Origin of the sequence: Promicromonospora thailandica, assembly GCF_024171955.1 — a bacterium.
Classification (GTDB): Bacteria; Actinomycetota; Actinomycetes; order Actinomycetales; family Cellulomonadaceae; genus Promicromonospora; species Promicromonospora thailandica.
Genome location: NZ_JAMTCS010000009.1, coordinates 1 through 113,003 on the forward strand (window position 1 = coordinate 1; position 113,003 = coordinate 113,003).

Sequence of the window (113,003 nt, forward strand, 5' to 3'; positions counted from 1 at the left end):
CATCACGCACCCGTCCGGGTGCTGGTGCCGGTGGTGACGGCCGGTTCCAGGGTGCGCAGGGCGTCCAGGCCGGCCATGGCCGACTCCGGGGTCGGGTCGCTGATGTCCCCGGCGATCCGACCGTCGGCGATCAGCACCACCCGGTCCGCGTACGCGGCAGCCGAGGGGTCATGGGTCACCATGATGATCGTGCGCCCCAGCTCCCGCACCGAGCGGCGCAGGAAAGACAGCACCTCGGCCCCCGAGCGCGAGTCCAGGTTCCCGGTGGGCTCGTCGGCGAAGACCACCTCCGGCTGAGCGATCAACGCCCGCGCGATCGCCACCCGCTGCTGCTGCCCACCGGACAGCTCCCCGGGACGGTGGGTCAACCGGCCCGACAGGCCCAGCGTCTCCACCAGGGTGGCCAGCCAGGCCTGGTCCACCCGCCCGCCGGCCAGCTCCACCGGCAGGGTGATGTTCTGCTCGGCGGTGAACATCGGCAGCAGGTTGAACTGCTGGAACACGAACCCGACCCGGTCACGCCGCAACCGGGTCAACGCCTTGTCGCCCAGCCCGGTGATCTCGGTCTGGCCCAGGAACGCCTGACCCCCGGTAGCCGAGTCCAGACCGGCCAGCAGGTGCATCAGCGTCGACTTGCCCGACCCCGACGGGCCCATGATCGCGGTGAACCGGCCCTGCTCGAAGTCCACGTCCACCCCGTCCAGAGCCCGCACCACCGCCTCACCACGGCCATACGTCTTGGTCAGGTCACGGGCCCGCACGACGGGGGCGGCTCCCGGTGCATTCTCGGTGAAGTCCATGCCCTCGACGCTACGCAGCGCCCCGCCGCCCCGCGTCCGGCCCCGGTCCGATCCTGTGCCCCGCGTGGTCATACCCAGGTCGTACTCGTGCCCCTGACGGGGCCGGACGGCGGGCGGTCAGGGGCGGAGCCGCTCCAGGTCCGCCAGGAGGGCGGGGTGGGTCGGCGTCCAGCCGAGCCCGGCCCGCGTGCGCGCGGACGAGGCGGGCTGGTCGGCCGCGAACACGGGTCCGAGCGCGCCGAACGACTCCGTCGGCAGCGACTCGACGGGCAGCCCGAGCCGGCGTCCGATCACGGCGGCGATGTCACGCACCGCGTCGCCCTCGTCGGCCACGGCGTGCCAGGACGTGCCCGCGGGTGCCTGCTCCAGGGCCAGGCGGAACAGCACGGCGGCGTCGCGCGCGTGGACGGCGGGCCAGCGCTGCGTGCCGTCGCCCGGGTAGCCGGACACGCCGGAGCCGCGCGCGAACCGGGTGAGCATGCCGGCGAACCCGCCGTCGCCCTGGTCGTGCACGGTGCGCGGCAGGCGGACGGCCGAGCTGCGCACCCCGCGGGACGCCAGGTCGAGTGCCGCCAGGACCGTGCGGCCGCGGCCGCCGACCGGTCCGTCGGTCATGGGCGGGTCGTCCTCGGTGGCGAGGCGGCCCGGCAGGGCCGGCGTGCCCGAGACGACGACCAGGGGCCGGTCGCTGCCCACGAGCTGCTCACCGAGGGCGGCGACCGCGGCGCTCTCCTCGGCGACGCACCGCGCGAGGGCCTCGTCGCTGCTGAAGTCGTTGCCGAAGGCGAGGTGGACCACCCCGTCGGTCCGGGCGGCACCGGCCCGCAGGGTGTCGAGGTCGGTGAGGCCGCCGCGCAGCGGCTCGGCTCCGGCCTCCTCGGCGGCCCGCGCGGAGGCCTCGGAGCGGGCGAGCGCGAGGACGGTGTGGCCGCCCGCGAGAAGCTCGGCGACGACGGCGGACCCGATCAGACCGGTACCGCCGGAGACGAAGACATGCATGACTGCTCCAGACAGTGATGGGACTATTGTCTCATCACCGTACCAGAGTGACGGGACAAGAGTCCCATCACGTAGGATGGCGGCATGGCGAGATGGGCACCCGGAGCGCGCGACCGGCTCGTCGTCGCCGCTGTCGACCTGTTCACGGAGCAGGGGTACGACGCGACGACGGTCGCGCAGATCGTCGAGCGGGCGGGTGTCACCAAGAGCACGTTCTTCCGGTACTTCCCGGACAAGCGCGACCTCCTCGTGGCGGGACAGGAGGCGCTGAGCACCCTGCTGACCGAGGGCATCGCCGGGGCGCCGGAAGGGGCGGGTCCGCTGGCGGCGGTCGCCGCGGGGCTCGAGCGGGCCTCCACCGCCTTCGGGCCCTTGAACCGCGAGCTCGCCCCGCGCCTCAAGGCCGCCGTCGCCGCCAGTGCCGAGCTGCAGGAGCGGGACGCGCTCAAGAGCGTCGGCCTCGCCGCCGCCATGACGGACGCGCTGCTGGAGCGCGGCACGCCCGAGGTGACGGCGCACCTCGCGGCCGAGCTCGGCGTGGTCGCGTTCAAGCGCGCCTACGCGCGGTGGTCGGAGGCCGACCGCGAGGAGGGCTTCGCCCCGTACGCGCTGGCGGCCCTGGACGAGCTCAGGAGCGCCGGCGCGACGCTGGACTGACGGGGCGCGCCCGCGCGCGTGGCCGTGGGGGCCTGGTCGGCCTCGGTGCGCCTTCGAGCGCCTCATCCGGGCGGCGGGAGTCGCAACGTCTTTCGGCGGGCGCCGGCCGGGGCGAACGGTGTTCCACTGAGCCACGTCCAGTTCGGCCCAGCCGAACAGTTCAGCAGGGCTGGATCGCGCGACGACCAGCCGTACCTGGTCGCGCTCAGCTGGCCGGCCGCCGAAGACGACGTCTCGATCTCCCGGGCGGATCTCACCCCCTCGCCGGTCTGAGGCGTGCCAACGTAAGGTTAGGCTTACCTGCGTGACCCCCACTGCTCTCCGCGGCGACGACCTGGTGCTCGGCTACCAGCGCGCCACCGTCGTGCACGGCGTCGCCGTGCGTCTCGCGCCGGGCGTCGTCACGGCCCTCGTGGGCCCCAACGGCTCCGGCAAGTCGACGGTGCTGCGCTCGCTCGCCCGGCTGCACCCCGTGCAGGGCGGCAGCGTCAGCCTCGGCGCCACACCCGAGGATGCCGTCGACGTCGCCCCGCTGTCGGCCCGCGAGTTCGCCCGCCGCGTCACGCTGCTCGCGCAGTCCCGCCCGCACCCGGCGGGGCTGGAGGTGCGCGACGTCGTCGCCTTCGGCCGCCACCCGCACCGCCGGCGCTTCGCCCCGCTGACCGAGGCCGACCACGCCGCGATCGACCGCGCGATGGACATCACGGGCGTGGCCGGCATGGCCCGGCGCGCCGTCGACCAGCTCTCCGGCGGCGAGGTGCAGCGCGTCTGGCTGGCCACGTGCCTGGCACAGGAGACCGGCGTCGTGCTGCTCGACGAACCCACCAACCACCTCGACCTGCGCTACCAGGTCGAGACCCTCGACCTCGTGCGCGACCTCGCCGAGGAGCACGGCGCCGCCGTCGGCATCGTGCTGCACGATCTGGACCACGCCGCGTCGGTGGCCGACGCCGTCGTGCTGCTGCACCAGGGCCGCGTACTCGCCTCCGGGGCGCCCGCGCAGGTGCTGACCGGCGAGCACCTCTCGCTGGCGTACGGCCTGCCGATCGACGTCACCACCGACCCCGGGACCGGCCGCGTCCGCGTGCACCCGCGCGGCCGCCACCACGGCCGGACCCGCTAGACCCCCGCCCCGACGCCGCGGCGACCGTCGCGCGGCCGTCGCGCGGCACGGGCGCACGGCGCACCCCGAGAAGACACCCGACAACCAGCACCAGAGATCAGGAGAACCATGTTCCTGCGCACGCCACCGCGCTCGTCCCTGCCCACCGCGCCCCTCGCGGGCCTCGCCCTGCTGCTGCCGCTGACGCTCGCGGCCTGCGGCACGACCGACCCTGGCGAGGCCGCCCCCGCGCCGTCGGAGGCCGCCTCGGGCGACTGCGCCGACGTCACGACGTCGACCGGCCCGGTCACGCTCACCGACTCGTTCGACCGTACGGTCGAGCTCGACCAGCCCGCCGAGCGCGTCGCCGTCCTGGAGTGGCAGCAGACCGAGGACGTGCTCAGCCTGTGCGTGAACCCGGTCGCCGTGGCCGACGTCGCGGGCTACACCACCTGGAACGACGCCGAGAAGCTGCCCGAGGGCGTGACCGACGTCGGCACGCGCGGCGAGCCCAACCTCGACGCCCTGTACGCCGCCGACCCGGACCTCGTCATCATCGAGGCGTACACCCCGGACGACGAGATCATCGCCACGCTCGAGGAGTACGACGTGCCGGTGCTCGCCACCAAGGGCGCCGACGCCGCCGACCCGATCGCGAACATGCTCGACACGTTCGACCTCATCGCGCAGGCGACCGGCCGCACCGAGCGCGCCGAGGCCGTCACCGCCCAGTTCGAGCAGCACCTGGCCGAGGGCAAGGAGGCCATCGCGGCCGCCGCCCCCGAGCAGACCGACTTCGTCTACTTCGACGGCTGGGTGGACGGCGGCAACGTCTCCATCCGGCCGTTCGGGCAGGGCTCGCTCATCGGCGAGGTGGGCGAGGAGCTCGGCCTGACCAACGCCTGGACCGGCGAGGTCGACCCGGCCTACGGCCTGGGCCAGTCCGACATCGAGGGCATGACCGCCGTCGGCGACGCGACCCTGCTGTACACGAGCACGCAGGAGGGCGAGGACGACTGGGTCGCCGAGCTCACCAGGAACGACGTCTGGGCCGGCCTGCCCGCCGTCGCCGAGGACCGGGCCCTGCCGTTCCCCGAGCACGTCTGGACGTTCGGCGGGCCCCGTTCGGCCGAGAAGATCGTCGACGCGTACGTCGACGTCTTCACGCGCTGACCCGGCGTGACGCGATGACCGCCACGCAGTCGCCGTCCACGGCCGCCGCCCTGCCGCAGGCCCCCGCCTCCCGCCCCGCCGTCTGGGCCACGGGCGGCGCGGCCCTGGTGGTGCTCGCGCTGGCCGTGGTCGCGGTCGGGTCCTGGCACCTGACGCAGGGCACGTCCGGCGTCGGCACCGCGGACCTGTTCCGCCTCCTGACCAGTGCGCTCACCGGCCAGGAGACGGGCGACGACGCGGCGGTCCGCGCCGTCCTCGTCGGCTCACGCCTGCCGCGGCTCGCGGCGGGCGTGGCCGTCGGGTTCGCGCTCGGCGTGGCCGGCGCGCTCTTCCAGTCGATCGCCCGCAACGCGCTGGCCTCGCCCGACACCCTGGCCGTGACCGCCGGGTCGTACGTCGCGGTGGTCGCCGTGGCGGCCTTCGGCATCGCCGTGCCGCTGTGGGCCTCCGGCGCCGTCGCGTTCGCGGGCGGCATCGTCGCGGCGGGCCTCGTGCTCGGGCTCGCGGGCGGCGCCGGGTCGTCGTCCACGCGGCTCGTGCTCGCGGGCTCCGCCGTCGCGATGGCGCTGCAGGCCGCCGCGTCGGCCCTGCTCATCCTCTTCCAGGCCGAGACCACCGGTCTGTTCGCCTGGGGCAGCGGCTCCCTGAGCCAGCTCGACCTCACCGCGTTCTGGCGCGCGCTGCCCGTGGTGCTGCTGGCCACGCTCGGGGGGCTCGTCGTCTCGCGGCGCCTCGACGTGCTCGGCCTGGGGGACGACACCGCCGGGGCGCTCGGCGTCCCCGTGCGCTCGACCCGCGCGGTCGGCGTGCTGCTGGCCGTGCTGCTCACCGCGGCCGCCGTCACCCTCGCGGGGCCGCTCGGCTTCGTGGGCCTCGCCGCGCCCGTCGTCGCACGGCTGCTCGCCCGCGTGGTGCCCGCGCTGCACCGGCACGCGATCCTCCTGCCCGCGGCGGGCCTGCTCGGCGCGTTCGTCGTGGTGCTCGCCGACGCCGTCGTGCGCGCCGTGATCGGCGCCGAGGAGGCGCTGTCGGTGCCCACCGGCGTCGCCACCACGCTCGCGGGGGCGCTCGTCATGGTCGTGCTCGCACGGCGCCTGCGCGACGCCGGCCCGTCCCGCCGACCGCCCGCCGCCGTCGCCGGACCCCGCAGCACGCGGCGGTTCGCCGTGGTGCTCGGGGTGTGCGTCGCCCTCGCCGTCGGCGTGACCGTGCTCGGCCTGCTCGCCGGGTCCACCTGGCTGCGCACCGGCGACATCGCGCTCTGGCTGGAGGGCCAGGGCCCCGCCGTGGTGCGGTTCGCGCTCGACGAGCGCGCGCCCCGCGTGCTGGCCGCCCTCGCCGCGGGCGCCGCGCTCGCGCTGGCCGGGACGATGGTGCAGGCCACGGCGCGCAACCCGCTCGCGGAGCCCGGCATCCTCGGCATCACCGGGGGAGCGGGCCTCGGTGCAGTCGCCGTGGTCACCGCCGTCGCGGGCACCGCCTGGGGCAACGGCGTGGCCGCGAGCGACGGCGCCGTGCTGGTCGCGGCCGTCGCCGGCGGCCTGCTGGCGTTCGCCCTCGTCTACCTGCTGGCCTGGCGCGGCGGGCTGCACGCCGACCGGCTCGTGCTCATCGGCATCGGCCTCGGCTACCTGACCACGGCGCTGACCACCTTCCTGCTGCTGCGCTCCGACCCGTGGAACACGCCGCGCATCTACACCTGGCTCTCCGGCACCACCTACGGCCGCAGCCTCGAGCAGGTGCTGCCCGTGGCCGCCGTCCTGGCGCTCGCCGTCCCGCTCGCCCTGGTCGTGCGCCGCGAGCTCGACCTGCTCGCGCTCGACGACGACACGCCGCGCCTCGTCGGGGTCCGCCTCGAACGCAGCCGCCTGCTGGTGCTCGCCGTGGCCGCCGGGCTGGCGGCCACGAGCGTCACCGCCGTCGGCGTCGTGGGGTTCGTCGGACTCGTGGCACCGCACGCGGCACGCGCGCTGGTGGGGGCCCGGCACGCCCGGGTGCTGCCCGTGGCGATGCTGCTCGGTGCCGTGCTGCTCGGCCTGGCCGATACGCTCGGACGCACCGTGATCGCGCCGGCCCAGCTTCCCGCCGGGCTCGTCGTCGCGCTGCTCGGGGCGCCGTACTTCGTGTGGCTGCTCGCGCGCTCGCGGGCGTGACGCGCCCGGCCGACCCGGCCGGGCACCCTGGGGAGAGGACCACATGAGCTTCAGCGAGACCGCACGCGCCGCCTTCCGGCGCGGCGACGACGACGCCGTCGCCCGGCTGGCGCACGACGAGGCCGAGCGTGCGCGCGCGGCCGGGGACCGGCCCGCCCTGGTCGAGGCGCTCTACATGTCGTCCCGCCTCGCGATCCGGGGCGGCGACCTGGACGGCGCGGCGCGCATCGCGTCGGACGCGCTGGCGGTCGCGGTCGAGACCGGCGACCGCTCCCTGGAGGAACGCCCGCGGCACGTGCTGGCGGGCGTGACGCGCATGGCGGGCGACCTGGCCCGTGCCCGCGTGCTCTACCAGGACAGCATCGACCTGAACACCGAGCTCGGCAACGACGACACCGTCACGTCCGAGCTGCACAACCTCGCGTTCACCGAGCTCGGCCTGGGGGAGAGCGACGCCGCGCGCGGCAGGTTCGCGACGAGCCGCGCGCGGATCGTCGCGGCGGGGTACCGCGACTTCGTCCCGTACGCGTTCGTCGGCGCCGCCGCCATGGCCGTGGCCGACGGCGACCACCCCCGCGCCGCGCGCCTGGCCGGCCTGGCCCGGCGCGCGTTCGCCGACCTGGGCCAGGTGCCCGACCCGGACGACGCCGCGGAGCTGGCCGCCGTGGACGCCGCCGTGCTGGCCGCCCTGGGTGCCGAGGCCGTGGACGCCGGACGTCGGCAGGGCGCCGGCCTCGACCCGTGGACCGTGCTCGCGGACGCCGCGGAGCGCGGAGCCGAGCCGGGGGTCTGAGCCGTCAGGAGAACAGACGGCGGAACACGTTGGTGTCGGCCAGGTCCACGAGCTCGTCGCCGCGGCCCGACATGATCGTGCGGATCGCGTACAGCGTGAACCCCTTGACCTGCTGCGCCGAGATCGCGGGCGGGATCGAGAGCTCCTGGCGGGCGGTGACGACGTCGACCAGGGCCGGCCCGTCATGCTCGAACGCGCGCCGCAGCGCGCCCTCCAGGTGGTCCGGCTGCTCGACGCGCTGGCCGTGGATGCCGACGGCCCGGGCGACCTCGGAGAAGTCGGGGTTGTCGAGGTCGGTGCCGTAGTTCACGAACCCGGCCGCCTTCATCTCCACCTCGACGAAGTTCAGCGAGGAGTTGTTGAACACCACGATCTTGACGGGCAGCCGGTTCTGGCGCAGGGTCAGCAGCTCGCCGAGCAGCATGGCCAGCCCGCCGTCCCCCGCGAGGGCCACCACCTGGCGCCCCGGGAACGCGGACTGCGCGCCCACGGCCTGCGGCAGCGCGTTGGCCATGGTGCCGTGGGTGAACGAGCCGATCAGCCGGCGCCGGCCGTTCATCGTCAGGTAGCGGGCCGCCCAGACGACGGGGGAGCCGACGTCGGGCAGGAACACCGCGTCGTCGTCCGCCAGCTCGCTGACCAGCCGTGCGACGTACTGCGGGTGGATGGGTTCGCGGTTGCGGTCGTTGTCGGCGAGGTCGTCGAGGTCCTTGCGCGCCCTCGCGTAGTGCTTCAGCGAGGAGTCCAGGTGGCGGTGGTCGCGGTGGTCCTGCAGGAGGGGCAGCAGGGCGTCGATGGTGTCGCCGACGTCGCCCACCAGCCCCAGGTCCACCGGCGTGCGGCGGCCGAGGTGCTCACCCCGGAGGTCGACCTGCACGATCTTCGCCCTCGACGGGTAGAACTGCTGGTACGGGAAGTCCGTGCCGAGCATCAGCAGCACGTCGCAGGCCTCCATCGCGCGGTAGCCCGACGAGAAGCCGAGCAGGCCGGTCATGCCCACGTCGTACGGGTTGTCGTACTCCAGGAACTCCTTGCCGCGCAGCGCGTGCACCACCGGGGCCTTGAGCCGGCCCGCGAGCTGGACCACCCGGTCGTGGGCGCCCTGGGTCCCGGCGCCGCCGAGGATCGTGATCTTCCGCGCCGCGTTCAGGATGTCGGCGGCCTTGCGCAGCTCGTCGCCGTCGGGCCGCACCACGCTGCGCGCGGCGCGGATCGGGGCGGACCGCCGGCGGTCGGCGCCCTCGGTCAGGAAGATCTCACCGGAGATGACGACGACGGCGACCCCGCGTCGCTCGACCGCCGTCCGCATGGCGATCTCCAGCACGCGGGGGAGCTGCTCCGGCACGCTGACCAGCTCGGTGTAGACGCTGCACTCCCGGAACAGCTCCTGGGGGTGGGTCTCCTGGAAGTAGCCGCTGCCCACCTCGACCGCCGGGATGTGTGCCGCGATCGCGAGCACGGGCACGCGGCTGCGCTGGGCGTCGTAGAGACCGTTGACGAGGTGCAGGTTGCCGGGCCCGCAGCTCCCGGCACAGACGGTGAGCTCACCCGTGAGCGCGGCCTCGGCACCCGCGGCGAACGCGGCCGCCTCCTCGTGGCGCACGTGCTGCCAGGTGAGCCGCTCGCTGACGCGCACGGCGTCCGTGAACCCGTTCAGCGAGTCGCCGGGCAGGCCGTAGACCCGCTCCACCCCGGCGTCCTCGATGATCTCGACGATGGTCTCGGCGACGTTCATGTGTCCCCCGGTCGGAGTCGGTCCCACCACGGCCCGCTGCCCCCCGAACCTAAGCCCGCCCCACTCCCGTCGCACGTCGGTGGGCCCCCAGGCACTCGGCGTCTGGGGTGGTGCAGGGGCGGGGTCGTGTCAGGTAGGAGGGCTACCGTGGGGGCATGGCCTCAGCGGTGTCCGGTGACGTCCTGTCCTGGCTGCTCGACAGCGACCCCGCCCTGCGCTGGCAGGTGGAGCGGGACCTGGCGGGTGCGCCCGACGCCGTCTGGCAGGCCACGCGGGCGCGTGTCGCCACGGAGGGCTTCGGGGCGCGCCTGCTCGCGCTCCAGGACGACGCCGGCACGTGGGCGGGCGGCGCCTTCTTCCCCGCGGGCTTCGACTTCGACGGACCCGAGGCCCAGCCTGGCGCCGGTCAGCCGTGGACGGCGACCACGTGGTCGCTCAACGCGCTGCGCGAGTGGGGCCTGGACGCCGCGGTGCTGCGGGAGCGGGACACCGCCGCACGGATCGCGGCGAGCACCCGCTGGGAGTACGACGACCTGCCCTACTGGGGCGGCGAGGTGGACGCCTGCATCAACGGGTCCACCCTGGCCAACGGCGTGTGGCTCGGGGCCGACGTCGAGGGGATCGCGGACTGGTTCGTCACCCACCAGATGCCCGAGGGCGGCTGGAACTGCGAGTGGGTGGAGGGCTCGACCCGTGCCTCCGCCCGCTCGACGCTCAACGCGCTCAAGGGCCTGCTGGTGCACGAGGACGCCACCGGCGGCACCGACGCCACGCGGGAGGCGCAGCGGCGCGCCGAGGAGTACCTGCTGGAGCGCCACCTGATCCGGCGGCTGACGACCGGCGAGCCGCTCGGCGCCTGGGTGTTGCGCCTCGCCTACCCGTTCCGCTCGTTCTACGACGTGCTCAGCGCCACCGACTACTTCCGTGCCGCCTCGGTGCTGCGCGGTACGCCGCCCGACCCGCGCATCGAGGAGGCCGTCGAGGCGGTGCGCGCCCAGCGGCAGCCGGACGGCACCTGGCTGCAGGGCCGACGCCACCCGGGGCGGGTCTGGTTCGAGGTGGACGTCGACGCCGGGCAGCCCTCCCCGTGGCTCACCTTCCACGCCGCGCGCGTCCTGGCCTGGTGGGACGCCCAGGACCGGGACGGCTGACCGTGCACCGGGGGCGACGTCAGCCCCGAGGCGCCAGCTCCTGGTTGCCGACCACCTCCAGCAGCCGCAGCCGCTCGGCGGTCTCGCTGCCCTCCGGCACACTGAACGCCATGATCCGCAGGTCCGCGCCGAGGGCAGCGAGGATGTCGCAGTCGAGGGTCAGCTCGCCGACGGCCGCGTGCCGCACCGTCTTGGTCAGGGGTTCGTGCGTACCGACCACGCCGGAGTCCCACAGCGCCACGAAGTCGGTGCTCCGGTCGCGCAGCGCGGCGACCAGGGCCGCCAGCCCGGCGTCGGTCGGGTAGCGGGCCGACGCCGCCCGCAGGTCGGACACGAACGCCGCGCGGTGACCCGTCTCGCGCCCGACGGCCTGCGGGTACCCGGCGGGTGGCTCCACGAAGGACCACCACACCGCGTTCCTCGCGAGACCGCGGGACGTGGGCGGGTCGCCGAACAGCGCCGCCCACAGCGGGTTCCAGGTGATGAGGTTCCACGCCGCGTCGTACACGCTCAGCGGCGTGCCGGTCAGCCGGTCCAGCAGGCGCTGGACCCCGGCGGGCACGTGGTCGGAGACCTGCCCGGCGCCGGGCACGGCCTGCCCGGCGAGCACAAAGAGGTGGTCCCGCTCCGCCGTCGTCAGCCGCAGCGCCCGCGCCAGCGCGGACAGCACCTGCGGGGACGGGTTGGTCGCCCGGCCCTGCTCGAGCCGCACCACGTAGTCGACGGACAGGCCCGCGAGCTGGGCGAGCTCCTCCCGCCGCAGGCCCGGCGCCCGCCGGGGCCCGTCGCCCGGCAGCCCCACCTCCGCCGGCCGTGTGCGATCCCGCCACGCGTGCAGGGCCCTGCCGAGATCCGTGGTTCCGGTCATCTGCCCAGTATCGGCGTCCGCCCCCGTCCCAGCCTGGTACTGCCGGTCCGCCTGCTGCGGCGGGCACTGGCTGCCCCCGGAGGACGCGCGGAAGGTGGAGGCACCGGCCGGCGGGACCGCCCCGTCGTCGGGCACCGAAGGAGCACGCTCTCATGAAGTACCGCAAGCTCGGACGGACCGGGATCGAGGTCAGCCCCTACGCGCTCGGCACCCTGATGTTCGCCAGCCAGATGGGCAACGATCCGGACGAGTCGGTCCGGATCATCCACAGAGCGATCGACGCCGGGATCAACCTCATCGACACCGCCGACCGCTACGCCGACTCCGAGGACATCGTCGGCAGGGCACTCAAGGGCCGCCGCGACGAGGTCGTCCTGGCCACCAAGGTCGGCCTGCCCATGGGCGAGGGGCCCAACCGGCAGGGCGGCTCCCGCCACTGGATCACCACCGCCGTCGAGAGCTCCCTGCGCCGGCTCGGCACCGACCACATCGACATCTACCAGCTCCAGCGCCCCGACCCGGACACCGACCTGGAGGAGACGCTCTCCGTCCTGACCGACCTCGTCCGGGCCGGCAAGGTCCGTGCGATCGGCTCCTCGACGACACCCGCCGAGACGATCGTCCGGGCCCAGTGGGTCGCCGAGCGTGCCGGGCTGCAGCGGTTCCGCACCGAGCAGCCGCCGTACTCGATCCTGAACCGCGGCATCGAACGGGACGTGCTGCCGACCGCCCAGGAGTACGGCATGGGCGTCCTCGTGTGGGGCCCGTTCGGCCAGGGGCTGCTCACCGGGCGCGTCCGCAAGGGCGGGAGCAACGACCTCAAGCGCGCCCAGTTCTCGCGCCACCTCTCCGACGAGCGGCGGATCGACGTCGTCGAACAGCTCGTCCCGCTCGCCGCGGAGGCCGGCCTGCCCATGACCCACCTGGCCATGGCGTTCGCCGTCGCCCACCCTGGCGTCACCGCGGCGCTGCTCGGCCCGCGCACCATGGAGCACCTCGACGACCTGCTCGCCGGGGCGGACGTCGAGCTGCCCGACGACGTGCTCGACCGCATCGACGAGATCGTCCCGCCGGGCACCGACGTGACCCGGCTGGACCAGGAGTACAAGCCCCCGGCACTGATCGACGCGACGCTGCGCCGTCGTCCCGCCGGGGACCGGTCGGCGGCCTGAACGGGCCGTCCTAGGCCAGGTGCGTGGCGGTGTCCACGAGGCCCTCCAGCGCGGCGGGCCGCACCCCGGCGGGCCACGCGAGCAGGGTCGTGACCTCCGGGGCGTCGACCACGGGGACCGCCACGTGCTCGGGCCACTGCCACGCACGGCTGGAGCCCGGGATGACCAGGAGCGTGCGCCCGAGCGCCACGAGCTGCGCGAGCTGGGACTGGGTGCGAACCTCGGGACCGGGGCCGGGCGGATAGGTGCCGTCGTGCCGGGGCCAGCGGGCGATCGGCAGGTCCGGCACGTCGCTCACCTCCGCGAGGGTCAGGCGGGTGCGCCGGGCGAGGGGATGGGCCCCGGGCACGATCGCGACCTGGCCCTCGGTCTGCAGGGTGGCCGTCTCCAGGCCGGTCAGCACGTCGTACGGGGAGTGGACGAGCGCCACGTCCGCGCTGCCGTCGCGCAGCAGGCCGCGCTGCCCGCCGACCTCGCACAGCAGCACGTCGACGTCCACGGCGTCCGGCCGCTGGGCGTACGCGTCGAGCAGCCGTTTGAGCAGCTCGTGGGACGCGCCCGCCTTCGTGGTGAGCACGAGGCCCGGCGTCGGGGCGGCGGCCCGGCGCGTGCGGCGCACGACGGCGTCCACGGCGTCCAGCGCGAGCCGCGCCTCCGCGAGCATCGTGGCCCCCGCCGGGGTGAGGGCGACGCCCCGGCGGTCGCGCTCCAGGAGCGTGACGCCGAGCCGGCGCTCCAGCTGCTGGATCGCGCGGGACAGGGGTGGCTGCGCGATGGCGAGGCGTTCCGCGGCCCGGCCGAAGTGCAGCTCCTCGGCCACGGCGACGAAGTAGCGCAGCTCGCGGGTCTCCAGTCCGTCCACCCCCGCAGCGTACGTCCGGAGGCCCCTTGATACCGGTGCGGTATCAGGCCTGACCCGACCGGTCTTGGACGCGGGCGCCCGGGCGGACGGACGATCGGACCGGGCGCGGACGACGGCACGACCGGTCGTCCCCGCCCGCTCCGTACCTGACGAGAGGAACACCCGTGAGCACCTCAGCTCCCACCCTGGCCGGCGGCACCTGGACGTTCGGCGACCTGACCGTGACCCGGCTCGGCTACGGCGCCATGCAGCTCGCCGGCCCCGGGGTGCTGGGCCCGCCCGCCGACCGGGACGGCGCGCTGGCCGTCCTCCGCGAGGCGGCCGACCTCGGCATCACCCACATCGACACCGCGGGCGCCTACGGGCCGCGCACGGTCAACGAGCTGGTCCGCGAGGCGCTGCACCCGTACGCCGGGCTCCTCGTCGCGACCAAGGTCGGTGCACGACGCGACGAGCAGGGCGGCTGGCCCGTGGCCCGCCGGCCCGACGAGCTGCGCCGCCAGGTCGAGGACGACCTCGAGATGCTCGGCCTCGACACCCTCGGCCTGGTGCACCTGCGGCTCGGCGACGCGCAGGGCCGTGTGCCCGGGTCCGTCGCCGAGGCGTTCGAGACGCTCGCCGACCTGCGCGAGCAGGGCGTGATCCGGCACCTCGGCGTCAGCAACGCGACGGCCGGGCAGGTCGAGGAGGCGCAGCGGATCGCGCCCGTGGCGAGCGTGCAGAACCTGTACAACCTGGCCCACCGCGACGACGACGAGCTGATCGACCGCCTCGCGGAGCAGGGCGTCGCCTACGTGCCGTGGTTCCCGCTGGGCGGGTTCACCCCGCTGCAGTCCGACGCGCTCTCGGCCGTCGCCACGCGGCTGAGCGCCACGCCGTTCTCCGTGGCGCTCGCCTGGCTGCTGCAGCGCTCGCCCAACATCCTGCCGATCCCGGGGACGTCGTCGGTGGCGCACCTGCGCGAGAACGTGGCGGGCGCGGGGCTCGTGCTCGGGCCGGACGACGTCGCCGAGCTGGACCGGATCGGCGGCTAGGTCGTACCCGCCTCCGTCAGCCGGTAGAAGCGGAAGAAGGCAAAGTCCTCGATCGGCAGCACCTCGAGCTCGCTGAACCCGGCGGCCGCGCCGTACTCCCGCAGCAGGGACGGCCGCAGCACCGTGCCCGTCGCCGCGCTCGGCCGGGTGGAGCGGCCGTCGGGCAGGCAGACGAACAGGCTGTAGCCGTACATCAGCCGCTCGACGTCGTCGCCGTCGGGCGCGAACGTCTCCGCCACCGCCTCGTCCATCACGACGAGCGGGGCGCCCGGCGCCAGCGCCCGGCGGACGGCGGCGAGCACCTCGACCGGTCGCGGCATGTCGTGCACGCACTCGAAGGCGAAGGCCGCGTCGTACGGGCCCTCCGCGAGCGCGGCCGCGTCGCCGTGGGAGAAGGTGACCCGGTCGGCGACACCGGCGGCCCGGGCGTTCCCGGTGGCCATCGCCACCGACGGCGCGTCGACGTCGATGCCGTGGACGGTCGCGCCGGGGTACGCGCGGCCGAGCGCGATGCTCGACCAGCCGCCGCCGGAGCCGACGTCGAGGAGCCGGGCACCGGCCCGTGCGAGCCGGTCGTGGAGGTCGGCGACACCGGCGAGCGCGTCGGCCAGCCGGTGCTCGAACCACGGCCGGTTCGCGTCGGACTGCCCCTCGCGGGCGTCGTCGCCGAGGTCGTCCCAGCTCACGCCACCGCCGGTGCGGTAGGCGTCGAGCAGGCGGGGCAGGGCGGCGCCGACCGCGCCGAACATCCGGGCGACCGGCGCGAGCAGGTTGAGGCTGTGCGGGTCGGTCAGCACCTCGGCGGTGCCCGGCGGGATGCTGAAGACCCGCGCGTCGGGGCCGCCGTCCGTGTCGAGCGCTGTGTCGAGCGCTGTGTCGAGCCGCAGGAGGCCGGTGACGGCCTGCTGCTCCAGCCACTCGCGAGCGTAGCGGGCGTCGGTGCCGGTCCGCTCGGCGAGCTGCGGCGCCGTGGCGGGGCCGTCGTCGGCCAGCGAGCGGTACCAGCCGAGGCGGTCGCCCAGGAACACCGACAGCAGGTCGACGGCGCCGAGGGTGGCGCCGAGGAGGCGTTCGGCCACGGCGTCGGCGGAGGGTGCCTCCGTCGGACTGTCGTCCGTCATGCTCGTGCCGGTCGGCGCCGCGGCGCCGTACGCGCTGGGGTCCATCCCCCTACGTTCCGCCTGCCTGGCCGGGGGCACCACCCTCGAGGCGGGGGAACTTTTCGGATCAGGAACCGGAGAGGAGCGGCCGTCAGCGCGACCGCCCGCGGCACGAGATGGATGAGGATCACCCGGTCCGCGGTACGCAGCGCGCGCCGTTCCTTCGGGGTCGAACCGCCGGTGGCCGGACGGCGTGCGCTGCGACGTGAGCAGACCCTGCTCCTCGTAGTACCGGACGGGCTGTTCCCGGCGCGGTCCGCCTCCTGACGCGGCGGGGTCGAGGCCCTGGACCGGCACGTACCTCACCCGGGGCGCGCGCCGGTCTGCCGGGTTTCTACCTCCTGACCGCACTACCCTGCCGTCATGAGCCTCGTCCGCGATGGGATGCCGTGGCACCCGGACCTCCGGCGCGACCTCGTGCCAGGGGCCTCGGCGCGGTTCTGGGGCCAGGTCCACCGGGCCGCGATCACCGCGATGGCGCTGCTTACGTTCGCGGCGCTCCTCAGCGTCGTGCCTGCGCTCGGGTCGCCCACGTACATCGCCGTCGTGCTCCCGGCATGGGCCGTGTCCGCGGTGCTGGTCGGAACACGGTTCGGGGGACCCCTCACCATGATCGAGGCGCACCGGCTGCGAGCCGAGGCCACCGCCGGCTACACCACCAAGGTCGGCATCGAGCGCGCCGACGAGGCCCTCGTGGAGCTCGACGTCGTGGACCCGCGGTCCGGCCGGGTGCTGCGGCTCGCCGGTGAGCGCATGCCGCGCGCGTTCTTCAACGACAGGGCGGCGTTCATGCGCGACCGCCTCCGCCGCGTGCGCGCGGCCGCGGAGACCGGCGCGGCGTAGCGGCGTCCCCCCAGCGCGCGGCCCGGGTGGCCGCGTGGTCCTGGCGCGCCCGCAGGGCTGAGCCGACCCTTGACGCCCGTTGGCGCGCGCTCGTAAGATCCACACCGCAGACTGCAAGAAATTGACAAGCGATGGGCACAAAGCAGTGCACACGCTGCAACTCTTCAATCTCGCCCCGGTGTGACGGCCCTCGACGGGCGCTGCACCGCCCACGGGTGACCGAGCCCGCCCCCGGCGGGAGAACGAGGACGTTCATGAGAATCCCCCGGAAGAGAACCTCCTGGAAGCAGACGGTGGTGGCGGGCGCCGCGCTGGCGCTGGTCGCGCCGCTCGGCCTGGCCGCCGTCGCGCACGCCGCGGACGCCACCAACCTCGCGGTCGGCACGTCGGCCACGGCGTCGTCCGTGACCCAGAACTACGTCGCGGGCAACGCCGTCGACGGCGACCCGGCGTCGTACTGGGAGGGTGCGGGCGGGCAGTACCCGGCGCACCTCACCGTGGACCTCGGGCAGGAGGCCGACGTCGAGCGCGTCGTCGTCACGCTGCCGCCGCCCGCCGTGTGGTCGCCGCGCACCCAGACGTTCAGCGTGCTCGGCCGGTCCGACGGCGAGTCGTCGTTCCGGACGCTCAAGGCGTCGGCGGCGTACGCGTTCGACCCGGCGAGCGGGAACCGTGTGGAGATCCCGCTCGACGGCGAGGTCGACGAGGTGCGACTCGACTTCACGGCCAACACCGGGGCGGGCAGCGGGCAGGTCTCCGAGCTGCAGGTGTGGGGCACCCCCACGGGCGACCCCGACCCGACCGACCCGACCGACCCGCCCGGGCCGACCGACACCAACTACGCGCAGGGGCGCCCCGCGGTCGCGTCGTCGACCGAGTGGACCTACGTCGCGGGCAACGCGGTGGACGGGCAGGTCGGCAGCTACTGGGAGGGCGCAGGTGGTCAGTACCCCTCGACGCTCGACGTGGCCCTCGCCGCGCCCACGCAGGTCAGCAGCCTGCGCGTGCGGGTGAACCCCGACGCCGCATGGGGACCCCGCACGCAGACCTTCTCGGTCTGGGGGCGCTCCGGCACGGGCGCGTGGCAGGAGCTCAAGGCCTCGGAGGCGTACGCGTTCGCCCCCGCGACCGGCAACCTCGTGACCGTGCCCGTGACCGGCACCGTCACCGACGTGCGCCTGCGGTTCACCGGGAACACCGGCGCGGGCAACGGCCAGGTCGCCGAGCTCGAGGTCTACGGCGCCCCGGCGCCCAACCCGAACCTGACGGTCACCGCCGTGACGGCATCGCCGGCGTCGCCGACGGCGACCACGCCCCTGACGCTCACGGCGACCGTGCGCAACACGGGCGAGCGGGCCTCGGCTGCCACGACGCTGGACGGCAAGCTCGGCGGCGGCACGGCGGGCTCGGCGGACGTCGCCGCGCTCCAGCCGGGCGCCACCGCGCAGGTCGAGGTGGCCGCGGGCACCCGCGCCGCGGGGGAGTACACGGTGGGCGCCGTCGTCGACCCCGGGAACACGGTGGCCGAGCAGGACGAGGCCGACAACGCGTTCACGGCGTCGGCGCGGCTCGTGGTGCGCGAGGCGCCGGGACCGGACCTCGAGGTCGTCTCGGTCTCCTCGAACCCGGCCAGCCCCGCCGTCGGCGCGGCCGTGTCGTTCTCCGTGCAGGTGCGCAACCGGGGTGACGAGGCCGTCGCAGCCGGCTCGGTGACCCGCGTCGTGGCGGGGTCCACCACCCTGAACGGCACGACGCCGGCGGTCCCCGCCGGCGGCACCGTCACCGTCACCCCGTCCGCGACGTGGACGGCGACCGACGGCGGCATCACCGTCACCGCGACGGCCGACGCCACCGACGTCGTCGACGAGACGAACGAGGACAACAACACCGGCACGCTGTCGGTGACCGTGGGCCGCGGCGCCGCCGTCCCGTACACCACGTACGAGGCCGAGGACGGGCAGTACACGGGCACGCTCCTGCAGACCGACCCGCTGCGCACGTTCGGGCACACCAACTTCGCCACCGAGTCGTCGGGCCGCGAGTCGGTGCGGCTGACCAGCACGGGCCAGTACGTGCAGCTCACGTCCACCAACCCGACCAACTCGATCGTCGTGCGCAGCTCGATCCCCGACGCCCCCGGCGGCGGGGGCCAGGAGAAGACGATCAGCCTGTACGCGGACGGCCAGTTCGTGCAGAAGCTGACGCTGTCGTCCCGGCACTCGTGGCTGTACGGGACCACCGACCAGCCCGAGGGGCTCACCAACACCCCGGGCGGCGACGCGCGGCGGCTGTTCGACGAGTCGCACGCCCTGCTCGGCCGGTCCTTCCCCGCGGGCACGGTGTTCAAGCTGCAGCGCGACGCCGGCGACGACGCGGCGTTCTACGTCATCGACCTGATCGAGCTGGAGCAGGTGGCGCCGCCGGCGTCCAAGCCCGCGCAGTGCACGTCGATCACCGAGTACGGCGCCGTGCCGGACGACGGCGTGGACGACTCGACCGCCATCCAGGCCGCCGTCACGGCCGACCAGAACGGTGACATCGACTGCGTCTGGATCCCCGCGGGACAGTGGCGCCAGGAGAAGAAGATCCTCACCGACGACCCGGTGGACCGGGGCACCCACAACCAGGTGGGCATCAGAGACGTCACGATCCGCGGTGCGGGCATGTGGCACTCGCAGCTCTACAGCCTGATCCAGCCGCAGGACGCCGGAGGCATCAACCACCCGCACGAGGGCAACTTCGGGTTCGACATCGACGACGACGTCCAGATCTCCGACATCGCGATCTTCGGGTCTGGCCGCATCCGCGGCGGCGACGGCAACGCCGAGGGCGGCGTCGCGCTCAACGGACGTTTCGGCACGGACACGAAGATCAGCAACGTCTGGATCGAGCACGCCAACGTCGCCGTCTGGGTGGGCCGCGACTACAGCAACATCCCCGAGCTGTGGGGGCCGGCCGACGGCCTCGAGCTCTCCGGCATGCGCATCCGCAACACGTACGCGGACGGCGTCAACTTCAGCAACGGGACGCGCAACTCGCTCGTGGTCAACTCGTCGTTCCGCAACACGGGCGACGACGCGCTCGCGGTCTGGGCCAACCCGTACGTCAAGGACCGGAACGTCGACATCGGCCACGACAACGCGTTCCGCAACAACACCGTCCAGCTCCCGTGGCGCGCCAACGGCATCGCCATCTACGGCGGCTACGACAACTCCATCGAGAACAACCTGGTCTACGACACGATGAACTACCCGGGCATCATGCTGGCGACCGACCACGACCCCCTGCCGTTCTCGGGGACCACGCTCATCGCCAACAACGGCCTGTACCGCACCGGCGGGGCGTTCTGGAACGAGGACCAGGAGTTCGGGGCGATCACGCTGTTCCCGCAGACGCACGACATCGTGGGCGTGACCATCCGCGACACGGACGTCGTCGACTCCACGTACGACGGCATCCAGTTCAAGAACGGCGGGGGGAACATGCCCGACGTCCGCATCACGAACGTCCGGATCGACCGCTCGAACAACGGGTCCGGCATCCTCGCGATGGCCGGGGCCCGGGGCAACGCGATCCTGTCGGACGTGACCGTCACCAGCTCGGGTGAGGGCGACATCGAGAAGGAGCCCGGCTCGCCGTTCACGTTCACGGGCCAGTAGGAGCCCCCGTGCGTGCCAGACCCTCAGGCCGCCCGGGCGACCTGAGGGTCTGACACGTGCGGGCAAGCCGTGGACCCCCGCTTGCCGGTGGCCGCGTTCGGCGACTAAGTTGCCGTCGGCAAGAAAGTCGATCCGGGGTGGGGAAGATGTCTGCTGGTGAGGAATACGCGGTGCTGCGCGCGGCCGGGGTGTCGCTCGTGCTCGACCTGGTGGGCGACGTGCCCCAGGTGCTGCACTGGGGGGCCGACCTCGGCGAGCTCGGCCCCGAGGATATTGCCGCACTGCGGGAGTCGGGCGTGCCCGCGCGCGTGGCCAACTCGCCGGAGACGCCGCGCGTCCTCACCGTGCTGCCCGTCGAGCGGGACTCGTGGTCCGGTCTCCCCGGCCTCGAGGGGCACCGCGGCGGGACGGCGACGACGCCGCGCCCGGAGACGGTCGGCGTGCGGGTGGAGCCGGGGGACGGGGATGCCGGCGGGACGGTGCGGATCGCCCTGCGCGAGCCGGTCGCCGACCTCGCCCTGGCGGCCGACGTCGAGCTGGAGGCCACCGGCGTGCTCCGCGTGCGGTGGTCGGTGACGGCCGGCGCCCGGACGCCCGGCACCTACGACCTCGGGCACCTCGTGGCCCTCATGCCGGTGCCCGCGCGGGCCACCGAGGTGCTCGACTTCAGCGGCCGATGGAGCCGGGAACGGGCCCCGCAGCGCCTGCCCCTGGTCGACGGCGCGCACGTGCGCGAGGTGCGCCGGGGCAAGCCCGGTCTGGACTCGCCGTACCTGCTCGTCGCCGGCACGCCGGGGTTCGCGCACCGCACGGGTGAGGTGTGGGCGGCCCACGTGGCGTGGAGCGGCGACCAGCGGTGGATCGCCCAGCGGCTGCCCGAGGGGGCCGGGGCGCACGCCGCCGTCATCGGCGGTGGTGACCTACCGCGCCCCGGCGAGGTGCGGCTCGGCCCGGGGGAGACGTACGTCGCCCCCGACGTCCTGTTCACCTGGTCCGACACGGGGCTCGACGGCCTCGCGGACCGGTTCCACCGCCGCGCCCGCACCCGGCGTCCGCGGCGTGCGCCGCAGCCGCTGGTGCTCAACACGTGGGAGGCCGTCTACTTCGACCACGACCTCGGCCGCCTGGGCGAGATCGTGGACCGCGCGGCCCGCGTGGGCGTGGAGCGGATCGTGCTCGACGACGGGTGGTTCCGCGGGCGTCGTGACGACACGGCGGGCCTCGGCGACTGGCAGATCGAGGCCGACGTGTGGCCCGACGGCCTGGAGCCCTTCGTCGCGCGGGTGCGCGAGGCGGGCATGCAGTTCGGGCTGTGGTTCGAGCCCGAGATGGTCAACCTCGACTCCGACCTGGCGCGCCTGCACCCGGAGTGGCTGCTCGCGCCGTCGGCGGGCGTGGGGGCGAGCTTCCGCAACCAGTACGTGCTCGACGTGGCCCGGCCGGACGCGTACGCCTACCTGGTCGAGTCGATCTCCAAGCTCGTGGAGCGGTACGCGATCGACTACATCAAGTGGGACCACAACCGTGAGCTGCACGAGGCGGTGGTCCGAGGCGGGGCCGACGGCGACCGGCCCGGCGTGCGCCGGCAGACGCTCGCGCTCTACGCCCTGCTGGACGAGCTGCGCGAACGTCACCCCGGGCTGGAGATCGAGAGCTGTGCCTCGGGCGGCGGGCGGGTGGACCTCGGCATCCTGGAGCGCACCGACCGGGTCTGGACCTCGGACTGCAACGACCCGGTGGAGCGCCAGCAGATCCAGCGCTGGAGCGAGCTGCTGGTGCCGCCGGAGCTCCTGGGCTCGCACGTGGGCGCGGCGCGGGCGCACACCACGAACCGCGTCACCGACCTGTCCTTCCGCCTGCTGACTACGGCGTTCGCGGCGCCGGGCATCGAGTGGGACCTCGGTGCCTGCACCGACGAGGAGCTGGAGCGGCTCGCGTCCTGGGCCGCGTTCGTGACCTCGCGGCGCCCGTTGCTGCACGGGGGCGTACGGGTGCACGCCGACCTGGCCGACGACCAGGCCCTGCTGCACGGCACGGTGTCGGACGACGGCGCGCACGCGCTGTTCGCCTGGGTGCGGCTGGCGAGCTCGGCGGGGCCGCAGGCGGCGCGGGTCCCGTTCCCCGGGCTCGACCGCGGCCGGGACTACGTGGTGCGGGTGCCGGACGCCTTCGGGCCGGTGGCCGTGCACGGCCAGGAGCCGGGCTGGCTCGCGCGGGCCCGCGGCGCCGACGGGTTCCGCGTGCCGGGGGCGGTGCTCGCCGGGGCCGGTCTGACGCTCCCGGTGCTCCAGCCGGCGTCGGGCCTCGCGCTGGAGCTCACGGCGCGGTGACCTGCCGGCGGGTGACCGGGGTCGGCGGGGACACCCGCACGGGTGGGCGGATGCCGAACCACTGCTCGGCGCCGTAGGCATCGAACCGCATCGCCTCGACGAAGCCCAGCCGCCGCGCGAGGCGCACCGAGCGCTCGTTGGCGACCTGGGTGGTCAGCACGACGGGCTCGCGCGGCAGGACACCGGCGAACCAGGCCAGGGTGGCCGCGCACGCCTCCCTGGCGTACCCGCGGCCCCAGACCTCCGGCAGGAACAGGTAGCCCAGCTCGACCCGGCCGGCGGCGGGCGACGCCTCGTGCTCCCCGTCGTGCGCGTCGAGCGTGACGACGCCGATCGCCGTCCCGTCGAGGTCGACGGCGAACTGGCCGGGGCGGTCCCGCGGCACCTCGGGGATCGACCGCTCGAGCTCGTCGCGGGGCCGGGCGCCGCCGATGTAGGCGCCGACCTCGGGCGACGCGTTCAGGTCGACGACCGTCGGGCGGTCCCGGGCCTCGAGCCCGCGGACCAGGAGCCGCTCGGTCCTGATCGGCGCGGGCGGCCAGGTGACGCTTCCCAGGTCTGCCATCCCGGCACCCTACCCGGGTGGATGTCAGTGGCGGGAGGCAGGATCGGGGGTGAGCGGAACCGACCGGCGCAGATCGTGGAGGACGTCATGGCAGACACACCCGCACCTCGCACCTACCCGCACGGCGTGCCGAGCTGGCTGGACCTGGAGACGCGCGACGTCGACGGTGCGGTCGCCTTCTACGGCGCGCTGTTCGGCTGGCGCTTCGCCGAGATGCTGCCGCCGGGCGCCCCGGGGCGGTACGTCGTCGCGTCGCTCGACGGCACGGAGGCGACGGCGGTCGCCGCCGTCGCCACGCCCGACCCGGGCTTCGAGGGCGAGGTCGCGTGGCACACCTACCTCGCGGTGGACGACGTCGACGCGGCGGCCGGGCGTGTCGCGGCCCTCGGCGGCCGGGTGAGCTCCCCGCCGCAGGACGTCGGTCCGCCGGACCGGCCAGCGGGGCGGATGGCCCGGTTCGTCGACGCGCAGGGGGCACCCGCGCGCCTGTGGCAGGCGGGCACCCGGCCCGGCGCCCAGGCGGTCAACGCGCCGGGCACCTGGAACTTCAGCAACCTGGTCACGCCGGACGTCGACGCCGCGCTGCGGTTCTACGGTCCCCTGCTCGGCTGGGAGCGCAGCGACGAGCTGGGCGCGGGCATGGCGCGCGTGCCCGGGTACGGCGACCACCTGGCCCGCACGGTCGACGCCGGCATCCACGAGCGGCAGGAGCACGTGCCGCCGGGGTTCGCCGACGTCGTCGCGGGCGTGCTGCCGGGCGGCGGGCCCGCGCACTGGTCGGTCGCCTTCGCCGTCGGCGACCGCGACGCGTCGGCCGCGGTCGCCGAACGGGGTGGCGCCGTCGTCCTCGACACCCAGGACACCGAGTGGACCAAGGAGGCGACGATCCGGGACCCGCTCGGCGCGGAGCTGGTGCTGTCGCAGTTCGATCCGCCGGAGTCGTTCGTCGAGGCGGAGCGCCAGCCCGCTGCGGACTGACCCGGGCAAGTACTGACCCCGGGCTGGTGCTGAGCCGGGTAGGTGCTGAGCCGGCCGCGTGCAGGGTTGACCGCGGCTGAGCCGGCCGCCCGTTGGGCCAGGAGTGCCCTCGGTCGGGTCTCGGGGAGAGGCTTCGCGTTCTGTGAGGTGCCGGCTGACGTGAATCCGGTTCAGCCCAGCCACGTGTGATGCGGCTCAGCCGCATTGTTCAGGTCAGCCGCACCACACGTCACCGAGCCGAACGCAGTTCAGCTGAGCCGGCACCGCGCAGATCGCCGAGTTGAACCGCGACCGACCGGGACCACCAACGTGACCCTGGTCCCGGGCAGGGGGCTGCACCTACACTGGCTGGCGCGTGTTTGAAACGTTGCAATGGAGCTCGCTTTCTCGACATCGCCCACGCCTGGAGGCGCCATGACCCTCGACCGCAGACAGTTCCTCACCACCGCCGGCGTCGTGTCGACCGCCGCCGCCCTGCCCGTCGTGTCGACCGCCGCCGCGACGCCGGCGTCCGCCGCGCCGGGGCACGGCCGCATCCGGCTGACCGACCCGCTCGTGGAGAAGAAGACCGGCCCGCTCGGCATCGACGTCGACCGTCCCCGCTTCTCCTGGACCGTCGAGTCCGACGGGCGCGGGGTGGAACAGACGGCCTACCGGCTGCGGCTGCGCACCAGCGGGCGACGGCCCCGCGCCGTGTGGGACAGCGGTGTGGTGCGCTCGCGCGAGTCGGCGAACGTCGCGTACGACGGGCCGGCGCTGCGGGCTGCGACGGAGTACACCTGGCAGGTCGACGTGACCACGAACCGCGGCAGCGCGACGACGTCGTCGTCGTTCCGCACCGGGCTGTACGCCGACGCCGACTGGGCCGGCGCCGCGTGGATCGGCAACGAGCGTGGCGCGGACGAGGTGACGGACCTGCGGTTCGACGACGCCTCGTGGATGTGGGCGGCCGAGGGCGACCTGGCCGGCCAGGACCGGGCCTTCCGGATCGTGCGGTCGGCGCCCGAGGGGACGACGGCGACGCGCGCCGAGGTGCTGATCACCGCGGACGACTCGTACACGCTCTGGGTGGACGGCACCGAGCTGGGTGCCACCGAACCCGCCGAGAACGGCTGGCAGGGCTCGCGCTTCCACGAGGCCGACCTCTCCGGTGCGACCACCGTGGTCGCCGTGCGCGGCACCAACGACGCGGTCAGCGCGGGTGCGGTGCTCGCCGTCGTGCGCCTGACATACGCGGACGGGACGACGGCGACCCTGACGTCCGGGAGCGACTGGCGGGCCGCGACGGACTTCCCCGACGACTTCGCGCGCCCGGACCTCGACGACTCGGGCTGGTCACCGGCCCAGGAGATCGCAGCGTACGGCGCGGGCCCGTGGGGGAGCGGCGTCCGGCTGCCGGCCCGCGACCCGCTGCCGGCGCCGCTGCTGCGCAAGGAGTTCGACGTCGCACCCGGGCTGGAGCGGGCCACGCTGTACCTGGCGGCGGGCGGGTACGCGGACGTGTCGCTGAACGGCCGTCCCGCCGACGACCAGGTGCTCGCGCCGGGGTTCACCGACTACGACGACACCGTGCAGTACACCGCGACCGACCTGACCCGGCGCCTGGGCCGCGGGCGGAACACGCTGGGTCTGGAGCTGGGCCGCGGCTTCTACGGGATGACCGGCGGCAACGTGTGGCGGTGGGAGTCGCCGCCGTGGCACGACGAGCCCGTGGTGCGCGCCGTGCTGCGCCTGGAGTACGCCGGGGGCGCCGTCGAGCACGTGGTCACGGACGACACCTGGCGGCTCCACCCCGGGCCCACGGTCTTCGACGACCTCTACGGCGGCGAGGCGTACGACGCGCGCCGGACCCTGCCCGGCTGGGACACGACCGGGTTCGACGACGGCGACTGGGCTCCGGCGGGCGTGGCGCCCGGTCCGCGCGGCGTGCTCGTCAACCAGCGCCAGCAGCCGATCACCGTGGCCGAGTCGCTGCCCGCCGTCGAGGTCACCGAGCCCGAGCCGGGCGTCTACGTCGTGAAGTTCCCGCGCGTGATCGCGGGCTGGGTGCGGTACACGGCGACGGGGCCCGCCGGGGCGACGATCAGGGCCGCCCACGGCGAGAAGCTGACGGCCACGGGGCGCGTGAACACGAGCAACAACGGCGGGTTCCAGGCGGGCTTCCAGACCGACCGGTTCACGCTGGCGGGCACGGGTGGCCCCGAGACCTGGGAGCCGCGGTTCTCGTACAAGGGATTCCAGTACATCGAGGTGACCGGCTGGCCGCAGGACGGCCCGCCGCCGCTGTCCGCCTTCACGGCGCGCGTGGTGCACACGGCGGCTGCCGAGACCGGCCGGTTCGACAGCTCCAGCGAGATCATGAACCGCACCCACCGGGCCGTGGTGGACACCATGAAGAACAACATCCACGGCATCCCGACCGACACCCCGATGTTCGAGAAGAACGGCTGGACCGGCGACGCCGCGCTCGGCGCCGAGATGTTCCTCATGAACCTCGACGTGCACGAGCTGTTCGCCAAGTGGTTGCGCGACGTGCACGAGACCCGGGACGCGCAGGGCCGGCCTCTGGTCATCGCGCCCAGCTCCGCCGACTGGGGCGAGTGGGGCGTGTGCCCGCCCTGGCACGCGGCGTACGTGATGATCCCCTGGTGGCTCTACCAGTACGGCGGCGACGACCGCGTGCTGAACGAGTGCTACGACGGCATGAAGCGGTACGTCGACCTGGAGTTCGACCGGTCGCAGGGCGGTATCGTGCCCGACGCGCGGCTCGGTGACTGGGTCAGCCCCGAGGCGAGCCCGGCTGGCGGAAACGCGCCCGAGGACCTGCGCATCTCCGCCACCGCATTCCTCTACGCCATGACGCTGTACCTGCGGCGCAGCGCCGGATACCTCGGCAGGGCGGCCGACGTCGAGCACTTCGCCCGCAACGCCGCCACGATCAAGGCCGCGTTCAACGACACCTTCCTCGACCGCGCCGCCGGGCACTACCGGGGCCAGGGCGACCGGGGCTACCGGCAGACGCACAACGTGCTCGCCGTGGAGTTCGGCCTGACGCCCGACGCCGAGACGACGCGCCGGGTGGTGGACAGCCTGGTGGCCGACATCCGCGCCAAGGGCACGAAGCTCAACACCGGTGTGCTCGGTACCAAGTGGCTCCTGCCGGTGCTTACCCGGCACGGGCGCGCCGACGTCGCCTGCGAGCTCGCCGTGCAGACCGGCTACCCGAGCTGGGGCTACATGATCGAGAACGGCGCAACCTCCATGTGGGAGCACTGGTCGCTGGAGGCGCGCTCCTACGGGCACTACTTCCTGGGCACCGTGGACGACTGGTTCTACCAGCACGTCGCCGGCATCCAGGCCTCGCCCGACACCGGGTACCGGGACATCACGATCGCCCCGGCGGTCACCGAGCACCTGGACCGGGCGAGCGCGTCGATCCGGACTCCGTACGGCGCGGTGGCCAGCGCCTGGCGGCGTACGGGCGGCCGGCTGCGGCTGACCGTCACCGTCCCGGTCGGCTCGACGGCGACGGTGCTCCTGCCGGTCGCCGACGCCGGCGCGGTGACCGAGCAGGGCCGCCCGCTGTCGCACGCCGAGGGCGTCACCGACGTCGCGGTCGCCGACGGTACCGTCCGGGTGCGGGTGGGCTCCGGCCGCTACACCTTCGTCGCTTAGCTGTCCACGCGCGCCGGGCCGGCCGTAGGGACCGGTGCTCCCGGTTCCCACTGGTGCTCCCGGCGCACGCCGGGCGGACGAGGTGCGTGGCGGGGCCTCGGGGTCGTGCGGCGTAGCGGGCGGGGTGCGCGTGGCGACGTGGTGCGCGTGGCGGGCGAGGTGCGCGTGGCGACGTAGCGGACGTAGCGGACGTGGCGCGCGTGGTGGGGCCCCGCGGCTGTCCGGCGGTGCGGACGGACATGACGCCTCGCCGGTCGCGCGACAGCTCCGGAGCGACTTTGTTTTTCGCAGGGTGCCGGCCCAGGTGCACTGCGTTCAGCCTGGCACCGCCTGATGCGGCTCAGCCGAACAATGCTGCTCAGCCGGAGAAGGCGGTGCCAGGCTGAACGCGATTCACCTCAGCCGGCACCCTGCCGAACACGAAGGCTCGCTCCGGAAGGCGCGGGTTCAGACGCGAGTCGCGTGCACGTCGCGCGCGGTGACGCGGACCGTGCCGGGCGGCCGTGCGGTGGCGCGGGTGACGACGATGCGGATCGCGCCGGGCGGCCGTGCGGTGGGGCGGGTGACGACGATGCGGATCGCGCCGGGCGGCCGTGCGGTCGGGCGGGTGACGACGATGCGGATCGCGCCAGGTGGCTCGCGCGGTCGGGCGGGTGACGGCCGCGCGGACCGCGCCGGGCGGGTGGTCGGCGCCGTTCGGTCAGCCGGGCAGGGGCGCCCCGGGGAATGCCTTGCCCGGGTTGAGGAGGCCGTGCGGGTCGAGGGCGTCCTTGACCGCGCGGTGCATCGCCAGCACCACGGGACTGAGCTCCGCCGCCGCGCCCGGCAGCTTGAGCAGGCCCACGCCGTGCTCGCCCGTGACCGTGCCGCCCAGAGCGCGGCACTCGTCGACGATCCGGTCGAACGCCACCTTGGCGCGGGCCTTGGCGGCGTCGTCGCCCTCCGGCGCGATGATCAGCGGGTGCAGGTTGCCGTCGCCCGCGTGCGCGATGTTCGCGATCACGACGTCGGCCTCGCGCGCGATGCTCTCGATGCGGCCGAGCATCGCGGGAACCGCGCCGCGGGGCACGCAGACGTCCTCCGTGAGCACGGGGCCGAGCCGCTCCAGCGCGGGGTAGGCGAGGCGTCGTGCGAGGAACAGCCGGTCGGTCTCGTCCGGTGTGAAGGCGCGCTCGACGTGCGTGCCGCCCGCCCCCTCGAAGAGGGCGGCCACGCGGTCCGCCAGGGCCTCGCCGGCCGCGCCGGGCTCGTCGACCTTCGCGAGCAGGAGCGCCGCCGCGCCCTCGGGCAGCGTCCAGCCCTGCCAGTCGGCGACGGCGCGCAGGCAGGTGCTGTCGATGAGCTCCAGCGCGGCGGGCACGATCCCCGCGGCCGAGACGGCGGCCACGGCGTTCCCGGCGTCGGGCAGCGAACCGAACCAGCCCACGACCGCCCGGTCCTCACGCCCGGCGAGCGGGCGCAGCTTGAGGGTGACGTCCACGACGACGCCGAGCGTGCCCTCCGACCCGACCATGAGCCCGGTGAGGTCGTAGCCCGTCACGCCCTTGGCGGTGGTGCGGCCGAGCCGGGCGACCGAGCCGTCCGCGAGCACCACGGTCATCCCCAGCACGTAGTCGCGGGTGACGCCGTACTTGACGCAGCACAGTCCGCCGGCGTTCGTGGCGACGTTGCCGCCGATCGTGGAGATCGCCTGGCTGGCCGGGTCGGGCGGGTACCAGAGGCCGTGCGCGGCCACGTGCCGGCGCAGGTCGTCGTTGAGCACGCCCGCCTCGACCACGGCGTAGCGCTCGTCCACGTTCACCTCGCGGATGCGGGTCATGCGCTCGAGCGAGAGCACGACCGCGCCTGCCACGGCGTTCGCCCCGCCGGACAGGCCCGTGCCGGCGCCGCGCGGCACAACGGGTGCGCCGTGCTCGGCGGCGGCGCGGACGGTGGCGACGACGTCGTCCAGGCCGGTCGCGAGCACGACCGCGGCCGGCGGGGCCCAGTCGGCCCACTCGGCGTCGTCGTGGGCGTACCGGTCGAGGTCCGGGCCGTCCGTGAGGACGGTGCCGTCGGGCAGGGCGGTCTGGAGCGCCGCGACGAGCGCGGGGAGTTCGGTGCGGGTCATCGGTCTCGGATCGTATCCCCGTCAGTCCTCGCGGCCCGGTCGCGACGAGCGCAGCCGTTTGGTGTCGGAGCGCTGCTTCTTGGCGGCCAGCCGCCGCTCCTGCGAGCCGCGGGTCGCCCGGGTGGCCCTTCGGGCGCGGGGGCCCGGGGCCAGCGCGTCGGCGACGAGCGCGGCCAGGCGTGTCGCGGCCGCGGAGCGGTTGCGTCGCTGCTCGCGGTGCTCGGAGGCGACGACGGTGAGCACGCCGTCGGACAGGCGCCCCGCGAGCCGTTCGGTGAGGCGTTGCCGCTGCCTCTCGTCCAGGACGGCGGAGCCGCGCAGGTCCCAGGACAGCTCGACGCGCGAGTCGGTGGTGTTGACGCCCTGGCCGCCCGGCCCGGACGACCGGGAGAAGCGTTCGGTGAGCTCCGCCCGGGGGATGGTCAGCGCCGGGGTGACGGGGAGGCCGGGGCGTGCGGGTGCGGGCATGCGCCCATCGTCTCGCGACCGGGGCGGGCGGTCGAGCAGATACCTTCTCGGTGCTTTATAGAAAGCGCGCCGGAATGTCTACCGGAACACGAAGAAGTGCGTTGACGCACCGTGTGTTGCGCTGTGCGCACACGAGCGAAAGAAAAGGGAAGGGCTCCCCCACGGAATACCGTGGGGGAGCCCTTCTGCTGGGGGAACGACTCCAGCGATCTTCGGCGTCGTGCCAGGTCAGAGACCCAGCAGGCACAGCACCTGCGAGACCGTGATGCCCAGGTTGCAGACCAGGTTGGCGACGATGTCGATGAGGCTCATGTGCGAGCTCCTTTTCATGAAATGGGGATCACGGACGTTTGCCCGTGAGTCGAACGGTGTTCGCGTTCCATACGTTAAGTAGGCGAGACGGACAGTGCAACGTGAATGGGATATTAGTTGTTAAAGCGCGAAATGCGTGACGGCGTGATAGTGGCCCGGGGCGACAGCGGCGACCCGGTGGAGCGGCTCCGACGGCGATTCCTGACCGGGCGACGAGGCCCGGCCCGGCGGGGACACTGGACCCATGGCGACGACGAGCGCGGGACTGCTGCTGTACCGGCGCACGCCCGGCGGGTTCGAGGTGCTGCTCGGCCACATGGGCGGGCCGTTCTGGGCCCGCAAGGACGAGGGCGCGTGGACGGTGCTCAAGGGCGAGCTCGAACCCGGCGAGGACCCTCATGCCGCGGCGCTGCGGGAGGCCGAGGAGGAGCTCGGCCTGGAGCTGCCGCCGGCGTCGGTCCCGGACCTCGCGCTCGGTGAGATCCGCCAGCGCGCCGGGAAGGTGGTCCACGCCTGGGCGCGGGAGTGGCCGGAGTCCGGGCCTGACCTGAGCCGGGTGCGGAGCAACACGATCGAGATCGAGTGGCCGCCCCGGTCCGGACGGCGCCTGGAGATGCCCGAGATCGACCGCGTCGCCTGGTTCGCGCCCGACGACGCCCGGCGGCTCGCCGTCCGCGCGCAGGCCGAGCTCGTCGACCGTCTGGAGGACGCGCTCGGGGGATGAGGCGCTCCCTGCCCGCCTCTGACCACAGCGGGCCCCGCCGGTGCTCCGGCGGGGCCCGCTGCTCAGGCGTCGTGCGAGATCAGGGCTCGATCGTCGGCACGAAGTTGTCCAGCAGGAACTGGCCCTCCTCGCCCGCCGGCAGCTCGCCCATGAAACGGGTGACGACGCCGGTCGTCTCCGACTGGACGAACACCTGGAAGTCGATCGTCTCCACCGACGGGTCGGCCCAGTGCCCGGTCTGCGCGGCGGTGAGCACGGCCTCCGAGGCGCCCTCGACGTCGATGGAGGAGGCGTACCAGCCGAGCTCGTTCAGCACCTCGGGGTCGGGCATCTCCTGGTCGTAGAACGGCGACTGCACCAGGATCCGCCAGTGCAGGTCGCCCCACTGGTCGGACACGGCGATCTCGGGCGACGTCCACTCGTGGCCCGCGCCGCCGTCGCCGACGATCGCCTCGCCGGCCCAGTCGGCCGGGACCTTGTAGCCCACGCCGTCGGTCTCGGTGGACTGCCACGTGTCGGTCGCGCCCTCGGTGGGCTCGCCCAGCTCGACCGGGATCCCGACCGGGTCGCAGCCGGGCAGGTCCGCGGCGGTGGCATGAGCGGGAACCTGGGCGGTCGCGGAGCAGGCGACGGCGGACGGGGCGGCGACGGCGGCGGACGTCGCACCGGCCGCCAGGCCGACGGTGAGCGCGGACGTCAGGACGACGGAACGAACCTTCTTCTGTGTCGGTGTCATGTCATCAAAGACGCAGCACAGGGGTGAAAGGTTGTCTCCCTCGCGAGAATCTGTGCAGGTCAGCGTGGCTGAGCGCGCGTGAGCCCGGTCAGGTCGGCTCGCGGTCCAGGGTCAGGTTCCGCAGGTGCGGCAGCACGTCGTCGAGCCCCACCTCGATGCGGCTGTACACCTCGGGGTCGAGCACGGTGGTGCCGTCGAAGGCGCCGGCGCTCACGTAGAAGCCGACGGGCAGCACCGCGGCCTGGAAGAACCCGAACAGCGGCCGGAGCGCGTGCTCGATGACGAGCGCGTGCCGGTCGCTGCCCCCGGTCGCGGCGAGCACGACCGGCTTGTTCGCGAGGGCGTACTGGCCCACGTGGTCGAAGAAGTGCTTGAACAGGCCGGAGTAGGAGCCCCGGAAGACGGGTGTCGCCGCGACGACGACGTCCGCCTCCTCCACCGCGCGGTAGGCGGCCTCGACGTCGGGCGGGAAGTCTTCGCGCGCCAGGCCGCCGGTGAACCCGGGGCCGAGGCGGTAGACGTCGACGCGGCGCACCGTGATCGGGACGAGCTCCCCGAGCCGGGCGGTGATCAGGTCGGCCAGCGCCGCCGTCTTTGAGGGCTCGCTGGGGCTGCCGTTGACGACGACGACGTCGAGCGGGCGGCTCATGCCGCTGCCCCGGCGCGCCGCTCCACCTCGCGCCGGACGACGGGCGCCACCTCGGTGCCCAGCCGCTCGATCGCGGCGAGGTGCTCGGCGTGCGGCACGCCGCCGAACCCCATCTGGAGCACCACCCGGTCGAGCCCGTAGGTGAGGTGGAACCGCATGATCTTGTCGATCACCTCCTGCGGGCTGCCCACCAGCATGCCGCCGGCCGGCGCGGTCTGGGCGTCGAAGGCGGGGCGGGGGAGCGCGAAGCCCGCGCCGCGCTGGTGGTTGTTCTCCATCATGCCCACGCGGAACGCGGGGTACATGGTGTCGCGGGCGCCCTGGCTGGTCGCGCCGACGAAGCCGCCCGTGCTCACGCTGATGCGCAGCGCGTCGACGTCGTGCCCGGCGTCGGCGGCGGCCTGCCGGTACAGCTCGACGGGCCGCACGAAGCTGTCGACCGGCCCGAGCAGGAGGGCGAGCGCGAGGGGCAGGCCCAGCGTCCCGGTGCGGACCGCCGACGCCGGTGTGCCGCCGACCCCCACCCAGACGGGCAGCTCGCCCAGGGGCCGGGGCGCGATGTCGAGGCCGGTCAGTGCGTGGGTGAACCGGCCGCCCGGCCACCGGGCAGGGTTGCCGGCGCGGATGGCCAGGAGGGCGTCGAGCTTCTCGCGGAACAGGTCCGAGTAGTCGGCGAGGTCGTAGCCGAACAGCGGGAACGACTCGGTGTAGGAGCCGCGGCCCGCGATGATCTCCGCGCGTCCGCCGGAGATGAGGTCGAGCGTCGCGAAGTCCTGGAAGACCCGGATCGGGTCGTCGGAGCTCAGCACGGTGACCGCGCTGGCCAGGCGGATGCGCTCGGTGCGCGTGGCGATCGCCGAGAGCACGACGGGCGGCGCCGAGACGAAGAAGTCGGAACGGTGGTGCTCGCCGACGCCGAAGACGTCGAGCCCCACCTGGTCCGCGAGCGTCGCGGCCTCCAGGGTCTCCCGCATCCGGGTCTGCGCCGACGGGCTGCGACCCGTGACCGGGTCGGGGGTGATCTCGCCGAGCGTCATGATGCCGATCTCGAACTGCTGAGCCATGTCTCCGGTTCCTCTCGCACAATAGGTGAATCTTCACCATACTCTTCAGGTGAAGTTTCACCTAATGCCTCGTGCGGGGTAGAGTCGCCGCGTGGCTGACGTGACCGGGATCGAGCCGGAGGAGTGGGCGCTCTGGCGCGCGTTCCTCGTCTCGCACGCGCAGGTGTCGCGGCGCATCGACGCGCAGCTCCACCGCGACTCCGGGCTCGCCCAGGGCGAGTACGCCACGATGACGTCGATCCTGGAGGCGCCCGGCCGCAGGCTGCGCGTCGGCCAGATCGCCGCTGCGCTCGGCTGGGAGAAGAGCCGGGCCTCGCACCTGGTCGGCCGCATGGAGCGGCGCGGGCTGCTCGCCCGCGAGGTCTGCGCCGACGACGCGCGGGCCACGGACATCACCGTCACGCCGGAGGGGCGCCGGGCCTACCTCGGCGCCGTGCGGGGCCACGCCGCCGAGGTGCGGCGGGTCTTCCTCGACCACGTCCGCCCGGAGGAGCGCGCGGTGGTCACCGACGTGCTCACGCGAGTCCTGGACAACCTGGGCCCGACGCCCTGACGGCGGCGCCGAGATCGGTCGGTCGCCCCGAGATCGGTCGCTCGATGGACCGATCTCGGGGCAACCGACCGATCTCGGCGCCGCCCGGGATGGGTGGCGCTGGTCAGGCGCGGGGGACCAGGGTGCGGAGCTCCTCGAGCAGCTCGATCTGGACGTCCAGCGGCTCGGGTGACGGCCACGCGAACATGACGGCGTCGACGCCCCGCTCGCGCAGCGGCTCGATGTCCGCGGCGATCTGCTTCGGGGTGCCGCCCAGGTACGGGTGGTCGCCGCTGTCGGCGGTGGCGACCATGGGGGAGTTGGACTGGGCCGTGACGGTCAGGGCGGCGGCGTCCCGGCCGAGCCGCTCGGCCTCCGTGCGGAACCGGGTCGTCATCCGCGTGACGTCGTCCAGCGAGAGCGAGACGGGCGTGATGCCGTCGGCGATGCGGGCCGCCCGGTCGATGCCGGCGTCCGTGAACGCACCCATGACGATCGGGATGTCGCCGTGCACGGGCTTCGGATTGATCTCCGAGGGCTCGATCGAGTAGAAGCGGCCCTCGTACTCGACGGGGTCGGGTCCCCAGGCGGCGCGGATCGCCGCGACGATGTCGTCCATGCCGGCGCCGCGGCGCTTCCAGGGGATGTTCGCGGTCGCGTACTCCTGCGCCATGGAGCCCTGGCCGAAGCCCGCGATCACGCGGCCGCCGCCGCTGAACTGGTCGAGTGTGGCGAACCGGCGCGCCAGCACCACGGGTGGGTGCAGCAGTGCGGTGATGATGCTCGTGCCCAGGGTGATCCGGCTGGTGAGCGCTGCCACGTGGCTCAGCGTCTGCAGCGGTTCATAGGTGGTCCGGTAGATCTCGGGGGCGGGTCCGAGCGTGCCGTCGGGGCCGGGCCAGACCGGGGCGATCGGGCGCAGCACCCGCTCGTAGGTCCACAGCGAGTCGTAGTCGAGCCGCTCGGCGGCCTGGGCGATCGTGGTGATGGCGGCGGGCGACGCGTGCGGCCCCGACACGGGCAGCATGATTCCTAGCTTCACGAGACTCTCTTTCGGCTGGAAGGTGCGTCGATCATAAGAATGCTTCAAGCTTGAAGTCAATCGTGAAGTAAGCCCGCACCGCAGACGTGTCAGACCCTCCGGCCACCCGGGGTGCCCGGAGGGTCTGACACGTGCGCGGTGGGTCAGCGCGGGGGCCAGGACTTGCCCGGCTCGACCCGGTCGGCGACGGCGCGGCCGATCCGGTCGAGCTGGGCGACCTGGTCGGCGTCGAGCGCGTCGAAGACGTACCTCCGCACGGCGCCGACGTGGCCGGGCGCAGCCTGCTCGACCAGTGCCATACCGGCGTCGGTCAGCGTGGCCACGGTGATGCGCGCGTTGTCGGGGCACGGCGTGCGGACCAGGAGGCCGCGCGTCTCCAGGCGCTTGGCCACGTTCGACAGCCGCGAGAGCGAGCCGTTGGCGAACTCGGCCAGGTCGCTCATGTGCATGTGCCGGCCGGGTGCCATGGACAGGGACGCGAGCACCACGTACTCGAAGTAGGACAGCCCGCTGTCGCGTTGCAGCTGCGCGTCGATGGCCCCGGGAAGCTTGAGCAGCAGCCACGACAAGGACACCCAGGCGTCGTTCTCCTGGGGCGTCAGCCACCGCACCTCGTCCCGGCCTTCCACGGCGCCCAGCGTACTGGCCGGCGCGCCGGTCGCCGTGGTCATCCGGCCCGCACCATGCCCGGCTCCGTGCGGCCGGCGACCCCCAGCACGTGGCGCACGAGGGTGTCCAGGACGGTGAGGCCGTCCGCGGACAGCACCGACTCCAGGTGACCCTGGACCGAGGCCACGCCCGGTCCGCGCAACGCGGTGAGCACGCCGTCGGCGTCGGCGGACGGCTCCAGCGCGAGCCGCGCCACGGGGTTGTCGGCGTCCGCCGCCACGACCGTGGCGAGCATCGCGCCGAAGGTGTTGTAGTAGCCGACGGCGGCCGGGGTGCCGAGCACGTCGGCCTCCAGCCGCACACCCTGCCGCGGTGCGGGCAGGGGCCGCACCGGGAACCCGGCGAGGCCCGCCAGCACCTGGTGGCTGAGGCAGACCGCGAGCAGCGGCAGGCCCGCGGCCACCCGCTCGTGGATGCGGCGGACGACGGCGGCGATGCGCGGGTCGGCCCCGTCGCGCGGGTCGCCCGGGCCGGGCCCGAGGACGACCAGGTCGTCGGCGAGCACGTCGGTGACGGCGTCCCACCGCACCACGCGCGCGTCCATGCCGAGGTGCCGCAGCTGGTGGGCGAGCATCGTCGTGAACTGGTCCTCGTGGTCGACCACGAGCACGCTGCGCCCCGCGAGCGGCGAGCCGGGCTCGGCGACGGCGGGCCCGTCGTCCTGCGGCCGCACCCAGAACTCGGCCAGCTGCCGGTTGCGGGCCGTCAGCGCCTCGGCCACGCCGTCCTGCGCGTTGAGGTCGACGACGGTGTCCGGGGCGGCGCCGCGCGGGATCAGCCCGAGCGAGGCGAGCACCCCGGACGCCTTGGCCCGGGTCTCGGCGACCTCGTGCTCGGGCACCGAGTGCCGCACGAGGGTGGCGCCGGCGGGGACCGACACGCGGCCGCCGTCGTGCAGGTAGGCCGTGCGGATCAGGATCGGGGCGTCGAGCGAGTAGGAGGTACCGTCCGGTTCGAACAGAGCCAGGAACCCCGAGTAGTAGCCGCGCGGGCGGGTCTCGTGGCGCGCGATCACCGTGCAGGCGTTCTCCATCGGCGAGCCCGTGACCGTCGGCGCGAACATGGTCAGCCGCAGCGCCTCGCGCGGGTCGGCGCTGGTGCGCCCCTCCAGGAGGTACTCCGTGTGGCTCAGGCGCGCCATCTGCTTGAGGTACGGCCCGAGGATGCGCCCGCCGCCAGGGCAGAGCGCGCTCATCATCTTCATCTCCTCGTCGACCACCATGAAGAGCTCCTCGTTCTCCTTGGTGTCGTGCAGGAACTCCAGCACGCCCTCGCGGGTGGGGCCCGTGGCGGGGTGGCGGTAGGTGCCGCTGATCGGGTTCATCCGGGCCACACCGTCGTGCAGGGTCAGGTGCCGCTCCGGCGTCGCGCCCGCGAGGGACACCGCCGCCGCGGCCGGCCCCGTGGCCTGCGCCGGTGCCGGGGCGTGCACCGCGAAGGTCCAGTACGAGCCGACCTCGTGCACGAGCAGCGCGCGGAACCAGGAGGTGAGGGCGGGCACGCGCGCCGCCTCGGTCCGGGCCTCGAAGCTGCGCATCACCACGAAGTTGGCGCCGGCGCCCTGCCCGATCTCGTCGTCGATCACGCGGCGCACGATCCCCGCGTACTCGTCGTCCGGGATGTCGAAGCCCCGCGGCTCGGCGGCCACGGGCTCGGGCGGCAGCGCGGCGAGGGCGTCCGGCAGCGGCACCCGCTCCCGCTCGCGCACCACGAGGCAGCGCAGCGGGGCGCCGTCGTCCTGCACGGTGAAACCGCGCTCGCGCGCCTGCCGGTAGGGGACGACGGCGAGCACGGGCGCGCCGTCGAGCGGGATGTCGCCGAGCAGGTCGGCGTCGACGACGTCGCCGGTCAGCACCTCGACGTCGGTGCCGCCGTGGCGGCGCAGGAGCGCGAAGGGGAGCGATCCGTCGGAGGCGAGGACGCGGTCGAGGAGGGGGTGCATGCGGGGACCTTCCTGGTGCGGGCCGCCCTGCCCGGACCGAAGGTCCTCGTCGGAGAGAAACGAGAACGACCGCCCCGGGGCGAGGCGGTCGTGGACGTGTGAGTGGATGCGTCGCGAACCCGCCTAGTCGGCGGGCCACCAGTCGAGGCAGATGCGGGGCGACGTCATGGCAGGAACGGTAGCCGGGTGCGGGCGAGGTGTCCACAGGGCGCGGGCGGTCCCGGCGGGACCACCCGCGCCCGGCCCCGTCACCGGCGCACGGTGACCTTGACCGTCGTCCAGTCCCGGGTGCCCTCGTCGTCGGTCGCGACGAGCCGCGCGGTGTACGTGCCCGGCTCGGCGTAGGTGTGCGTCGCGGCCGGACCCTGCGCCGTCGTCCCGTCGCCGAGATCCCAGGCGTAGGAGACGATCTCCCGGCCCTCCGGCGCCGCGGCGGACCCGGACAGGTCGACGGGGACGCCGGCCCGGACACCGCGGACGGGGTCGGCGGTGACGACCGGCGCCGTGTCGTCGGCGACGCCGCGGCCGTGGAACACGAGCCAGTCGAGACCGAGGTCGGCGCCGCCCTCGGGCTCGTGCCGGCTCGTGGCGACGAGGTACAGGGTGGTCTCGCCCTGCTCGCCGCGGATCCCGACCGTCGGGGAGACGACCTGCCCGGTCCCGGTCGCCGCGTCGAGGCGGACCCGGCCGAGCACGCGCCCGGTCGGGCTGCCCGTCCGCACCTCGACCGTCGCGTCGGCCGCACCGCGGACGGCGCCGACCGTGAGACCGTCGATGCCGCGCAGGTCGAGGGGGCCGAACGCGATCCAGTCGCCGTGGTCGACGTCGGTGACGAGCCGGCCGCCGCGGGCGTCCGCGCCGTCGGCCACCGTGACGCCCGAGCTGCCGGAGAAGAACTCCGCCTCCTTGTCGCGCACCTGCAGGCGGGCGGTGTCCTGCCCGGTCAGCTCCGGCACGTCCCCGGCGCCGAGGTCCTGGTAGCCCGCCCCGAGCACGGGGTAGACGTTCTGGCCCACGCCGTGGTCCGCGGGGTCGAGGAACACCGCCCCGGCGCAGCCCGTGTAGTTGTCCAGGGGGTGCGCGTGCGCGTCGTGCCCGAGCATGGTGCTCACCGTGACGCGCTCGCAGTCGATGGTGCCCGCCCCGGTGGACCCGTCCTCGGCGTCGGACACGTCGACCGAGTACTCGACGGTGTCACCGAGCTCGGCGAAGCCGCCGTGCACGGGTGCCCCGAAGGAGACGTCGGGCCGGGTGTTGCCCGCCGTGATCTTCTGCACGGAGACGCCGGTGAACCCCTCGCCGTCCGTGACCGTCAGCCGCGCGCTGAACTGGCCGCGCGTCGTGTAGGTGTGCGTGGGGGCGGCCTGCGTGGAGTCGACGACGCCGTCGTTCTCGAAGTCCCACGCGTACGTGATGTCGAGGCCGTCGGGGCTCTCGCTGGCCGCGCCGTCGAACGCGACGGTCAGCGGCTCCGGACCCGAGTCGACGTCGGCCGTGAACCGCGAGATCGGCCGGCGGCCGTCGGCGGCGTAGTCGATGCGGTAGATGCCGGCGTCGGTGTTGCTGCTGCCGCGCCCGGCGCCCGAGCCGACGCCGAAGTCGATGACGTAGAGCGAGCCGTCGGGCCCGAACTCCGCCTCGAACGGGGCCACGAACGTCTCGTCGGGCAGGAACGGGTCGATCGAGAGCAGCTCGCCGGTGGCCTCGTCGAGCGAGAGCGTGCGGTAGAAGTTGCGCGCGTACTCCGAGACGAACCACGTGCCGTCGAAGTCCGCCGGGAACTTCGTCTTCACGTCGAGGTCCGGGTCGTAGCGGTACACCGGCCCGCCCATCGGGGCCGCTCCGCCGGAGCCCATCTCGGGGAACTCCTCGGACGGCCCGTAGCCGTACCAGACCAGCGGCTCCTGCGACGGCGGCAGCTCGCGCAGCCCCGTGTTGTTGGGGGAGTCGTTGACGGGGTGGGCGCAGTCGAACGGTTCGCCCGAGACCCCGGTGGCGAAGTCGTAGTCGATGTACGCCTGGTTGTCGGCGTGGCAGTACGGCCAGCCGTGGTTGCCCGGTTCGGTCATCCGGATGAGCTCGACCTGGCCGTCGGGACCGCGCAGCGGGTCGGCGACGCGGGCGTCCGGCCCGTAGTCGCCCACCAGCACCGCCCCGGTGCCGGGGTCGACGGTGATCCGGAACGGGTTGCGGAAGCCCATGCCGTAGATCTCCGGGCGGGTGCCCTCGGTGCCCGGCGCGAACAGGTTGCCGTCCGGGACCGTGTAGGTGCCGTCGTCCTGCGGGGTGATCCGCAGGATCTTGCCGCGCAGGTCGTTCGTGTTGGCGGACGTGCCCTGCGCGTCCCAGCCCCGGCGGCCGGGCCGCTCGTCGATCGGGGTGTAGCCCTGCTGGTCGAACGGGTCGGAGTTGTCGCCGGTGGCCACGTACAGGTCGCCGTCGGGACCCATGGCGAGCGAGCCGGCCATGTGCGAGTTGGCGCGGCCCTCGCCGCGCCAGATGGTGTAGTCGAGCAGGCGCTCTTCCGACGCCGGGTCGATCGTGTCGTCGGGCCCCATCGTGAACCGCGAGAGGTTCATCCGCGCGACGTCGGGGTCGCTCCACAGCAGGTACAGCCACCCGTTGTCGGTGAAGTCCGGGTCCAGGGTCAGGCCCAGCAGGCCGTCCGACTGCGTGAGCAGGTCCAGGGAGTAGTCCAGGTCCAGGGCCGTGGTCTGGCGCAGCGTGTCCTGATCCAGCACGATCACCTGGCCCGTGCGCTGGATGTAGACGACGCGGCCGTCGTCGGCCACGTCGAGCTCGAACGGGTCGGCCAGGCCCTCGGTGACCAGGGGCACCTTGTCGAACTGGAGGTCGGCGTCGTGCGCCGTGGCGGCCGTCGTGGCGGGGACCAGGGCGCCGAGCGCGACGACCAGGCCGGTCGTCGCGGCCAGGGCCCGGCGGTGTGCCCGGCGGTGGAGTATCCAGCGGTGTGGTGCGGACATCAACACTCCCTCGTGCTGGTCGGATCGGGGTGGGGGGCGGGGCGCGCGCTCAGTAGCGCAGTGCCGACAGGTAGCCGAGGCTCGTGCACGCGGACGTCACGCCGTCCGGCGTCGGCTGGTCGTGCTCGGTGAACCCGTAGCGGACGCCGGCCGACGGGGCGGCGGCGAAGATCGCGGCGAAGTCGATGGTCCCGGCGCCGACGTCGGCGAAGGAGCCGTCCTCCGCGATGTCCTTGAGGTGCAGCAGCTCGAACCGGCCCGGGTACCGCTCGAACAGGTCCGTGGCGTGCGTGTCCGTGCTGGCCGCCCAGTACACGTCGAGCTCCATGGTCACGAACGCGGGGTTCGTCTCGCGGACCAGCACGTCGTACCCGGTGACGCCGTCCTCGGCCGTCTCGAACTCGAAACCGTGGTTGTGGTACGCGACCCGGATGCCCTCGGGCGCCAGCCGCTCGCCCGCCTCGTTCAGGAGCGCGGCCGTGCGGGAGTAGTCCTGGAGGTCCCACGCGTCCGAGCCGGACACGCGCACGTACCGCGCCCCGATCGCGTGCGCCTCGGCGGCCACCAGGTCGAGGTCGTGCTCCAGGTTCGCCAGGCTCACGCCGAGGGACGGCACCGTCAGGCCCGCCTCCCGCGTGAGCGGCGCCAGCCCGGCCGCCGGGTAGCCGTAGAAGTTGCCGGCGCTGCCCGAGGGCTCGATGTTCCGGAAGCCGCACGCGGCCAGCGCCCCGAGCGTCCCGGCGGCGTCGGTGGGCATGGTCGCGCGGACCGTGTACCCCACCAGGCCGATCGCGGACAGGTCGACCGACCGCCGCCCGGTGACCGGGTGGGGGCGGCCGACGGCGGAGCCCGCGGCGGCGCGGACCACGTCCCGGCGCTCGCCGCGGGTCAGGACCCCGTCGTGCACCAGGTCCCGGGTCACCGAGTCGACCGTCCGGACGAACCGGCCGTGCGTCGTGAACGGCGCCCCGGCCATGATCTGGTCCATGACGGTGCAGCCGCCGCCGGTGTCGCGGTTCGGCACGCCGGAGTCGGACGCGGCGCCGAACCAGACCGTGGCCGCGCTGGTCCAGCCGTAGGGGCAGGCGTCCGCCTGCGCCGTCGCGGACGGGGCCAGCAGCGGGAGCGACAGCGCGGCGGCCAGCGCGGCCGCGAGCCACTGCCGGGTCGCGCGTGGGGAACGGGTAGTGCGTTTCATCGGACGAACCTCTCCGTCGAGGGACCAGATCAGGTGGGTGGTCGGAGCCGGGTCAGCGGACGGTCAGGTGGGCCGTCGTTGTGCTCCGCCGGTAGGCCGTGTCGCCGAGGTACTCGACGGACACGGGGTGGACGCCGGGCTCCAGGCCCGTGGTCGGGAGCCGGAGCCGGGCCGGGCCACGGCCGAGCGGGGCGGTGACCGACGTGTCCCCGACGGTGACCCGGACGGTGCCCGTCGGTGCCGGGCGGCCCCTGGCCCCGGTCACCTTCACCACGGCGTGCGCGTCACGGCCCGCCTCGACCGCGGGCGGCGCGAGCCGTGCGGAGACGCCCGACGCCAGGCCCTGCCGGGTGGACTCCTGCTCGGGAAGCCGCTCGATCCAGACGTTGCGGAACCGCGGGTTGAGGCCGGGGTCGCCGTGGTCCTGCAGCCGGACGTGGCCGGGCGCCGGACCCTCCTCCCGGCCGTTGCCGGTCTTGCCGTCGATCGCCACGTCGTCGTGCACGAGCTGCCCGTTCCACCACAGGGACAGGCGCGCGTCCTCGGACTTCGTGCCGTCCGGGGCGAAGCGGGCGGCGCGGAAGACGAGGTCGTACGTCTGCCACGTGCCCATGGCGGTCGCCGCGTTCACGTCCGGGGCCTTCTTCAGGTAGACCGAGCCGGCGTCGTTCGTGGCCGGCGGGTCGATGCCGAAGGACTCCAGCACCTGCACCTCGTAGCGCTCCTGGATGTAGATGCCGCTGTTGCCGCGGGCCTGGCCCGTGACGTCGTCCGCGTGCTCCGGCTGGTACCACTCGGCGTGCATCCGGAAGTCGCCGAACGTCTCCTTCGTGCGGATGTCGCCGCCGAAGGACTCCATGGAGCCGTCCGCCACCGGCCACGTCGCGGGCCCGCCGCCCACCTTCTCCCAGGCGTCGAGGTCGCCGCCGTCGAACAGCGGGACGCGCTGCGTGGGAGTGACCGTCAGGCTGTCGAGGTTGACGTGTCCCACGTCGTCGGCGTCGTACGCGTAGGCGATCGTGTTGGCACCCTCCCTCAGCTCGACGGTCTCCGACTGGGTCGCCCACGTGGACCAGCTCACGGTGCTGTCGAGCCACACCTGCTTCTGCTTCACGCCGTTGACGTACAGGCTCATCGACCGCGGCACCGGGCTCGGGTCGGAGTTCTGGCCGCTCGCGTAGCGCAGCGCTAGATCGTGCGGCCCCGCCTCGTCGGTGCGGACGGCGAACGTGGTGCGCGCGCCCGGCTCCCAGTTGCGGTCGACGAACCCGGCGCCCGAGTACCCGGGGTGGTTGGTGTTCCAGCCGGCCCCGCCCGAGAGGTCCGCGGCCTCGGCCTCGTAGACCGGCGGCGGGGTGGACCCGTCCGGCAGCCGGCTGAGCGTGTACCAGGCCTCGGTGCTCCACAGCTGCGTGCCGTCCTCGGCAGTGAACGGCTCCGGGGCGTGCGGGGAGTGCACGTGGACCACGCGGCCGGGGCGCAGTCCGTCGATCCCGAGCGTGACCGTGCGGCGGTCCTGCGACAGGGTGGCCGAGGTGACCTCGAGGGTCTCCTCGTCGACCTTGGGCCCGCCGTACTGCGGTGTCGACACGTAGCGCCACTGGGCCACCGCGTACCTCTGCGCCAGGTCCTGCGCGGTCTCGTCCGACAGCGGCTTGGTGTACTCGATCTCGAACCCGCCGTCCACGGCGCGCATCTCCAGCATGTCGAACGCGCGGCTCTCGTCGAAGGTGAGCCTCTGCAGGCCGTAGCCGAGCTTCCCGGCCTGGCCCCAGTTGCCCGACCAGCCGATGCCGCCCACGTAGACGGAGCCGTCCGGGCCCACGCTCGTGCGGCTCACGCCCGACTCCAGGCCCTGCGTCATGCGGAACACGGCGCCCTGCTCCTGGCCCGCGACGTCCTCCAGGTAGACGCGCTGCAGGCCGCCGTACGTGACGTCACCGATCGCCATCTGCCCGGCGAACACGCCCTCGGTGAGGATCACGGGGTTGCTCGGCGAGTTCGAGATCTCGCCGTGCGGCATCCACAGCACCGGCTCGGTCACGGGCTGGTCGTCGTACGGGCCGTCCGGGTTGGTGTAGTGGTTCCAGAACGCGCCCTCCTGCACGCGCACCAGCTTCGACGTCGGCACGTGCATGCCCTGGTTGTCGGTGACGTACATGCCGCCGTCCGCGCCGAAGCCGAGGCCGTTCGGGGTGCGCAGGCCGCCCGCGAGGTACTCGACCTCGCCGGTGTCCTCGTCGATCTTGAGCACCGAGCCGCGGTTCTCCACGAGCTGCGGGTCGCGCGTGGCACCGCCGGGCACCATCGCGATGCCCGTGGTGACGTAGAAGTAGCCGTCCTCGTACAGCAGGCCGAACGCGAACTCGTGGTAGTTGCCGCCGAACGGCCACGTCGCCACCTGGCGGTACTCGTCGGTGACCTCGTCGCCGTCGGTGTCCACGAGCTCGGTCAGGCCGTGCTTCTCGGAGACGTAGATCCGGCCGTCGACCACCGTCAGGCCCATCGGTTCCTGGAGCTCCTCGGCGATCTTCGTGTACGTCACGTCCTCGGCGCCTCCGCCGCCCGTCACGTTCTCCACGAGGTAGACCTCGCCGAGCACGGTCTCGCGGTCGCCACCCCAGGTGGCGATGGCCATGCGGCCGTCGGGCAGCCAGTCCATGCCGGTGACCTGCGGCTCGAAGCCGTCCGGGCGCAGGTTCGTGAGCGTGTAGTCGGGGTGCACCTCGGTCAGCGGCAGGCCGTCGCCCGGCGACTCGGTGACGCCCTCGCACTGCTTGCGTCCCGGCGAGGTGACGCGCGTGACGTCGGCATCGGTGCTCAGCACCGTGCTCGGCACCACGGCGAACTCGTCGGCGCCCGGCGGGCGCCACTCCAGGGTGAGCCGCTGGTCGAAGTCGCCGTCGAAGTGGTCGATGCGCAGGGCGTGGTAGCCGGCCTCCAGGTCGGCCGACCCGTCCTTGGGCGTGGCCCCGTGCTTGCCCGGGTGGTCCACCACCAGGGTGTCGTCCAGCAGCAGTCGTCCGCCGTCGTCGCTCGTGAGCCGGAACTCGTGGGCGCCCGCCTCGGGCACGTTCAGGTAGCCGGTCACCTCGGTGACGAACCGGTCGGTCAGGCCGAAGTCCTCGGGCGTGCGCCAGTCGATCGTGGGCATCAGCCGGTCGACGTTCGGGGTCTGGCCCGGCTTGAGCGTGCAGTAGTCCTCCAGCGGCACCTGCACGTCGAAGACGCGCATCGTGACGCCGGGCTCCTGCGGCCGGGTCGGGTCGGTCGCCGCGTGCGCTGTGCCCAGGGTGCCGGCCTGGGCCGGGAGCACGGTGAGCGGTAGGGCGAGTGCGCCGAGCATCGCGGCGAGCATGCGGTGGGGCGATCTGCGTTCCGGCCTGCGTTCCGGTCTGCTGTCCATGGGCCTGCCTCTCCGTCGAGGACCTTGCCTGCCGCCCGTCACTATGCGGCGGGCGCAGACCCCGGACAACGAGTTGCCACTTGTTGCCCCTGCCCAGGCGAGCCCCAGGCGCCGCCCAGCAGGACCCTCAGCCGCGCCGCGCGGTCGAGCCCCGCTCGACGAGCTTGGCCGGCAGCAGGGCGGGCACCGAGAGGGCGGGTGACAGGGTCGGGGACGGGTTGCGCAGCTGGTTCAGCAGCCGCTGGACGGCGAACGTGCCGAAGTGGCGCAGCGGTGCGGCGACGGTCGTCAGGGGCGGGGTGCAGAAGTCGGAGCCGAAGATGTTGTCGAAGCCGACCACGCTCACCTCGCGGGGGATGTCCACGCCCAGCCGGGTCAGCCCTCGCATGGCGCCGATCGCGACCAGGTCGTTGTACGCGACGGTCGCCGTCGCGGAGTGCGTGGTGAGCGCCTGGGCGGCCGAGAGGCCGCCGGCCAGCGTCGGCGCGAACGGGCCGAGCCGCCGGGCCCGCAGGCCGAGCTCCTGGGTCGCCTCGCGGAACGCGCGCCAGCGCATGCCGTCCGCCCACGACGCCTCCGGTCCGGCGAGATACGTGAGCCGGGTGTGCCCGAGACCGGCCAGGTGCTCGACGGCGCGACGCATGCCCTGGGCGTTGTCGGTGATCACGCTCGGCACGTCCGTGACCACGCGGTTCATCACGACCGTCGGACGCTGCTTGGCCACGGCGCGGATGGCGGAGTCCGAGAGCCGGGACGTGGCGAGCACGACGCCCTCGACCAGCGGCAGCGTGCGCTCCAGGGCCCGTCGCTCCGCACCGCCGGACTCGTGCGCGTCCACGACCAGCAGCGTGTAGCCCGAGTCGATGGCGGTCTTCTCGGCGCTGCGGATGATCTCGAAGAAGAACGGGTTGGTGAGGTCGGCCACGACGATCGCCAGCAGCGCGGTGCGCCCGTCGGGCAGCCCGCGGCCGATCGGGCTGGTGCGGTAACCGAGCTCGTGCGCGACCCGGCGGATGCGCTCGGCCGTCTCGGCGTTGACCCGCCCGGGGCGGGAGAACGCCCGCGAGACGGTCGAGGGAGCGACGCCGGCCACCCGGGCGACGTCGTAGATGGTCGGTCTGGCGTGAGAGGTCCCTGTTTCCCCGATTTCCCCAGTTTCGCCCATGCGCGGCGAGCGTACGTCGCGCGCCGGTGCGCGGCAACCATGTGCCGTGAACCCCATGGGTAGCGGCAGATCTTTGCCTGCCCGGCAAGAGGTGGCAACACCTTGACTGCTCAGGAGGGGCACCCTCGAATGACTGCATGACGACGCCCACCGACCCGCTCGACGCGCCGGCCGACGAGGCGGTCCAGGTCGAGGCCGCGGAGAGCGAGCTGCGGCGCCTCGGCCTCGACGACATCCGCGTGCGCCACCACGGCGACCTGGCGCGCCTCGAGGCGCCCCACCACGACCTGGCAGGCATGGCGGCCGAGCCCCTGCGCGGCGAGGTGCTCCGCGCCGTCCGCTCGGCGGGCTTCCGCTCGGTGGCCGTCGACCTGGAGCCCGTCGCCGACCCGCTCGACGGCTGACCGGGCGCCGCGGCAACCCGGTGCCGCCGTCGGCTCGCGGGGCCCGGCGCGGCGGCGGGGCAACAAGTGGCAACTCGTTGTCGGGCACCGGTGCGGCTCATAGTGTCCGTTCGTGACACGCAGCCCCACCGGCGGGGCTGCTGACCTGCTCTCCCGACCGGCGCTTCCCGGACGACGACGTCCGGCGCGCCCTGACCCGCTGCCCCACGCACGGTGACCCGGACCACGACCCGGAAAGAGCGAGCTATGGAGGAACCCGCCATGGTGACCACCCAGGAGGCCCGGCCCACGCCGCCGTCCGCCCGCGGGCCGCGGCCCCGGACCACCAGGGCGGCCGGGACGCCCGGGAGCAGGGCGCTCACGCTGCTCGCCGAGTCCTGGCGGCCTGTCGCGGTGCTGCTGGCGCTCTTCGCGCTCTGGTGGTTCGTGGCGTGGCGCGAGCTGGTCCCCGCCTACCTGGTGCCGTCACCCGGTGCCGTGGCGGAGACGATGGCGGCGGACTGGGCGATGCTGCTGGAGCACACGTGGGTGACCACGCTGGAGACGATCGTCGGGTTCGTGCTCGCGGCCGTGATCGGGGTGGCGGCGGCCGTGCTGCTCGTCTACTCCCGCACGGCCGAGAAGTCCCTGTACCCCCTCATCCTCTTCGCCCAGGTCATCCCCAAGATCGCCATCGCGCCGATCCTCGTGGTCTGGTTCGGGTTCGGCATGACGCCGAAGATCGTCCTGGCCGTGCTCATCGCCTTCTTCCCGGTCGTCGTCTCGGCCGTGGCCGGGCTGCGGTCGGTCGACCCGGAACTGCTGGAGATGTCCGCGACCATGGGCGCCTCCCGCTGGAAGACGTTCCGCAAGATCCGGTTCCCCGGGGCCCTGCCGCAGCTCATGTCGGGCCTCAAGGTCGCGGTCACGCTCGCCGTGGTGGGCGCCGTCGTCGGCGAGTTCGTCGGGGCCGACCGCGGCCTCGGGTACGTGCTGCTGCTCGCCAGCGGCAACCTCGACGCGCCGCTGCTGTTCGCCGACCTGATCCTCATGTCGCTCATCGGCGTGGTCCTGTTCGTGCTGGTCGAGGTGCTCGAACGCCTCCTCATCCCGTGGCACGCGTCGCGGCGCGGCAACCTCGCGCTCGCGACGGTCTGACGGCTCGCGCCCCACTCGTACCTCCTGCCGTCACCGTGGCGGCCCGACCAGAAAGGCTCTCCCATGCGTGATGCGACGAAGCAGAGGCGTGGCGGCAGGATGACGGCGTCGCTGGCCGTGGCGGGCGTCGCCCTGGCGACGGTCGCGGCCTGCGGGCAGACCGCCGGTGGTGCCCCGGGCGAGACGAACGCCGAGGGCCTGAGCGAGGTCACCGTGACCCTGAACTGGGTGCCGTACGGAGAGCACGCGCCGTTCTACCTGGGCGTGGCCGAGGGGATCTTCGAGGACGAGGGGATCGACCTGACGATCCAGCCCGGCAACGGCTCGGGCAACACGGTGCAGCAGGTCGCGCAGCGCAACACGGACTTCGGCTGGGCGGACACGCCGCCCCTGGCGAACGGCATCAGCTCGGGCATGCCGGTGCGCAGCGTCGGCGTCTTCCTGCAGACCGGCCCCAGCTCGGTCGAGTTCTTCGACGACCAGGGCATCACCGAGCCCGCCGACCTCGTCGGCAAGACCGTGGGCGGCACGCCCGGCGACGCGATGTACGGCACGTTCCCGGCGTGGCTGGAGATCAACGGCGTGGACCCCGACGACGTCACCGTGGTCAACGTCGACGCCGCGGGCAAGATCGCCGCGCTGATCGAGGGCAAGGTCGACGCGATCCAGGGGTTCTACCACGACCAGTCGGCGACCATCGAGAACCAGACGGGCAAGGAGGTCTCCGCGCTGCCGTTCGCCGACTTCGGCATGAACATGCTCGGCACCGGCCTGCTGGCCCACGAGTCGACCATCGACAGCGACCCGGAGCTGGTCCAGGCGATGGTGCGGGCGACGTCGAAGGCGTTCCTCGCGGCGGCCGAGGACCCGGACGCGGCGGTCGCCGCGATGGCGGCCGACGCCGAGCAGGCCCCCGACGAGGAGGTGCTCGCCGCGCAGCTCGAGGCGACCATCGGCCTGCTCAACCTCGAGGAGGCGCCGGCGCCCGGCGTCAACACCGAGCAGCAGTGGGCCGACACGCTGACGTTCCTGACCGAGAACACCGAGTTCGAGGGGGAGCCGACGCCGGACGCCTACTGGGAGCCGTCCTTCGGGGAGGACCTGTGACCGCCACGACCGGGCACGACATCCCTGCCCGGGCGGCGGGCACCGAGCCGATCATCGAGATCGCGCACCTCACCCGGCGCTTCACGTCCCGGCGCTCGGAGACCGTCGCGCTCGACGACGTCTCGCTGTCCGTGCGGCCCGGAGAGTTCGTGACGATCGCGGGGCCCTCGGGCTGCGGCAAGTCGACGCTGCTCAAGGTCGTCGCGGGCCTCACGCGCGCCACCGAGGGCGACGTGCGCCTGTACGGGAAGCCGGTCACCGGGCCGCAGCGCGAGATCGGCTTCGCCTTCCAGCGCTCGGCCCTGCTCGAGTGGCGGGGCGTGCGCAAGAACATCCTGCTGCAGGCCGAGATGCGGGGGATGGACCGCCGTCGGGCCGAGGAGCGGGCCGACCACCTCATCGCGCTCACCGGCCTGACCGGGTTCGAGAGGGCCCTGCCGCACGAGCTGTCCGGGGGCATGCAGCAGCGCGTCGCGCTGTGTCGCGCCCTGCTGCACGAGCCGCGCGTGCTGCTCATGGACGAGCCGTTCGGCGCGCTCGACGCGCTCACCCGCGAGCAGATGAACATCGAGATGAACCGCATCTGGCGGGAGACCGGCACCACGGTGGTGCTCGTGACCCACTCCGTGCCGGAGGCGGTGTACCTGGGCAGCCGGATCGTCGTCATGAGCCCGCGCCCGGGCCGCATCGTCGAGACGCTCGAACCGGGCCTGCCGGACCGCCGCGAGTACGGCCCCACGCTCGCCGACCCGCGCTTCACGGCGGCGGCCGAGCGCCTGCGCGACCTGCTCGGCGCGAGCCATGCCCCCGAATGACCGCCCGGGCGGGCTCGGGGTGGGGATCGTGGGGATGGGCGGGATCGGGGTCCTGCACGCCCGGGCGGTGGCCGAGCTGGCCGGGCGGGCCCGGCTCGTCGCGTTCAGCGGCGCCGGGACGCCGGGCGTGCCCGGGGCGGTACGGCTCGCGCCCCAGGAGGTGATCACCCACCCGGACGTCGACGTCGTGGCGGTCTGCACCCCGAGCGGAACCCACGCGGCGCTCACGCTGACCGCCCTGGAGGCCGGCCGGCACGTGGTGGTCGAGAAGCCGCTCGCGCTGGGAACCGGCGACGCGCTGCGGGTCGCCCGCACCGCGCACGACCGGGGCCGCACCGTCTCGATGATCGCCCAGCGGCGCCTGGAACCCGGGCACGTGGCGCTCCGGCGCGCGCTCGACGCCGGCGCGCTGGGCGAGCTGCGCCTCGTGACGGCCCACCTGCACTGGCACCGCGACGACGCCTACTACCGCACGGCCGGATGGCGCTCGGCCGCCGACCAGGGCGGCGGGTCCCTGATGAACCAGGGCGTGCACACCGTGGACCTGCTGCGCTGGCTGTGCGGCCCGGTCGAGTCCGTGACGGCGCAGTCCGGCACGCTCGCGCACGCCATCGCGGCCGAGGACACGACGGCCGCGACCCTCCGGTTCGCGTCCGGGGCGCTCGGCGTGCTGACGACGACGACGGCGACGCCGCCCGGCTTCCCGGCCACGATCGCGCTGTACGGCGCGCGGGGGTCGGTCGAGCTGGGCCAGGGCGAGGTGCTCCGCTGGGACGTGCCGGGCGTGCCCCCGCCGCCGGCGGGCTCACGGGCCAGCGGCGCCGCCGACCCGCTCGCGATCGGCCACGCCGGGCACCTGGCCCAGTGGACCCGTGTCGTCGACGCCCTGGAGGCGGGCGCGCCGGTCCCCGTCGGCGTCGACGACGCCGTCGAGACGGTGCGCCTCCTGTGCGCGATCGAGGAGGCCGCGGCCACGGGGCGGCAGGTCCACCCGGGCTCGCTGTGATCCTCCCCTCGAGGTCGGCACGTCGTGGCGAGGTCGGCACAGGCCTGGACCGACCTCGCCACGACGTGCCGACCTCGACGCCGACCCCTCAGGTGGCCATGGCCTGGTCCATCCTGTGCAGGAGCTCCGTGGCGCGGCCGCCGCCGGGCCGCCGGTGACGCCGGTGCTCACGGGCGCCGGGCAACGGGCCACGGGCACGGCGTCTCAGGCACTGTCGTCCGTGGCCCGTGCCGCGATCGAGGTGCTGGCCGGCGACCTCGCGGCGAGCCCGATGAAGGAGTGCGGGCGTCCGGACTGCACCCGCGTCTACCTGGACCGCTCGCGCGGGCACCGCAGGACGTGGTGCGGCATGGAGGAGTGCGGCAACCGGGTCAAGGCCGCGGCGTACCGGCGCCGGCTGAAGGAGCGCGCGGGGGAGTGATCCTCCGCGGCGTCAGAGCCGGTCGAAGGGTGCGGCGTACCGGAACGGGGCCGCGTACGCCGCGTCCCACGCGGTCAGGGCGCGGGCCTGGAAGTAGTCCCCCCAGGCCGGGTCGGGCGCCTCGATGCCGAGGTCGCGGGCGGGACCGAACCCGAACCGGGAGTAGAGCGCCGGGTCGCCGAGCAGCACCACGACGGGCTCGCCCAGCGCGTCGGCCGCGCCCAGGACGGCGTGCACCAGGGCCGAGCCGACGCCGCGCCCCTGGTGCGCGGGGTGCACGCTGAGCGGTCCGAGGCCGAGCGCCGGCCGGTCCGCGAGCCGCCCCCGGGTGGCGACGACGTGCCCGACGACCGCGCTGTCCACCGGTGTCTCCTGCGCCACCAGGGACAGCTCCGGCACCCAGCCCTTGTCCTCACGCAGCCAGCCCACCAGCGTGGCCTCGCCCGGCACGCCGTCCGGCTCGACCGGGGGAGCCGAGTGCGCGACGCCGGCGAAGGCCGCCGCCGTGACCGCCCGGATCGCCGGGACGTCGGACGGGCGCTCCTGCCTGATCAGCATGGCGTCACTCTCGGCCCTCGCCCTCGGGGGATCAACTCATTTCCCGGCGGCTCCGGGTGGCACTCGTCGAGGTCGGCACGTCGTGGCGAGGTCGGCACAGGCCTGTGCCGACCTCGCCACGACGTGCCGACCTGGGTGGACGGCGTCGGCCGGGACGCACCCGTCAGGGCACCGCCGGCGCGGGGGGCGTCCGGGCGAGGTCGTCGAGGGCGCGCCGGAAGCCCGCCTCGCCGACCACGGGGATGCCGTAGGCGTCGGCCTTGCGGGCCTTCCCGGACATCGAGTCGGGGTCGGCGGCGACCACCAGGCGCACCCGCTTCGTGACGGCGGGGTGCGGGACGAGCCCGGCCGCGGCCGCCCGGCGCTGCCAGACGTCGCGCGGCTCGTCCATCGCCCCGGTGAAGACGACCAGGTCACCGGGGCGGAGCACGAACCGGCCGGGGTGCCCGGGGCCCGCACCGGAGCCGGTCGGCAGGGCGGGCGCGGACCGGTCCAGGATGCTGCCGGCATCCGCGGCCGGGACCTCGAGCAGGGCGGCGACGGCCCGGTAGTCGGTCACCCGCGCCGGGTCGAGCACGCCGTCGGACCAGGCCGCCGCCGCGAGGCCGGCGAGGTACTCCCGGTGCAGTGCGTCGGCCTCGGTGCGGCCGATGCCGAGCCGCGCGCACAGGCCGGCGAGCTGGTCGTGCTCGCGGGCCGAGATGTGCCGGTCGAGCAGGGCCCGGTCGACGAGCTCGAGGTACACCTCCTGCGCCGAGGTGGTGGCCGGCGAGTCCCGGGCCGGAGTGAGCCGCGCGAGGAAGTGCGTGTCCCGCTCGGCCGCGACGCCGCGCCGGACCGGCGCGGCCCCGGCGGCGGGGATCACCGGCCAGGGCGTGGTGGCGGCGAGCTCGACGACGTCGTCCCAGTCCGCCACGGCACGGCGTGCGCCGCCGGTGAGGTACACCCGCAGCAGCTCCGCCGCGGCCCGCGCGTCGGACAGGGCCTCGTGCGCGGAGTCCAGGGTGATGCCGTGGTGCAGGCAGGCGCCCGCCAGGGACCGGGGCGCGGCGGGGAAGAGCTGCGCACCCGTGCGCATGGTGCACAGCGTGGTGGGTTCGATGAGCGGCACGTCGTACCCGAGGGCGGCGAACGCGTGCCAGACGAACCGGCGGTCGAACTGCGCGTTGTGCGCCACGAAGGTGCGTCCGCGGAGCCGGTCCGCGACGTGCCCGGCGACGTCGGCGAACGCCGGGGCGTGCCGGACGTCCGCGGCGCTGATGCCGTGGATCTGCTGCGGGCCGAGGTCGCGCCCCGGGTCGACGAGCGTCGTCCAGGTGTCCTCGACCCGACCGTCAGGGTCCACCCGGACGATCGCGATCTCCGCGATCCGGTCGTGCCCGCCGGGGAACAGCCCGGTGGTCTCGACGTCCACGACGGCGTACCCGGTCACGCATGCTCCCTCTCGGCGGCGGCTGGACCGGGACATCGTCGCAGGCCCAGCCGGTCGCACGGCGGATGCGCCGTGGTCGGGCGCGCCGGGTCAGCCGACCTGCGCGGGTGGAGGCGCGCGTGGTGCGCACCGAACGGTCCGGGGCCAGGCGCCGCAGCACCGAGGTAGTCCTGGGGGGCGATGAGTTCGTGACGTGGCCGCCGTCTGCCCGGGGGAGTCCGTTCTCAGACCGGGAGACCCCATGAAGCTGCTGCTCACGTCCGCCGGTGTCCGGAACCCGAGCATCGAGGCGGCACTGACCCGCCTGCTCGGGCGGCCGGTCGCCGAGTGCACCGCCCTGTGCGTCCCTACCGCCCTCTACGGCCACCCGTGGGTCGGCCCGGGGCGCAACGCACGGGACTTCGTCACCGGGCGGTCGGACGATCTGACGGGCCTGGGCTGGACGTCGGTCGGCCTCCTCGAGCTGACCGCCCTGCCGAGCATCCCCCGGGAGCGCTGGGTCCCGCTCGTGCAGGAGACGGACGTCCTGCTCGTGGCGGGCGGGGACGCCCTCTACCTCGCCCACTGGATGCGGCAGTCCGGCCTGGCGGACCTGCTGCCGTCGCTGGAGCGCACCGTCTGGGTCGGCATGAGCGCCGGCAGCATGGTGCTCACGCCGCGCGTCGGGGACGACTTCGTCGGCTGGGAGCGGCCGGACGACGGCGGCGACACCGCGCTCGGCGTCGTCGACTTCTCGATCTTCCCGCACCTGGACCACCCGGACCTGCCGTCGAACACTCTGCCGGCGGCCGAGCGGTGGGCCGCAGGCATCGGCGGGCCCGCCTACGCGATCGACGACGAGACGGCGATCGTCGTCGAAAAACCCGGGGGCCACGCCGAGGTGGTGTCGGAGGGGATGTGGCACCGGCTCCGCTGAGCTGCCGTGCTCCCGCACCCAGCGGTCGGCCGGGCCCCTGCAGCGGGTAGGCGGGTCGCCGGCTGGGCCGCCCCGACCTACGGTGGCAGACTCACCGCGTGAGCCGCCCCGACCGAACGGCCCCTCCCCGGCGCGTGGCGTCCGTCCTGTGGGTGGCCCTCGGCATCGTCCTGGTGGTCGACGCCCTGGTCGTGCTCCGCGTGACGACCCTGCACACCGGCATCGTCGTGGCATTCGCGCTCGGGCTCCTGTACCTGGCCCACGGCGTCTCGCGGCGGCGGGTCCGGTGGCTGCGGATCCTCGTCCCGGCCGGCACGGCGCTGCTCGTCGCGCTCTCCGCCGCGCTCGCGGTCGTCGGCAGCAGGGACACCGCCACGGGGGACGAGGACGCCGTCGTCGTGCTCGGGACGCTGGTGAAGGACGGCGAGCCGACGCCCGCCCTGCGCGCCCGGCTGGACACGGCGGCCGGGTATGCCGCGGCGAACCCGGCCGCCGTCGTCGTGGTCGCCGGCGGGCGCGCGCCCGGCGAGGACGTCACCGAGGCGCTCGCGATGCAGCGGTACCTCGTCGCGCGCGGCGTCGCGGAGCACCGGATCGTCCGGGAGGGCACGTCGACCAGCACGTCCGAGAACTTCACGCACGCGAAGGAGCTGCTCGACGCGCGCCTCGGCACCCGGTACACGGCGGCGTTCGTCACGAACGAGTACCACGTGGTCCGGGCTGCAGGGATCGCGGCCGAGGCAGGCGTGGACGCCACGCACCTGCACGCGCGCACGCCCTGGTACGAGGTACCCGTCGACTACGTGCGAGAGGCGCTCGCGCTCGGCAAGTTCGTGCTGCTGCGGCGCTGACCCGAGGCACCCGGCCGACCGGTCAGGCCGTCACGGACCGGGTGGCCGCGTCGACCGCCCGCCGGTGCAGCGCGTCCAGCCCGCGCGCCCGGGCTCGGACGGCCGGCGCCACCCGCGCCGGGCGGGCGGCGCAGCGGGCGCGCAGCTCGAGGGCCGCGGCGAGCTCGTGGAGCAGGCCGGCGGTCAGCTCATCGAGGCGCTCGCGGATCGCGCCGAGGTCGGGCCGGGTGGTGGGAGCCTCCGCCGGGTGGGCGGCCCAGTGCGCGAGCAGCCCGCGCTGCACCTCCTTGCTGGCGCTGATCTGGTCCCGGAAGAACGCCACGGCCACGTCCGGGTCCACCCCGGCGTCCCGCGCCCGCGCCCGCACCTGGTCGAGCACCTCGCGCTCGCGGACCGGGTCGTCGACGGGGGAGCCGGCGCCGAACTTGGCCGCCGCCACGTCGTCCGTCACCAGGAGCCGTGCGACCACGAGGTCGATCAGCCGGCCCGCCTGCCCGCCCGAGGGGCCCTCGGCCTGGTGCGCGCTCAACCGCGCACCCCGGTCGAGGTCTCGGCTGTGGCGCGGTCCGGCAGCGGGATGGCGCGGAAGACGCCGTCCGGGTCGAGCTGCTCCTTGACCGCCAGCAGCCGCGCGGCGTTCGGGCCGTAGGCGTGGGCGATCTGGTCGGTCGCGTCCGGGCCGAGCAGGTTCGGGTAGCCGCCCGGCAGCGCGGCGGGTTCGAGGGCGCGGACGACGTCGTCGGCCCACGCGGTGTGCTCGGGGGCGCGGACGTCGCCGGGCTCCCAGGTGGCGATGACCTCCACCATGAGGTGCGGGTCGCGGAGGCCGAACGCCGTCTCCGTCACCGGGACCTGGGCCGCGGCCCCGTGCAGGCTGTGGACCGAGACAGCCGACAGCGGCGAGGTCAGGGTCTCGCCCGCGGCGACGAGCGCCTCGCCGACGTCCGCGGTGAGCGACGGCACCGACCGGGTGCGGATCGCGACGTGCCGCCCGACGGGGAACTGCGCGTCGATCCCGGCGAGCATCTGGGGGAGCGTGGTGGGGCCGACCTGGGAGACGAGCGGGGTACCCACGCTGCCGAGCCGCGCCAGGGCGCGCTCGCCCGCTTCCGCGTCGTCGCCGCTCCAGGTGGGTGACGCGAAGACGACGGGCGCACCGTCCGGGCCGGCCAGGACGCCGGTCTGGACGGTCAGCTCGTCCGGCTGCTCCGCGAGCAGGTCCGACAGCCCGGCCAGCACCGTGCCCGCCTGCGCCCACGGGAAGACGACCAGGCCCGAGAGCAGCGTGGGGACGGCCTGGAGCCGCACCCGCATCGACGTGACGACGCCGAAGTTCCCGCCGCCGCCGCGCAGCGCCCAGAACAGGTCCGGTTCGTGCTCGGGATCGGCCGTGACCACCGACCCGTCGGCGAGCACGACGTCCGCCGAGTACAGGTTGTCCAGGGCCAGCCCGAACCGGCCGCCGAGGGGGCCGTACCCGCCGCCCAGGGTGAGGCCGGCCAGGCCCACCGACCCGGCGGTGCCGGTCACCGGCGCCAGGCCGTACGGCGCCGCCGCGGCGGCGACGTCGGCGGCCGTGGCGCCCGCCTGCACCTCCGCGACGCGGGCCGCCGGGTAGACCGTCACGTTCCGCTCGGTGGAGAGGTCGATGGTCAGGCCGCCGGGCCGCAGCGCCCGGCCCGCCCAGTCGTGCCCGCCGCCGCGCACGGAGAGCGGTACCCCGGCCTCCCGCGCGGCCAGCACGGCGCGGCCGACGTCGTCCGGCATGGCGCCGCGGACCACGACGCCGGGTCGTGCGGTGACGGCCCCGTTCCAGAGCTGGACGGCGGCGTCGTAGTCGGCGCCGGTGGTGACGACCGTGCCGCTGCGGAGGGTTCTCCGCAGGAGGTCCACGAGGTGGTCGGCGGGTTCGGACATGGCTGCACTCCCGGTGGCGAAGGACTAAGTAGGGTAACTAGTGCGTCTACTTCGCACCTTAGATCCCCGCCGCCACGAGCGCAACGTCACGACGGCGGGCGCCCGCCGTCGTGGCTCCAGGCCGGCTTGCCGCCGGCCGCCGTCGACGTGATGGTCGTGCCGATCACGAGGAACCGCGCCTCCCCCTCGGCCTTCGGGCAGTGCTCGACCCCGCGCGGGACGACGAAGAGGTCGCCCGGCCCCAGCACGACGTCCCGGTCGCGGAGCTGCACCGTGAGGCTGCCGCTGACGAGCAGGAACGTCTCGTCCTGGTCGTCGTGGGAGTGCCACGTGGTCGAACCGATGCCCTTGGCCACCTTGAACAGGCTGCCGTTGGCCTCCGCGACCGTGCGCTGTGACGCGCGGCGGCTCGTCGTCCCCGGTCGGACGGCGAGCCCGCGTCACACACCCCGTGCCGGTGCTGCGGTGACCGTCTACCGCGCGGTGAGAACCTGTGCCCACGGCTGGTCGATGTCGGCCAACCCCAGGACTGCTGCCACGTTGTCGAGCATCCCGGCGCCGAACCAGAGTCGCACGGCGTCGTCGTCCCCGAGCAGCTCTTGCATCGTCTCGACCTGCTTGGCGTAGCACCGGCGGACGGCCTCGCCGACGAGCGGCTCGCCCGCGGCGCAGTTGGCGTGCATGAGAAAGCGCAGGATGGTGCGGTCCGCGACGAGCGCGGCGTAGGCCTCGCGGGCGGCGCCCAACGCCTCGGACGAGCCGCCCCGGACCGACTCGCGTGCCCCCGGCGCGGGGGAGTGCTGGACCAGGGCATCGTTCATCACGACGGACACGCGGTCGACCGCCGACGCGAACAGCGCTTCCTTGTTCGGGTACAGGCGGTAGAGGTACGGCTGCGAGATGCCGACGGCGTCGGCGATCTCGTGGGTCGTCGTGCCGTAGAAGCCCTTGATCGAGAAGCAGCGGATCGCAGCGTCCACGACGTTCCGACGTCGTTCGTCGCTCTTGGCGCTTGTACCGGCGGCGGGCATGATCAGCAGTCAATCACGGCAGCGCTCAGCGGCCGAAGCTCACGCCGGGGCTGGTGTGGGCCGGCTCCTCGTCGGGTGTGAGCGCCTCGATCGCCACCAGTGGGTTCCAGTAGTCCAGGTAGTGGGTGATCAGGCCGTCGTCGTCGGTCCGGACCACGGAGATGCAGACCTGCTCGTACGGCTTGCCGGTCGGCAGCGCCGTGCCCGTCGAGCGGAACTCCGCGACGACGAGACCCGGATCGACCGTGTCATGGAAGACCAGGTCGACGAACTTCACGTCGAAGGTCTCAGGAAAGTTCTTCATGTGCGCCAGCAGCGCCTCGTGGCCCTCCACGCGCCGTGGCACCCCGGTGGGCGCGTACGGGAACTCGAGCACCGCGTCCGGGGCGAACAGCCGCACCCACTCCTCGGTGCGTCCCTCGGCCGTCAGGCGCAGGTGAGCGGCCACGGCGTGCTGTGCGGCGGCCCGGCGGGTTGTGATCTCGTGCTCGGCAGACATCTCGACCTCTTCTATTAGTGATTGACCTATAACCTAACACGCCGTCGCGCACGGGGTCGCGGAGGACCGGATCCTCCAGGAGAGAGATCAGCGCGCGTGTGTGTGGCCGCCGACCCGAGGTGGTCCTGGCCGTTCCGGCGCGGTCCCCTCAGGCGTCGACGGTCAGCACGATCTTGCCGCGGGTGCGACCCGTCTCGCCGAGCTCGTGCGCGCGGCCGACCTCCTCGAGGGGGAAGGTCCGGGCCACCTCGACCCGCACCTCGCCGGCGTCGATCAGCTCGGCGATACGCGCGAGAGCGGGGGCGTCCGGCTCGACGAGGAACGCGGTCGCACGACCGCCGGCCTCCGCGACCGCTGCGGCGAGCTCCTCGGACACGCCGCCGGGCACGGCAACGATGATGCCGCCCGGGCGGAGCGTGCCGGCCAGCCGCGGGCTCTCGTCGCCGCCGACCAGCTCGACGATCGCGTCCATGTCCGTGATCCGGGTCTCGTACCCGGCGTCGTGGTAGTCCACCACCTCGTCCGCGCCGAGCTCACGCAACCACTCGTGGTTCGCCGCGCTCGCGGTCGCCACGACGTGTGCGCCGAGGTGGCGGGCGAACTGGACCGCGAAGTGCCCCACCCCGCCGGCCCCCGCGGTGATCAGCACGCGCTGCCCCGGCTGCAGGTGCAGGGTGTCGACCAGCACCTGCCAGGCCGTGAGGGCCGCGAGCGGCACGGCCCCGGCCTCGGCGTGGCTCAGCGACGTCGGTGCGAGGGTGAGCTGGCGCGCCGGCGCGGTGACGTACTCGGCGTACGCGCCCGCCGAGCGCGGGAACCACGGCATGCCGTAGACCCGGTCACCGACGGCCAGGGTCGTGACCCCGAACCCGACCTCCTCGACGACGCCGGCCACGTCCCAGCCGAGCACGAAGGGTGGCTCGCCGAGCACGTCGGCCATCCCGTGCCCTTCCCGGGTCTTCCAGTCGACGGGGTTGATCCCGGCGGCGTGGACGCGGACGAGAACTTCGGTGGGGAGCGGCATGGGCCGGGGGACCGTCTCGACCGCGAGGACCTCGCCGCCGCCGAGGCGGTGCTGGACCACAGCGTGCATGGTGCTGTTCTGCGTGCTGTTCTCTGGAGGCATGCGGCCAGCATCGTGCGGCGCGGAATCCGGGAGTAGTAGCCGAAAGGACGTCGGGCGTAACATTCTGGCCATGACGCACCTCGTCGCCGTCCTTGCCCTTGACGGCGTGATCCCGTTCGACCTGGGGATCCCCGCGCGCGTGTTCCGCGAGGCGTACGACGCGGACGGTGCGGCCCTCTACAGCGTGTCCACGTGCTCGCTCGGCGGGCGCCCGGTGCGCACCAGCCAGGACTTCGCCATCACCGTCGAGCACGACGAACAGCTGCTCGCGCAGGCGGACACGGTGGTGGTCGCGACGCAGGAGCCGACGCCGGAGCTGCTGGCCACCGGCACGCTGCCCGACGAGGTCCTGGCCGCGCTCCGGCTCGTCCGGCCCGCCGCGCGGATCGTCAGCCTGTGCACGTCGGCGTTCGTGCTCGCGGCGGCCGGTCTGCTCGACGGCCGGACCGCCACGACCCACTGGAAGCTCAGCGGGGCGTTCGGCGAGCTCTTCCCGCACGTGTCGGTCGATCCCGACGTGCTGTTCGTCGACAACGGCCAGGTCCTGACCTCCGCCGGCGGTGCCGCCGGGATCGACCTCTGCCTGCACCTGGTCCGGCGCGACCACGGCGCCGAGGTCGCCAACGGCGCGGCGCGGCGCTGCGTCGTCGCCCCGTGGCGGGACGGCGGCCAGGCCCAGTTCATCGAGCACCCGCTGCCGGTCGACCCGGACTCGTCGACCGCGGGGGCACGCGCCTGGGCGCTCGCCCATCTCGACGAGCCGATCGGCCTGCTCGAGCTGGCCCGGCACGCGAACATGAGCGTGCGGACCTTCTCGCGCCGGTTTCGCGCCGAGGTAGGGGAGAGCCCGGCGCAGTGGCTGATCCAGCGCCGGGTGGACAGCGCGCGACGCCTGCTCGAGACGTCGGACCTGACCGTCGACCACATCGCCGCGGCCGCCGGGTTCGGCAGCGGGACGCTGCTGCGCAAGCACTTCCACGCCACGCTCGGTGTGGCGCCCGGCGCCTACCGCCGCACGTTCTCCGCGCCGGTCGGGACCTGAGCCGGCATCGCCAGCGCGTCGCCGTGGCGCTCCGCCGCGAGGTGCGTGGTGAGCTGCACGTGTCGGCTGCCGACGTGCAGGTCATGCCAGAAGCGCTGCAGCCCGCTGCCGGAGGCGTAGGGCCACCGGCCGGAGACGCGTACGTCACCGGCGACGCGTCGGCCCCGGCCGTGTGGGTTCCCCGCGCCGCACAGCCGGACGTCAGGGTCCGCGTAGAACTCGGTCAGCAGCTCCTTGGGCAGCAGCGGGGTGAAGGCCGCCTGCGCCTCGACGACCATCGTGGTACGGATTCGAAGGCGGTCGCCTCCAGTCCCGAGTCCCACGACCTGGCCGTTCAGCGGCGCCTGTGGGCCGTCTCCGAAGAGCTCACGGGCGTGTCCTTCCCTCTGGAGCTCCCTCTGGAGTGAAGCACCGCGACGACGCCGACAGCCGCGGGGAGAGCGAGCAGCGCACCGCAGAACACCAGCACCACGACGAGAAACGCCGACGCGACGGCGGCGGTGCCACGCTGCCGTCCGCGCAGGAGGCGGACGCCGGCCAGGGTGCCGACGAGCGTCACCGCCGCGAGCAGCGCGGAGGTGGCGCGGACCAGCCCGTCGAGCGAGAGGACACCGCCGAGGACCGGGGCCGTGACGACCAGGCAGCAGGCGGCGAGGAACGCCAGGCTGCGGCGCGGCTCGCGCCCCGGCCTCGTGCGGCCCACGAGCCACCGTGGCAGCGCCCGGTCCCGTCCGAGCGCCGCGCCCAGGCGGGCCCCGCCGGCCAGGTAGGCGTTGATGGCGCCGAACGTCAGCACCAGGGCCGCGGCGGTGGCCGGTACGGTCCCGGCGGTGCCGAACGCCCGCTGGAGCAGCGTGAGCAGCGGGGCCGGGTCGTGCCCTGCGGTGGGGCCCAGGACGCCGAGCGTGACGACCGACAGCCCCAGGTACAGCACGGTGACCACGGCGAGGGCGAGTGCGGTCGCGAGCCGCAGGCCGCGCCCGGGGTCCGCGAAGTCCGCCGAGAGGTGGGTGGCCGCCTCCCAGCCGGCGAACGCGAAGAACAGCACGGTGGCCGCGACGCCGACGCCCGACCACCCGTGCGGGGCGAACGGCGTGAACGACTCGGGGCGCACGTCGCCGAGCGAGACCGCGACGGTCACGACCAGGAGTGTCACCAGGACGCCGGCGGTCAGCACCTGGACGCGCCCGGTCGCGTGGAGGCCGACAGCGTTCAGGGCGAACGACGCCGCGAGCAGCCCGAGGCCGACCCCCGTGGCGAACCCGGGACCAGCACCCAGGGCGGCGGCGACGTAGTGGCCGCCCATCAGCCCGGCCGCCGTGACGCCGAGCGGCACGGCCGCCAGGAACCACCAGCTCGCCGCCGCGGCGATCCGTCCGTCGAAGGCGAGCGCCGCGAAGTGCGCCACGCCTCCACCGTCGGGATAGGTGCCGCCGAGCGCCGCGAAGGTCGCCGCGACGGGCACGCCGGCGAGGAGGAGCAGGGCCCACGCCAGCAGCGACGCGGGCCCGGCGGCGTCGGCGGCCAGCGTGGGCAGAGTCAGTGCTCCTGGCCCGAGGACGGCGCCGAGCAGCATGACCGATCCCGTCACGACGCCGAGCCCTCGGCGACCCTGCGGGCCCGGGCGAGCGTTCTCTTCCATGTACCGTCCTCTGTCGAATGGCCAAGCGATCGGCCTCAACGTAGGCAGAAGAACGGTGTGGCGGGACCTGTGCCGAACACTGTTCGCCATCGTCGCTAGGATCCCGATCATGGACGAACTTGATTCGGCGATCGTGCAGGCGCTCCAGCGCGATGCGCGGCAGACCAACCGGGACCTCGCCCGCCAGCTCGGCATCGCACCGTCCACCTGCCTGGAACGCGTGCGGCTCCTGCGGGCCCGCGGCGTCATCCGCGGGTACCACGCCGAGATCGACCCGGCGGCGCTGAACCGCAAGGTCGAGGCGTTCGTCTCCATCCGGCTGCGCCCGCTCAACCGCGACGTGATCGACAGGTTCAAGGCCGCGCTGATCGAGCTGCCCGAGGTCATCGCCGTCTACGTGCTGGCCGGTGACGAGGACCTGCTCGCCCACGTGACCGCCCGGGACCTCGACCACCTGCACGCGTTCCTCATCGACCGGCTCAGCCGGCCCCGGGAGGTGGTCACCTTCCGGAGCCAGATCGTCTTCCAGAGCGCGCAGAAGCGGGTGCGCGAGCGTCTGCCCGGGGAATGAACCGGGCGGGGGTCACACGCCGTCGACCACGGCCCGGAGCTGCGCTCGCGCGGTGACTCCCAGGCGAGGGAAGGTCCGGTACAGGTGCGAGCCCACGGTGCGGGGGGAGATGAAGAGCCGCTCCCCGATCTCGCGGTTGGTGAGACCGCGGGCGGCGAGCCGGACGATCTCCTGCTGCTGGGGCGAGAGGTCGGCGAGCGCCTCGCTCGTCGCCGTGCCGACGTCGACGCCGGCGGCCCGTGACTCGGCCAGCGCCCGCTCGAGCCACGGCTCGGCGCCGAGGCGCCGGAAGGTCTCCAGCGCCTCGGCCAGCGGTGCCCGCGCCTCCGCCACGCGTCGCCGACGGCGGAGCCACTCGGCGAGGTCGAGCAGGGCCTGTGCGCGTTCGAACGGCCAGTGCTCGGTGACCGGTTCGGCCAGGGCGGCCCGGAGGTGCGGCTCGGCGCTCGCGGGTTCCGCCAGCAGCCCGCGAGCCCGGTGCAGGAGGGCGCGGAGCCGGGCCGAGGCGTCGTCGCCCAGCCGCCGCGCCGCGCTCTCGACGATCCCGGCGGCCTCCTGGCGGCTGCCGATACGCACCGCAGCGGCCGCGAAGTCGGCGAGGGCGGCGTAGGAGGCGTGGTAGTGCAAGGGGTCTCCGTGGGCGGTGAAGACGGTGCGCAGGTGGCGGTAGGCGGTCTCGTGATCGCCTTCCGCGGACGCGGCGGCGGCGAGCGCGCGCCGGGCGTAGACGGACACCGAACGGCTCTCGAGGGGATCGACGAGGGCGACGGCCCGCGCGGCCCGGGCCCGGGCGGCGCGGACGTCGCCGCGGAGTGCGAGCACCATGGCGTCCACGGCGGTGGCGCACGCCGCGGCGTGGTCGAGCCCGGCCGCGGTGCCCGAGGCGACGATGCGCGCGCTGACCTCGCGGGCCCGGTCCCAGCGGCCCCGCTCCAGGTAGGCCCAGGCCGCGGCGCCGCCCAGGCCGTTCGGCAGCGCGTCGCGGGCGGGCACGACGTCGAAGGCCAGGTCGAACGCGTCGACCGCCTCCGGGGTCTGGTCCAGGAGCCACGCCGCGATGCCGAGGTACGTCAGCTGCTCCGGCCGGTCCCGGTCGCCGGCGGTCGGCTGCGCGCGCAGCGTGCGCAGGTCGGCGCGCCCGGCGTGCACCGGGTCGCAGACGATCCGCACCCAGGCACGCAGGCCCTCCTGCCCGGCGTGCTCGGGGATGCGCCGCAGCAGGTCGTGGATCGCGTGCAGCTCGGCCTCCCGCCCCGAGTAGAACCGGGCGACGGCGGCGTCCGCGAGGATGCGCAGCGCGCTCTCGGGCCGTGTCGTGGCGAACCGGGCGGCGAACTGGGTCAGCCGGGTGAACGCCGTGGTGTGCCGGGCGGTCAGCACGGTCAGCCGGCCCACGTGGACGGCCGCGGCGGCCGTGAGCGAGGCGTCGCCGGTCCGGGTGCGCACCGCGTGCGCCAGCTGCTCAACCCAGGCGAGGTCGCCGGTCGGCACGGCGCTCCGGGCGGCCTCGACGAGCAGCCGGCCGGCGTGCTCGGCGTGCGGTGTGAGCTCCGCCGCGCGGTGCAGCGCCTTCGCCGCGGCGGCGTGGCCGCCGCGCTGTCGTGCCTGCTCCGCGGTGCGCTCCAGCAGCTCGGCGGTCGCGGCGTCCTGTCCGGTGCGGGCCGCGGCGAGGTGCCAGGCGCGCCGGTCCGGCTCGTCGTGCAGCAGCTCCGCGACCGCCTCGTGGGCCGCGCGGCGGTCGTCCGGAGCGGCCGTCTGGTAGATCGCAGCGCGGACGAGCGGGTGACGGAACCGCACGCGTCCGCCCGTGCGCACGACGAGCCCTGCCCGTTCCGCGGGCTCCCAGACGTCGTGCGGCGCGCGTGCCGGCACGGGCGCGATCGCGGCGTCGACCGGGTCCGTCGCCGCGAGGCACAGCAGTGCCTGCCGGGTGGCGTGCGGCAGCCCGTGTGCCCAGCCGCCGAACGTACGTGCCACCTGGTCGCCGACCGGGAGCGGACCGGCCGCGGTGCGGTGCCCCGCCGGGTCCTGGGCGGCAGCCCGGGACAGCTCGACGAGCGCGAGCGGACTGCCCGCCGCCTGCTCGAGGACGTCGGCGGCGAGGCGCGCCGCGGCCCGGACCGGCAGGCCCTCGAGCAGGTGGGCCGCCTCGGCGTCGTCGAGGGGCGCGAGGACCGTGACGGGCACGTCGCGCTCGAAGCCCCCGACCGTGTGGCCGGTCTCGGCGGCAAGCAGCAGCGTGACGTGCTCACCGCGCAGCCGCCGGGCGGCGAAGGCGAGGGCGTCCAGCGAGGACCGATCGCAGCGGTGCGCGTCGTCCAGGAGCACCAGGACCGGCTGCCGGGCAGCCAGGTCGGACAGCAGGCCGAGCACCGCGTCACCCGTGGCCATGACGTCCGGGCCCGCCGCGTCGGTGCCCGGTCCGGTACCCATCGCCGAGCGCAGCGCCGGCCGTTGGCGCTCGGGGAGCGTGTCGATCCGGTCCGTCACGGGCCGGAGCAGCTGGTGCAGCGTGGCGAACGCGAGCCCCCGCTCGGCCTCGCTTCCCCGGGCGCGCAGCACCAGGGACCCGCGGGCGTCGGCGTCGCGCGCCAGGGCGTCCAGCAGGGTGGACCGGCCGATCCCGGCGTCGCCCACGAGCAGCTGGACGGTGCCCGCGCGGCCGGGGTCGTCGATCGCCTGCAGCAGCCGGGCCACGCCGTCCGCCCTGACCGACGGCGCGCTCCGCGAGCTCCTGAGCCGCGCGAGGTCCCAGGCCTGGTCCCGGCGGTCGTCCTGCGGCTCCATGGCGCCTCCTGAGATTGCGGGGGCCGCCCGCCATCCTACGAGCCGGGGGACAGCGGCGCGGGCCGGCCAGCAGGTGCAGTCGACTGACGGATACCGGCCTGGCGGGCCCGCTTCCTAGGGTCGCGGAGCAGACCTCCGCAGAGACAAGGGCACACATGACGCAGATCACCCTCGGCGACGTCACCGTCACCCGGGTCCGGGAGTACTTCGGCTCCGTCGAGATGACTCCCCGGACGTTCTTCCCGGACAGCTCCACGGAGGTGTGGGACCAGACGCCGTGGCTGGCGCCCCACTTCGTGGACCCCACGACCGACGTCGTGAACTCGGCGGTCCAGACCTGGCTGCTGCGCAGCGAGGGCCGGACGATCCTCGTCGACACCGGCGTCGGGAACCACAAGGAACGGCCGTATTCCCCGGTGTGGAGCCACCTGGAGACCGACTTCCTGCAGAACCTCGCGCGCGCCGGCGTGCAGCCCGAGGACGTCGACCTCGTGATCAACACGCACCTCCACGTCGACCACGTCGGCTGGAACACCTACCTCGACGGCCGCACCTGGGTCCCCACCTTCCCGAACGCCACCTATCTGATGCCGAAGGCCGACTTCGACTTCTGGAACCCGGCCAACGGCCACCAGCCCGTTCTCGGGCGCGGCAACCAGAACGTCTTCGAGGACAGCGTCGCCCCGGTGCACCAGGCCGGCCAGGTGCTGCTCTGGGAGCACGGCCACCAGGTCGACGCGCACCTGCGGCTCGACGCGGCCCCGGGGCACACGCCCGGATCGTCCACGCTCACGCTGACCTCCGGCACCGATCGCGCCGTCTTCGTCGGCGACATGCTGCACAGCCCCGTGCAGTTCCTCGAACCCGACGCCAACAGCTGCTTCTGCGAGGACCCGGCGCTCGCCCGGGCCACCCGGCGCTCGGTGCTCGGCTGGGCGGCCGACAACAACGCGCTCGTCCTGCCGGCCCACCTCGGTGGCCACGGTGCGGCCGAGCTCTCCCGCGACGGCAGCGCCTTCGCGGTGAAGAGCTGGGCGCCGTTCTCCCCGTACCTCACCGAGCAGTCGTGACCCCGGCGAACCCGACCCCGGCGAACCCGACCCCGACCTACCAGCACCCCGTGAAGAGGCCACAGATGAGCAGCGCCACCGACGTCGTCGTCACCACGGACCGGGGAGCCGTTCGCGGCACCCGCGGCCACACCGCGGCCGTGTTCCTCGGCGTCCCGTACGCCGCCGCACCCCGCGGCGGGGGGCGGTTCGAGCCGCCGCAGGAGCACGCGCCGTGGGACGGCGTCCGCGACGCCACCCGGCCCGGCCCCACCGCGCCCCAGGCCGAGCGTCGCCTCGGCAGCATCGACATGTCGCCCTACTTCGGCACCGGCTGGAGCAAGGGCGACGACTACCTGACCGTCGACGTCTGGGCGCCGCCAGGCTTGACCGGCGACCTCCCGGTCATGGTCTTCGTCCACGGGGGCGGCTTCGTCGCCGGGTCGACGCGCGCCGCCCTCTACGACGGCTCCGCGTTCGCCCGAGACGGCGTCGTGCTGGTGAGCGTCACCTACCGGCTGGGTATCGCCGGGTTTCTCGACGTCCCGGGGGCCCCCGCCAACCGCGGCCTGCTCGACGTCGTCGCGGCGCTGGGGTGGGTGCGGCGCAACATCGCGGCATTCGGGGGCGACCCGGGCAACGTCACCCTGTTCGGCCAGTCGGCCGGGGCGACGATCGTCGGTGGCATCCTCGCGCACCGCGCGGCGGCGGGACTCTTCCGCCGGGCGATCGTCCAGAGCGGCAGCGGGCTCGGCGCGTTCACCCCCGAGCAGGCGGCCCGGGTCACCGACGCGGCGGTGCGGCACCTCGGGATCGAACCTCGGGTGGACCAGCTCGCGCAGGTCTCGGACGAGCGGCTCGTCGAGGCCGCGTCCCGCCTGGGCGGCATCGACCTGCGGACCGGGACCCACCACGACCCGCTGATCGGGCTGAGCCCGTTCAGCCTGGTCCTCGACGAGCAGCCCGCCGTGTCGGTCGCCGCGGGAGTGGCCGCCGACGTCGACCTGCTCGTCGGGACCACCACGGAGGAGGGCAACCTCTACCTGGTCCCGGTGGGCACGTTCGCGACCTCCGAGGCGGCGGACGTCGCACGCGCCGCGGCCGCGTCCCACCCCGACCCGCTCCGGCTCGTCGAGACCTACCGTGCGTCCAGGCCGCGGGCGACCGAGGGCGAGCTGCGGTCCGCGATCATGGGCGACGCGTTGTTCGGCGCCGGTACCTGGGCGCTCGCGGAGGCCCACGCCGGCCACGGGCCGTCGGCCACGTTCGCCTACGAGTTCGCGTGGCGCTCCGGGGCGCTCGACGGACAGCTCGGCGCCGCGCACACGGTCGAGCTCCCCTTCGTCTTCGACACGGCGGACCTGCCGCAGCTGACCGGTGCGCTCGCGCTGCTCGGGTCCCGGGGCGCGCCCGACGGGCTCGCGGCGCGCGTGCACCAGGCATGGGTGCGGTTCGCCCGCACCGGCGACCCGGGGTGGGCCCGGTACGACGACCGGCGCCGGGCCACCCTGCGCATCGACACGGAGTGGGCCGAGGTGGAGGACCCGCGCGCCGCGGAGCGGCGGGCCTGGTCCGCCGACCTCCTCAGCCCAGCCGGGCCGTGAGCCCGTCCAGCAGGATCCCGAGGTGCCGCTCGAACCGCGCGTCGCCGTGGTCGCGCAGGTGGCCCGCCTCCGTGACCAGCGGCACGTCCGGGCCGAGCCAGGCGTCCCGTTCGGTGACGGAGTAGCGCCCGGGATCGGTCTCGGCCGACTGCCGGTGCTCCTGCTCCTCGATGACGAAGCCGACCACGAAGGCGACGACCAGGTCCGTGGCGTCGTCGGCCTCGGTGAGCGTCAGGCCCTGCTCGGTCCAGCGCGCGAACCACGGTTCGCGCGCCCGGACCACCTCGGGATCGGTGACGCGGGTGCCGCTGAACATGCGGGCGCCGTCCCGGTGGAGCAGGAACTCCGCGCGCAGGATGCGGGCGTGCGCGGCGAGGTCGTCACGCCAGCCGGCCCCGGGCGCGGTCTGCGCCAGGGCGGTGCTGACCCGCCGCATCACGGTGGTGCTCATCTCGTCGAGCAGCTCCTGCTTGTCGCGCAGGTGCCAGTACAGCGCAGGCGGCCGCACGTCGAGCCGGGCGGCGAGCGCACGGACCGTGATGCCGTCCATGCCCTTCTCGTCGAGCAGCTCGAGTGCGGCCGCGACGATCCGTTCGCGCGTGATGCCCTTGGCCATGGTTGACACCTTAACAAAGTTCAGGCAGCCTGAGCACACCACGAATTGAACTTAGTTAAGGAGAATCCGATGCGCGCTGCCGTCGTCAACACCGCCGGGGAACCGCCTGTCTGCGCCGAGTTCGCCGATCCGGTGGCCCGGCCCGGCCAGGAGCCGCTGCACCTGGTCGGGGCGGGTCTGCACCATGTCGTGCGCGGGCTGGCCGCCGGCCGCCACTACGGCAGCGACCACACCTTTCCGCTGGTGCCGGGCGTCGATGCCGTGGCCCGGACCGGCGACGGGCGGCTGGTCTACACCGGATTCGCCCGCGCGCCGTGGGGCACGATGGCCGAGCGGATGGTCACCCCGTTCGAGCTCGAGCTGCCCGCGGGTGCGGACCCGCTCGAGGTGGCGGCCGGCATGAACCCGGGCCTGTCCGGCTGGATGGTCCTCTCTGCCCGGCGCAAGGAGGTCGGCCGGCTCGGCACGGTCCTGGTGCTCGGGGCCACGGGGGCGTCCGGCACCCTGGCGGTGCGGGCGGCGCAGGCGCTCGGCGCCGAGCGGGTGGTCGCCGCCGGCCGCGACCCGGAGTCGCTGGAGCGGCTGCGCGGCCTGGGTGCGGTGCCCGTCTCGCTCGGGCACGACGAGCCCGGCGCCGTGGCGCACGCGCTCGCCGCCGCCGTCGACGACGCTCCGCCCGCCCTCGTGCTCGACTTCGTGTGGGGCCCGGTCGCCGAGGCGGCGTTCGCCGCCCTGGGCCGCGGCGGCCCGGCCGCCGACGGGCCGGAGATCGCCTACGTGCAGATCGGTTCGCTCGCCGGCTCCGAGGCGGCGCTGCCCGCGGCCCTGCTGCGCAGCCGTCGCATCCGGATCACAGGGAGCGGCATCGGCGCGTTCTCCCGGGCGGAGCTGCTCGCGGAGGCCCCCGCAGTCCTCGCCGCCTTCGCGGACGGCACGCTCCAGATGCCGTACACCGCGTACCCGTTGAGCCGGGTGGGGGACGCCTGGGCGCACCGGGGGAGCGCCCGCGCCGTCGTCGTCCCGGACTGAACCGACGAAGGATCCGAGGAAGAGGAGAGCGTGATGGCGAGACGAGCACTGGTCGTGGGGCTGGGGATCGCGGGCATGTCGGCGGCGATCGGGCTGCGGGAGGCCGGGTGGTCGCCGGTGGTCGTCGAACGGGCGCCGGACCGGCGGCAGGGCGGGTACTTCGTCGGCCTGCTGCCCGACGGCAGGCGGGCGGCGGTGGATCTCGGCATCGCCGAGCATCTGCACACCCGCAACCCCGCCGGCGGTGGGACGGCCTGGGAGCTGGACCGACGCGGCAACCGTGCCCCCGGGCTGGGGTTCCTGCACCAGCCGGGCCGGCCCGCGGCGGTGGTCCGCGGCGACATCGAGGCCGCGCTCTGGCAGGGCCTCGGCCAGGAGGGGCGTGCGCGGATCGAGGTGCGGTTCGCCACGACGCCCGTCGAGATCAGCCACGAGGACGGCGGCGTCCGGGTGCTGCTCCGGGACACCCGGACCGGGCAGGAGCACCACGAGGAGTACGACCTCGTCGTCGGCGCGGACGGGCTGCGGTCCGACGTGCGCCGCCTGGTCTTCGGTCCGCACGCGCGGTACGTCCGGGACTGGGACGCCATGATCTGTGCCTTCCAGCTGCCGGGCCAGGTGCCGGGCTACGGCGACCAGGACAGCATCATCAGCGCCCGTGCGGGCCGGGCGGCCTGGGTGTTCGGCTTCGCCGACCGGGCGCCCACCGCCCTGCTGACCTACCGCACGGCGAACGTGCCCGAGCAGTTCGCGGGGGACCGGGTCGAGCGGCTGCGCTCCGTCTACTCCGGCATGGACGACCCGGTCGTGCGGTACGTCCTGGACGAGGTCGAACGAGCGCCGGAGTACCTGTTCGACTCGGTGCACCAGGTCAGGATGCCGCGGTGGAGCACGGGCCGGGTGGTGCTGGTGGGCGACGCGGCCTGGTGCCTGAACCTCTACTCGGGCATGGGCGCCACGAGCGCGCTCCGGGGCGGCGCGGAGCTGGGCAGGGCGCTGCGGGACGCGCCGGACGACGTCCGCGCCGCACTGACCGCCTGGGAGTCGGCGCTGCGTCCGTCGATCGTGCGGCACCAGCGCGTCGCGCGCCTCAAGCAGCAGATGTTCGTGCCGTCGGGCCGGTGGGCGGAGGCGGTGCGGTCGGTCGTCCTCCGGCTCGGCGGTGCGGCCCGCAGGCGGCGGCTGGCCCGGGACCTCGTTGCCGCGCCGGCCGGGAGCGGCCGCGCGTCGTAGCGGGTGGTGTCACGCCCGGGGCGGACGGCCGTCGCCGTCCGCCAGCGCCGCCCGGAGCGTGTCGAGCACGGCGTGCAGACCGTCGGTGAAGCTCGCGTCGGCGGACTCGCTCCAGCGGCGGAAGGCCTGACCGATCGCCACGGAGGCCACCTGCGCGACGAGCGTCGCCGTCGCGGGGTCGGTGCCGCGCTCCCGCAGGGCCTCGTCGAGTGCCGCGCTCACCGCCGCGGACTTGGTGCGTTCGCGTTCCTGCAGCTCGGCGCTGCTGTCGATCACCGCCCGGCGCCGGGCGACGTGGTCGTGGCCCAGGGCCTCCGTGAGCTGCGTGCCCAGCCGGTCGCAGGCGTCGAGCACCGCGGCCAGCGGCGGCGCGGCCGGGTCCGCGCCGAGCACCGCCTCCCGCAGGACGGCGGGCAGCCGCTCCGAACCGGCGAACAGCACCTCGCGCTTGTCGGGGAAGTAGCGGAAGAACGAGCGGCGGGTGAGGCCGGCGCGCTCGGCGATGTCCGCGACTGTCACGTTCTCGTAGCCGTGCTCGAGGTAGAGGTCGAGCGCGGCGGTGGTCAGGCGCTCCTGCGCTCCGGGATCCCATCTCGCCACCGTCCGAGGCTAACACCGACGACACTGTGTGACATCGGTGCTAGCCTCCGTGATGACACTGTGTGTCATCACGGACTGCCCGGGGAGGCCCGGGCACGGCGAGCGGAGGGTTCAGATGGAGCAGGGCAACCGGACGGACGAGGTATGGGTGCTCGGCGCGACGGGCCGAACCGGCCGGGCGGTCGCCGCCCGGCTGGCCGCGGACGGGGTGCCTCCCGTGCTCGTCGGCCGGAACCGCGGACGGCTCGAACGGGTCGGCGCCACGCTCGGCCTCACCCACGGGCCGAAGGCGGTGGTCGCCGGCACGCCCGAGGCCATCGCGGCCGAGATCTCCAGGCAGCGACCCGCGGTCGTGGTCAACACCCTCGGCGACTACGCCCGGACCGCGCTGCCGATCGCGCGCGCCTGCCTGCCCGGGGGTCACTACGTCGACCTCGCGGCGGACGTGCCCGCCATGCTGCGGCTGGCCGCGCTGCACCCGGAGGCGCAGGGCGCGGGCAGCACGCTGGTCACCGGCGCCGGATTCGGCGTGCTGGGTACGCAGGCCGTCGTGACGATGCTGGGAGAGGGGCGCCCGGCGCCCAGCCGGGTCCGGGTCGACGCCGTCCCCTCGGTGGCCGTCGAGGCCGGCCGTCTGGGGGAGGCGCTCGCGGCCAGCATCGTCGACGTCCTCACCACCGGCGGACGGCGCTACGTGGGTGGCCGGCTGGTGCGTCGCCGGCTCGGCTCCGACTCGTACCCCCTCACGCTGCCCGACGGCGAGACCGTGACGACCGTCGGCGTCCCGTCCGGTGAGCTGTACGCCGCGCAGGTCGCCAGCGGTGCGCCGGACGTCGTCGCCGCCTCGACGCTCGTCCCGTCCGCGCGCGTGGTCCGGGCCCTGCTGCCGGTCGCCGGCGCGCTGCTCGGCGTGCCCGCCCTGCGACGCCTGGCCGTCTCGTGGCTCGCCAGGGTCGAGGGCGAGGCCCGCCCCCGGCCCCGTGAGCACACGTGGGGGCACGCGGTCCTCACGTGGTCCGACGGCACCGTGCGGGAGGGCTGGCTGCGGGCCGGCGACGCCATGGACTTCACGGCCGCCGTCGCCGCGAGGGCGGCGGAACGCCTTCTTCGTGGCGAGGCCGCGCCGGGCGCCTGGACGCCCACCGCCGCCCTCGGGCCGGAGCTGGCGGTGGAGGCGGGCGCGACGCTCATCCCCGGCAGTCGAGAGCGCTCGATCGACTCTCGCGAATAATCTATTGATTATCGAGCGATGTATGTCGATAATCGCTGCATGACTCGCATCGTCTTCTTCATGCTCACGTCGCTGATCCTCGGCGGCATCGCCATCGGGCTGTTCGCCCAGGCGGTGATCCTGCCGGGGATCGCCGCCGACGAGGTCCGGCACTTCCCCCCGTACGAGCCCTACCGGGTCCCGCTCCTGGCGGCCGGGATCGCGTTCATCGCATGCGCCCAGGTGGCGCTCGCGGCCCTCTGGGCCCTCGTGTTCCGCGCCCAGACGGGCGTCTTCTTCCGGCCCGGCACGCAGCGCTGGGTGGTCACGATCGGCGCCGCGGTCGGCGTCGCGACGCTGCTCACCTGCGGCCTCTTCCTCTACGTGACGTTCGTGGGGATCCCGATGCCCGGCGACATGGGGGACATCGGGCTGTGGATGGCGAGCGGCCTGGGCTGCCTGGTCGGCGCGGCGCTCCTCGGGGTCGTGTTCGTGACCCACCGGCTCATCGGGCGGGCGACCGATGCGCAGACCGAGCTGGACGGCGTGCTCTGATGGCGATCGTCGTCGAGATCGACGTGCTCCTGGCCAGACGGAAGATGTCGGTCGGCGACTTCGCCGACGCGATCGGCCTGAGTCCCGCCAACGTGTCGGTGCTGAAGAACGGCCGGGCGAAGGCGGTGCGGTTCTCGACGCTGAACGCGATCTGCGAGGTGCTGCAGTGTCAGCCGGGGGACGTGCTGCGGTGGGTGCCGGACGGCGGCGAGCCGGAGGGAGTGGCGGCGCGGCGAACGGCGACCGCCGACCGGCAGGAGTGAGGGCGTCCTGGGGTCGCGACGTCCGGTCGTGAGTGGTCCGTATCGACCCCGGTCGATACCGAGCTACCTTGCGATGCAAGGGACCTGCTATCGTGTATCGCATGGTACCGACACCGGACATCGTCCTGACGCAGCTGCGCAAAGGGGTCGTGGAGTACTGCGTCCTGGCCTGCCTGCGTTCGGGGCCGGCCTACGGGCTCGAGCTCGCCGACCGTCTCGGCTCCGACAGCTCCCTGCTGACCAGCGAGGGGACGCTGTACCCGCTGCTGTCGCGCGTGCGGCAGCAGGGCTGGGTGACCACGACCCAGGTGCCCTCCGCCGTGGGCCCGCCGCGCCGGTACTACGAGATCACCGACGAGGGCCGGGCGGCGTTGGAGACCTTCCTCGCGACCTGGTCCCGTTTCACGACCGACGTCCGCACGACCCTGGAGTCCTGATGACCATAACGCCCGAGCTCCCGCCCCTGGTCGAGGCCTACCTCGCCGACCTGGACCGCGCCCTGGCCGGCACCGACCCGCGCGAGCGCGCCGACACGGTGGCGGCGGTGCGCGAGCACGCCGTCGAGTCGCTGGCCCGGCACGGCCGCAACGACGACGGGGCCCGCCGGGTGCTCGGCGAGCTGGGCCCCGTGGAGCACATCGCCGCCGAGGCGACGCCCGCCCCGGTCGCCGCCCCGGCGGCCCCGGCCGGAAAGGTCGAGCCGACGGACGTGGTGCTGGCCGCGCTCGCCGTCCTGCTCTGGCCGCTGGCTCCGGTCTTCCTCGTCTGGGCGACCGTGCGGCTGCGCGCCGGCGTCGGGAACCGTGCCCTGCAGTGGGTCACGATCGCGCTGAGTGCCGTCACCGTCGTCGCCGGTGTCGTGCTCGTCGTGACGCATCTCCTGAGCCGCGCCGCGTAGGGCGGACTCGGCCACGTTCTCCTCGGCCGCTGGTCGTCGAGATCGAACCCGTCCTCGTCGGCTGCGGCGAGCAGACCAGTGCGTCGACCACCGTCGTCCCGGCGTGCAGCAGCAACGAGTATCTTCCGGGAGTGGTCTCGAGGAGCGTGTGTACCGTCATGTGCCGAAACCTAGTACCTGTCACCGACACAGTCGTCAAGCTCTCTCGAGTGCCGTGGACAGGAGGTCAGCCACATCCACGGACGCCTCGCCACTCCCGCTGTGTGTGACCCCGACGCCGACGAGGCGCCCGTCCTCCGCCTCCGCGAACGCGATGCTGCCGACCTCGACGGGGTTCGACGACATGCTCGTGAAGGTGAATCCGACGGCCTCGTCGGGTAGGCCGTCGATCGGCTCCGCGGTCGCCTTGCCGTAGCTGCCCTTCTCGGCGTCGGTCGAGCACTCGTCGACAGCCGCCTCGACGGCCGCGAGCATCGACGCGGCATCGGGATAGGTCCCGCCCCCGGGGACGAACACGGTGGCGCCGACGACGTCGCCGTTCTCGAGCACGTACTGCTCGCCGGTCGTCCCGTCGGCGGCGTTCGACAGCCTCGACGTCTCCAGGTGGCCGAGCGCGTCGCACCAGCCGACCCCTGGTGCTCCCATGTCGCCGTCGGTGGTCTCCTGGACCGGGGGGAGCGCGTCGGTGTCCAGCAGTGCCGCCGCGGTGCCGCAGGCGGTCAGCAGCAGCGGGGCCGCGCACAGTGCGGCAAGCAGGGGGTACCTGCTACGTCGCGTCGTTGTCCGAGCACGCATTCGTACAGCCCCCCATGACGTCGCCGGCAGCCGCATCTTCGTCGAAGTAGTTGTTCGCGTCGCGTGCTCGCGGTGCTCGCGGTACTTGTTGGCTTCGAACAGCCGACAGCCGGCGGTGCGCGGCCGGGACGGCTCAGCGTCGGGTCGAGCGCCGGACGTCCGTCCCGGCCCGCAGGGCCCGCGGGATCTCGGCGACGTCGTCGACACGCGCGACGAGGCGTTCGACGTCGTCGGCCGGTGCCGGGGAGTCGACGGTGAGCGTGTAGACGATGCCGGTGGAACGCCACGCGTCGTCGAAGGTGCCGTCGGCCGTCACGGCGACGCCGGTCACGTCGATGCCGAGCTCGCGTGCCTCGCGGAAGGTGTCGTTGAGCACGCAGACCGCGACGGCGAGGTGGAGCATCTGCGCACCGTTGCTCGCCGGGTGAGCCACGATGCCGTCGGCCGTCCAGGTGTGGGGGAGGGCGACGCCGTCGGCGGGGCGGAGGCTACCGGCGCCGGCGGTGACGCCGAAGGATGACAGCGGGTCCATACCGGCAGCATGCACCCTCGGGCCCCGCTCCTCACACGGAGAAGTACTTCGCTTCTGGGTGATGGAACACGAACGCGTCCGTCGACTGCTCCGGGTGCAGCTGCAGCTCGTCCGACAGCGTGACCCCCACCCGCTCCGGCCGCAGCAGCTCCACCACCTTGTGCCGGTCCTCCATGTCGGGGCACGCGGGGTACCCGAGCGACATCCGCGCCCCGCGGTAGTCGAGCTTGAACAGACCCTCCACCGACGTCGGCTCCTCCGCAGCGAACCCCAGCTCCGCCCGCACGCGCGCGTGCCAGAACTCCGCCAGTGCCTCGGTGAGCTGCACCGACAGCCCGTGCAGCTCCATGTACTCGCGGTACTTGTTGGCCTCGAACAGCCGACCGGTGTGCGCGGACACGGAGTCCCCGACCGTCACGAGCTGCACCGGCAGCACGTCGAACCGCCCGGTCTCCTCGACCCACGACCGCGGCCGGATGAAGTCCGCGAGGCACAGGTGCCGGTCGCGGCGCTGCCGCGGGAAGGTGAACCGCAGCCGCTCCGTCCCCACGGGACCGCCGGAGCCACCGTCGGGCGCGCCGATGCCGGCCAGGTCGCCGTGGTGGGCCACCACCACGGAGTCGCCCTCCGACCACACGGGGAAGTACCCGTAGACCACCGTGGGGTCCATGATCTGGTCGGTCCGGATCCGCTCCAGCCACTCGGCCAGGCGCGGCCGGCCCTCGGTCTCCACGAGCTCCTCGTAGGACGCGCCGTCGGCGGACCGCCCCGGCTTGAGCCCCCACTGGCCCATGAACGTCGCGCGCTCGTCGAGGAACGCCGCGTACTCCGAGAGCTGCACGCCCTTCACGATGCGCGTGCCCCAGAACGGCGGGTCGGGCACCTCGTTGTCCGTGGCGACGTCCGACCGGGCGGGCAGCTCCTCCACGGGCGTCTGCGTCACGGTCACCACGGAGTGCCGCCGCTTGCGCAGCGCCGGCAGCCCGACGTCGTCCGGGGCGGCGCCGCGCGCGATGCGCACGAGCGGCTCCATGAGCCGCAGGCCCTCGAAGGCGTCCTTCGCGTAGCGGACGACGCCGGGGAACGCACCGGCGAGGTCGTCCTCCACGTACGTGCGGGTCAGCGCCGCGCCGCCGAGCAGCACGGGCCAGCGCTTCTCGAACCCGCGCGAGGCCAGCTCTTCGAGGTTCTCCTTCATCACCACCGTCGACTTCACGAGCAGGCCGGACATGCCGATGACGTCGGCGTCGTGCTCGATCGCGGCGTCGATCATGGCGCTCACCGGCTGCTTGATGCCGATGTTGACCACCCGGTAGCCGTTGTTCGTGAGGATGATGTCCACGAGGTTCTTGCCGATGTCGTGCACGTCGCCGCGCACCGTGGCCAGCACGATGGTGCCCTTGGACCCGGAGTCGCCCTCGACCCGCTCCATGTGCGGTTCCAGCAGCGCGACGGCGGCCTTCATCACCTCCGCCGACTGCAGCACGAACGGCAGCTGCATCTCGCCGCGCCCGAACAGGTCGCCCACCACCTTCATGCCCTCGAGCAGGTGGTCGTTGACGATGTCCAGCGCCTTCATCCCGGCGCCCAGCGCCTCGTCGACGTCGGCCTCCAGGCCCTTGCGGGCGCCGTCGACGATGCGCCGCGCCAGCCGCTCGCCGATCGGCAGCGCCGCGAGCTCCGCGGCCCGCTGGTCCCGGATCGCCGCGGCGTCCACGCCCTCGAACAGGTCCAGCAGCTTCGAGAGCGGGTCGTAGGTCAGGTTGCCGTCGGCGTCCCACTCGCGCTTGTCCCACACCAGGTCGAGGGCCGTCTGCCGCTGCTCGTCCGGGATGGAGGCCAGCGGCAGGATCTTCGCCGCGTGCACGATCGCCGAGTCCAGTCCCGCGGCGACCGCCTCGTGCAGGAACACCGAGTTGAGCACGGCCCGGGCCGCCGGGTTGAGGCCGAACGACACGTTCGACACGCCGAGCGTCGTGTGCACGCCCGGATAGGCCTGCGTGATGCGCCGGATCGCCTCGATGGTCTCGATCGCGTCGCGCCGCGTCTCCTCCTGTCCGGTCGCGATGGGGAAGGTCAGGGCGTCGACGATGATGTCGTCCACCCGCATGCCCCAGTCGCCCACCAGGGTGTCGATCAGGCGGGAGGCGATCGCGACCTTGTGGTCGGCGGTGCGGGCCTGCCCCTCCTCGTCGATCGTCAGGGCGACGACGGCGGCGCCGTGCTCCACCACCGCGGGCATGATCCGGGCGAAGCGCGAGGTGGGCCCGTCGCCGTCCTCGAAGTTCACCGAGTTGACCACGCCGCGGCCGCCCAGCAGCTCCAGGCCCGCGCGGATCACGGCGGGCTCGGTGGAGTCGATCACGAGCGGCAGCGTGCTCGCGGAGGCCAGGCGGGACACGACGTCGCGCACGTCAGCGACGCCGTCGCGCCCCACGTAGTCCACGCAGACGTCCAGCAGGTGCGCGCCGTCGCGCGTCTGGGCGCGCGCGATGTCGACGACGTCGTCCCAGCGGCCCTCCAGCATCGCCTCCCGGAACGCCTTCGACCCGTTCGCGTTGGTGCGCTCGCCGATGGCGAGGAAGCTCGTCTCCTGCCGCAGCTCCGTGGCCGAGTACAGCGAGGCGACGGCGTTCTCGCGCACCGGCTCGCGCGGCGCCACCGGCTGCCCGCCCACGGCCTCGACCACGAGCCGCATGTGCTCCGGCGTGGTGCCGCAGCAGCCGCCCACCAGGCCGAGCCCGAACTCGCGCGCGAACTGCGTGTGCGCGGCGGCCAGCTCCTCGGGGGTGAGCGGGTAGGTGGCGCCGTCCGGCCCCAGCACCGGCAGGCCCGCGTTCGGCATGCAGGCCACGGGCACCTCGGCGTGCTGCGACAGGTGCCGCAGGTGCTCGCTCATCTGCTCCGGGCCGGTGGCGCAGTTCATGCCGATCGCGTCGACGCCGAGCGCCTGCAGCGCCACCAGCGCCGCGCCGATCTCCGAGCCCATGAGCATGGTGCCCGTGGTCTCGACCGTCACCGACACGATGACCGCCACCCGCCGCCCGACCTCCGCCATCGCCTGCCGGCAGCCCGTCACCGCGGCCTTGGCCTGCAGCAGGTCCTGGCTGGTCTCGACGAGCAGCGCGTCCGCGCCGCCCTCGATCAGGCCCGCAGCCTGCTCGGCGAACGTGTCCCGCAGGTGTGCGTACGTGGTGTGGCCCAGCGACGGCAGCTTGGTGCCCGGACCCATCGAGCCCAGCACCCAGCGCGGCTTCTGCGGCGTCGCGTACGCGTCCGCGCGCTCGCGGGCCAGCGCGGCGCCCGCGCGGGCGAGCTCGCGGATGCGGTCGTCGATGCCGTAGTCCGACAGGTTGGACCAGTTGGCGCCGAAGGTGTTCGACTCGATCGCGTCCACGCCCACCTCGAGGAACGCGTCGTGGACGCCCGCGATCAGGTCGGGGCGCGAGACCGTGAGGATCTCGTTGCACCCCTCCAGGTCCTGGTAGTCCGCCAGCGTCGGGTTCGCCGCCTGGATCATGGTGCCCATGGCGCCGTCGGCCACGACCACGCGCGTGCGCATGGCGTCCAGGAGGGCTGCGGAGCGGTCGCCCAGGGCGGGCAGGGTCGCGGCGAGTGCGTTCACCCGGGCAGCGTAAGCCTTGGCCCGACGACGACGCCGTGGGTGCCCGGCGGGCGGACCGTCGCCCGCTACCGTGCCTGCATGACGACGTACGACTACCTGGCCTCCCTGTTCTCCCTGTCGGGCCGCACCGCCGTGGTGACCGGCGGCAGCTCCGGCATCGGCCGCGCCATCGCCGAGGCCCTCGCGCAGGCCGGGGCGCACACCGTGCTCGTGGCCCGCGGCGCCGACCGGCTGGAGTCGGTCGCCTCCGGCCTGCGGGAGCAGGGCTGTGACGTCTCGACGGTGGTCGCCGACCTCTCCACCCGCGCAGGCATCCACGCGGCCGCCGACGGTGTCGTCGCCGCGGCGGGGGAGCCGGACATCCTCGTCAACAGCGCCGGCATCAACCTGCGGCCGCACCTGGGCGACGTCGACGAGGCCACCTGGGACCTCACCCTCACCGTGAACCTGGAGGCCCCCTTCCTGCTGGGTCAGCGGTTCGCCCCCGGCATGGCCGCGCGGGGGTTCGGGCGGCTCATCCACATCTCCTCGCAGCAGGCGCACCGGTCGTTCGTCGACAGCGGCGTGTACGGCGTCTCCAAGGGCGGCCTCGAGTCGCTGGCCCGGTCGCAGTCCGAGGCGTGGTCGGCGCGCGGCGTCACCGCCAACACCCTCGTGCCGGGTTTCGTGCTCACCCCGCTGAACCAGCGCCTCCAGGACGACACCGAGCGTGTCGCCGCCCTGGCCGCGCGCACCACGGTGGGCCGCAACGGTCTGCCCGAGGACTTCGCCGGGGCCGCCGTGTTCCTGGCGAGCGCCTCCTCGGCGTACGTCACGGGGCACTCGCTGTTCGTGGACGGCGGCTTCTCGGTGCACTGACCGGCCACGAGCTGGGCTGCGCCCCTGAGATCGGTCGGTTGCCCGGTGGCGCGCTGTGAGTTCGGTCGGTTGCCCAGTCGCGCACCGTGAGTTCGGTCGGTTGCCCAGTCGCGCACCGTGAGTTCGGTCGGTTGCCCAGTCGCGCGCCGTCAGGTCGGTCGGTTGCCCCGAGATCGGTCCATCGGGGGACCGATCTCGAGGCAACCGACCGAACTGCGACGGAGGGATGCCGCGAGCGACCGAAGCGTGGGCACGCCCCGTGGGCAGCGCCGGCGGCGCAGTAGGCTCCCGGCGTGAACGTCGACTTCCCCGGCCTGGGAACTCTCGTCAACGTCGGGACCATCGTCGTCGGCTCGCTGCTCGGCATGGCCGTGGGGCACCGGCTGCCCCAGCGCACCCACGCCGTCGTCACGGACATCCTCGGTCTCGTGACGCTCCTGGTGGCAGCGCTGTCAGCGATGTCCGTCACCGACGCCGCGTTCGTCGCGGCCACCGGCTCCGGCGCGCCCGTGCTCATCGTGCTCGGGTCGCTGCTGATCGGCGGCATCCTCGGCTCGCTGCTGCGTATCGAGGACCGCCTCGAAGGGCTCGCCGGCACCATCCAGGCGTGGTTCGCCCGCCGCGGCCGGGCGGCGCCCGGAGTGAAGGACCCGGCGCAGGACGTCCCGGACGCCGACGACGCGTCCGCCCGCGAGCGGTTCATCGAGGGCTGGCTCACCGCATCGCTGCTGTTCTGCGTGGGCCCGCTCGCGATCCTCGGCTCGCTGTCGGACGGGCTCGGCCGCGGCATCGACCAGCTCCTGCTCAAGTCCGTGCTCGACGGGTTCGCGGCGCTCGCGTTCGCGTCGTCGTTCGGCGTGGGGGTGCTGCTGTCGGCGGTGTCGGTCGCCGTTGTCCAGGGCCTGGTGACGCTGGCCGGCGTGGTGCTCGGGTCCGTGCTGCCGGACGCGCACATCGCCGCGCTGACGGCCGCGGGCGGCCTGATGCTGGTGGGGATCGCGCTGCGGCTGCTGCGCATCAAGCAGATCCCCGTGGGCGACCTGCTGCCCGCGCTCGTCGTAGCACCCCTGCTGACGCAGCTCGTGATCGTGCTGCGCTGACCCCACCCCCGGGCCGGGAACGCATCGGGTGAGGTCCCGAAATCCCGTGGCCGCCGCGGGGCCGTGAGCCTAGCGTGGACGGCATGAGCACCCTCCGCGCCGTCCCCGAGCCCGCGCCCGCCGCCGCACCCATCGCGGTGCGGGCCGCCGCGCCCGCCGCGCCGCCCGTCCCGACGGCGGGCGGCCTGACCTGGCGCGCCTGGACGCGCGACGACGTCCCGGCCCTCGCCGCGCTCATGCGCACCGTCGAGGAGGCGGACGGCCGCGACTGGTTCATGTCTCCGGAGGAGGTGGCCGAGCTGCTCGCCGCCCCGCACGGCGACCCCGCCACCGACACGCTCGTCGGCCTGGACGCCGACGGCGCACTGGTCGCGCACGCCTACGTCGAGCGGTCCGCCACGGACGGCGTCGACACGCTGCGCGCCGAGCTCGGCGGCGGCGTGCACCCCGGGCGGCGTGGTGAGGGCATCGGGACCGAGCTGCTCGCGTGGGCGGTCGGCCGCGCGCGGCAGGTGCTCGCGGCGTCGGGCACGGACGACCGGCTGGCGGCCCTGCCCGGGCGCATCGCCCTGCACCTCGAGGACTCCGACCCGGCCGAGCGTGTCGAGCTGGCGCGCGCGGCGGGGTTCACGCCCATCCGCTTCTACGCCAACCTCGTGCGCGACCTCGCCGAGCCGATCCCGGCGATCGGCGTGGAGCCGCCGCTGCGGATCGTGCCGTGGTCCGACGCGCTGGAGGACGCCGTCCGCCTGGCCCGCAACGACGCGTTCCGCGACCACTGGGGCAGCCAGCCGCGCACCCCGGAGTCGTGGCGCGCGTACCGCAGCATGTTCGCCCCGCAGTGGTCGTTCGTCGTGGTCGACGACTCGGTGGACTACCCCGGGTCGGCGACCGAGCTCCCGGGCGACGAGTCGGTCCCGCCGGGCACGCCCTACGTCGTCGGCCTGCACCGGGCCGAGCGCTACGAGCACGACTGGGAGACCCAGGGCTACACCGCCGGCTACACGGGCCTGCTGGGTGTACGCCGCGCCTACCGCGGCCGCCGCGTCGCGGCCGCCCTGCTCACGCACGCCATGCGCGTGTACGCCGCCGACGGCATGCAGAAGGCCGAGCTCGACGTCGACACCGCCAACCCCACCGGCGCGACCGGGCTCTACGCCCGGCTGGGCTACACCAAGAACGACGGCTCGACGCTGTACACGATCGAGCTCTGACCCACCGGTCCGCACGAGGGAGCACCATGACCGCCGAGACCCACCTCGCCCCCATCGCGGAGCGCGCCGCCGCGCCCGCGACCCTGGTCCTGCCCACGGCGGGCGGCCTGTCCTGGCGGCCCGCCGCCCGCGACGACGTGCCCGCCTGGCTGCTGCTGCGCCACCACATCTCCCGCGCCGACGGCGAGCCGTTCCTCGCGACCCTGGAGGAGCTGGAGGAGCTGTTCGACGCCGACTGGCGCGACATGTCCGCCGACTCGCTGCTCGGCTTCTCCACGTCCCCGGCCGACGACGGCGCGCTCGTCGCCTGGGCGCACGTCGACGCCCCGCCCGGCGACGTCTCCCAGGTGCGGGCCTTCACCTGGGGCGGCGTGCACCCCGACCGGCGCGGCGAGGGCATCGGCCGCGAGCTGCTCGCCTGGGCGATCGGGCGGGCGCGGCAGAAGCTCGCGGCCTCGGGCAAGGACGTGCCCGGCCGGATCGCCGTCTTCGCCGAGGACAACGCGCCCGCGGCCACCCTGCGCCTCTACGAGCGCGCCGGCCTGACACCGCGGCGCTACTACACCGACCTCGCCCGCCCGCTGACCGGCCCCGACGCCGCACCCGTGCCCGAGGTCGAGCTGTCCGGCCCGCTGCGCCTGGTGCCCTGGTCGCCCGACCTCGACGAGGCCACCCGCCTCGCGCACAACGACGCGTTCCGCGACCACTGGGGCAGCCAGCCCCAGGCCCCGCAGCAGTGGGCGCAGCGCGCGGGCTTCGCCCCCGAGTGGTCGTTCGTCGTGGTCGACGACGCGCCCGACGTCGACACGCTGCTCGCCTCGCCCGACACCGACGACGACACCGCGGCCGCGCTGCGCGCCGGCGAGCCGTTCGTCGTGGGCTACCAGCTCGCCGGCCGGTACCCCGACGACTTCGCGGTGCGCGGGTACTCGTTCGGGTACACCGACGTGCTCGGCGCGCGGCGCGCCTACCGGGGCCGCAAGATCGCGCTGGCGGCGCTCGCCGCGGGCATGCGGGCGTTCGCGGCCGACGGCATGCAGTACGCGGCGCTCGACGTCGACACCGCCAACCCGAGCGGCGCCCACGGCCTGTACGCGAGCCTGGGCTACGTGCGCCAGAGCAGCTCGCGGATGCTCTCCATCGAGCTGTAGCCGGTCCGCTCCGCACCCGGCCCGGGGTCAGCGCGCCAGGCGCTGGCGCCGGGCCTCGTACAGCACCACCGTCGCGGCGTTGGCCGCGTTGAGCGAGCTGGCCGAGCCGGTCATCGGGATGCTCAGGGTCACGTCGGCGGCGTCCAGCCACGCCCGGGTCAGGCCCGCGGTCTCGCTGCCGACCAGCAGCAGCACCGGCTGCGTGAGGTCGAACGCGGACACCTCCGCGTCCCCGTGCTCGTCCGTCGCGGCGACCACGACGGGCACGCCCGCGGCCCGGCGCCGCTCGACCCAGGCCATGACCTCGGCCGTGGACGGCGCCCGCACCACCGGCGTCGCGAAGAACGACCCGGTCGTGGCGCGCACCGCCTTGGGGTCGTAGGCGTCGGCCGCGTGCCCCGTGGTGATCACGCCGTGCGCGCCGAACGCGTCCGCGGACCGCACCACCGCGCCGATGTTGCCGGGCTGGGAGGGCCGGTCGAACACGACGCCCAGGAAGTCGGGGCCGGTCTCGATGCGGTCCAGGTCGTCCGGCCGCATCGCCACCACGGCGAGCAGCTCCGCCTCGTCCTTCTCGGCGAGCTCGGCCAGCAGGTCGGGGGCCATCCGCACGTGCTCCACGTCCGGGTGCGCCGCGAGCAGGTCCCGGGCCCACTGCGAGAGCCGGCGCTCGCCGTCGTACAGCAGGGCGCGGACCTCCCAGCCGTGCTCCACCGCCATGGTGACCGGCCGCACGCCCTGCACCAGGAACTCGCCGGCGCGGTGCCGCTTGTTGCGGTTGGTGAGCAGGGTCTGGAGCTGCTGGAAGCGGGCGTTGCGCTGGGAGATCCGGGTGGCCACGGACCCATCCAACCATCCGGGCCCGCCGGGCCGCCGCGCGCCGCCCGGCCGCCCCGCCCTGCCCGCGCTCAGCGGCGCAGCAGGCGTTGCATCGCCGTGCGGGCCGGTTCCGAGGCGAACAGCCCGGCCGAGGCGGCGACGACGTCGTCCACGTGCGCGTCGAAGCGGTCGAGCAGGTCGGTGTTGAGCAGGGCCTTGGTGGCCGCCAGCCCCTGCGGGTGCGCCGCGGCGAGGTCGGCGAGCACGGCGTCGACCGCGTCGTCGAGCGTCTCCGGGGGCACCGCGTCCGTGACCAGGCCGTGCGCGGCCGCCTCGGCGGCGGTGAACGGCGCCCCGGTGAGGAAGGTGCGCGACGCCGCGCGGGGTGTCATCCGGGGCAGCACCGCGAGCGAGATGACCGCGGGCGCGAGCGCGAGCCGGGCCTCGGTGAACGCGTAGCCGATGGTGTCGGCGCTGATCGCGACGTCGCACGCCGCCACGAGGCCGATGCCGCCGGCCCGCACCGGCCCGTGCACGCGCGCGACGACGGGCAGAGGTGTGGCGAGGATCGCGCGCAGCACCTCGGCCAGGCGCCGGGCGGACGACTCCATGCCGACGTCGAGCGCCTCGGTGAGGTCGGCCCCCGAGCAGAACGCCGGGCCGGCGGCGGCGAGCAGCACGGCGTGCACGTCGTCGTGCGCCGCGCGGTCCAGGGCGGCCTCGAGCTGGTCGAGCAGGGCACCGGAGAGCGCGTTGCGCCGGGGGCCGTCGAGCGTGAGGCGCGCGTAGGGCGTCGGCTCGCCGTCGGGCGGGGTGACCGTGGCGACCTCGTAGGCGACGAGGGTCTGGGTGGGCATGGGAAGAATTCCTCCGGTCGGGCGTAGGTCGCGCGTGGGTATGGCGCCGTGGGGTTAATGGTGGTTAACCTCTGTGGCATGCGCAACATGCATCCACCAGAGAACCCGGAGCACACCAAGCTCCGGGACGCGGTCCGAGACTTCGCCGACCGCGAGATCGCGCCCCACATCGCCTCCTGGGACCGGCAGAGCCGCCTGCCCGTGGACGTGGTGCACCAGATGGGGGAGCTGGGCCTGTTCGGCCTGACCGCCCCGGAGGAATTCGGCGGGTCCGACCTCGGGCTCACCGGGCTCAGCATCGCCGTCGAGGAGATCGGCCGCGTGGACCAGTCCGTCGGCATCACGCTCGCCGCCGGCGTGGGTCTCGGCGTCGGCACGCTCCTGGCCTACGGCACGCAGGAGCAGAAGGAGACCTGGCTGCCGGACCTCGTGGCGGGCCGCGCGCTCGGCGCGTTCGGCCTCACCGAACCCGGCGCTGGCAGCGACGCCAACGCCATGGCCACCACGGCGGAGCTCGTCGACGGCCAGTGGGTCGTCAACGGCGCCAAGCAGTTCATCACCAACTCGGGCACGCCGATCACCAGCGTCTGCACGGTCGCGGCGCGCACCGGTACCGCGGCGGACGGCAGCCCGGAGCTCAGTGCCATCATCGTGCCGACCGACACGCCGGGGTACGTCGTCGAACCCCTGCACGACAAGATGAGCTGGCGCGCGTGCGACACCCACCCGCTGCGCTTCGAGGACGTGCGCGTGCCCGAGGCGAACCTGCTGGGCGTGCGCGGCAACGGGTTCAAGCAGCTCATGACCTGCCTGAACACCGGGCGCGTGGCCGTGGCGGCGCTCGCGACGGGCTGCATCCAGGCGATGCTCGAGCTCACCGTGGAGCACGCGGGCGTGCGCCCCACGTTCGGCGGGCCGATCGGCCGCAAGCAGGGTGTCGCGTTCCAGATCGCCGACCTCGAGGTCATGCTGCAGGCGAGCCGGGCGCTCACCTACCGGGCGGCCATGCTCAAGGACACCGGCGCCCCGCTGGACGAGTTCCGGCGCGCGTCGTCGGTGGCCAAGCTCTACGCGACCGAGTCCGCCGTGACGGCCACGCGCATCGCGGCGCAGGTCTTCGGCGGCTACGGCGTCATGGAGGACGGCCCGATCGCGCGCTTCTACCGGGACGCGAAGGTCCTGGAGATCGGCGAGGGCACCTCGGAGCTGCAGCGCATGCTCATCGCGAGAGGCCTGGGCCTCCCGGTGGAGTAGCCCCTCGCCGAGTGCGGGATCTTCGCCCCCCTGGGGCCCGAAAAAGGGCGAAGATCCCGCACTCAGCGAGCTGGAGCGGACAGGGCCTGGTTCGCCATCGTCGTCAGCAGGGCGTGCATCGTCGCGCGGTTGATACGGGCGCTGTGCGGCGTCGAGTTCAGCAGGCCGAAGGCGGCCTGGACCGCCGCGCGGGCCTCCGTGGCGCCGAGGTCCGGGCGCAGGGGGCGCAGCGCGTCGGTCCAGACGTCGATGTAGGCGAGCTGGTGCTTGCGCACCTGGGCGCGCGCCTCGGTGCCGAGCGCGTCCCACTCGCGCTCCTGGACGACGATGAGCGCGGGGTTGTCGAGCGCGAAGTCGGCGTGGCGCGCCACGAGGGCGTGCAGCGCGGCCTGCGGCGACGCCGCTCCCGACAGCAGCTCGCGGGCGCCCGCGAGGAGCTGGTCCGAGGCGTGCAGGAGGCACTGCCCGAGGATGTCCTCCTTGCTCGCGAAGTGCTTGTAGAGCGCCGGGCCGGAGATGCCGACGGCCGCACCGATGTCGCCCATGGACACGCCGTGGAAGCCGCGTGCCGCGAACAGGTCGGCGGCCGTGTCCAGGATCTGCTGCCTGCGCGGGGTCACGTGGAGCAGTCTAGGGAGGTCGGCCGGAGGGTGGCCGGTCGTGTCCACCACCCGGCGTCCGCCGCGGTGGGTCGACGCAAGGGGTCGACGCAACGGGTTAACGAGCGTTAACCGGGAGGGATATGCTGCCGCACATGGCCACCGACACGGGTGTGGGAACGGATCAGCGGGCCGACCTGCGCGGCCTGACCGCGCAGCTCCGCGAGCGCACGGCACGGGTGCGGGAGGGCGGCTCGGCCGCCGCCCGGGAGAAGCACACGGCGCGCGGCAAGCTGCTCGCACGCGACCGCGTGGACCGGCTGCTGGACCCCGGTTCACCCTTCCTGGAGATCGGCGCGCTGGCCGCGTACGACATGTACGGGGACGAGTGGGCCGTGCCCAGCGCGGGCATCGTCACGGGGATCGGCCGCATCGCGGGCCGCGAGTGCGTGGTGGTCGCCAACGACGCCACGGTCAAGGGCGGCACGTACTACCCGATGACGGTCAAGAAGCACCTGCGCGCCCAGCAGGTCGCCGCCGAGAACCACCTGCCGTGCGTGTACCTCGTGGACTCCGGCGGCGCCTACCTGCCCATGCAGGACGAGGTGTTCCCCGACCGCGAGCACTTCGGCCGCATCTTCTACAACCAGGCGAACCTGTCGGCGCGCGGCATCCCGCAGGTCGCGGCCGTCATGGGCTCGTGCACGGCGGGTGGCGCGTACGTGCCGGCCATGAGCGACGAGGCCGTCATCGTGCGCGACCAGGGCACCATCTTCCTCGGCGGCCCGCCCCTGGTGCAGGCCGCCACGGGCGAGGTGGTCACGGCGGAGGAGCTGGGCGGCGGCGTCGTGCACACGACCACCTCGGGCGTCGCGGACCACCTGGCCGACGACGACGCGCACGCCCTGCGCATCGTGCGCGAGATCATCGCGACCACCCCCGCGCCGACGCCGGTGCTGGACCGGGTGGCGCCCGAGGAGCCCGAGCTGGACCCCGACGGGCTCTACGACGTGCCTGCCGACACCCGCACGCCCTACGACGTGCGGGACGTGATCGGCCGCATCGTCGACGGGTCGAGGTTCACCGAGTTCAAGGCCCGGTACGGCGAGACGCTCGTGTGCGGGTTCGCGCGCATCGACGGCTACCAGGTGGGCATCGTGGCGAACAACGGCATCCTGTTCTCCGAGTCGGCGCTCAAGGGCGCCCACTTCGTGCAGCTCTGCGACCAGCGCCGCATCCCGCTGGTGTTCCTGCAGAACATCGCCGGGTTCATGGTGGGCAAGGAGTACGAGCACCGCGGCATCGCCAAGGACGGCGCCAAGCTCGTGACCGCCGTGGCCTGCACCTCGGTGCCCCGGTTCACCGTGGTGCTGGGCGGCTCGTTCGGCGCCGGCAACTACGGCATGAGCGGCCGTGCCTACGACCCGCGGTTCCTGTGGATGTGGCCGAACGCGCGCATCTCCGTCATGGGCGGGGAGCAGGCCGCCTCGGTGCTGGCCACGGTGCGCAAGGACCTCGCACCCGAGGACGTCGAGGCGTTCAAGGCACCGATCCGTGCCCAGTACGAGGCGCAGGGCAACCCGTACTACGCCACCGCCCGGCTCTGGGACGACGGCGTGATCGACCCCGCCGACACCCGCCGCGTGCTCGCGCTCAGCCTGGCCGCGACCGCCGCCGCCCCGATCGCCGCGCCGTCCTACGGCATCTTCCGGATGTGAGGCACCCGTGATCCGAACCCTCCTGGTCGCCAACCGCGGCGAGATCGCCCTGCGGATCGTCCGCACCGCCCGCCGCCTCGGCCTGCGCACCGTCGCCGTCTACTCCGACGCCGACGCCGGCGCGCCGCACACCCGGGCCGCCGACGTCGCCGTCCGGCTCGGCCCGACGCCGCCCGCCGAGTCCTACCTGTCCGTGCCCGCCCTGCTGGCCGCCGCCAAGGAGTCCGGCGCCGATGCCGTGCACCCCGGCTACGGGTTCTTGTCCGAGCAGGCCGACTTCGCGCGCGCCGTCGTCGGCGCCGGGCTCACGTGGGTGGGCCCGCCGCCCGCGGCGATGGACGCGATGGCGCGCAAGGACGCGGCCCGCGAGGTCGCCGAGCGCGCGGGCGTCCCGATGCTGGACTCGATCGGTGTCGTCCGCGACGGCTGGTTCGCCCGGCCCGGGGACGCGCCCTACCCGCTGCTGGTCAAGGCCGCGGCGGGCGGCGGCGGCAAGGGCATGCGCGTGGTGCGCACCGAGGACGAGCTCGCCCCCGCCGTCGCCGCCGCCCAGCGCGAGGCGGCCGCGGCGTTCGGGGACGGCACCGTGCTGCTCGAACGTTTCGTCGAGCGCGGCAGGCACATCGAGGTGCAGGTGCTCGCCGACGAGCACGGCACCGTGCTGCACCTGCACGAGCGCGACTGCTCCGCCCAGCGCCGCCACCAGAAGGTGCTCGAGGAGGCCCCCGCGCCCGACCTCGACCCCACGCTGCGCGGCTGGCTCCACACCTGGGCCGTGAACCTGGCCCGCGAGGTCGGGTACACGGGGGTCGGCACCGTCGAGTTCCTCGTCGAGGACGCCGCGGCGCCGCGGGCCGACGAAGCCCGCCGTGACGTCGGCGCCTGGTTCCTCGAGATGAACACCCGCCTGCAGGTGGAGCACCCCGTCACCGAGGAGGTCGTCACCGTGCGCGGCGAGCGCCTCGACCTCGTCGAGCAGCAGCTGCGCGTCGCGGCCGGCCTGGAGCTCGGCTTCACGCAGGACGACGTCGCCGTCGTCGGCCACGCGATCGAGGCCCGTCTCTACGCCGAGGACGCCTTCGGCGGGTTCCTGCCCCAGGCCGGCACCGCCGGCCGCGTGCGCTGGCCCGAGCACGCCCGCGTCGAGGCGGGCCTCGAGGACGGCACCGTCGTCCCCGCCGCCTACGACCCCATGGTCGGCAAGATCATCACGCGCGGCCCCGACCGCGAGACCGCCCGGCACGCCCTGGTCGACGCCCTCGACGCGACCGTGGTCGCCGGGCTCGTCACCAACACCGGGTTCGTGCGGGCGCTCGCGGACTCCGCCGCGTTCCGCGACGGCGAGGTGCACACCGCCTGGCTCGACACGCATCCTCTGACCCCGCCGGACCCCGGCACGGCGCTCGCGGCCGCGGCGTGGGGCGTGGCCGCCGCGGCGGCCCGCGCGGGGGGCGACGGCTGGCGGCCGGCCGGCCCGCCCGCCGACACCTGGGTCGAGCTCGACGAGGAGGTGCTCCGCGTCAGCCTCGCCCGCGGCGAGGTGCGGCGCGACGGCGAGCCTCCGGTCCGGGTCCGGGCGGCCGGGCCGCTCCCCGGCGGCGCGGGCCGCCTCGTCGGCGGATGCCTGCTGGAGGTCGACGGCACCACGGCGTGGTTCGACCTCGACGTGCGGCAGTGGTCCGTGGACGTCACCACGCGCGGGCACACCGTCCGCTTCGTGCGCCCGGGCGCGGCGCGCCCCGCGCGCGCCGACCTGTCCGACGGCGTCGTGGCCGCTGCGATGCCCGGCTCGCTCACCCGCGTCGAGGTGCACGACGGCGACCACGTCACCGCCGGGCAGCCGCTCGGCGTGCTGGAGGCGATGAAGATGGAGCTGGCGCTGGCGGCGCCCTCCGACGGCGTGGTGCGCGTGCGCGCGGCGGCGGGGGACCAGGTGGCGGCGCGGCAGGTGCTCTTCGAGGTGGAGGCGTCCGATGACTGAACCGACCGGTGCGCAGAGGGGTCCGCAGGTGGTGCGCGAGCCGGGACTGCCGGACCGCGTCACGGTCTACGAGGTGGGCCCGCGCGACGGGCTGCAGAACGAGGACGCCGTGGTCCCGGCCGCGGTCAAGGTCGGCCTGGTCGAGCGCCTGCTCGACGCCGGGCTGCCGTACGTCGAGGCCACGAGCCTGGTGCACCCGCGCTGGGTGCCGCAGCTCGCCGACGCCGCCGAGGTGCTGGGGGCGCTCGTGGACCGGCTCGGCGACCGCGCCCGCGACCTGCCCGTGCTGGTGCCGAACGAGCGCGGCCTGGACCGTGCCGAGGAGCTGGGGCTGCGTCACGTCGCCGTGTTCGCCAGCGCCACGGAGACGTTCGCGCGGCGCAACCTGAACCGGTCGCTGGACGAGCAGTACGCGATGTTCGAGCCGGTCGTCGCGCGGGCCCGCGCCGCGGGGATGCGCGTGCGCGCGTACGTGTCCATGTGCTTCGGCGACCCGTGGGAGGGGCACGTGCCCGTCGAGCAGGTCGTCGCGGCCGGCCGGCGGCTCATGGACCTGGGCGCCGACCAGCTCTCGCTCGGGGACACGATCGGCGTCGGCACGCCGGGCCACGTCATCGCACTCCTGGACGCGCTCAACGCGGCGGGCCTGCCCGACGACGTGCTCGCGCTGCACGCCCACGACACCTACGGGCAGGCCCTGGCGAACGTGTCGGCCGCGCTGCGGCACGGGGTCACCACGTTCGACACGTCGGCGGGCGGGCTCGGCGGCTGCCCGTACGCGGAGTCGGCCACTGGCAACCTCGCCACGGAAGACCTGGTGTGGATGCTCGACGGGCTCGGCATCGACACCGGGGTGTCGCTGCCGGCCGTGGTGGCCACCAGCGCGTGGCTGGAGCCGCACCTGGACCACGAGCTGACCAGCCGCACGTACCGGGCGCTGCGCTGATTCCGCTGTGAGCAGCAGCTGAGCAGCACCGATGTGACGTGCGCGACGCCGGGGTTCGCGCCCGGGCGAACGAGCGTAGGGTCACAGCTGTGACTCTGAAGATCGGTTACAAGGCGTCCGCCGAGCAGTTCGGGCCGCGCGAGCTGGTTGAGCTCGCAGTACGCGCCGAGGAGGTGGGACTGGACAGCGCGATGGTCTCCGACCACTTCCTGCCGTGGCGGCACGAGGGAGGTCACGCGCCGTCGGCCCTCGCCTGGCTCGCCGCGGCGGGTGAACGCACCTCGCGCATCCAGCTCGGCACGAGCGTGCTGACCCCCACCTTCCGGTACAACCCCGCGGTGATCGCGCAGCAGTTCGCCACCCTGGCGCTGCTCACCGAGAACCGGGTCATCCTCGGCGTCGGCACGGGCGAGGCGCTCAACGAGACCGCCGTCTCCGGCCGCGAGTGGCCCGAGTTCAAGGAGCGCTTCGCGCGCCTGCGCGAGGCCGTGCAGCTCATGCGGGCCCTGTGGACCGAGGACACCGTGGACTTCAAGGGCGACTACTACGAGCTGGTCGGCGCCAACATCTACGACCGGCCCGAGAACCCGGTGCCCGTCTACGTCGCGGCCGGCGGGCCGCTCGTGGCGAAGTACGCGGGGCGCGCGGGCGACGGCTTCATCTGCACCTCCGGCAAGGGCATGGACCTGTACACGGAGAAGCTGCTGCCCGCCGTCGCCGAGGGCGCCGAGAAGGCGGAGCGCGACGCCGCCGGCATCGACAAGATGATCGAGATCAAGATCTCCTACGACCGCGACGCCGACGCCGCGCTGGAGAACACGCGCTTCTGGGCGCCGCTGTCGCTCACGCCCGAGCAGAAGCACAGCGTCCACTCCGCCACCGAGATGGAGCGCCTGGCCGACGAGCTGCCGATCGAGCAGGTCGCCAAGCGCTGGATCGTCGCGTCCGACCCCGAGGAGGCCGTCGCGATGATCAAGCCCTACGTCGACGCCGGGCTGAACCACCTCGTGGTGCACGGGCCGGGGCACGACCAGGAGCGGTTCCTCACCCAGTTCAGCGAGGACGTGCTGCCGCGCCTCAAGGAGCTGTGAGCCTCAGGGCGTGACCAGCCCCGTCTCGTAGGCGAGGATCACCAGCGCGGCCCGGTCCCGCGCGCCGAGCTTGGCCAGCAGCCGGCTCACGTAGGTGCGCGCGGTGGCCGGGCTGAGGTACAGCTCGCGGGCGATCTCGTCGTTCGTGAGCCCCCGGCCCAGCTCCCGCAGCACCTCGCGCTCGCGGTCGGTGAGCACCGCGAGGCGGCCGTCGGCGCCGGTCCGCGGCGCCGGACCCGCGGCGACGGCGCGCAGCACGGTCGCGGTCACCGCCGGGTCGAGCAGCGCGTCGCCCGCGGCCACCACCCGCAGGGCGCGCCGCAGCTCGGCGGGCGCCACGTCCTTGAGCAGGTAGCCCGCGGCACCCGAGCGGACGGCCTCGACCACGTGCTCGTCCTCGTCGAACGTGGTCAGCACCAGCACGCGGGTGCCCGCCAGGGCGTCGTCCGCCACGATCTCCCGCGTCGCGGCCAGGCCGTCCAGGACGGGCATGCGGATGTCCATGAGCACCACGTCGGGCCGCAGCTCGCGCACCCGGGCCACGCCCGCCCGGCCGTCCGCGGCCTCGCCGACGACGGCGATGTCGCCGTCGCTCTCGGCCAGCGCCCGCAGCCCGGCACGCACGAGCTCCTGGTCGTCCACCAGCACGACGCGGATCACGGTGCTCCCCCCTCCAGCCGGGCGGGCAGGTCGGCCCGCACCGCGAAGCCGCCGCCCGGCTCGTCCGTCGTGGTCAGGACGCCGCCGAGCAGCGCGGCCCGCTCGCGCATCCCCGCGATCCCCGAACCCGGCACCAGGGCGCCGGCGCCCCTGCCGTCGTCGGCCACCCGGAGCGCGAGGCGGCCGTCCGTCACGCGGGCCGCCACCGTGACGCGGGTCGCGGACGCGTGCCGCAGCACGTTGGTCAGCGCCTCCTGCACGATGCGGTAGGCGGCCGCGTCGATGGTGCCGTCGAGCGCGCCGTCGGGCACGTCGAGACGCACGTCCACGGCCAGGCCCGCGGCGCGGGCGGGCTCCGCGAGGGCGGCGACCCCCGCCAGACCCGTGGGGTGGGTCCCGTCCGGTGGTCGCACGGCGCCGCCGGTGCCGTCGGGGGCCGCGCCGCCCACCGGGCCGCGCAGCACCCGCACCGTCGAGCGCAGCTCGTGCAGCGTGCCCGACGTCGCCTCCCGCACGTGCTCCAGCGCGCCCCGCGCCGCGTCGTCGTCCCGGCCCACGGCCTCGGCCGCCACCCCCGAGTGCAGGGCGATCACCGACAGGTTGTGGCCCACCACGTCGTGCAGGTCGCGGGCGATGCGCAGCCGCTCGGCCTGCAGCCGCTGCTCGGCGGCCCGCGCCTCGTGCACGCGGGCCTCCCGGGACAGCCGCACCGCGACCCCCAGCGCGATCGCCGCCGCGACCAGAGCGATGTTCGTGACCAGGTCGTACGGCGTCAGGTACTCCTCGGCATCGGTACCCGTGACCCGGTAGTAGGTCGCCACCGCCACCAGCACCACGCCGCCCCCGACCGCCCAGCCGGTGCGCCGCACCTCCGCCGCCGAGTACAGCGCCGCGACGGCGGGCAGCGCCATGCCGATGGGCGCGAACCGGAACGTGTAGTAGACGAACACCGTCAGCACCGTGACCACCACCATCGTGCGCGGCAGCCGGCGACGCAGCAGCACCAGCGCCCCGAACCCCGCCGCGAACAGGTACGCGCCCGGGCCCGCGTGGCGGGCCGCGTCGGCATCGGCCGCGATGACCACCGCGACCACGAGCGCCATCGCGATCGCCAGGACGACGTCGGTCACGCGCGGGTCCACCCCGCTCGTCGGTCGGGCGTCCGGTGGGGCGGTCTGCTCGGGCACACCGACACCCTACGGACACCGCGACCCCGAGGCATCAGCCCGCGGGAGTCAGGGTGGTGTCGCCCCGGAGCGACACCAGGAGATGATCCAGGGCCGATGTGGCCGGCGGGTGCCGGGCGGCACCGTCGAGGCATGACAGCACAGCACCCTCCCGCCCGTCCGGCGCCCGCCCCGATCCCGTGGGGCGTCGTCGGCGGCCTCGCCGCACTCTCCCTGCTCTGGCCGCTCACCGGGCTCACCGGCCTGTTCGGCACCGGCGCACCCCGCGCCTTCCTGATCATCGGCGTCACCGCAGCCGTGTGGATCGGCGTGGTCGGCCTCGGCCGCGTGCCCCGCCCCGTGCTCACCCTGACGCTCACCGGCGTGGCCTACGGCCTGGTCGCGGCCCTGATCGCCGCCGTCGTGCCCGCCCTCAGCGGCTTCGGCGGACCGGGAGCCGCCGGAGCGCCCGCCTGGACCCTGGTCCCGGCCCTGGTCGTCGACGGCCTGTGGGGCGCCCTCGCGGGCGTCGTCGCCGCCGGCGTGCAGCGGCTGGGCGGCCGGCGATGAGCGGCGTGCCGCGTCCGCCGCGCGGCCTGCCCGTCCGGGTCGCCGCGGGACTGGCGGTGCTGGCGCTCGCGGGCTGCGCCCTGGTCCCCGGCTCGGTGAGCCCCGTCGACGAGGTCGAGTTCACGCACGAGCTGCCGGTGCCACCGCTCGCACCCTCCCGGGTCGTGGACGGCACGCGGGTCTTCTCGCTCACCGCGCAGGAGGGCACCTCCGAGCTCGTCCCAGGCGTGCAGACCCCGACGTGGGGCTTCGACGGCCCCTACCTCGGCCCCACCCTGCGGGCCGAGCGCGGCGAGCGCGTGGCCGTCGAGGTGACCAACGACCTGCCCGAGCCCACCAGCGTGCACTGGCACGGCATGCACCTGCCCGCCGCGATGGACGGCGGCCCGCACCAGGAGGTCGAGCCGGGCGGCACCTGGCGCCCCACGTGGCGCATCGACCAGCCCGCCGCCACCCTCTGGTACCACCCCCACCCGCACGGCCAGACCGAGAAGCACGTCTACCGCGGCCTCGCGGGCCTCTTCCTCCTGGACGACGACGCCTCGGTCGCGGCCGACCTGCCGCATGACTACGGCGTCGACGACGTACCCGTGATCGTGCAGGACAAGGTGCTGGACGACGACGGCACGCTCGAGCTCGACGACAGCGGCGCGGAACCCGGCACGCTCGGCGACGTCGTGCTCACCAACGGCGCCACGGGCGCCTACCACGACGTGACCAGCGAGCGCGTCCGGCTGCGGCTGCTCAACGGGTCGACGGCACGCACCTACCAGCTCGGCTTCCCGGACCGCCGTATGGACCTCGTGGCCACCGACGGCGGGCTGCTGGAGGCGCCGGTCGAGGTCGACGACGTGCGGCTCGCCCCGGGGGAGCGCGCCGAGGTCGTGGTACGCCTGGAGCCCGGCGAGACCACGCGGCTGCACTCGTTCGAGGCCGAGCTGGGCGGCGTCGTCGTGCCGTTCGCGATGGGCGGCAACGACGCGTTCGACGTGCTCGAGCTGCGGGCCGCTGACCGGCTGACGCCCTCGCCCGAGCCGGCCTGGACGCCGTCGGCCCACGCCGCCGCCGACGCCCTCCACGCGGACGACGCCACCGTGACCCGGACGTTCCAGCTCGACGACCGCCAGATCAACGGGCGGCGCATGGACATGGGCCGCATCGACGAGACCGCCACCGTCGGCACCACCGAGGTGTGGGAGGTGCGCAGCACCGTCCCGATGCCGCACAGCTTCCACGTGCACGACGTCCAGTTCCGCATCCTGTCGGTCGACGGCGACCCGCCGCCCCCGGCGCTGGCGGGACCCAAGGACACCGTCTACCTGGAGCCGAACCGCACCTACCGGCTGCTGATGCGGTTCGAGGACTACACCGACCCCGACGTGCCCTACATGTTCCACTGCCACATGCTGTGGCACGAGGACCAGGGGATGATGGGCCAGTTCGTGGTGGTGGAGCCGGGTCAGGAGGCGGGCACGGACGTGGACGGGCACGCGGGGCACCACTGAAGGTGTGGCACGCTCGACGCGTGACCCTCACTCTCCCCACCCGCACCACGCACGTCCTGCTCGACCTCGACGGCACCCTCACCGACTCCGCGCCCGGCATCGTCGCGTCCCTGCGCACCGGCTTCGCCGACGCGGGGTTCGCCGTCCCCGCCGACGACGTGCTGCGCACCTTCGTGGGTCCGCCGCTGGGGGCGAGCATGGCGGGCGTCGGCCTCACGGGCGCCGACGCCGCGGCCGCGATCGCCGCCTACCGCCGGGACTTCGAGGCGCGCGGCATGTTCGACAACTCGGTGTTCCCCGGCATCCCCGAGGCGCTCACCGAGCTGCGGCAGGCCGGGCTGACCCTCCTGGTCGCGACCGCGAAGCCGGAGCACTACGCCCGGCAGATCGTCGAGCACTTCGGCCTGGACACGTACCTGACCGGCGGGCTCGACGGCGTGTACGGCGCCAACCCCGAGGCCTTCACCGAGGTGGAGGGCAAGGAGGTGGTGGTCGAGCGCGCGCTGGCCGGCGCCGTCGCGCTCGGCGCGGACGCCACGCAGGTGGTCATGGTGGGCGACCGCGAGCACGACGTGCACGCCGCCGCCCACCACGGCGTTCCGACCGTCGGCGTGGCGTGGGGCTACGGCGGGCCGGGAGAGCTGGAGGCGGCCGGCGCCGCCGCGATCGCCCGGACCCCGGGTGAGCTGCGCAAGCTGCTCACGAGCTGAGGCCCCCGTCGTTCAGCACGGTCTCGAACACCGCGCGGGGGCGCTCGTCCAGCACCACGAAGCGCACCTCGCGCGGGCTGCCGTCCGGGTGCCCGGCGAGCCACGCCCGGCACGCGGCGACCGCGATCCGGGCGACGTCGGGCATGGGCCAGCCGTAGGCTCCGGCGCTGACCGCGGGGAAGGCGATGGTCCGTACGTCGAGCAGGGCGGCCACGTCGAGCGACCGCGTGAAGCACGAGCCCAGCAGCGCCGGGTCGTCCTGCCCGCGGTGCAGGTTCGGCCCCACCGTGTGGATCACCCACGAGGCGGGCAGGTCGAACGCCGGCGTCGCCACGGCGTCGCCGACCGCGAGCCCGTCCGGGTGGGTCGTCTTCCGCAGCCGGCGGCAGGCCTCCAGCAGGCGTGGCCCGGCGGCGGCGTGCAGCGCGCCGTCGACCCCGCCGCCGCCCAGCAGCGTCGAGTTGGCGGCGTTGACGACGGCGTCGGCGGCGATGCGGGTCAAATCGCCGACCTCGACGGTCAGGGTGCCGCTCATGCGACCGACCCCTGGTCCTGCGGACCCGCGCCCGAGCCCGGGCGCTCCATCCACCGGTACCCGTCGTCGACCGGCCGCCAGCCGTACCGCTCGTAGAGGCCGTGCGCGTCCGCGGTCGCCAGGAGCGTGCGACGCAGGCCGAGCGGCTCGACGTCGGCCACGACGCCCTCCACGAGGAGCTTGCCGACGCCCTGACCGCGCACGGCCGGGTCGACGATCACGTCCGCGAGCCAGGCGAAGGTCGCGCCGTCGGTCACGATGCGCGCGAAGCCCACCTGCTCGCCCGTGGCGCGCCGGTAGACGCCGTAGGGCCGGGAACCGGCGATGGCGGCGTCCATCACGTGCCGCGGGCGCCCCTCGGCCCAGTAGGTGTGCCGGGAGATGAGCGCGTGCACGCGGGCGGCGTCGATGCGGGCAGGGTCGGCGGAGAACTCGAACGGCGGCTCGTCGGTCATGGGGGGAGTCAACCACCGGACACTGACACGCACCGCCGGAGCAAAGCACTCAGGCGAGAGGGTCACGGGGCGTACCGGCGGCAGAACTCGCGGAGCGGGCCCTCGGGCACCACGTCCAGGAGCTCCCGGTAGCGGCCGGCGGCCTCCTCGGTGCGGCCGGTGCGGCGGGCGAGGTCGGCCAGGGCGAGGCTCGCGTCGCGCGCGGCGTACGGCGGGCCGTCGGCCACCAGGCCCTCCAGGTCGCGCTCGATCCGGTCGAGGTCCGGTGCGCGATCGCCGGTCAGCGCCAGCCGGCCCAGCACCACCAGCCGCGCCACCCGCACGGCCGGCGAGGGCCAGACCGCCAGCAGCGCGTCGTAGAGCTGGGCGAGGCGCTGCCAGTCGGTCAGCTCGGCCGAGCCCGCAGAGGCGTGCACGCCGGAGATCGCGGCCTCCAGCGTGAACCGGCCCGGCCGCCCGGGGGTGCGGGCGACCGCGGCGGAGGCGTCGTCCAGGCCGGCCGCCAGCAGGCGCCGGTCCCACGCGGTGCGGTCCACCTCGTCCAGGGGCAGCGCCACACCGTCCCGTACTCGGCCCGGACGCCGTGCGAGGCCGAGGCGGCACACCGCCCGCAGGCCGAGCACCTCCGGGTCTGCCGGGTAGCGGGCGACCAGCGCCTCCGCGAGCGTCAGCGCATCGCGCGCCGGGTCCTGGGTGGCGTCGGCGGGCTGGAGCTCGTCGCGCTGGCCCACGGTGAACAGACCGGCCACGCACGCGAGCACGATCGGGAGGCGGGCGTCCCGGGCCGCGCCGTCGGGCACCGCGAACTCGCCGCGGGCGCGGGCGAGCGTGGCCTTGGCACGCGTGAGGCGGGCCGCCGCGGTCGCCTCAGGGATGCCAAGGTGCGCCGCGATCTGCCGGACCGTGAGTCCGCAGACCACGCGCATCGCGAGGACGAGCTGGGCGCCCGGCGCGATCGCGTCGTCGCACGCGACGAAGAGCAGGGCGAGCCGGTCGTCGAGGTCCTCGCCGGGTTCCGGCGACACGTCCACGGGAGCCACCTCCGGCCGGGCGAGCTGGGGCTGGATGCGGGCGAGCACCGCCTGATGACGCAGGGCGTCGAGCCAGGACCGGCGGCCCACCTGGACGCACCAGCCCACCAGGTCGGTGATCGCGCCGTCCGGCTGGGCCGCGGCGCGCGCGAACGCCTCGGCGGCGAACTCCTCGCCGTGGTCGAGGCTGCGCGTGGTCACCGCGAGCGACCGCACCACCTGGGGCCAGGCGGTGCGGAACGCCGCGGGATCGATCGGCACACCGGGTTCCGGAGGGCCGGGTCAGGAGCCGAAGCGCATGACCTTGCGCCACTCGACCACGTTCGTGCTCGGGACCATCGCGGCGATCCTGCGCGCCGTGGCCTCGTCGCACTCGACCTCGTAGAAGCCCGTGATCACCTCGTTGGTGTCCGTGAACGGCGCGTCCGTGTACACGGGCTCCGCGCCGTCCCGGCCCGGGACCACCCAGCCGCCGTACCGCGCGTTCTGCAGGGCGTCGCTGCCGGTGATCTTGACGCCGAGCTCGGCCACGGCCTCGGCGAACCGCTGGTGCGCCGCCATGTCCTCGTCGAAGTCGTCGCGCGCGCCGTCCTTCAGGTTCTCCGGGAGGTACCGGTCCGAGTCCCAGTCGTTCTCACGGATCAGGAAGATCCAGGTGTCGGTCATGTCGAGCTCCTCTTTCGCTGGATGGTGACACGTCTTGGACGTGCGAGCGACGCCGGATTCGACACCTCGACGAGACCGGTCAGCCGATCACCGCGACCGGCACCGCGATCGGCGTGCCGGAGCCGTCCCGGCGCTCGTCCACCTCGGGCAGGTCGACGGGCTGTCCGCCGGCCCCGAGCGCCCGCGGGGGAGTGGGGCCCACCCAGGCCATGATGAGCCCGTCCTCGCCCTTGAGCAGCCGCTGCGACCGCACACCGCCGGTCGCCCGGCCCTTGCCCGGGTACAGCGCGAACGGCGTCACCTTGCCCGCGCCGGGCTCGATACCGGGCAGGGCGTCACCGGCGCCGGCGATGGTCACCACGGACGCCTCGGTGCCGGCCGGGACCGCGCCGAAGAAGACGACCTGCTTGCCCTCGGCCAGCTTGATGCCCGCCATGCCGCCCGCGGCGCGGCCCTGGGGCCGCACGGATGAGGCGGGGAAGTGCAGCAGCGAGGAGTCGTCGGCCACGAAGACCAGCTCGTCGTCATCGGCGACCACGGCGGCGCCCACCACGGTGTCGCCGTCCTTGAGCGCGATCACCGGCCACTCGTCGCCCTTGGCCGGGGCGTCGGACGGTGCCACACGCTTGACGACGCCCTGTGCCGTGCCGAGGGCGACGGTCGGGGCGTCGGCGCCGAGCCCGGTCACGGTGCGCACCGTCTCGCCGCGCTCCAGCTCGACCAGCTCGCTGACCGGGATGCCGCCCGAGAGCGACGGCGCGCCGTCGGTGGGCGGCAGCGCGGGCAGGTCGAGCACGGAGACACGCAGCATGCGCCCCGCCGACGTCACGAGGCCCACGTGACCGCGGGTGGTCGCGGCGGCGTCGCCCCGCAGGGCGTCGTGCGCCGCGCGGTTGCCGTCCCGCGGCACCGGGGAGTCGTCGGGGAGCCGGGCCAGCAGCCCGGTCGCGGACAGCACCACGCGGGTGGGCAGGTCCTTGATCTGGAGGTCCAGCGGGTCGGCCGGCGCGCGGCGTCCGCCGGTCTGGGGCGCGGCCACCGACCCGACGGAACCGCCCGCGGCGTCGAGCAGGACGGTGCGGCGCGGCGTGCCGTAGGTCTTGGCCACCTCGCCCATCTCGGTGCTGACCAGGCGGCGCAGCAGCTTCTCGTCGCCCAGGATCTGCTCCAGCTCCGCGATCTCGCGGCGCAGCTCCTCGGCCTCCTTCTCCAGCTCGATGCGGGAGAACTTGGTCAGGCGGCGCAGCTGCAGGTCGAGGATGTAGGAGGCCTGCGGCTCGGACAGGTCGAAGATCTCGCGCAGGCGGTCGCGGGCGATCGCGGCGTCGTCGGACGAGCGGATCACCTGGATCACCTCGTCGATGTCGACGATCGCGACCAGCAGGCCGTCCACGAGGTGCAGCCGCTCCAGGCGCTTGTCCAGGCGGTGCTGCGAGCGGCGCCGGACCACCGAGATGCGGTGGTCCACCCACACGCGCAGCATCTCGACGAGGCCGAGCGTGCGCGGCTGGCCGTCGACCAGGGCCACGTTGTTGATGCCGAAGGAGTCCTCCAGCGGCGTCACCCGGTAGAGCTGCTCCAGCACGGCGTCCGGGTCGAACCCGGTCTTGACCTCGATGACCAGGCGCAGGCCGTGGGTGCGGTCCGTGAGGTCCTGCACGTTGTTGACGCCCTGGATGCGCTTGGCCTTGACGCCGTCGGCGATCTTCTCGATCACCTTCTCCGGGCCCACGAGGTAGGGCAGCTCGGTGACGACGATGCCCTTGCGGCGCGGCGTCACGTTCTCGACCCGGGCCGTGGCGCGGGTGCGGAACGTGCCGCGGCCCGTGCGGTACGCGTCGCGCACGCCGTCGAGCCCCACGATCTTGCCGCCCGTGGGCAGGTCCGGACCCGGCACGAACCGCTGCAGGTCCTCCAGCGTGGCGTCCGGGTTCTTGATGAGGTGCTGCGCCGCCGAGACGACCTCGACCAAGTTGTGCGGCGCCATGTTGGTGGCCATGCCGACCGCGATGCCGGACGCGCCGTTGACCAGCAGGTTCGGGATCGCCGACGGCAGCACCTCGGGCTGGGTGAGCTTGTTGTCGTAGTTCGGGACGAAGTCGACGACGTTCTCGTCCAGGCCCGTGGTCATCGCCATCGACGGCGCGGCCAGGCGGGCCTCGGTGTACCGGGGGGCGGCGGGGCCGTCGTCGAGCGAGCCGAAGTTGCCGTGGCCGTCCACGAGGGGCAGGCGCAGCGAGAAGTCCTGCGCGAGCCGCACCAGCGCGTCGTAGATGGGGGCGTCACCGTGCGGGTGGAGCTTTCCCATCACCTCGCCGACGACGCGCGACGACTTCACGTGCGCGCGGTCGGGGCGCAGGCCCATGTCCGACATCATGTAGAGGATGCGGCGCTGCACGGGCTTGAGGCCGTCGCGCGCGTCGGGGAGGGCCCGCGAGTAGATGACGGAGTAGGCGTACTCGAGGAACGAGGTCTCCATCTCCGAGGCGACGTCGATGTCCACGACCTTCTCGTGGATCTCGCTCTCGTCGAGCGGCTGCGACGGCTTGCGCGCCATGGTTCGTGGGGCTCCTGGACTCTGGGGCTGACGGGACAGGCAAACGGTACCCCGCGCCACCGACGCTGCTGACGCTCCCACACCCACCACCAGCGAGATCTGGTGTCCTGCCACCCGCCGAGATCTGGCGTCCCGGCTGCGAGATCTGGTGGCTGCGTCGAGATCTGGCAGTGCGCCACCAGATCTCGGCGCGGACACCAGATCTCGGTGGGGAACCACCAGATCTCGGCGGGGTAGCCACCACCAGTCAGCAGCCGGCAGCCACCAGATCTCGGCGCGGTGGCCGCCAGATCTTCGGGCGGGTGACAGGCGGTGACCGGGGTGTGGATTCACCCTCACCAGATCTCGACGTGTTCGACAGGTCGCGTGGGTGCAGGCAGGGTCCCTCACCTGGCAGGATTGGGGCATGCCCGAATCGCCGCTGGTCAGCAGGTCAGCCACCGTGCCGGGCTGGTTGGCCCGGGTCGGACTCGCCTACGGCGTCGTGGGGCTGAGCGTGGTGCCCGTGCTCGTGGTCGGCGCCCTCGTCACGTGGTGGATGCAGTCGTGGACCTGCGCCGAGCAGGAGTGGGGCTGCCTGGAGCAGGGCATCACCATGTGGGCCGGTCTGGCGATCCTCGCCGCGGTGCTGCACATCGTCGTCGCGATGCGGGCCGGGCTGGGTGTCGTGCACGGCCTCGTGGTGGTCGCCGTCGCCGCCGTCGCGGCCAACGTCGCGCCCGCGCTGGGCGCCTGGCTCCTGCTCGCGGTGGGACCGGCGGTGGCCGCCATCCTGACCGCGTCCGGCCCGAGCCGGCGGCAGCGGCTGGTGCTGGTCGGCTTCGGCGTGATGCTGCTCGTGGGCACCGTGCTGGTGCGCTGAGCCGGGGGCCCGCCGCTCCGGTGCCCGGGCGTCGTCTCCCGGCCCGGTGTCGGTGCCGGTCGTTAGCCTTGGTGCCGTGGATCAGCCAGAAGCGGTCGGGACGGTGCGCCTGCCCTATCCGACCGGGTACCCGGTCGAGTGGGAGGCCGACGTCGTGCTGCGCGACGGGACCACCACCCACGTGCGTCCCATCCGGCCCGAGGACGCGGACGCGCTCCAGCGCTTCCAGATGGCCCAGTCGGAGCGCTCCACCTATCTCCGGTTCTTCGCGGCGCTGCAGCGCATCCCGGACCGCATGCTCACCCAGCTCGTCACGGTCGACCACGTGCGGCGCGTGGCCCTGGTCGCGGTCCGGCCCACGGGCCCGGGCGCGGCCCGTGAGGCGGGCCGAACAGACGAGCCCGCTGCAACAGCCGCCGCCGGCGAGGACATCGTCGGCGTCGCCCGCTACGACGTGATCGACGACCGCCCCGGGCAGCGGACCGCGGAGGTCGCCTTCAACATCGCGGACGCCATCCAGGGTCAGGGCCTCGGGTCGGTACTGCTGGAGCACATCGCCGCCGCCGCGCGCGAGCGGGGCGTACACCGGTTCGTCGCCGAGGTGCTGCCCCAGAACCGCGCCATGCTGGGCGTGTTCCGCGAGGCGGGCTACGCCGTCGAGCAGCACCTGGACGACGGCGTGGTGACGGTCGCCGTCGACCTCGACCCCACCGACCGGTCACGGGAGGTCATGGCCGACCGCGAGCACCGCACCGAGGCCCGGTCGATGCAGGCGCTGCTCTCGGCCCGGCGGGTGCTCCTCGTCGGGCCCGCGACCGGCGGCGGCATCGACGAGCTGCTGGCCGCGCGCGTCCGCGAGGCGCACGCCGCCGACCCCGGCGACACCGAGCTCCTGGTGCTGGGCGAGCACCTGACCTGGGCGGACCTCACCGGCGCCGACCCAGGCGCCCAGAACCAGACCCAGAACCAGAACCAGGCCCAGACCCCGTCCACCGTCGACCTCGCCGTCGTCGCCGCCCCGCCGGACGAGGTGATCGACGTCGTCGGCCGGCTGCGCGGCACGGGGGCGCGGGGCGTCGTCGTCCTCTCGGCGGGCTTCGCCGAGGCGGGGCCCGACGGCGTCGCGCGCCGCCGCGAGCTGCTGCGCACCGCGCACGGCGCAGGCATGCGGGTCGTGGGACCGGCCAGCTACGGCCTGCTCACCACCGTGCCGGGGGCGAGCCTGCGCGCGAGCCTCGCCCTCACCGCCCCGCGACCGGGGCGGGTGGGCCTGTTCAGCCAGAGCGCGCCCGCCACGGTCACGGCCGTCGAGACCGTCAAGCGCCGCGGCCTGGGCCTGTCCACGCTCGTCTCCGCGGGGCACCGGGCCGACGTGTCCGGCAACGACGTCATGCAGTACTGGCAGGACGACCCGCACACGGACGTGGCCCTCCTCTACCTCGAGACCCTCGGCAACCCGCGCAAGTTCTCGCGCATCGCGCGGCGGCTGGCCCAGGTCAAGCCGGTGGCCGTGGTCGTGGCGGGCAAGCACGGCCGCGTGGTGCCGCCCGGGCACACCGTGCGCACCACGCGCGCGCCGCGTCGGATGCTCGACGAGGTGCTCCGGCAGTCCGGCGTGATCCGCGCCCGGAACACGCACCAGCTCATGGACGTCGCCCAGGTGCTGGCCCACCAGCCGCTGCCGTCCGGCAGCCGGGTGGGCATCCTCGCCGGCTCGCCGTCGCTCGCGGCCCTAGTCACCGACGCGGTGGCCGCCGCCGGCCTGACGGTCGGCGCCGTCGAGTCGCTCTCCCCGGGCGCACCCGACGCCGAGGTCGCGGCCGCCGTGGACGCCCTCTACGGGCCCGACGTGTGCGACGCCGTCGTGGTCGTCTCCGTACCCGTGGTGCTGCCGCGTACCGACGCCATCGCCCGCGCGGTCACGCAGGCCGCCGCACGCACCGGCCGCACCACGGTGGTGAGCGCGCTCGGCCTGCACGGGCTGCCCGACGAGCTCGCCGACGGCGACGTCCGCGTCCCCGCCTTCTCCACGCCCGAGGACGCCGTCTGGGCCCTGGGCGCGGTCGTGCGCTACGCGCAGTGGAGCGCGCAGGACCACGGCAGCCCCGTGCGCCCGCCCCTGCGGGAGGGGCTGTCGGACGGCGCCGCGCGCGCCCAGGCGCGCACGCTCGTCGAGTCCCTGCTCACCGAGGCCGCGCAGCGCCCCACGGCCGAGGAGGGCGCGACGCCGGAGGGCGACCCGCCCGACGACGGGCTCCTCCTGGACCAGACCGCCGCCGCCGAGCTGCTGGCCTGCTACGGCCTGACCCTGTGGCGCTCGATCAGCGTGCGTACGGCCGCCGAGGCCGTGGCCGCCGCCGACGAGCTCGGCTGGCCGGTGGCCCTCAAGATCGCCGCCCCCGCCCTGCGCCATCGGGCCGACCTGGGCGGCGTGCGCCTCGACATCGCCGACGCCGAGGACCTCGTCGAGGACGCCGAGCGCATGCTCGCCGCGGCGTCGGCCCTGCTGCCCGCGCCCGACCCCGTGCTGGAGGTGCAGGCCATGGCACCCGCCGGCGTGGCGTGCGTGGTGCGCTCGGTCGAGGACGAGCTCTTCGGCCCCGTGGTGTCGTTCGGCCTGGCGGGCGACGCCGTCGACCTGCTCGACGACGTCACCCACGGCGTGCCGCCGCTCACCGACGTGGACGTGGCCCGCATGGTGCGCGGGGTCCGGGCCGCGCCCCGGCTGTTCGGCTACCAGGGCGCACCCGCGGCCGACGTCGCGGCGCTGGAGGACGTGCTCGCCCGCGTGTCCGTCATGGCCGACGACCTGCCCGAGCTCGCCTCCCTCGAGCTGTACCCGGTGGCGGTCGCCGAGCACGGCGCGTCCGTGCTGCACGCGACGATCCGCCTGCGCCCGGCCGAGCGCCGCACCGACGCCCCGCGCCGCGCCCTCCAGGTCTGAACGTCAGGTCTGAACGCCAGGGCTGACCGTCAGGACTGCGCCGGGTCACCGCCGAAGGCGGCGAACACGTCGGTCATGACCTCGCCGATGTCCTCCGCGCTCGTGGCGTCGTAGAACGCGCCGCCCGAGGCCGTGGCGATCTCCTCGAGCGCCCCCGTGGCCGAGGCCGCGTCGGCCCCGTACGCCACCGTGTACACCTGCACGCGGTGGTCGTCGTTGTTCAGCGCGGGATCACGCAGGTGCGTCAGCACGTCACGCAGGCCGCCCGGGTCCTTGGTCTCCTCGCCGTCGCTCAGCACCACCACGGCGTTGATCCGGTCGGCCTCGTGCAGGTCGTGCGCCTGGTCGAAGGCGGTGGTCACCGCGTCGTACAGCGCGGTGTCGCCGTCCGCCCGCAGCGCGCCGACCACGCATCCGCGCAGCTCGGCGGCCGGCACCTGCGCACAGTCCGGGTCGACGCACCCGTCGGTCTGTCCCGCCGCGCAGGCGGGCAGCTCGCCGGCCTCGGCCAGGTCGGTCGCGGGCAGCGCGCCGCGCACCTCGTCGGAGAACACCGTGATCCCGAGCCGGTCCTGCGGGGTCAGCATGCCGATCCCGAGGTTCGCGGCGTCCTGCGCGAGCTCCAGCTTGCTGGCACCGCCCGTCCCCGCGGAGTCGCCCATCGAGCCGGAGACGTCGACCACCAGCGTCACGCTCGCGCGCCGCTGGATGCCCACCCAGGCATCCAGCATCCGGTCGAGCACGTCGGCGGGCGGCGCGGGCAGCAGCTGCTGCTCCTGGCCGGGCCGCACACCGAGCGTGCCCTCGAGCACGTCGGTGGGGTGGGCGGCGTCGTCGGGGTGGCGGAAGCCGAGCTCGACGAACTTCTCCTGGGCGTCGTCCTCGCGCAGGTACGCGTAGAAGTCCTCGGCGGCCGCCCTTACCTCGCCGTCCGGCTGCCCGAGCACGACGAAGGGGTGGTCCAGCGCGAGGGACCCCTCCGTCGGGTACACGGCGGTCAGGGGGAGGTCCGGCGGGTCGGTGCAGCGCAGCTCCTCGATCTGCCCGCCCTCGGGCGCGTTGCAGTTGTACAGGTGGATGAGCTGCTCCTGGACCACGACGGCGTTCAGCGGGCGCTCGCCGTCGACGCCGTTCGCCTGCCCCTCGTCGTAGATCTCCCGCATGAAGCCGGTCGCCTCGAGCCCGTAGCGCTGGACCGACTGCTCGATGCCGTGCACGAAGCGCCCCACCGCGGGGTCGGCCACGAGGCCGTCGACCTCCGCCCAGTCGGGCTCGCCGGCGAGCGCCTCGCCGTGCCCTGCCGCCGACATGGCCGCGTAGTAGGCGGCGACGGTGGCGGCGAGGCCGGACGACGAGTTGTGCGGGTTGTCGCGACCGAGCACGAACGCGGTGTCGGTGGACAGCTCGCGCAGGCGTGCCCAGTCCTCGGCGCCCTCGGGGAACAGCTCGGCCCGGTCCGCCGTCGGGACGGCGATCGCGAGGACGCTGCTGGTCACGGGGCCGAGCCGGCCGCTGTCCGGCACCGTCTCCGGGTGGTCGGCGGACACCTGGTCCACGGACATGCTCGACGTCGGCAGCCAGACGTCGGGCCGGTTCTCGACGGTGACCGCGGGATCGACGCCCCGCCAGCCGGCGGCGAGGGCGGCGGCTGCTACCCCCGAGGTCAGCCCGGTGACCTGCACGTCCACGCAGCGTTGGCCCACGCCACGGCCGGCCTCGAAGTCCTGGGCCAGCTCGGCGACGAGCTCGTCCTTCTCCGTGGACACCGTGACGTCCAGGACCACGCAGTCCCCGGGGGCCGCGAGCCACGGCAGTGCCCCGCCCCGCAGCCCCAGGACGGCCAGCACGCCGACCACCGACGCGAGGGCGAGCACCGTGACCGGCTTCCAGCGGCGGCCGACCAGCCCGGAGAGCGCGGCACCGACCGCCCGCAGCCGGGGTTCGGCGCGGTCCAGCAGCGAGGGGGCCGGGAGCAGGGCACGGATCGTGTCGGAGGGCACAGCGACGGCGTCGCGGTGCTCGCCCGTGTCCGTGGTCTTCAGGAGCATCCCCATGGCGTCGCTCGTGCCCGACTCGATGAGGGGGCTGCCGCTGAAGCCGGGCTGGAGGGGCACGCCCCCGGTGGAGTCGATCTGCAGGTTGCCGGACGCGACCTCGTGGGCCACGACGGAGTGGTTCCACGCCCCTTCGGCACGGTCCGGGGGGTAGCCGTAGACGTCGACCTGGGCCTGGACGCGCGGGTCGACCAGGCGCAGCACGGTGAGGTCGCGCGGCGGCGCCGCGGTGCGCGGGACGCGGAGCACGGCGACGTCCGCGCCGGCGTCGTCGACGACGACGCGGGCGACGCGGGTGCGGCCGTCCGCGCGGAACGTCAGGGCCACCTGGGAGCCCTCCGCGATCACCTCGTTCCCGCGCGCCTCGCCCAGCCTGCGCAGCACGTGGTGGCAGGTCACCACCGTCCGCGGCCCGACGGCGAAACCCACGCCGGCCGGCCTGTTCCCGTCACCGACGTCGACCAGGGCGAAGCCGGGGCCGCTCATCGGTCCCCGGCCGACCACGTGAGCCGGACGGTGAAGTTGACCTCGGCCGACCCGCTGGAGACGACGACGGACGTGCCCGCGGTGAGCTTGAGACCGAACTCGACCTCCGCGGTGTCCGGCCCGGCCGACCGTGCCCAGTCCGCGAGCGTCCCCAGCACCGGCCGCAGGTCGTCCAGCGCCGCGTCGAGGGTCGCTCCGGCGCGGCCGACGACCGATCCGGTCCGGGCCGCGGGCACGAGCTCCCCGGACAGCGGCCGGGAGACCTCGACGAGGAAGGAGTCGCCGTCGTCCAACGGCATCTCGATGACCTGGATCTGACTCGACATGTCCGATTTGCCTCCACGGCCGGGTTTTTCCTGAAACTGTAGTGGGGGCCACAGCGCGCGTCTCGTCCACCTGTGCGTCATGTGGACCCGACCTCCGCGCGGATGGGAGGATTCTCCCCGTGCCCCAAGCCCCTACCGATTCCCGTGCAGACCTGACAGCCCACCTCCACCGGGCCGGCTACTACCCCGAGCTCGTCGCCGACGTGCTCGACGTGGCGCTCGCCGACGAGCAGGTGGTGTCCCACCTCGTCCAGGCCGAGACGACGTTCGACTCCGAGGTGCGCCGGCACCTGACGGTGCTGGTGCTCACGCCGACCCGCCTGGTCACCGCCCACGTGGACGACCACGCGGGCGCCGACCCCGCCACGCCCGGCTCGGCGTCCGCCACGACCGAGGTGGTGCCCCTGCGCGAGATCCGCTCCGTGGCGCTCACGCACGTGATCGCGGGCCCGGAGCGCTACCCGCACGCGGGCGGCACCCGCGAGGTCACGCTCGCGGTCGGCTGGGGGGCCGTGTCCCGCGTGGACCTGGAGCCGGCCACCTGCGTGGACCCGAACTGCACCGCCGACCACGGCCTGACCGGCCAGGTGACGCCCGACGACGTGGTGGTGCGGGTCTCCGGCGAGGCCGAGGGCGACGCCGCGGTCCGCGCCGCCGTGGACTTCGCCCGCGCCCTGTCCCGGGCCACGTCGGCGTGAGGGCTGCGTGAGCGCACCGCACCTGCCCGCCGGCCTGGTCGCGCCGACCTACGACACGACGAGCCTGGCCGCCGTGCTGCCCGCCGTCGCCGGGGCGCTGGGCCACGACCTCGCCACGGCCACGGGTCTGACCGCAGCGGGCAGCCGGGCGGCGCTCGGCCTGCCCGAGGCCGACCGCGCCGTCGTGGTGCTCGTGGACGGCCTCGGCATCCGCAACCTCGCCGAGCGCGGGGGGCACGCGCCGTTCCTGCGCGGCCTGCTGCGGGAGCGGGACGCCGACGCCGCGACGCTCACCTCCAGCTTCCCGTCCACCACCGCCGCCGGCCTGAGCATCCTCGGTACCGGCACCGCGCCCGGGCGCACGGGCATGCTCGGCTACACCCAGCGCGACCCGGCGACCGGGCGGCTGGCCGCCGTGGTGCAGTGGAAGGACCTCGGCGACCCGGCCGACGTGCAGCGGGAGCCGACCGTCCTGGAGACCCTCGCCGCGGCCGGCGTGGCGGTCTCCGCCCCGGGGCCCCGGAAGTTCGCCGGGTCCGGGATGTCGCAGGCCGCGCTGCGCGGCCCGGTGCACGTGGCGGCCGAGACGTTCGAGCAGCGGGTCGACGCGACGGCCGCCGCGCTGCGCGGGCCCGGCCCGGAGCGCCGCCTCGTCTACCTGTACCAGGGCGACGTCGACAAGACGGGCCACGGCTTCGGCTGGGACTCGTGGCAGTGGGGCGACGCGCTGGAGGCGACCGACCGCGAGCTGCGCCGGCTGCTGCGCAGCGTGCCCCGCGGCACGCTCGTGGTCGTCACGGCGGACCACGGCCAGATCCGGGCCGACCTGGGCACGCAGTGGGACGTCGCCACCGACCCGGAGCTGCGGCCCGGGGTCGCCCTGGTGGGCGGGGAGCCGCGCGCGCTGCACGTCTACGCCGAGCCCGGCACCGACCCGGCCGACGTCGCGGCGCGGTGGACGGGCCGGCTGGGCGACCACGCCGTCGTCCTGCTGCGCGAGCAGGCCGTGTCCGGCGGATGGTTCGGGCCCGTGGCCGAGCACGTGCTGCCCGCGGTCGGCGACGTCGTGGTGGCGATGACCGGTGCGGCGACCGTCGTCGACTCGCGCGTGCACTCGCCCGCCGCCCGGGCCCTGCCCGGCGTGCACGGCTCGCTGACCCCGCACGAGATGCTCGTGCCCCTTCTCGTGGCCGTCGCGTAGACCCCGTCATCCAAGGAGCGCCACCGTGGCCGAGCTCGTCTTCTTCTCCGGGACCATGGACTCCGGAAAGTCCACCCTCGCCCTGCAGACCGACCACAACTACCGGGCCCGCGGCCGGGAGGGGCTGATCTTCAGCCGCGGCGACCGGGCGGGCGAGGCGCGCGTGTCCAGCCGCCTCGGGCTGGCCGTCGCGGCCCACGAGGTCACCGACGACACCGACTTCTGGGTCGAGATCGCCGCGCTGCGCGCGTCCGGCCAGGCCGTGGACTACCTGGTGTGCGACGAGGCGCAGTTCTACTCGCCCGGGCAGGTGGAGCAGCTCGCGCGCCTGGTGGACGAGATGGAGATCGACATCTTCGCCTTCGGCATCACCACCGACTTCCGCACGCGGCTGTTCCCCGGGTCGGCCCGCCTCATCGAGCTGGCCGACCGCATCGAGGTGCTGCAGGTGCAGTCGCTGTGCTGGTGCGGTGCGCGCGCCACGCACAACGCACGCACCGTCGACGGCGTCATGGTCACCGAGGGCGAGCAGGTCGTCATCGGCGACGTGGGCGAGCGCGAGCCCGCCGAGGTGGCCTACGAGGTGCTGTGCCGCAGGCACCACATGCGGCGCATGACGGCGCTCACGGCCCGGCGCCGCTCCGTGCAGGACTCGCTGCAGGACTCGCTCTGGGGCTGAGCGCCGGACCCTCCGGTCAGATCTCGGGACGCGACCCGAAGACGATCTCGTCCCAGCTCGGCACCTGCGCGCGCGACTTGCGGCCGCGCTTGGGCGCCGGCCGTCTGGACGGCGCCTGCTCGGCCGGCGGTTTCTCGGGCGCGGGGGCCGGGTCGTCCGCGGGCGGCTGAGCGGTGTCGGCCGCAGGGTCGGACGACGTCCGGTCTGCGGAGCTCGGCGCATCCCCGGCGTCAGGGCCGACGGCGTCGTCCTGCGGCGCGTCGGCCCGCCCGGTCCGGGCGCCGGACGGCGCACCGCCCGCCGGCGCGGGGATCTCCCACTGGCTCGGC

99 protein-coding genes (1 of these 99 running past the window's edge) are annotated in these 113,003 nt (G+C 74.3%); 51 read left to right on the forward strand and 48 right to left on the reverse strand.

All coding sequences use genetic code 11. The annotated features are described in order from the left end of the window. Window positions 1-2: 2 nt before the first annotated feature. A complete protein-coding gene (locus APR03_RS14950; protein ID WP_253836870.1) occupies window positions 3-800 on the reverse strand; it encodes an ABC transporter ATP-binding protein in 798 nt (265 codons plus the stop codon). A gap of 117 nt (window positions 801-917) precedes the next feature. Continuing rightward, window positions 918-1,799: an SDR family oxidoreductase gene (locus APR03_RS14955; protein ID WP_253836871.1), complete on the reverse strand. Its 882-nt coding sequence runs from the start codon at window positions 1,797-1,799 to the stop codon at window positions 918-920. Between the two features lie 84 nt (window positions 1,800-1,883). On the opposite strand from APR03_RS14955, the gene APR03_RS14960 reads away from it, so the two are divergent. From APR03_RS14960 to APR03_RS14980, 5 genes are all read left to right on the forward strand, one after another. Further along, window positions 1,884-2,456, forward strand: coding sequence for a TetR/AcrR family transcriptional regulator (locus APR03_RS14960; protein ID WP_253836872.1), 573 nt, complete (start codon window positions 1,884-1,886; stop codon window positions 2,454-2,456). A gap of 304 nt (window positions 2,457-2,760) precedes the next feature. Further along, window positions 2,761-3,579, forward strand: coding sequence for an ABC transporter ATP-binding protein (locus APR03_RS14965; RefSeq protein ID WP_253836873.1), 819 nt, complete (start codon window positions 2,761-2,763; stop codon window positions 3,577-3,579). 108 nt (window positions 3,580-3,687) lie between these two features. Next, on the forward strand, window positions 3,688-4,731 hold the full coding sequence (locus APR03_RS14970; protein WP_253836874.1) for an iron-siderophore ABC transporter substrate-binding protein: 1,044 nt from the start codon (window positions 3,688-3,690) through the stop codon (window positions 4,729-4,731). A gap of 14 nt (window positions 4,732-4,745) precedes the next feature. Beyond that, window positions 4,746-6,884, forward strand: coding sequence for an iron ABC transporter permease (locus tag APR03_RS14975; protein ID WP_253836875.1), 2,139 nt, complete (start codon window positions 4,746-4,748; stop codon window positions 6,882-6,884). A 43-nt stretch (window positions 6,885-6,927) separates the two neighbouring features. Then, complete coding sequence (locus APR03_RS14980) at window positions 6,928-7,677, forward strand: tetratricopeptide repeat protein (RefSeq protein ID WP_253836876.1); 750 nt, start codon at window positions 6,928-6,930, stop codon at window positions 7,675-7,677. A gap of 4 nt (window positions 7,678-7,681) precedes the next feature. Here APR03_RS14980 and poxB read toward each other — a convergent pair whose 3' ends face one another. Further along, window positions 7,682-9,412: a ubiquinone-dependent pyruvate dehydrogenase gene (gene poxB, locus APR03_RS14985; RefSeq protein WP_253836878.1), complete on the reverse strand. Its 1,731-nt coding sequence runs from the start codon at window positions 9,410-9,412 to the stop codon at window positions 7,682-7,684. Window positions 9,413-9,567: 155 nt separating this feature from the next. Here poxB and APR03_RS14990 point away from each other — a divergent pair, with 155 nt between their 5' ends. Then, window positions 9,568-10,563: a squalene cyclase gene (locus APR03_RS14990; RefSeq protein WP_253836879.1), complete on the forward strand. Its 996-nt coding sequence runs from the start codon at window positions 9,568-9,570 to the stop codon at window positions 10,561-10,563. 19 nt (window positions 10,564-10,582) lie between these two features. On the opposite strand, the gene APR03_RS14995 is transcribed toward APR03_RS14990, so the two are convergent. Then, complete coding sequence (locus tag APR03_RS14995; protein ID WP_253836880.1) at window positions 10,583-11,431, reverse strand: helix-turn-helix domain-containing protein; 849 nt, start codon at window positions 11,429-11,431, stop codon at window positions 10,583-10,585. A 152-nt stretch (window positions 11,432-11,583) separates the two neighbouring features. Here APR03_RS14995 and APR03_RS15000 point away from each other — a divergent pair, with 152 nt between their 5' ends. Further along, on the forward strand, window positions 11,584-12,603 hold the full coding sequence (locus APR03_RS15000) for an aldo/keto reductase (RefSeq protein WP_253836881.1): 1,020 nt from the start codon (window positions 11,584-11,586) through the stop codon (window positions 12,601-12,603). 10 nt (window positions 12,604-12,613) lie between these two features. On the opposite strand, the gene APR03_RS15005 is transcribed toward APR03_RS15000, so the two are convergent. Further along, window positions 12,614-13,465 (reverse strand): LysR family transcriptional regulator, encoded by an 852-nt coding sequence (locus APR03_RS15005; RefSeq protein ID WP_253836882.1) that lies wholly within the window; start codon window positions 13,463-13,465, stop codon window positions 12,614-12,616. 164 nt (window positions 13,466-13,629) lie between these two features. On the opposite strand from APR03_RS15005, the gene APR03_RS15010 reads away from it, so the two are divergent. Then, window positions 13,630-14,499: an oxidoreductase gene (locus APR03_RS15010; protein WP_253836883.1), complete on the forward strand. Its 870-nt coding sequence runs from the start codon at window positions 13,630-13,632 to the stop codon at window positions 14,497-14,499. Here APR03_RS15010 and APR03_RS15015 read toward each other — a convergent pair. After that, window positions 14,496-15,665, reverse strand: coding sequence for a class I SAM-dependent methyltransferase (locus tag APR03_RS15015; RefSeq protein WP_253837226.1), 1,170 nt, complete (start codon window positions 15,663-15,665; stop codon window positions 14,496-14,498). The genes APR03_RS15010 and APR03_RS15015 overlap by 4 nt on opposite strands. A 357-nt stretch (window positions 15,666-16,022) precedes the next feature. On the opposite strand from APR03_RS15015, the gene APR03_RS15025 reads away from it, so the two are divergent. The 3 genes from APR03_RS15025 to APR03_RS15035 all read left to right on the forward strand — a co-directional run bounded on the left by APR03_RS15025 (window position 16,023) and on the right by APR03_RS15035 (window position 22,491). Continuing rightward, window positions 16,023-16,502 (forward strand): hypothetical protein, encoded by a 480-nt coding sequence (locus APR03_RS15025; RefSeq protein WP_253836884.1) that lies wholly within the window; start codon window positions 16,023-16,025, stop codon window positions 16,500-16,502. 254 nt (window positions 16,503-16,756) lie between these two features. Next, window positions 16,757-20,161 (forward strand): CARDB domain-containing protein, encoded by a 3,405-nt coding sequence (locus APR03_RS15030; protein WP_253836885.1) that lies wholly within the window; start codon window positions 16,757-16,759, stop codon window positions 20,159-20,161. 146 nt (window positions 20,162-20,307) lie between these two features. Further along, on the forward strand, window positions 20,308-22,491 hold the full coding sequence (locus APR03_RS15035) for an alpha-galactosidase (RefSeq protein WP_253836887.1): 2,184 nt from the start codon (window positions 20,308-20,310) through the stop codon (window positions 22,489-22,491). Here APR03_RS15035 and APR03_RS15040 read toward each other — a convergent pair. Then, entirely contained in the window at window positions 22,478-23,056 is a 579-nt protein-coding gene (locus APR03_RS15040; protein ID WP_253836889.1) for a GNAT family N-acetyltransferase, read from the reverse strand. The two genes, APR03_RS15035 and APR03_RS15040, sit on opposite strands and share 14 nt — an antisense overlap. Before the next feature lie 87 nt (window positions 23,057-23,143). Here APR03_RS15040 and APR03_RS15045 point away from each other — a divergent pair, with 87 nt between their 5' ends. Both APR03_RS15045 and APR03_RS15050 read left to right on the forward strand, forming a co-directional pair. Next, window positions 23,144-24,034, forward strand: a complete 891-nt coding sequence (locus APR03_RS15045; protein ID WP_253836891.1) for a VOC family protein — start codon at window positions 23,144-23,146, stop codon at window positions 24,032-24,034. 414 nt (window positions 24,035-24,448) lie between these two features. After that, complete coding sequence (locus tag APR03_RS15050) at window positions 24,449-27,709, forward strand: family 78 glycoside hydrolase catalytic domain (RefSeq protein WP_253836893.1); 3,261 nt, start codon at window positions 24,449-24,451, stop codon at window positions 27,707-27,709. Window positions 27,710-28,409: 700 nt separating this feature from the next. Here APR03_RS15050 and APR03_RS15055 read toward each other — a convergent pair. Beyond that, window positions 28,410-29,819: an FAD-binding oxidoreductase gene (locus APR03_RS15055; protein ID WP_253836895.1), complete on the reverse strand. Its 1,410-nt coding sequence runs from the start codon at window positions 29,817-29,819 to the stop codon at window positions 28,410-28,412. Window positions 29,820-29,840: 21 nt separating this feature from the next. Then, the gene (gene arfB / locus APR03_RS15060; protein WP_253836897.1) at window positions 29,841-30,287 is read right to left on the reverse strand and encodes an alternative ribosome rescue aminoacyl-tRNA hydrolase ArfB; all 447 of its coding nucleotides are present in this window, start codon (window positions 30,285-30,287) and stop codon (window positions 29,841-29,843) included. Window positions 30,288-30,843: 556 nt separating this feature from the next. Between arfB and APR03_RS15065 the strand changes: the two genes are divergently transcribed. Then, a complete protein-coding gene (locus APR03_RS15065; RefSeq protein ID WP_253836899.1) occupies window positions 30,844-31,323 on the forward strand; it encodes an NUDIX hydrolase in 480 nt (159 codons plus the stop codon). Window positions 31,324-31,402: 79 nt separating this feature from the next. Here APR03_RS15065 and APR03_RS15070 read toward each other — a convergent pair whose 3' ends face one another. The 3 genes from APR03_RS15070 to APR03_RS15080 form a co-directional block, all read right to left on the reverse strand. After that, a complete protein-coding gene (locus APR03_RS15070) occupies window positions 31,403-32,059 on the reverse strand; it encodes a hypothetical protein (RefSeq protein ID WP_253836901.1) in 657 nt (218 codons plus the stop codon). Window positions 32,060-32,147: 88 nt separating this feature from the next. After that, window positions 32,148-32,708, reverse strand: coding sequence for an NAD(P)H-dependent oxidoreductase (locus APR03_RS15075; protein ID WP_253836903.1), 561 nt, complete (start codon window positions 32,706-32,708; stop codon window positions 32,148-32,150). Further along, the gene (locus APR03_RS15080) at window positions 32,705-33,772 is read right to left on the reverse strand and encodes an LLM class flavin-dependent oxidoreductase (RefSeq protein ID WP_253836905.1); all 1,068 of its coding nucleotides are present in this window, start codon (window positions 33,770-33,772) and stop codon (window positions 32,705-32,707) included. Before APR03_RS15080 ends, APR03_RS15075 begins: the two co-directional genes overlap by 4 nt. A 91-nt stretch (window positions 33,773-33,863) precedes the next feature. On the opposite strand from APR03_RS15080, the gene APR03_RS15085 reads away from it, so the two are divergent. Further along, window positions 33,864-34,325 carry a MarR family winged helix-turn-helix transcriptional regulator gene (locus APR03_RS15085; RefSeq protein WP_253836907.1) on the forward strand — a complete coding sequence of 154 codons (462 nt, stop codon included), beginning with the start codon at window positions 33,864-33,866 and terminating at the stop codon, window positions 34,323-34,325. Between the two features lie 103 nt (window positions 34,326-34,428). Here APR03_RS15085 and APR03_RS15090 read toward each other — a convergent pair whose 3' ends face one another. From APR03_RS15090 to APR03_RS15120, 7 genes are all read right to left on the reverse strand, one after another. Continuing rightward, the gene (locus APR03_RS15090; protein ID WP_253836909.1) at window positions 34,429-35,346 is read right to left on the reverse strand and encodes a TIGR03619 family F420-dependent LLM class oxidoreductase; all 918 of its coding nucleotides are present in this window, start codon (window positions 35,344-35,346) and stop codon (window positions 34,429-34,431) included. A gap of 143 nt (window positions 35,347-35,489) precedes the next feature. Further along, a complete protein-coding gene (locus tag APR03_RS15095; protein ID WP_253836911.1) occupies window positions 35,490-36,017 on the reverse strand; it encodes a MarR family winged helix-turn-helix transcriptional regulator in 528 nt (175 codons plus the stop codon). Further along, window positions 36,014-37,957, reverse strand: coding sequence for a chorismate-binding protein (locus tag APR03_RS15100; protein ID WP_253836913.1), 1,944 nt, complete (start codon window positions 37,955-37,957; stop codon window positions 36,014-36,016). The genes APR03_RS15095 and APR03_RS15100 overlap by 4 nt, the downstream gene beginning before the upstream one ends. Window positions 37,958-38,205: 248 nt before the next feature. Next, a complete protein-coding gene (locus APR03_RS15105; RefSeq protein WP_253836914.1) occupies window positions 38,206-40,941 on the reverse strand; it encodes a PKD domain-containing protein in 2,736 nt (911 codons plus the stop codon). Between the two features lie 49 nt (window positions 40,942-40,990). After that, window positions 40,991-42,139, reverse strand: coding sequence for a sugar phosphate isomerase/epimerase family protein (locus APR03_RS15110; protein ID WP_253836915.1), 1,149 nt, complete (start codon window positions 42,137-42,139; stop codon window positions 40,991-40,993). Window positions 42,140-42,191: 52 nt separating this feature from the next. Beyond that, a complete protein-coding gene (locus APR03_RS15115; RefSeq protein WP_253836916.1) occupies window positions 42,192-45,545 on the reverse strand; it encodes a 3-keto-alpha-glucoside-1,2-lyase-like domain-containing protein in 3,354 nt (1,117 codons plus the stop codon). A gap of 127 nt (window positions 45,546-45,672) precedes the next feature. Beyond that, entirely contained in the window at window positions 45,673-46,710 is a 1,038-nt protein-coding gene (locus APR03_RS15120) for a LacI family DNA-binding transcriptional regulator (protein WP_275977585.1), read from the reverse strand. 137 nt (window positions 46,711-46,847) lie between these two features. On the opposite strand from APR03_RS15120, the gene APR03_RS15125 reads away from it, so the two are divergent. The 6 genes from APR03_RS15125 (at window position 46,848) to APR03_RS25280 (ending at window position 51,600) form a co-directional block, all read left to right on the forward strand. Further along, the gene (locus tag APR03_RS15125) at window positions 46,848-47,114 is read left to right on the forward strand and encodes an adenine nucleotide alpha-hydrolase family protein (protein ID WP_253836918.1); all 267 of its coding nucleotides are present in this window, start codon (window positions 46,848-46,850) and stop codon (window positions 47,112-47,114) included. A 261-nt stretch (window positions 47,115-47,375) separates the two neighbouring features. After that, window positions 47,376-48,251, forward strand: coding sequence for an ABC transporter permease (locus tag APR03_RS15130; protein ID WP_253836919.1), 876 nt, complete (start codon window positions 47,376-47,378; stop codon window positions 48,249-48,251). Window positions 48,252-48,314: 63 nt separating this feature from the next. Further along, window positions 48,315-49,358: an ABC transporter substrate-binding protein gene (locus APR03_RS15135; RefSeq protein WP_253836921.1), complete on the forward strand. Its 1,044-nt coding sequence runs from the start codon at window positions 48,315-48,317 to the stop codon at window positions 49,356-49,358. Beyond that, complete coding sequence (locus tag APR03_RS15140) at window positions 49,355-50,173, forward strand: ABC transporter ATP-binding protein (RefSeq protein ID WP_253836923.1); 819 nt, start codon at window positions 49,355-49,357, stop codon at window positions 50,171-50,173. The genes APR03_RS15135 and APR03_RS15140 overlap by 4 nt, the downstream gene beginning before the upstream one ends. Further along, on the forward strand, window positions 50,160-51,179 hold the full coding sequence (locus APR03_RS15145; protein WP_253836925.1) for a Gfo/Idh/MocA family protein: 1,020 nt from the start codon (window positions 50,160-50,162) through the stop codon (window positions 51,177-51,179). Before APR03_RS15140 ends, APR03_RS15145 begins: the two co-directional genes overlap by 14 nt. Window positions 51,180-51,294: 115 nt before the next feature. Continuing rightward, window positions 51,295-51,600, forward strand: a complete 306-nt coding sequence (locus APR03_RS25280) for a CGNR zinc finger domain-containing protein (RefSeq protein WP_253836927.1) — start codon at window positions 51,295-51,297, stop codon at window positions 51,598-51,600. A 12-nt stretch (window positions 51,601-51,612) separates the two neighbouring features. Here APR03_RS25280 and APR03_RS15155 read toward each other — a convergent pair whose 3' ends face one another. Both APR03_RS15155 and APR03_RS15160 read right to left on the reverse strand, forming a co-directional pair. Then, window positions 51,613-52,158, reverse strand: coding sequence for a GNAT family N-acetyltransferase (locus APR03_RS15155; protein ID WP_253836929.1), 546 nt, complete (start codon window positions 52,156-52,158; stop codon window positions 51,613-51,615). 163 nt (window positions 52,159-52,321) lie between these two features. Continuing rightward, window positions 52,322-53,590 (reverse strand): exonuclease domain-containing protein, encoded by a 1,269-nt coding sequence (locus APR03_RS15160; protein ID WP_253836931.1) that lies wholly within the window; start codon window positions 53,588-53,590, stop codon window positions 52,322-52,324. Window positions 53,591-53,831: 241 nt separating this feature from the next. Between APR03_RS15160 and APR03_RS15165 the strand changes: the two genes are divergently transcribed. Together APR03_RS15165 and APR03_RS15170 are read left to right on the forward strand one after the other, a co-directional pair. Beyond that, complete coding sequence (locus APR03_RS15165; RefSeq protein ID WP_253836933.1) at window positions 53,832-54,506, forward strand: Type 1 glutamine amidotransferase-like domain-containing protein; 675 nt, start codon at window positions 53,832-53,834, stop codon at window positions 54,504-54,506. Window positions 54,507-54,604: 98 nt separating this feature from the next. Beyond that, window positions 54,605-55,357, forward strand: coding sequence for a YdcF family protein (locus APR03_RS15170; RefSeq protein WP_253836935.1), 753 nt, complete (start codon window positions 54,605-54,607; stop codon window positions 55,355-55,357). A 22-nt stretch (window positions 55,358-55,379) separates the two neighbouring features. Here APR03_RS15170 and aroQ read toward each other — a convergent pair whose 3' ends face one another. The 6 genes from aroQ to APR03_RS15200 all read right to left on the reverse strand — a co-directional run bounded on the left by aroQ (window position 55,380) and on the right by APR03_RS15200 (window position 59,930). Continuing rightward, the gene (gene aroQ, locus APR03_RS15175; protein ID WP_253836937.1) at window positions 55,380-55,886 is read right to left on the reverse strand and encodes a gamma subclass chorismate mutase AroQ; all 507 of its coding nucleotides are present in this window, start codon (window positions 55,884-55,886) and stop codon (window positions 55,380-55,382) included. Further along, the gene (locus APR03_RS15180; RefSeq protein WP_253836939.1) at window positions 55,883-57,274 is read right to left on the reverse strand and encodes an FAD-binding oxidoreductase; all 1,392 of its coding nucleotides are present in this window, start codon (window positions 57,272-57,274) and stop codon (window positions 55,883-55,885) included. Before APR03_RS15180 ends, aroQ begins: the two co-directional genes overlap by 4 nt. A gap of 86 nt (window positions 57,275-57,360) precedes the next feature. After that, window positions 57,361-57,630, reverse strand: coding sequence for a cupin domain-containing protein (locus APR03_RS15185; protein ID WP_253836941.1), 270 nt, complete (start codon window positions 57,628-57,630; stop codon window positions 57,361-57,363). 117 nt (window positions 57,631-57,747) lie between these two features. Beyond that, window positions 57,748-58,305: a TetR/AcrR family transcriptional regulator gene (locus APR03_RS15190; RefSeq protein ID WP_253836943.1), complete on the reverse strand. Its 558-nt coding sequence runs from the start codon at window positions 58,303-58,305 to the stop codon at window positions 57,748-57,750. A 25-nt stretch (window positions 58,306-58,330) separates the two neighbouring features. Next, complete coding sequence (locus APR03_RS15195) at window positions 58,331-58,804, reverse strand: nuclear transport factor 2 family protein (protein WP_253836945.1); 474 nt, start codon at window positions 58,802-58,804, stop codon at window positions 58,331-58,333. A gap of 148 nt (window positions 58,805-58,952) precedes the next feature. Next, entirely contained in the window at window positions 58,953-59,930 is a 978-nt protein-coding gene (locus tag APR03_RS15200) for an NADP-dependent oxidoreductase (RefSeq protein WP_253836946.1), read from the reverse strand. Between the two features lie 70 nt (window positions 59,931-60,000). On the opposite strand from APR03_RS15200, the gene APR03_RS15205 reads away from it, so the two are divergent. Beyond that, window positions 60,001-60,972 (forward strand): GlxA family transcriptional regulator, encoded by a 972-nt coding sequence (locus APR03_RS15205; RefSeq protein WP_253836948.1) that lies wholly within the window; start codon window positions 60,001-60,003, stop codon window positions 60,970-60,972. Here APR03_RS15205 and APR03_RS15210 read toward each other — a convergent pair. Both APR03_RS15210 and APR03_RS15215 read right to left on the reverse strand, forming a co-directional pair. Further along, entirely contained in the window at window positions 60,936-61,250 is a 315-nt protein-coding gene (locus APR03_RS15210; RefSeq protein WP_253836950.1) for a hypothetical protein, read from the reverse strand. The genes APR03_RS15205 and APR03_RS15210 overlap by 37 nt on opposite strands. Window positions 61,251-61,306: 56 nt before the next feature. Beyond that, window positions 61,307-62,614, reverse strand: coding sequence for an APC family permease (locus APR03_RS15215; RefSeq protein ID WP_253836951.1), 1,308 nt, complete (start codon window positions 62,612-62,614; stop codon window positions 61,307-61,309). 109 nt (window positions 62,615-62,723) lie between these two features. Between APR03_RS15215 and APR03_RS15220 the strand changes: the two genes are divergently transcribed. After that, window positions 62,724-63,185 carry an Lrp/AsnC family transcriptional regulator gene (locus APR03_RS15220; protein WP_253836952.1) on the forward strand — a complete coding sequence of 154 codons (462 nt, stop codon included), beginning with the start codon at window positions 62,724-62,726 and terminating at the stop codon, window positions 63,183-63,185. Window positions 63,186-63,197: 12 nt separating this feature from the next. Here the strand turns inward: APR03_RS15220 and APR03_RS15225 are convergent, their stop codons facing one another. Beyond that, complete coding sequence (locus APR03_RS15225) at window positions 63,198-65,972, reverse strand: helix-turn-helix transcriptional regulator (protein ID WP_253836953.1); 2,775 nt, start codon at window positions 65,970-65,972, stop codon at window positions 63,198-63,200. Between the two features lie 155 nt (window positions 65,973-66,127). Between APR03_RS15225 and APR03_RS15230 the strand changes: the two genes are divergently transcribed. Together APR03_RS15230 and APR03_RS15235 are read left to right on the forward strand one after the other, a co-directional pair. Then, complete coding sequence (locus APR03_RS15230; RefSeq protein ID WP_253836954.1) at window positions 66,128-67,042, forward strand: MBL fold metallo-hydrolase; 915 nt, start codon at window positions 66,128-66,130, stop codon at window positions 67,040-67,042. 65 nt (window positions 67,043-67,107) lie between these two features. Then, complete coding sequence (locus tag APR03_RS15235; RefSeq protein WP_253836955.1) at window positions 67,108-68,625, forward strand: carboxylesterase/lipase family protein; 1,518 nt, start codon at window positions 67,108-67,110, stop codon at window positions 68,623-68,625. Here the strand turns inward: APR03_RS15235 and APR03_RS15240 are convergent. Beyond that, entirely contained in the window at window positions 68,606-69,241 is a 636-nt protein-coding gene (locus tag APR03_RS15240) for a TetR/AcrR family transcriptional regulator C-terminal domain-containing protein (protein WP_253836956.1), read from the reverse strand. The genes APR03_RS15235 and APR03_RS15240 overlap by 20 nt on opposite strands. Before the next feature lie 69 nt (window positions 69,242-69,310). Here APR03_RS15240 and APR03_RS15245 point away from each other — a divergent pair, with 69 nt between their 5' ends. Both APR03_RS15245 and APR03_RS15250 read left to right on the forward strand, forming a co-directional pair. Continuing rightward, complete coding sequence (locus tag APR03_RS15245) at window positions 69,311-70,270, forward strand: quinone oxidoreductase family protein (RefSeq protein ID WP_253836957.1); 960 nt, start codon at window positions 69,311-69,313, stop codon at window positions 70,268-70,270. Between the two features lie 33 nt (window positions 70,271-70,303). Then, a complete protein-coding gene (locus APR03_RS15250; RefSeq protein WP_253836958.1) occupies window positions 70,304-71,503 on the forward strand; it encodes an FAD-dependent monooxygenase in 1,200 nt (399 codons plus the stop codon). Between the two features lie 9 nt (window positions 71,504-71,512). Here APR03_RS15250 and APR03_RS15255 read toward each other — a convergent pair whose 3' ends face one another. Further along, on the reverse strand, window positions 71,513-72,103 hold the full coding sequence (locus tag APR03_RS15255) for a TetR family transcriptional regulator (RefSeq protein ID WP_253836959.1): 591 nt from the start codon (window positions 72,101-72,103) through the stop codon (window positions 71,513-71,515). A 115-nt stretch (window positions 72,104-72,218) separates the two neighbouring features. Here APR03_RS15255 and APR03_RS15260 point away from each other — a divergent pair, with 115 nt between their 5' ends. The 5 genes from APR03_RS15260 to APR03_RS15280 all read left to right on the forward strand — a co-directional run bounded on the left by APR03_RS15260 (window position 72,219) and on the right by APR03_RS15280 (window position 75,029). Then, window positions 72,219-73,334: a saccharopine dehydrogenase family protein gene (locus APR03_RS15260; protein WP_253836960.1), complete on the forward strand. Its 1,116-nt coding sequence runs from the start codon at window positions 72,219-72,221 to the stop codon at window positions 73,332-73,334. Window positions 73,335-73,373: 39 nt separating this feature from the next. Next, window positions 73,374-73,868 carry a DUF2975 domain-containing protein gene (locus tag APR03_RS15265; protein WP_253836961.1) on the forward strand — a complete coding sequence of 165 codons (495 nt, stop codon included), beginning with the start codon at window positions 73,374-73,376 and terminating at the stop codon, window positions 73,866-73,868. Continuing rightward, window positions 73,868-74,131: a helix-turn-helix domain-containing protein gene (locus tag APR03_RS15270; protein ID WP_253836962.1), complete on the forward strand. Its 264-nt coding sequence runs from the start codon at window positions 73,868-73,870 to the stop codon at window positions 74,129-74,131. The genes APR03_RS15265 and APR03_RS15270 overlap by 1 nt, the downstream gene beginning before the upstream one ends. Before the next feature lie 101 nt (window positions 74,132-74,232). Further along, on the forward strand, window positions 74,233-74,568 hold the full coding sequence (locus APR03_RS15275) for a PadR family transcriptional regulator (protein ID WP_253836963.1): 336 nt from the start codon (window positions 74,233-74,235) through the stop codon (window positions 74,566-74,568). Further along, the gene (locus APR03_RS15280; RefSeq protein WP_253836964.1) at window positions 74,568-75,029 is read left to right on the forward strand and encodes an HAAS signaling domain-containing protein; all 462 of its coding nucleotides are present in this window, start codon (window positions 74,568-74,570) and stop codon (window positions 75,027-75,029) included. Before APR03_RS15275 ends, APR03_RS15280 begins: the two co-directional genes overlap by 1 nt. A 195-nt stretch (window positions 75,030-75,224) precedes the next feature. On the opposite strand, the gene APR03_RS15285 is transcribed toward APR03_RS15280, so the two are convergent. The 3 genes from APR03_RS15285 to metH form a co-directional block, all read right to left on the reverse strand. Then, on the reverse strand, window positions 75,225-75,824 hold the full coding sequence (locus APR03_RS15285) for a hypothetical protein (RefSeq protein WP_253836965.1): 600 nt from the start codon (window positions 75,822-75,824) through the stop codon (window positions 75,225-75,227). A gap of 133 nt (window positions 75,825-75,957) precedes the next feature. After that, window positions 75,958-76,356 carry an OsmC family protein gene (locus tag APR03_RS15290; protein WP_253836966.1) on the reverse strand — a complete coding sequence of 133 codons (399 nt, stop codon included), beginning with the start codon at window positions 76,354-76,356 and terminating at the stop codon, window positions 75,958-75,960. A 31-nt stretch (window positions 76,357-76,387) separates the two neighbouring features. Beyond that, window positions 76,388-79,918 carry a methionine synthase gene (metH, locus tag APR03_RS15295; RefSeq protein WP_253837227.1) on the reverse strand — a complete coding sequence of 1,177 codons (3,531 nt, stop codon included), beginning with the start codon at window positions 79,916-79,918 and terminating at the stop codon, window positions 76,388-76,390. 141 nt (window positions 79,919-80,059) lie between these two features. Between metH and APR03_RS15300 the strand changes: the two genes are divergently transcribed. From APR03_RS15300 to APR03_RS15315, 4 genes are all read left to right on the forward strand, one after another. Beyond that, window positions 80,060-80,839: an SDR family NAD(P)-dependent oxidoreductase gene (locus APR03_RS15300; RefSeq protein ID WP_253836968.1), complete on the forward strand. Its 780-nt coding sequence runs from the start codon at window positions 80,060-80,062 to the stop codon at window positions 80,837-80,839. Window positions 80,840-81,132: 293 nt separating this feature from the next. After that, entirely contained in the window at window positions 81,133-81,939 is an 807-nt protein-coding gene (locus APR03_RS15305) for a DUF554 domain-containing protein (RefSeq protein ID WP_253836970.1), read from the forward strand. Window positions 81,940-82,022: 83 nt separating this feature from the next. Beyond that, window positions 82,023-83,153: a GNAT family N-acetyltransferase gene (locus APR03_RS15310; RefSeq protein ID WP_253836972.1), complete on the forward strand. Its 1,131-nt coding sequence runs from the start codon at window positions 82,023-82,025 to the stop codon at window positions 83,151-83,153. Window positions 83,154-83,179: 26 nt separating this feature from the next. Further along, entirely contained in the window at window positions 83,180-84,304 is a 1,125-nt protein-coding gene (locus tag APR03_RS15315; RefSeq protein ID WP_253836974.1) for a GNAT family N-acetyltransferase, read from the forward strand. Between the two features lie 27 nt (window positions 84,305-84,331). Here APR03_RS15315 and APR03_RS15320 read toward each other — a convergent pair whose 3' ends face one another. Next, window positions 84,332-85,144, reverse strand: coding sequence for a TrmH family RNA methyltransferase (locus APR03_RS15320; protein WP_253836976.1), 813 nt, complete (start codon window positions 85,142-85,144; stop codon window positions 84,332-84,334). A gap of 68 nt (window positions 85,145-85,212) precedes the next feature. Continuing rightward, the gene (locus APR03_RS15325; protein ID WP_253836978.1) at window positions 85,213-85,980 is read right to left on the reverse strand and encodes an enoyl-CoA hydratase-related protein; all 768 of its coding nucleotides are present in this window, start codon (window positions 85,978-85,980) and stop codon (window positions 85,213-85,215) included. A 78-nt stretch (window positions 85,981-86,058) separates the two neighbouring features. On the opposite strand from APR03_RS15325, the gene APR03_RS15330 reads away from it, so the two are divergent. After that, on the forward strand, window positions 86,059-87,234 hold the full coding sequence (locus APR03_RS15330; protein WP_253836980.1) for an acyl-CoA dehydrogenase family protein: 1,176 nt from the start codon (window positions 86,059-86,061) through the stop codon (window positions 87,232-87,234). Window positions 87,235-87,296: 62 nt separating this feature from the next. On the opposite strand, the gene APR03_RS15335 is transcribed toward APR03_RS15330, so the two are convergent. Next, the gene (locus APR03_RS15335) at window positions 87,297-87,854 is read right to left on the reverse strand and encodes a TetR/AcrR family transcriptional regulator (protein WP_253836982.1); all 558 of its coding nucleotides are present in this window, start codon (window positions 87,852-87,854) and stop codon (window positions 87,297-87,299) included. A 134-nt stretch (window positions 87,855-87,988) separates the two neighbouring features. On the opposite strand from APR03_RS15335, the gene APR03_RS15340 reads away from it, so the two are divergent. The 4 genes from APR03_RS15340 (at window position 87,989) to fgd (ending at window position 93,569) form a co-directional block, all read left to right on the forward strand. Further along, on the forward strand, window positions 87,989-89,551 hold the full coding sequence (locus APR03_RS15340; RefSeq protein WP_253836984.1) for an acyl-CoA carboxylase subunit beta: 1,563 nt from the start codon (window positions 87,989-87,991) through the stop codon (window positions 89,549-89,551). A gap of 7 nt (window positions 89,552-89,558) precedes the next feature. Continuing rightward, entirely contained in the window at window positions 89,559-91,532 is a 1,974-nt protein-coding gene (locus tag APR03_RS15345) for an acetyl/propionyl/methylcrotonyl-CoA carboxylase subunit alpha (RefSeq protein ID WP_253836986.1), read from the forward strand. Further along, on the forward strand, window positions 91,525-92,478 hold the full coding sequence (locus tag APR03_RS15350) for a hydroxymethylglutaryl-CoA lyase (protein ID WP_253836988.1): 954 nt from the start codon (window positions 91,525-91,527) through the stop codon (window positions 92,476-92,478). The genes APR03_RS15345 and APR03_RS15350 overlap by 8 nt, the downstream gene beginning before the upstream one ends. 89 nt (window positions 92,479-92,567) lie before the next feature. Continuing rightward, window positions 92,568-93,569 (forward strand): glucose-6-phosphate dehydrogenase (coenzyme-F420), encoded by a 1,002-nt coding sequence (fgd, locus tag APR03_RS15355; protein ID WP_253836990.1) that lies wholly within the window; start codon window positions 92,568-92,570, stop codon window positions 93,567-93,569. Window positions 93,570-93,572: 3 nt separating this feature from the next. Here fgd and APR03_RS15360 read toward each other — a convergent pair whose 3' ends face one another. Together APR03_RS15360 and APR03_RS15365 are read right to left on the reverse strand one after the other, a co-directional pair. Beyond that, a complete protein-coding gene (locus APR03_RS15360; protein ID WP_253836991.1) occupies window positions 93,573-94,229 on the reverse strand; it encodes a response regulator in 657 nt (218 codons plus the stop codon). Further along, complete coding sequence (locus APR03_RS15365) at window positions 94,226-95,416, reverse strand: sensor histidine kinase (protein ID WP_253836992.1); 1,191 nt, start codon at window positions 95,414-95,416, stop codon at window positions 94,226-94,228. The genes APR03_RS15360 and APR03_RS15365 overlap by 4 nt, the downstream gene beginning before the upstream one ends. A 132-nt stretch (window positions 95,417-95,548) precedes the next feature. Between APR03_RS15365 and APR03_RS15370 the strand changes: the two genes are divergently transcribed. The 3 genes from APR03_RS15370 to APR03_RS15380 are packed head-to-tail and all read left to right on the forward strand — an operon-like array spanning window position 95,549 to window position 98,180. Beyond that, a complete protein-coding gene (locus APR03_RS15370; protein WP_253836993.1) occupies window positions 95,549-95,965 on the forward strand; it encodes a hypothetical protein in 417 nt (138 codons plus the stop codon). After that, complete coding sequence (locus APR03_RS15375; protein ID WP_253836994.1) at window positions 95,962-97,470, forward strand: multicopper oxidase family protein; 1,509 nt, start codon at window positions 95,962-95,964, stop codon at window positions 97,468-97,470. The genes APR03_RS15370 and APR03_RS15375 overlap by 4 nt, the downstream gene beginning before the upstream one ends. 20 nt (window positions 97,471-97,490) lie before the next feature. Beyond that, window positions 97,491-98,180 (forward strand): HAD hydrolase-like protein, encoded by a 690-nt coding sequence (locus APR03_RS15380; RefSeq protein WP_253836995.1) that lies wholly within the window; start codon window positions 97,491-97,493, stop codon window positions 98,178-98,180. Here the strand turns inward: APR03_RS15380 and APR03_RS15385 are convergent. The 5 genes from APR03_RS15385 to APR03_RS15405 all read right to left on the reverse strand — a co-directional run bounded on the left by APR03_RS15385 (window position 98,170) and on the right by APR03_RS15405 (window position 103,424). Continuing rightward, the gene (locus tag APR03_RS15385) at window positions 98,170-98,715 is read right to left on the reverse strand and encodes an O-acetyl-ADP-ribose deacetylase (protein ID WP_253836997.1); all 546 of its coding nucleotides are present in this window, start codon (window positions 98,713-98,715) and stop codon (window positions 98,170-98,172) included. The genes APR03_RS15380 and APR03_RS15385 overlap by 11 nt on opposite strands. Then, entirely contained in the window at window positions 98,712-99,170 is a 459-nt protein-coding gene (locus tag APR03_RS15390; protein WP_253836999.1) for a GNAT family N-acetyltransferase, read from the reverse strand. The genes APR03_RS15385 and APR03_RS15390 overlap by 4 nt, the downstream gene beginning before the upstream one ends. Before the next feature lie 62 nt (window positions 99,171-99,232). Then, complete coding sequence (locus APR03_RS15395) at window positions 99,233-100,462, reverse strand: DUF6596 domain-containing protein (protein ID WP_253837001.1); 1,230 nt, start codon at window positions 100,460-100,462, stop codon at window positions 99,233-99,235. Between the two features lie 21 nt (window positions 100,463-100,483). Next, window positions 100,484-100,867: a YciI family protein gene (locus APR03_RS15400; RefSeq protein ID WP_253837003.1), complete on the reverse strand. Its 384-nt coding sequence runs from the start codon at window positions 100,865-100,867 to the stop codon at window positions 100,484-100,486. A gap of 79 nt (window positions 100,868-100,946) precedes the next feature. Then, window positions 100,947-103,424, reverse strand: a complete 2,478-nt coding sequence (locus APR03_RS15405) for a DNA gyrase/topoisomerase IV subunit A (RefSeq protein ID WP_253837005.1) — start codon at window positions 103,422-103,424, stop codon at window positions 100,947-100,949. A gap of 406 nt (window positions 103,425-103,830) precedes the next feature. On the opposite strand from APR03_RS15405, the gene APR03_RS15410 reads away from it, so the two are divergent. Next, complete coding sequence (locus APR03_RS15410; protein WP_253837007.1) at window positions 103,831-104,286, forward strand: hypothetical protein; 456 nt, start codon at window positions 103,831-103,833, stop codon at window positions 104,284-104,286. Between the two features lie 76 nt (window positions 104,287-104,362). Then, a complete protein-coding gene (locus APR03_RS15415; protein WP_253837009.1) occupies window positions 104,363-107,230 on the forward strand; it encodes a bifunctional acetate--CoA ligase family protein/GNAT family N-acetyltransferase in 2,868 nt (955 codons plus the stop codon). 29 nt (window positions 107,231-107,259) lie between these two features. Here the strand turns inward: APR03_RS15415 and APR03_RS15420 are convergent, their stop codons facing one another. Both APR03_RS15420 and APR03_RS15425 read right to left on the reverse strand, forming a co-directional pair. After that, window positions 107,260-109,770: a substrate-binding domain-containing protein gene (locus tag APR03_RS15420; protein ID WP_253837011.1), complete on the reverse strand. Its 2,511-nt coding sequence runs from the start codon at window positions 109,768-109,770 to the stop codon at window positions 107,260-107,262. Next, a complete protein-coding gene (locus APR03_RS15425) occupies window positions 109,767-110,096 on the reverse strand; it encodes a CU044_2847 family protein (protein ID WP_253837013.1) in 330 nt (109 codons plus the stop codon). Before APR03_RS15425 ends, APR03_RS15420 begins: the two co-directional genes overlap by 4 nt. Before the next feature lie 119 nt (window positions 110,097-110,215). Here APR03_RS15425 and APR03_RS15430 point away from each other — a divergent pair, with 119 nt between their 5' ends. From APR03_RS15430 to APR03_RS15440, 3 genes are read left to right on the forward strand one after another with little or no spacing between them, the layout of a single operon-like run. Beyond that, the gene (locus APR03_RS15430; protein ID WP_253837014.1) at window positions 110,216-110,794 is read left to right on the forward strand and encodes a DUF5998 family protein; all 579 of its coding nucleotides are present in this window, start codon (window positions 110,216-110,218) and stop codon (window positions 110,792-110,794) included. Between the two features lie 7 nt (window positions 110,795-110,801). After that, window positions 110,802-111,995: an alkaline phosphatase family protein gene (locus tag APR03_RS15435; RefSeq protein ID WP_253837015.1), complete on the forward strand. Its 1,194-nt coding sequence runs from the start codon at window positions 110,802-110,804 to the stop codon at window positions 111,993-111,995. 25 nt (window positions 111,996-112,020) lie between these two features. Then, window positions 112,021-112,674, forward strand: a complete 654-nt coding sequence (locus APR03_RS15440) for a thymidine kinase (RefSeq protein WP_253837016.1) — start codon at window positions 112,021-112,023, stop codon at window positions 112,672-112,674. Window positions 112,675-112,690: 16 nt separating this feature from the next. On the opposite strand, the gene sepH is transcribed toward APR03_RS15440, so the two are convergent. Then, a protein-coding gene (gene sepH, locus APR03_RS15445) for a septation protein SepH (protein WP_253837017.1) crosses the window boundary here: on the reverse strand, window positions 112,691-113,003 show its final stretch. Its footprint extends 896 nt past the window's final position; 313 of the gene's 1,209 nt are visible here — the last part of the coding sequence; the start codon falls outside the window, past its right edge; its stop codon occupies window positions 112,691-112,693.

What these genes read in the sequence shown, in the direction of transcription:
- APR03_RS15235 (WP_253836955.1), top strand. Translation starts at nt 67,108, where the DNA reads ATGAGCAGCGCCACCGACGTCGTCGTCACCACGGACCGGGGAGCCGTT.
- APR03_RS14955 (WP_253836871.1), bottom strand. Translation starts at nt 1,799, where the DNA reads ATGCATGTCTTCGTCTCCGGCGGTACCGGTCTGATCGGGTCCGCCGTC.
- APR03_RS14975 (WP_253836875.1), top strand. Translation starts at nt 4,746, where the DNA reads ATGACCGCCACGCAGTCGCCGTCCACGGCCGCCGCCCTGCCGCAGGCC.
- APR03_RS15120 (WP_275977585.1), bottom strand. Translation starts at nt 46,710, where the DNA reads ATGGGCGAAACTGGGGAAATCGGGGAAACAGGGACCTCTCACGCCAGA.
- APR03_RS15030 (WP_253836885.1), top strand. Translation starts at nt 16,757, where the DNA reads ATGAGAATCCCCCGGAAGAGAACCTCCTGGAAGCAGACGGTGGTGGCG.
- APR03_RS15055 (WP_253836895.1), bottom strand. Translation starts at nt 29,819, where the DNA reads ATGACCCGCACCGAACTCCCCGCGCTCGTCGCGGCGCTCCAGACCGCC.
- APR03_RS15075 (WP_253836903.1), bottom strand. Translation starts at nt 32,708, where the DNA reads ATGAGCCGCCCGCTCGACGTCGTCGTCGTCAACGGCAGCCCCAGCGAG.
- APR03_RS15350 (WP_253836988.1), top strand. Translation starts at nt 91,525, where the DNA reads ATGACTGAACCGACCGGTGCGCAGAGGGGTCCGCAGGTGGTGCGCGAG.
- APR03_RS14995 (WP_253836880.1), bottom strand. Translation starts at nt 11,431, where the DNA reads ATGACCGGAACCACGGATCTCGGCAGGGCCCTGCACGCGTGGCGGGAT.
- APR03_RS15095 (WP_253836911.1), bottom strand. Translation starts at nt 36,017, where the DNA reads ATGACCACGGCGACCGGCGCGCCGGCCAGTACGCTGGGCGCCGTGGAA.
- APR03_RS15080 (WP_253836905.1), bottom strand. Translation starts at nt 33,772, where the DNA reads ATGGCTCAGCAGTTCGAGATCGGCATCATGACGCTCGGCGAGATCACC.
- APR03_RS15070 (WP_253836901.1), bottom strand. Translation starts at nt 32,059, where the DNA reads ATGACACCGACACAGAAGAAGGTTCGTTCCGTCGTCCTGACGTCCGCG.
- APR03_RS15100 (WP_253836913.1), bottom strand. Translation starts at nt 37,957, where the DNA reads ATGCACCCCCTCCTCGACCGCGTCCTCGCCTCCGACGGATCGCTCCCC.
- APR03_RS15050 (WP_253836893.1), top strand. Translation starts at nt 24,449, where the DNA reads ATGACCCTCGACCGCAGACAGTTCCTCACCACCGCCGGCGTCGTGTCG.
- APR03_RS15000 (WP_253836881.1), top strand. Translation starts at nt 11,584, where the DNA reads ATGAAGTACCGCAAGCTCGGACGGACCGGGATCGAGGTCAGCCCCTAC.
- arfB (WP_253836897.1), bottom strand. Translation starts at nt 30,287, where the DNA reads ATGCCCGCACCCGCACGCCCCGGCCTCCCCGTCACCCCGGCGCTGACC.
- APR03_RS15065 (WP_253836899.1), top strand. Translation starts at nt 30,844, where the DNA reads ATGGCGACGACGAGCGCGGGACTGCTGCTGTACCGGCGCACGCCCGGC.
- APR03_RS15240 (WP_253836956.1), bottom strand. Translation starts at nt 69,241, where the DNA reads ATGGCCAAGGGCATCACGCGCGAACGGATCGTCGCGGCCGCACTCGAG.
- APR03_RS15265 (WP_253836961.1), top strand. Translation starts at nt 73,374, where the DNA reads ATGACTCGCATCGTCTTCTTCATGCTCACGTCGCTGATCCTCGGCGGC.
- APR03_RS15040 (WP_253836889.1), bottom strand. Translation starts at nt 23,056, where the DNA reads ATGGCAGACCTGGGAAGCGTCACCTGGCCGCCCGCGCCGATCAGGACC.
- APR03_RS15290 (WP_253836966.1), bottom strand. Translation starts at nt 76,356, where the DNA reads ATGGACCCGCTGTCATCCTTCGGCGTCACCGCCGGCGCCGGTAGCCTC.
- APR03_RS15370 (WP_253836993.1), top strand. Translation starts at nt 95,549, where the DNA reads ATGACAGCACAGCACCCTCCCGCCCGTCCGGCGCCCGCCCCGATCCCG.
- APR03_RS15325 (WP_253836978.1), bottom strand. Translation starts at nt 85,980, where the DNA reads ATGCCCACCCAGACCCTCGTCGCCTACGAGGTCGCCACGGTCACCCCG.
- APR03_RS15025 (WP_253836884.1), top strand. Translation starts at nt 16,023, where the DNA reads ATGAGCCTCGTCCGCGATGGGATGCCGTGGCACCCGGACCTCCGGCGC.
- APR03_RS15300 (WP_253836968.1), top strand. Translation starts at nt 80,060, where the DNA reads ATGACGACGTACGACTACCTGGCCTCCCTGTTCTCCCTGTCGGGCCGC.
- APR03_RS15310 (WP_253836972.1), top strand. Translation starts at nt 82,023, where the DNA reads ATGAGCACCCTCCGCGCCGTCCCCGAGCCCGCGCCCGCCGCCGCACCC.
- APR03_RS15220 (WP_253836952.1), top strand. Translation starts at nt 62,724, where the DNA reads ATGGACGAACTTGATTCGGCGATCGTGCAGGCGCTCCAGCGCGATGCG.
- APR03_RS14970 (WP_253836874.1), top strand. Translation starts at nt 3,688, where the DNA reads ATGTTCCTGCGCACGCCACCGCGCTCGTCCCTGCCCACCGCGCCCCTC.
- APR03_RS15420 (WP_253837011.1), bottom strand. Translation starts at nt 109,770, where the DNA reads ATGAGCGGCCCCGGCTTCGCCCTGGTCGACGTCGGTGACGGGAACAGG.
- APR03_RS15200 (WP_253836946.1), bottom strand. Translation starts at nt 59,930, where the DNA reads ATGCCTCCAGAGAACAGCACGCAGAACAGCACCATGCACGCTGTGGTC.
- APR03_RS15260 (WP_253836960.1), top strand. Translation starts at nt 72,219, where the DNA reads ATGGAGCAGGGCAACCGGACGGACGAGGTATGGGTGCTCGGCGCGACG.
- APR03_RS15180 (WP_253836939.1), bottom strand. Translation starts at nt 57,274, where the DNA reads ATGTCCGAACCCGCCGACCACCTCGTGGACCTCCTGCGGAGAACCCTC.
- APR03_RS15110 (WP_253836915.1), bottom strand. Translation starts at nt 42,139, where the DNA reads ATGAAACGCACTACCCGTTCCCCACGCGCGACCCGGCAGTGGCTCGCG.
- APR03_RS15285 (WP_253836965.1), bottom strand. Translation starts at nt 75,824, where the DNA reads ATGCGTGCTCGGACAACGACGCGACGTAGCAGGTACCCCCTGCTTGCC.
- APR03_RS15330 (WP_253836980.1), top strand. Translation starts at nt 86,059, where the DNA reads ATGCGCAACATGCATCCACCAGAGAACCCGGAGCACACCAAGCTCCGG.
- APR03_RS15375 (WP_253836994.1), top strand. Translation starts at nt 95,962, where the DNA reads ATGAGCGGCGTGCCGCGTCCGCCGCGCGGCCTGCCCGTCCGGGTCGCC.
- APR03_RS15405 (WP_253837005.1), bottom strand. Translation starts at nt 103,424, where the DNA reads ATGGCGCGCAAGCCGTCGCAGCCGCTCGACGAGAGCGAGATCCACGAG.
- APR03_RS15230 (WP_253836954.1), top strand. Translation starts at nt 66,128, where the DNA reads ATGACGCAGATCACCCTCGGCGACGTCACCGTCACCCGGGTCCGGGAG.
- APR03_RS15155 (WP_253836929.1), bottom strand. Translation starts at nt 52,158, where the DNA reads ATGCTGATCAGGCAGGAGCGCCCGTCCGACGTCCCGGCGATCCGGGCG.
- APR03_RS15410 (WP_253837007.1), top strand. Translation starts at nt 103,831, where the DNA reads ATGCCCGAATCGCCGCTGGTCAGCAGGTCAGCCACCGTGCCGGGCTGG.
- metH (WP_253837227.1), bottom strand. Translation starts at nt 79,918, where the DNA reads ATGCGCACGCGCGTGGTCGTGGCCGACGGCGCCATGGGCACCATGATC.
- APR03_RS15275 (WP_253836963.1), top strand. Translation starts at nt 74,233, where the DNA reads ATGGTACCGACACCGGACATCGTCCTGACGCAGCTGCGCAAAGGGGTC.
- APR03_RS15045 (WP_253836891.1), top strand. Translation starts at nt 23,144, where the DNA reads ATGGCAGACACACCCGCACCTCGCACCTACCCGCACGGCGTGCCGAGC.
- APR03_RS15205 (WP_253836948.1), top strand. Translation starts at nt 60,001, where the DNA reads ATGACGCACCTCGTCGCCGTCCTTGCCCTTGACGGCGTGATCCCGTTC.
- APR03_RS15190 (WP_253836943.1), bottom strand. Translation starts at nt 58,305, where the DNA reads ATGCCCGCCGCCGGTACAAGCGCCAAGAGCGACGAACGACGTCGGAAC.
- APR03_RS15165 (WP_253836933.1), top strand. Translation starts at nt 53,832, where the DNA reads ATGAAGCTGCTGCTCACGTCCGCCGGTGTCCGGAACCCGAGCATCGAG.
- APR03_RS15425 (WP_253837013.1), bottom strand. Translation starts at nt 110,096, where the DNA reads ATGTCGAGTCAGATCCAGGTCATCGAGATGCCGTTGGACGACGGCGAC.
- APR03_RS15210 (WP_253836950.1), bottom strand. Translation starts at nt 61,250, where the DNA reads ATGGTCGTCGAGGCGCAGGCGGCCTTCACCCCGCTGCTGCCCAAGGAG.
- APR03_RS15225 (WP_253836953.1), bottom strand. Translation starts at nt 65,972, where the DNA reads ATGGAGCCGCAGGACGACCGCCGGGACCAGGCCTGGGACCTCGCGCGG.
- APR03_RS15135 (WP_253836921.1), top strand. Translation starts at nt 48,315, where the DNA reads ATGCGTGATGCGACGAAGCAGAGGCGTGGCGGCAGGATGACGGCGTCG.
- APR03_RS15015 (WP_253837226.1), bottom strand. Translation starts at nt 15,665, where the DNA reads ATGGACCCCAGCGCGTACGGCGCCGCGGCGCCGACCGGCACGAGCATG.
- APR03_RS15315 (WP_253836974.1), top strand. Translation starts at nt 83,180, where the DNA reads ATGACCGCCGAGACCCACCTCGCCCCCATCGCGGAGCGCGCCGCCGCG.
- APR03_RS15400 (WP_253837003.1), bottom strand. Translation starts at nt 100,867, where the DNA reads ATGACCGACACCTGGATCTTCCTGATCCGTGAGAACGACTGGGACTCG.
- APR03_RS15385 (WP_253836997.1), bottom strand. Translation starts at nt 98,715, where the DNA reads ATGAGCGGCACCCTGACCGTCGAGGTCGGCGATTTGACCCGCATCGCC.
- APR03_RS15250 (WP_253836958.1), top strand. Translation starts at nt 70,304, where the DNA reads ATGGCGAGACGAGCACTGGTCGTGGGGCTGGGGATCGCGGGCATGTCG.
- APR03_RS15215 (WP_253836951.1), bottom strand. Translation starts at nt 62,614, where the DNA reads ATGGAAGAGAACGCTCGCCCGGGCCCGCAGGGTCGCCGAGGGCTCGGC.
- APR03_RS14960 (WP_253836872.1), top strand. Translation starts at nt 1,884, where the DNA reads ATGGCGAGATGGGCACCCGGAGCGCGCGACCGGCTCGTCGTCGCCGCT.
- APR03_RS15280 (WP_253836964.1), top strand. Translation starts at nt 74,568, where the DNA reads ATGACCATAACGCCCGAGCTCCCGCCCCTGGTCGAGGCCTACCTCGCC.
- APR03_RS15115 (WP_253836916.1), bottom strand. Translation starts at nt 45,545, where the DNA reads ATGGACAGCAGACCGGAACGCAGGCCGGAACGCAGATCGCCCCACCGC.
- APR03_RS15125 (WP_253836918.1), top strand. Translation starts at nt 46,848, where the DNA reads ATGACGACGCCCACCGACCCGCTCGACGCGCCGGCCGACGAGGCGGTC.
- APR03_RS15105 (WP_253836914.1), bottom strand. Translation starts at nt 40,941, where the DNA reads ATGTCCGCACCACACCGCTGGATACTCCACCGCCGGGCACACCGCCGG.
- APR03_RS15390 (WP_253836999.1), bottom strand. Translation starts at nt 99,170, where the DNA reads ATGACCGACGAGCCGCCGTTCGAGTTCTCCGCCGACCCTGCCCGCATC.
- APR03_RS14980 (WP_253836876.1), top strand. Translation starts at nt 6,928, where the DNA reads ATGAGCTTCAGCGAGACCGCACGCGCCGCCTTCCGGCGCGGCGACGAC.
- APR03_RS15035 (WP_253836887.1), top strand. Translation starts at nt 20,308, where the DNA reads ATGTCTGCTGGTGAGGAATACGCGGTGCTGCGCGCGGCCGGGGTGTCG.
- APR03_RS14950 (WP_253836870.1), bottom strand. Translation starts at nt 800, where the DNA reads ATGGACTTCACCGAGAATGCACCGGGAGCCGCCCCCGTCGTGCGGGCC.
- APR03_RS15340 (WP_253836984.1), top strand. Translation starts at nt 87,989, where the DNA reads ATGGCCACCGACACGGGTGTGGGAACGGATCAGCGGGCCGACCTGCGC.
- APR03_RS15145 (WP_253836925.1), top strand. Translation starts at nt 50,160, where the DNA reads ATGCCCCCGAATGACCGCCCGGGCGGGCTCGGGGTGGGGATCGTGGGG.
- APR03_RS15270 (WP_253836962.1), top strand. Translation starts at nt 73,868, where the DNA reads ATGGCGATCGTCGTCGAGATCGACGTGCTCCTGGCCAGACGGAAGATG.
- APR03_RS15130 (WP_253836919.1), top strand. Translation starts at nt 47,376, where the DNA reads ATGGTGACCACCCAGGAGGCCCGGCCCACGCCGCCGTCCGCCCGCGGG.
- APR03_RS15195 (WP_253836945.1), bottom strand. Translation starts at nt 58,804, where the DNA reads ATGTCTGCCGAGCACGAGATCACAACCCGCCGGGCCGCCGCACAGCAC.
- APR03_RS15245 (WP_253836957.1), top strand. Translation starts at nt 69,311, where the DNA reads ATGCGCGCTGCCGTCGTCAACACCGCCGGGGAACCGCCTGTCTGCGCC.
- poxB (WP_253836878.1), bottom strand. Translation starts at nt 9,412, where the DNA reads ATGAACGTCGCCGAGACCATCGTCGAGATCATCGAGGACGCCGGGGTG.
- APR03_RS14990 (WP_253836879.1), top strand. Translation starts at nt 9,568, where the DNA reads ATGGCCTCAGCGGTGTCCGGTGACGTCCTGTCCTGGCTGCTCGACAGC.